Source organism: Sphingobacterium sp. SG20118 (assembly GCF_044740685.1).
Taxonomy (GTDB): Bacteria; Bacteroidota; Bacteroidia; order Sphingobacteriales; family Sphingobacteriaceae; genus Sphingobacterium.
Genome location: NZ_CP172826.1, coordinates 2,422,203 through 2,537,545, shown reverse-complemented (window position 1 = coordinate 2,537,545; position 115,343 = coordinate 2,422,203). Strand labels below are relative to the sequence as shown.

96 protein-coding genes, 1 tRNA gene and 6 pseudogenes (2 of these 103 cut by a window edge) are annotated in these 115,343 nt (G+C 37.4%); 63 read left to right on the top strand and 40 right to left on the bottom strand.

Annotation, left to right across the window (positions count from 1 at the left end):
- Window positions 1-622 carry the final stretch of a M20/M25/M40 family metallo-hydrolase gene (locus ACFX5U_RS11855; RefSeq protein WP_400260803.1) on the top strand. The gene continues 761 nt to the left of window position 1, outside the view, so the window shows 622 of its 1,383 coding nt (coding positions 762-1,383); its start codon lies off the left edge, out of view; the stop codon is at window positions 620-622.
- 388 nt (window positions 623-1,010) lie between these two features.
- On the opposite strand, the gene ACFX5U_RS11850 is transcribed toward ACFX5U_RS11855, so the two are convergent.
- Together ACFX5U_RS11850 and ACFX5U_RS11845 are read right to left on the bottom strand one after the other, a co-directional pair.
- Complete coding sequence (locus ACFX5U_RS11850; protein ID WP_400260802.1) at window positions 1,011-1,526, bottom strand: DUF3347 domain-containing protein; 516 nt, start codon at window positions 1,524-1,526, stop codon at window positions 1,011-1,013.
- Window positions 1,507-1,872: a heavy-metal-associated domain-containing protein gene (locus ACFX5U_RS11845; RefSeq protein WP_400260801.1), complete on the bottom strand. Its 366-nt coding sequence runs from the start codon at window positions 1,870-1,872 to the stop codon at window positions 1,507-1,509. Before ACFX5U_RS11845 ends, ACFX5U_RS11850 begins: the two co-directional genes overlap by 20 nt.
- Before the next feature lie 934 nt (window positions 1,873-2,806).
- Here ACFX5U_RS11845 and ACFX5U_RS11840 point away from each other — a divergent pair.
- The 17 genes and pseudogenes from ACFX5U_RS11840 to msrB all read left to right on the top strand — a co-directional run bounded on the left by ACFX5U_RS11840 (window position 2,807) and on the right by msrB (window position 19,026).
- Window positions 2,807-3,940 carry an NAD(P)/FAD-dependent oxidoreductase gene (locus tag ACFX5U_RS11840; RefSeq protein ID WP_400260800.1) on the top strand — a complete coding sequence of 378 codons (1,134 nt, stop codon included), beginning with the start codon at window positions 2,807-2,809 and terminating at the stop codon, window positions 3,938-3,940.
- On the top strand, window positions 3,931-4,644 hold the full coding sequence (locus ACFX5U_RS11835) for a methyltransferase domain-containing protein (RefSeq protein WP_400260799.1): 714 nt from the start codon (window positions 3,931-3,933) through the stop codon (window positions 4,642-4,644). The genes ACFX5U_RS11840 and ACFX5U_RS11835 overlap by 10 nt, the downstream gene beginning before the upstream one ends.
- Entirely contained in the window at window positions 4,641-5,693 is a 1,053-nt protein-coding gene (locus ACFX5U_RS11830; protein ID WP_038698682.1) for a type III polyketide synthase, read from the top strand. The genes ACFX5U_RS11835 and ACFX5U_RS11830 overlap by 4 nt, the downstream gene beginning before the upstream one ends.
- A 19-nt stretch (window positions 5,694-5,712) precedes the next feature.
- Window positions 5,713-6,150 carry a 3-hydroxyacyl-ACP dehydratase FabZ family protein gene (locus ACFX5U_RS11825; protein WP_400260798.1) on the top strand — a complete coding sequence of 146 codons (438 nt, stop codon included), beginning with the start codon at window positions 5,713-5,715 and terminating at the stop codon, window positions 6,148-6,150.
- Window positions 6,147-7,418, top strand: a complete 1,272-nt coding sequence (locus ACFX5U_RS11820; RefSeq protein ID WP_400260797.1) for a beta-ketoacyl-[acyl-carrier-protein] synthase family protein — start codon at window positions 6,147-6,149, stop codon at window positions 7,416-7,418. Before ACFX5U_RS11825 ends, ACFX5U_RS11820 begins: the two co-directional genes overlap by 4 nt.
- A gap of 4 nt (window positions 7,419-7,422) precedes the next feature.
- Window positions 7,423-7,677 (top strand): acyl carrier protein, encoded by a 255-nt coding sequence (locus tag ACFX5U_RS11815; RefSeq protein WP_400260796.1) that lies wholly within the window; start codon window positions 7,423-7,425, stop codon window positions 7,675-7,677.
- Entirely contained in the window at window positions 7,674-8,180 is a 507-nt protein-coding gene (locus ACFX5U_RS11810; protein ID WP_400260795.1) for a 4'-phosphopantetheinyl transferase superfamily protein, read from the top strand. Before ACFX5U_RS11815 ends, ACFX5U_RS11810 begins: the two co-directional genes overlap by 4 nt.
- Before the next feature lie 245 nt (window positions 8,181-8,425).
- Complete coding sequence (locus ACFX5U_RS11805) at window positions 8,426-9,025, top strand: RNA polymerase sigma-70 factor (RefSeq protein WP_280567320.1); 600 nt, start codon at window positions 8,426-8,428, stop codon at window positions 9,023-9,025.
- A gap of 64 nt (window positions 9,026-9,089) precedes the next feature.
- A complete protein-coding gene (locus tag ACFX5U_RS11800; RefSeq protein ID WP_400260794.1) occupies window positions 9,090-9,953 on the top strand; it encodes a FecR family protein in 864 nt (287 codons plus the stop codon).
- 28 nt (window positions 9,954-9,981) lie between these two features.
- Window positions 9,982-10,293 carry a FecR domain-containing protein gene (locus tag ACFX5U_RS11795; RefSeq protein ID WP_400263589.1) on the top strand — a complete coding sequence of 104 codons (312 nt, stop codon included), beginning with the start codon at window positions 9,982-9,984 and terminating at the stop codon, window positions 10,291-10,293.
- Between the two features lie 112 nt (window positions 10,294-10,405).
- Complete coding sequence (locus ACFX5U_RS11790; protein ID WP_400260793.1) at window positions 10,406-11,227, top strand: carboxypeptidase-like regulatory domain-containing protein; 822 nt, start codon at window positions 10,406-10,408, stop codon at window positions 11,225-11,227.
- Window positions 11,202-13,712 carry a SusC/RagA family TonB-linked outer membrane protein gene (locus ACFX5U_RS11785; protein WP_400260792.1) on the top strand — a complete coding sequence of 837 codons (2,511 nt, stop codon included), beginning with the start codon at window positions 11,202-11,204 and terminating at the stop codon, window positions 13,710-13,712. The genes ACFX5U_RS11790 and ACFX5U_RS11785 overlap by 26 nt, the downstream gene beginning before the upstream one ends.
- A gap of 12 nt (window positions 13,713-13,724) precedes the next feature.
- Window positions 13,725-15,239, top strand: coding sequence for a RagB/SusD family nutrient uptake outer membrane protein (locus ACFX5U_RS11780; protein WP_038698670.1), 1,515 nt, complete (start codon window positions 13,725-13,727; stop codon window positions 15,237-15,239).
- 18 nt (window positions 15,240-15,257) lie between these two features.
- Window positions 15,258-16,580, top strand: coding sequence for a Gfo/Idh/MocA family oxidoreductase (locus tag ACFX5U_RS11775; protein WP_280567332.1), 1,323 nt, complete (start codon window positions 15,258-15,260; stop codon window positions 16,578-16,580).
- Between the two features lie 5 nt (window positions 16,581-16,585).
- Complete coding sequence (locus ACFX5U_RS11770) at window positions 16,586-17,500, top strand: sugar phosphate isomerase/epimerase family protein (protein ID WP_400260791.1); 915 nt, start codon at window positions 16,586-16,588, stop codon at window positions 17,498-17,500.
- Window positions 17,501-17,931: 431 nt separating this feature from the next.
- Window positions 17,932-18,504 (top strand): annotated as a pseudogene (gene msrA, locus ACFX5U_RS11765) (peptide-methionine (S)-S-oxide reductase MsrA); the annotation flags it as partial.
- Window positions 18,505-18,528: 24 nt separating this feature from the next.
- Complete coding sequence (msrB, locus tag ACFX5U_RS11760; RefSeq protein WP_400263588.1) at window positions 18,529-19,026, top strand: peptide-methionine (R)-S-oxide reductase MsrB; 498 nt, start codon at window positions 18,529-18,531, stop codon at window positions 19,024-19,026.
- A gap of 146 nt (window positions 19,027-19,172) precedes the next feature.
- Here the strand turns inward: msrB and ACFX5U_RS11755 are convergent, their stop codons facing one another.
- The 5 genes from ACFX5U_RS11755 to ACFX5U_RS11735 all read right to left on the bottom strand — a co-directional run bounded on the left by ACFX5U_RS11755 (window position 19,173) and on the right by ACFX5U_RS11735 (window position 25,387).
- Entirely contained in the window at window positions 19,173-19,997 is an 825-nt protein-coding gene (locus tag ACFX5U_RS11755) for an ATP-binding protein (RefSeq protein WP_400260790.1), read from the bottom strand.
- Between the two features lie 45 nt (window positions 19,998-20,042).
- Window positions 20,043-20,774: a sodium/glutamate symporter gene (gene gltS, locus ACFX5U_RS11750; RefSeq protein ID WP_400260789.1), complete on the bottom strand. Its 732-nt coding sequence runs from the start codon at window positions 20,772-20,774 to the stop codon at window positions 20,043-20,045.
- Window positions 20,665-21,243 (bottom strand): sodium/glutamate symporter, encoded by a 579-nt coding sequence (locus ACFX5U_RS11745; RefSeq protein ID WP_400260788.1) that lies wholly within the window; start codon window positions 21,241-21,243, stop codon window positions 20,665-20,667. Before ACFX5U_RS11745 ends, gltS begins: the two co-directional genes overlap by 110 nt.
- A 193-nt stretch (window positions 21,244-21,436) precedes the next feature.
- Complete coding sequence (locus tag ACFX5U_RS11740; RefSeq protein ID WP_400260787.1) at window positions 21,437-22,861, bottom strand: DUF1501 domain-containing protein; 1,425 nt, start codon at window positions 22,859-22,861, stop codon at window positions 21,437-21,439.
- Window positions 22,862-22,882: 21 nt separating this feature from the next.
- Window positions 22,883-25,387 carry a DUF1549 domain-containing protein gene (locus ACFX5U_RS11735; protein WP_400260786.1) on the bottom strand — a complete coding sequence of 835 codons (2,505 nt, stop codon included), beginning with the start codon at window positions 25,385-25,387 and terminating at the stop codon, window positions 22,883-22,885.
- Window positions 25,388-25,601: 214 nt separating this feature from the next.
- Between ACFX5U_RS11735 and ACFX5U_RS11730 the strand changes: the two genes are divergently transcribed.
- Entirely contained in the window at window positions 25,602-27,863 is a 2,262-nt protein-coding gene (locus ACFX5U_RS11730) for an anion permease (RefSeq protein ID WP_400260785.1), read from the top strand.
- A 232-nt stretch (window positions 27,864-28,095) separates the two neighbouring features.
- Here the strand turns inward: ACFX5U_RS11730 and ACFX5U_RS11725 are convergent, their stop codons facing one another.
- Complete coding sequence (locus tag ACFX5U_RS11725; protein ID WP_400260784.1) at window positions 28,096-29,367, bottom strand: hypothetical protein; 1,272 nt, start codon at window positions 29,365-29,367, stop codon at window positions 28,096-28,098.
- A 98-nt stretch (window positions 29,368-29,465) separates the two neighbouring features.
- On the opposite strand from ACFX5U_RS11725, the gene ACFX5U_RS11720 reads away from it, so the two are divergent.
- The 9 genes and pseudogenes from ACFX5U_RS11720 to ACFX5U_RS11680 all read left to right on the top strand — a co-directional run.
- Complete coding sequence (locus tag ACFX5U_RS11720; RefSeq protein WP_400260783.1) at window positions 29,466-29,678, top strand: hypothetical protein; 213 nt, start codon at window positions 29,466-29,468, stop codon at window positions 29,676-29,678.
- A gap of 990 nt (window positions 29,679-30,668) precedes the next feature.
- A complete protein-coding gene (locus ACFX5U_RS11715) occupies window positions 30,669-30,971 on the top strand; it encodes a hypothetical protein (protein ID WP_400260782.1) in 303 nt (100 codons plus the stop codon).
- A 282-nt stretch (window positions 30,972-31,253) separates the two neighbouring features.
- Window positions 31,254-31,358, top strand: a pseudogene (locus tag ACFX5U_RS11710) (IS3 family transposase); the annotation flags it as partial.
- 75 nt (window positions 31,359-31,433) lie between these two features.
- Window positions 31,434-32,129 (top strand): hypothetical protein, encoded by a 696-nt coding sequence (locus tag ACFX5U_RS11705; RefSeq protein ID WP_400260781.1) that lies wholly within the window; start codon window positions 31,434-31,436, stop codon window positions 32,127-32,129.
- Window positions 32,130-32,482: 353 nt separating this feature from the next.
- Complete coding sequence (locus tag ACFX5U_RS11700) at window positions 32,483-32,641, top strand: hypothetical protein (protein ID WP_400260780.1); 159 nt, start codon at window positions 32,483-32,485, stop codon at window positions 32,639-32,641.
- 484 nt (window positions 32,642-33,125) lie between these two features.
- On the top strand, window positions 33,126-33,590 hold the full coding sequence (locus ACFX5U_RS11695; protein ID WP_400260779.1) for a DUF4279 domain-containing protein: 465 nt from the start codon (window positions 33,126-33,128) through the stop codon (window positions 33,588-33,590).
- Window positions 33,591-33,993: 403 nt separating this feature from the next.
- A pseudogene (locus tag ACFX5U_RS11690) lies at window positions 33,994-34,134 on the top strand (RHS repeat-associated core domain-containing protein); the annotation flags it as partial.
- Between the two features lie 159 nt (window positions 34,135-34,293).
- The gene (locus tag ACFX5U_RS11685; RefSeq protein WP_400260778.1) at window positions 34,294-34,767 is read left to right on the top strand and encodes a hypothetical protein; all 474 of its coding nucleotides are present in this window, start codon (window positions 34,294-34,296) and stop codon (window positions 34,765-34,767) included.
- Between the two features lie 34 nt (window positions 34,768-34,801).
- Window positions 34,802-34,918, top strand: a pseudogene (locus tag ACFX5U_RS11680) (IS3 family transposase); the annotation flags it as partial.
- A 489-nt stretch (window positions 34,919-35,407) separates the two neighbouring features.
- Here ACFX5U_RS11680 and ACFX5U_RS11675 read toward each other — a convergent pair.
- The 4 genes from ACFX5U_RS11675 to ACFX5U_RS11660 form a co-directional block, all read right to left on the bottom strand.
- Complete coding sequence (locus ACFX5U_RS11675; RefSeq protein ID WP_400260777.1) at window positions 35,408-36,109, bottom strand: hypothetical protein; 702 nt, start codon at window positions 36,107-36,109, stop codon at window positions 35,408-35,410.
- Window positions 36,110-36,119: 10 nt separating this feature from the next.
- Entirely contained in the window at window positions 36,120-37,967 is a 1,848-nt protein-coding gene (locus tag ACFX5U_RS11670; protein WP_400260776.1) for a hypothetical protein, read from the bottom strand.
- Window positions 37,968-38,589: 622 nt separating this feature from the next.
- Complete coding sequence (locus tag ACFX5U_RS11665) at window positions 38,590-38,907, bottom strand: hypothetical protein (protein ID WP_400260775.1); 318 nt, start codon at window positions 38,905-38,907, stop codon at window positions 38,590-38,592.
- 77 nt (window positions 38,908-38,984) lie between these two features.
- A complete protein-coding gene (locus ACFX5U_RS11660; protein ID WP_400260774.1) occupies window positions 38,985-39,485 on the bottom strand; it encodes a YdeI/OmpD-associated family protein in 501 nt (166 codons plus the stop codon).
- A 380-nt stretch (window positions 39,486-39,865) separates the two neighbouring features.
- Between ACFX5U_RS11660 and ACFX5U_RS11655 the strand changes: the two genes are divergently transcribed.
- Window positions 39,866-41,065, top strand: coding sequence for a hypothetical protein (locus ACFX5U_RS11655; protein ID WP_400260773.1), 1,200 nt, complete (start codon window positions 39,866-39,868; stop codon window positions 41,063-41,065).
- Window positions 41,062-42,276, top strand: a complete 1,215-nt coding sequence (locus ACFX5U_RS11650) for a hypothetical protein (protein WP_400260772.1) — start codon at window positions 41,062-41,064, stop codon at window positions 42,274-42,276. The genes ACFX5U_RS11655 and ACFX5U_RS11650 overlap by 4 nt, the downstream gene beginning before the upstream one ends.
- A gap of 424 nt (window positions 42,277-42,700) precedes the next feature.
- On the opposite strand, the gene ACFX5U_RS11645 is transcribed toward ACFX5U_RS11650, so the two are convergent.
- The 9 genes and pseudogenes from ACFX5U_RS11645 to ACFX5U_RS11605 form a co-directional block, all read right to left on the bottom strand.
- Window positions 42,701-43,486 (bottom strand): hypothetical protein, encoded by a 786-nt coding sequence (locus ACFX5U_RS11645; protein WP_400260771.1) that lies wholly within the window; start codon window positions 43,484-43,486, stop codon window positions 42,701-42,703.
- A 273-nt stretch (window positions 43,487-43,759) separates the two neighbouring features.
- Window positions 43,760-44,131 carry a GNAT family N-acetyltransferase gene (locus tag ACFX5U_RS11640; RefSeq protein ID WP_400260770.1) on the bottom strand — a complete coding sequence of 124 codons (372 nt, stop codon included), beginning with the start codon at window positions 44,129-44,131 and terminating at the stop codon, window positions 43,760-43,762.
- 118 nt (window positions 44,132-44,249) lie between these two features.
- A complete protein-coding gene (locus tag ACFX5U_RS11635; RefSeq protein WP_400260769.1) occupies window positions 44,250-44,420 on the bottom strand; it encodes a hypothetical protein in 171 nt (56 codons plus the stop codon).
- 723 nt (window positions 44,421-45,143) lie between these two features.
- Window positions 45,144-46,463 carry a serine hydrolase domain-containing protein gene (locus tag ACFX5U_RS11630; protein WP_400260768.1) on the bottom strand — a complete coding sequence of 440 codons (1,320 nt, stop codon included), beginning with the start codon at window positions 46,461-46,463 and terminating at the stop codon, window positions 45,144-45,146.
- A 624-nt stretch (window positions 46,464-47,087) separates the two neighbouring features.
- Window positions 47,088-47,717 (bottom strand): YIP1 family protein, encoded by a 630-nt coding sequence (locus ACFX5U_RS11625; RefSeq protein WP_400260767.1) that lies wholly within the window; start codon window positions 47,715-47,717, stop codon window positions 47,088-47,090.
- A gap of 101 nt (window positions 47,718-47,818) precedes the next feature.
- Entirely contained in the window at window positions 47,819-48,325 is a 507-nt protein-coding gene (locus ACFX5U_RS11620) for a polysaccharide biosynthesis C-terminal domain-containing protein (protein ID WP_400263587.1), read from the bottom strand.
- Window positions 48,326-48,472: 147 nt separating this feature from the next.
- A pseudogene (locus ACFX5U_RS11615) lies at window positions 48,473-49,198 on the bottom strand (lipopolysaccharide biosynthesis protein); the annotation flags it as partial.
- A 481-nt stretch (window positions 49,199-49,679) separates the two neighbouring features.
- Window positions 49,680-50,032: pseudogene (locus ACFX5U_RS11610) on the bottom strand (integrase core domain-containing protein); the annotation flags it as partial.
- 269 nt (window positions 50,033-50,301) lie between these two features.
- Complete coding sequence (locus ACFX5U_RS11605) at window positions 50,302-50,658, bottom strand: winged helix-turn-helix transcriptional regulator (protein WP_400263586.1); 357 nt, start codon at window positions 50,656-50,658, stop codon at window positions 50,302-50,304.
- Window positions 50,659-50,765: 107 nt separating this feature from the next.
- Between ACFX5U_RS11605 and ACFX5U_RS11600 the strand changes: the two genes are divergently transcribed.
- Window positions 50,766-51,860 (top strand): LLM class oxidoreductase, encoded by a 1,095-nt coding sequence (locus tag ACFX5U_RS11600; RefSeq protein ID WP_400260766.1) that lies wholly within the window; start codon window positions 50,766-50,768, stop codon window positions 51,858-51,860.
- A gap of 470 nt (window positions 51,861-52,330) precedes the next feature.
- Entirely contained in the window at window positions 52,331-53,356 is a 1,026-nt protein-coding gene (locus tag ACFX5U_RS11595; protein WP_400260765.1) for a hypothetical protein, read from the top strand.
- Between the two features lie 208 nt (window positions 53,357-53,564).
- Here ACFX5U_RS11595 and ACFX5U_RS11590 read toward each other — a convergent pair whose 3' ends face one another.
- Complete coding sequence (locus ACFX5U_RS11590) at window positions 53,565-54,380, bottom strand: hypothetical protein (RefSeq protein WP_400260764.1); 816 nt, start codon at window positions 54,378-54,380, stop codon at window positions 53,565-53,567.
- Between the two features lie 249 nt (window positions 54,381-54,629).
- On the bottom strand, window positions 54,630-54,995 hold the full coding sequence (locus ACFX5U_RS11585; RefSeq protein ID WP_400260763.1) for a winged helix-turn-helix transcriptional regulator: 366 nt from the start codon (window positions 54,993-54,995) through the stop codon (window positions 54,630-54,632).
- Between the two features lie 154 nt (window positions 54,996-55,149).
- Between ACFX5U_RS11585 and ACFX5U_RS11580 the strand changes: the two genes are divergently transcribed.
- The 3 genes from ACFX5U_RS11580 to ACFX5U_RS11570 all read left to right on the top strand — a co-directional run bounded on the left by ACFX5U_RS11580 (window position 55,150) and on the right by ACFX5U_RS11570 (window position 60,743).
- Window positions 55,150-55,824: a YceI family protein gene (locus tag ACFX5U_RS11580; protein ID WP_038697719.1), complete on the top strand. Its 675-nt coding sequence runs from the start codon at window positions 55,150-55,152 to the stop codon at window positions 55,822-55,824.
- 234 nt (window positions 55,825-56,058) lie between these two features.
- The gene (locus ACFX5U_RS11575) at window positions 56,059-57,795 is read left to right on the top strand and encodes an alpha-L-rhamnosidase C-terminal domain-containing protein (protein ID WP_400260762.1); all 1,737 of its coding nucleotides are present in this window, start codon (window positions 56,059-56,061) and stop codon (window positions 57,793-57,795) included.
- A 77-nt stretch (window positions 57,796-57,872) separates the two neighbouring features.
- Window positions 57,873-60,743 (top strand): family 78 glycoside hydrolase catalytic domain, encoded by a 2,871-nt coding sequence (locus tag ACFX5U_RS11570; protein WP_400263558.1) that lies wholly within the window; start codon window positions 57,873-57,875, stop codon window positions 60,741-60,743.
- 75 nt (window positions 60,744-60,818) lie between these two features.
- On the opposite strand, the gene bglX is transcribed toward ACFX5U_RS11570, so the two are convergent.
- From bglX to ACFX5U_RS11535, 7 genes are all read right to left on the bottom strand, one after another.
- Window positions 60,819-63,107 (bottom strand): beta-glucosidase BglX, encoded by a 2,289-nt coding sequence (gene bglX / locus ACFX5U_RS11565; RefSeq protein ID WP_400263557.1) that lies wholly within the window; start codon window positions 63,105-63,107, stop codon window positions 60,819-60,821.
- A gap of 34 nt (window positions 63,108-63,141) precedes the next feature.
- On the bottom strand, window positions 63,142-63,819 hold the full coding sequence (locus tag ACFX5U_RS11560) for a glucoamylase family protein (RefSeq protein ID WP_400263585.1): 678 nt from the start codon (window positions 63,817-63,819) through the stop codon (window positions 63,142-63,144).
- A 10-nt stretch (window positions 63,820-63,829) separates the two neighbouring features.
- Complete coding sequence (locus ACFX5U_RS11555) at window positions 63,830-64,489, bottom strand: DUF3131 domain-containing protein (protein WP_400263556.1); 660 nt, start codon at window positions 64,487-64,489, stop codon at window positions 63,830-63,832.
- Between the two features lie 86 nt (window positions 64,490-64,575).
- Complete coding sequence (locus ACFX5U_RS11550) at window positions 64,576-66,003, bottom strand: RagB/SusD family nutrient uptake outer membrane protein (protein WP_400263555.1); 1,428 nt, start codon at window positions 66,001-66,003, stop codon at window positions 64,576-64,578.
- 19 nt (window positions 66,004-66,022) lie between these two features.
- The gene (locus ACFX5U_RS11545; protein WP_400263554.1) at window positions 66,023-69,139 is read right to left on the bottom strand and encodes a SusC/RagA family TonB-linked outer membrane protein; all 3,117 of its coding nucleotides are present in this window, start codon (window positions 69,137-69,139) and stop codon (window positions 66,023-66,025) included.
- 360 nt (window positions 69,140-69,499) lie between these two features.
- Window positions 69,500-70,099, bottom strand: coding sequence for a hypothetical protein (locus ACFX5U_RS11540; protein WP_400263553.1), 600 nt, complete (start codon window positions 70,097-70,099; stop codon window positions 69,500-69,502).
- Window positions 70,092-72,386: a triple tyrosine motif-containing protein gene (locus ACFX5U_RS11535; RefSeq protein ID WP_400263552.1), complete on the bottom strand. Its 2,295-nt coding sequence runs from the start codon at window positions 72,384-72,386 to the stop codon at window positions 70,092-70,094. The genes ACFX5U_RS11540 and ACFX5U_RS11535 overlap by 8 nt, the downstream gene beginning before the upstream one ends.
- Before the next feature lie 478 nt (window positions 72,387-72,864).
- On the opposite strand from ACFX5U_RS11535, the gene ACFX5U_RS11530 reads away from it, so the two are divergent.
- Window positions 72,865-73,236, top strand: coding sequence for a c-type cytochrome (locus tag ACFX5U_RS11530; protein ID WP_400263551.1), 372 nt, complete (start codon window positions 72,865-72,867; stop codon window positions 73,234-73,236).
- Window positions 73,237-73,297: 61 nt separating this feature from the next.
- On the opposite strand, the gene ACFX5U_RS11525 is transcribed toward ACFX5U_RS11530, so the two are convergent.
- From ACFX5U_RS11525 to ACFX5U_RS11500, 6 genes are read right to left on the bottom strand one after another with little or no spacing between them, the layout of a single operon-like run.
- A complete protein-coding gene (locus ACFX5U_RS11525) occupies window positions 73,298-74,572 on the bottom strand; it encodes an MFS transporter (RefSeq protein WP_400263550.1) in 1,275 nt (424 codons plus the stop codon).
- 17 nt (window positions 74,573-74,589) lie between these two features.
- Complete coding sequence (locus ACFX5U_RS11520) at window positions 74,590-76,125, bottom strand: FN3 associated domain-containing protein (RefSeq protein ID WP_400263549.1); 1,536 nt, start codon at window positions 76,123-76,125, stop codon at window positions 74,590-74,592.
- 1 nt (window position 76,126) lies between these two features.
- Window positions 76,127-76,744: a DUF2231 domain-containing protein gene (locus ACFX5U_RS11515; protein ID WP_400263548.1), complete on the bottom strand. Its 618-nt coding sequence runs from the start codon at window positions 76,742-76,744 to the stop codon at window positions 76,127-76,129.
- Window positions 76,745-76,750: 6 nt separating this feature from the next.
- Window positions 76,751-77,776, bottom strand: a complete 1,026-nt coding sequence (locus ACFX5U_RS11510; RefSeq protein ID WP_400263547.1) for a hypothetical protein — start codon at window positions 77,774-77,776, stop codon at window positions 76,751-76,753.
- 9 nt (window positions 77,777-77,785) lie between these two features.
- Window positions 77,786-79,237 carry a DUF1501 domain-containing protein gene (locus tag ACFX5U_RS11505; RefSeq protein WP_038697739.1) on the bottom strand — a complete coding sequence of 484 codons (1,452 nt, stop codon included), beginning with the start codon at window positions 79,235-79,237 and terminating at the stop codon, window positions 77,786-77,788.
- Window positions 79,238-79,240: 3 nt separating this feature from the next.
- The gene (locus ACFX5U_RS11500) at window positions 79,241-81,562 is read right to left on the bottom strand and encodes a PSD1 and planctomycete cytochrome C domain-containing protein (protein WP_400263546.1); all 2,322 of its coding nucleotides are present in this window, start codon (window positions 81,560-81,562) and stop codon (window positions 79,241-79,243) included.
- Window positions 81,563-82,215: 653 nt separating this feature from the next.
- Between ACFX5U_RS11500 and ACFX5U_RS11495 the strand changes: the two genes are divergently transcribed.
- The 9 genes from ACFX5U_RS11495 (at window position 82,216) to trxB (ending at window position 92,447) form a co-directional block, all read left to right on the top strand.
- Window positions 82,216-83,271 (top strand): sugar phosphate isomerase/epimerase, encoded by a 1,056-nt coding sequence (locus tag ACFX5U_RS11495; protein ID WP_038697769.1) that lies wholly within the window; start codon window positions 82,216-82,218, stop codon window positions 83,269-83,271.
- A 180-nt stretch (window positions 83,272-83,451) separates the two neighbouring features.
- On the top strand, window positions 83,452-84,489 hold the full coding sequence (locus ACFX5U_RS11490; RefSeq protein ID WP_400263545.1) for a helix-turn-helix domain-containing protein: 1,038 nt from the start codon (window positions 83,452-83,454) through the stop codon (window positions 84,487-84,489).
- Between the two features lie 244 nt (window positions 84,490-84,733).
- Entirely contained in the window at window positions 84,734-85,645 is a 912-nt protein-coding gene (locus tag ACFX5U_RS11485) for an AraC family transcriptional regulator (RefSeq protein ID WP_400263544.1), read from the top strand.
- Window positions 85,646-85,928: 283 nt separating this feature from the next.
- Window positions 85,929-86,933, top strand: coding sequence for an NAD(P)H-dependent glycerol-3-phosphate dehydrogenase (locus ACFX5U_RS11480; RefSeq protein WP_038697773.1), 1,005 nt, complete (start codon window positions 85,929-85,931; stop codon window positions 86,931-86,933).
- 6 nt (window positions 86,934-86,939) lie between these two features.
- Window positions 86,940-87,839 (top strand): oxygen-dependent coproporphyrinogen oxidase, encoded by a 900-nt coding sequence (hemF, locus tag ACFX5U_RS11475; RefSeq protein WP_280567453.1) that lies wholly within the window; start codon window positions 86,940-86,942, stop codon window positions 87,837-87,839.
- Window positions 87,840-87,858: 19 nt separating this feature from the next.
- Window positions 87,859-89,112 carry a M16 family metallopeptidase gene (locus ACFX5U_RS11470; protein ID WP_400263543.1) on the top strand — a complete coding sequence of 418 codons (1,254 nt, stop codon included), beginning with the start codon at window positions 87,859-87,861 and terminating at the stop codon, window positions 89,110-89,112.
- Window positions 89,102-90,406 (top strand): M16 family metallopeptidase, encoded by a 1,305-nt coding sequence (locus ACFX5U_RS11465; RefSeq protein ID WP_400263542.1) that lies wholly within the window; start codon window positions 89,102-89,104, stop codon window positions 90,404-90,406. The genes ACFX5U_RS11470 and ACFX5U_RS11465 overlap by 11 nt, the downstream gene beginning before the upstream one ends.
- A 92-nt stretch (window positions 90,407-90,498) precedes the next feature.
- The gene (locus tag ACFX5U_RS11460; protein WP_400263541.1) at window positions 90,499-91,449 is read left to right on the top strand and encodes an exonuclease domain-containing protein; all 951 of its coding nucleotides are present in this window, start codon (window positions 90,499-90,501) and stop codon (window positions 91,447-91,449) included.
- A 44-nt stretch (window positions 91,450-91,493) separates the two neighbouring features.
- On the top strand, window positions 91,494-92,447 hold the full coding sequence (gene trxB / locus ACFX5U_RS11455) for a thioredoxin-disulfide reductase (RefSeq protein WP_038697781.1): 954 nt from the start codon (window positions 91,494-91,496) through the stop codon (window positions 92,445-92,447).
- 103 nt (window positions 92,448-92,550) lie between these two features.
- On the opposite strand, the gene rnhA is transcribed toward trxB, so the two are convergent.
- Complete coding sequence (gene rnhA / locus ACFX5U_RS11450; RefSeq protein ID WP_038697783.1) at window positions 92,551-93,048, bottom strand: ribonuclease HI; 498 nt, start codon at window positions 93,046-93,048, stop codon at window positions 92,551-92,553.
- Window positions 93,049-93,157: 109 nt separating this feature from the next.
- On the opposite strand from rnhA, the gene ACFX5U_RS11445 reads away from it, so the two are divergent.
- From ACFX5U_RS11445 to ACFX5U_RS11410, 8 genes are all read left to right on the top strand, one after another.
- Window positions 93,158-94,999 (top strand): alpha-L-fucosidase, encoded by a 1,842-nt coding sequence (locus tag ACFX5U_RS11445; protein ID WP_400263540.1) that lies wholly within the window; start codon window positions 93,158-93,160, stop codon window positions 94,997-94,999.
- A 43-nt stretch (window positions 95,000-95,042) separates the two neighbouring features.
- Window positions 95,043-95,489 carry a hypothetical protein gene (locus ACFX5U_RS11440; RefSeq protein ID WP_400263539.1) on the top strand — a complete coding sequence of 149 codons (447 nt, stop codon included), beginning with the start codon at window positions 95,043-95,045 and terminating at the stop codon, window positions 95,487-95,489.
- A 21-nt stretch (window positions 95,490-95,510) separates the two neighbouring features.
- Entirely contained in the window at window positions 95,511-96,212 is a 702-nt protein-coding gene (locus ACFX5U_RS11435; protein WP_400263538.1) for a Sir2 family NAD-dependent protein deacetylase, read from the top strand.
- A gap of 133 nt (window positions 96,213-96,345) precedes the next feature.
- Entirely contained in the window at window positions 96,346-97,128 is a 783-nt protein-coding gene (locus ACFX5U_RS11430) for an alpha-L-fucosidase (RefSeq protein WP_400263537.1), read from the top strand.
- Window positions 97,091-97,849, top strand: a complete 759-nt coding sequence (locus ACFX5U_RS11425) for an alpha-L-fucosidase (RefSeq protein ID WP_400263536.1) — start codon at window positions 97,091-97,093, stop codon at window positions 97,847-97,849. The genes ACFX5U_RS11430 and ACFX5U_RS11425 overlap by 38 nt, the downstream gene beginning before the upstream one ends.
- 89 nt (window positions 97,850-97,938) lie before the next feature.
- Window positions 97,939-99,039 (top strand): DUF2891 domain-containing protein, encoded by a 1,101-nt coding sequence (locus ACFX5U_RS11420; RefSeq protein ID WP_400263535.1) that lies wholly within the window; start codon window positions 97,939-97,941, stop codon window positions 99,037-99,039.
- 150 nt (window positions 99,040-99,189) lie between these two features.
- Window positions 99,190-101,079: a molecular chaperone HtpG gene (gene htpG, locus ACFX5U_RS11415; protein ID WP_400263534.1), complete on the top strand. Its 1,890-nt coding sequence runs from the start codon at window positions 99,190-99,192 to the stop codon at window positions 101,077-101,079.
- Between the two features lie 117 nt (window positions 101,080-101,196).
- A tRNA-His gene (locus tag ACFX5U_RS11410) sits at window positions 101,197-101,270 on the top strand.
- Between the two features lie 37 nt (window positions 101,271-101,307).
- On the opposite strand, the gene ACFX5U_RS11405 is transcribed toward ACFX5U_RS11410, so the two are convergent.
- From ACFX5U_RS11405 to ACFX5U_RS11395, 3 genes are all read right to left on the bottom strand, one after another.
- The gene (locus ACFX5U_RS11405) at window positions 101,308-101,727 is read right to left on the bottom strand and encodes a DUF1801 domain-containing protein (protein WP_400263533.1); all 420 of its coding nucleotides are present in this window, start codon (window positions 101,725-101,727) and stop codon (window positions 101,308-101,310) included.
- 2 nt (window positions 101,728-101,729) lie between these two features.
- The gene (locus tag ACFX5U_RS11400; RefSeq protein WP_400263532.1) at window positions 101,730-102,524 is read right to left on the bottom strand and encodes a TraB/GumN family protein; all 795 of its coding nucleotides are present in this window, start codon (window positions 102,522-102,524) and stop codon (window positions 101,730-101,732) included.
- A gap of 197 nt (window positions 102,525-102,721) precedes the next feature.
- Window positions 102,722-104,308: an ABC-F family ATP-binding cassette domain-containing protein gene (locus ACFX5U_RS11395; RefSeq protein WP_400263531.1), complete on the bottom strand. Its 1,587-nt coding sequence runs from the start codon at window positions 104,306-104,308 to the stop codon at window positions 102,722-102,724.
- A 307-nt stretch (window positions 104,309-104,615) separates the two neighbouring features.
- Here ACFX5U_RS11395 and ACFX5U_RS11390 point away from each other — a divergent pair, with 307 nt between their 5' ends.
- The 10 genes from ACFX5U_RS11390 to ACFX5U_RS11345 form a co-directional block, all read left to right on the top strand.
- Entirely contained in the window at window positions 104,616-105,038 is a 423-nt protein-coding gene (locus tag ACFX5U_RS11390; RefSeq protein WP_400263530.1) for an HYC_CC_PP family protein, read from the top strand.
- An 89-nt stretch (window positions 105,039-105,127) separates the two neighbouring features.
- Window positions 105,128-106,522 carry a TolC family protein gene (locus tag ACFX5U_RS11385; RefSeq protein ID WP_400263529.1) on the top strand — a complete coding sequence of 465 codons (1,395 nt, stop codon included), beginning with the start codon at window positions 105,128-105,130 and terminating at the stop codon, window positions 106,520-106,522.
- A 10-nt stretch (window positions 106,523-106,532) separates the two neighbouring features.
- Window positions 106,533-109,676 (top strand): efflux RND transporter permease subunit, encoded by a 3,144-nt coding sequence (locus ACFX5U_RS11380; RefSeq protein ID WP_400263528.1) that lies wholly within the window; start codon window positions 106,533-106,535, stop codon window positions 109,674-109,676.
- A gap of 9 nt (window positions 109,677-109,685) precedes the next feature.
- The gene (locus ACFX5U_RS11375; RefSeq protein WP_400263527.1) at window positions 109,686-110,780 is read left to right on the top strand and encodes an efflux RND transporter periplasmic adaptor subunit; all 1,095 of its coding nucleotides are present in this window, start codon (window positions 109,686-109,688) and stop codon (window positions 110,778-110,780) included.
- 13 nt (window positions 110,781-110,793) lie between these two features.
- The gene (locus ACFX5U_RS11370; RefSeq protein ID WP_400263526.1) at window positions 110,794-111,237 is read left to right on the top strand and encodes a hypothetical protein; all 444 of its coding nucleotides are present in this window, start codon (window positions 110,794-110,796) and stop codon (window positions 111,235-111,237) included.
- 275 nt (window positions 111,238-111,512) lie between these two features.
- A complete protein-coding gene (locus tag ACFX5U_RS11365; RefSeq protein WP_280567509.1) occupies window positions 111,513-112,070 on the top strand; it encodes a sigma-70 family RNA polymerase sigma factor in 558 nt (185 codons plus the stop codon).
- A gap of 3 nt (window positions 112,071-112,073) precedes the next feature.
- Entirely contained in the window at window positions 112,074-112,436 is a 363-nt protein-coding gene (locus ACFX5U_RS11360; protein ID WP_400263525.1) for a hypothetical protein, read from the top strand.
- Window positions 112,437-112,641: 205 nt separating this feature from the next.
- Window positions 112,642-112,929, top strand: a complete 288-nt coding sequence (locus ACFX5U_RS11355) for a hypothetical protein (RefSeq protein ID WP_400263524.1) — start codon at window positions 112,642-112,644, stop codon at window positions 112,927-112,929.
- Window positions 112,930-112,945: 16 nt separating this feature from the next.
- Window positions 112,946-113,392: an Hsp20/alpha crystallin family protein gene (locus ACFX5U_RS11350; protein WP_400263523.1), complete on the top strand. Its 447-nt coding sequence runs from the start codon at window positions 112,946-112,948 to the stop codon at window positions 113,390-113,392.
- Between the two features lie 399 nt (window positions 113,393-113,791).
- Window positions 113,792-115,343, top strand: partial view of a GH92 family glycosyl hydrolase gene (locus ACFX5U_RS11345; RefSeq protein WP_400263522.1) — the 5' portion only. It continues 1,586 nt past the right edge of the window; 1,552 of the gene's 3,138 nt are visible here — the first part of the coding sequence; the start codon lies at window positions 113,792-113,794; its stop codon lies beyond the right edge, outside the window.

The window sequence follows — 115,343 nt, the reverse complement described above, 5'->3', positions numbered from 1 at the left end:
TACGCATAATGTTATTGCAGAATGGAAGGGTAGCAAATTTCCCGACAAAATTATAACTATCGGGGGGCATATTGATTCATGGGATGTCGGAGAGGGTGCGCATGATAATGGTACCGGAACGATGGGTACACTGGATGCTATACGCACCTTGATGGCTTTAGGTTATCAACCTAAGCATACGATTCGATTGGTATTCTATATGAATGAGGAGAATGGTGTCCACGGAGCCTCTGCATATGGGCAAGTGGCTAAGGACAATAAAGAAAAGATTATCGCTGGTATTGAAAGTGATGCGGGTGGTTTTGCACCACGAGGATTTGATATCAAAGCATCAGCCGAACGTGTTACTTGGATCCAACAACATTGGAAGCCATTATTTGAACAGAAGTTTTGGGTATCGCGTTTCTTGCAGGGTAGCCCTGGTGTAGATTCGGGTGTATGGGGCCAGCATTTTCCCAATACCGTAATGTTCAATTTCAGACCAGACCCACATCGCTATTTTGACTTGCATCATACGGCAAAGGATGTTTTTGAAACCGTAGATAAGCGGGAGTTACAATCAGGAGTCGCCGCAATAGCTTCTTTATTGTATCTGGTTGATCAACAGATTGATCAGTTTTAATGGTGAATCATAATTTTGGACGTTTAATTAGTGCAGGTTTATTATTCACGAAATTAACGCTGTTTGCAGGATTTAAAGGCAAACTTTAGTGCCGATATTGTATTATACCAGAATTTTTTACAGATGTTTATGTAAATCAAAAGGGCCTAATTTTCATTAGACCCTTTATCTTGGCGTTCAACTGTACAGTAATTTTTTTTGTTTCTTATCGTTTCCTCTTTTTTGTTTCTTATCCATTGTTTTTAAAGACATTTGGATATTTTACCGTACTACGTCATTTATTGTTTAACTTTCTTAGGAAAGTATTTGTTATCGTTTTCTATTATAAGAACATCTGTCGTTCGAAAAAGTTTAGAAAAATTTATATTATTTTGAACCGAAACAAATATTAGTCTAAAGTTTCTATTGTCTCACCACAAGTAAGCATACTAGAGCCAAAGTATGGGTTCTTGATGTTAAGCTCTTTACTCAACCAATGTCCACCTTTTCCCGAATTGTACATCGGGCAATGCTGATAAAATACTGGACTACTTAGGTCGGCTACCATTGCCAATTCGTAGGTATATTTAGATAGATCTAAGAAGCTATCTCGCTGCCTTGATATAGATTTCGTTTTGGAAATACTTTCTACACTTTCGGTTAAGTTCTGGCGTACTTTCATCCAAGTGGAATGTTCATTGGTTGCGAGCTTATCCATATCTATCGCTTTGATGACTACCATCAGTTCAGTAGCCTGTACAGCTGCAGACTTTCCATCAGTTTTTACCAAAGCATCTTTAATAGCAAAATAACCATTTATTACAGTTTGCAATTGTGTTTTGATTTGAGTAACATCAGTCTTACCAACATGCTTGTGCACTTGTTTATTGCTATCCAGATTATTGTCAGATATGTTGGTATCCAAGGTTGGTTTCTCTGGTGTATTGACAACATTCCGGAAGCTGGTTGTATATATCTTCTGGAGCCAAAAAGTCTTGATTGTCATAACCTACCGATGCAATACGCTTTAAGATTTCACCACGTGATGTTTTTACAGTATCATATTTTAGGATCGCTTGTTTTGTATCTGTATTCCATTCTACTTTTGCGACATTACTGATATTTCCTGCTTTTTCTATGGTTGATTTGCACATATCACAAGCTCCATTGATTTTTACAGTTTCCATTTTTAAATTTTCCGATTGCGCATAGGTATTTGCAGCAGATAGCAATAGCGTAATTGCTAACCATATTTTTGATATTGATTTCATGATGATTTTTTTAATTTAAAATAATATAAATAGGATTTTCAAAAGCAATTTTAATGCTTTTGAAAGGACATACTTTGGGCATGAGTGCCACTATTTAACCTATTTTGGGAGGCAACCAGATGGGAGAAAATTCTGAAGAATAATAATTCTGTTTGAATCCAAATTTATGTTCAATAGCAAAAAAATATTCCTTATGACTGACGTCCACAGGGGTTGTTAAGCTTAATGAACAAACAGATGATAGACACCTACATAAATGATCACATTTATGATCGTTACAATTATCGTGATGTTTTTTCTTATTAGAATCTGTTGGGCAACAATCGTTATCTTTTATATTCTTATGTCGCGGATTTGAAGAATGGGTTGTCTTTTTAAAATCTATTGTACATGTATAACCACTGCTTGGTATCAGTAAGAAACCCATGCAGAATATTAGGACAAAAACAATATATATACTCAAATTCTTCAACAACACAAATTTAAAAATTAATTGTACTGTTTAAACTTTTTATGGTAATTTTTCATTCATATGACACTTCTAATCTTAAATAACATGGTGCATTTCAAGATAGAAAAATGAAGGTTTTTATGATGCAGATTTGATATTCATATTTGTATATAGGTTCTGCAGCGATTATATGAAGCACTTTACCTAATAATATATCTTTTAAGAATCTATTGCGTTACAAGAATAGTAAATCAATGCATGGTGTTAAATGAAATTTTAAATGACTTTGAGCGTATAACAAGGCTACCTGTGCGATGGGTTATCAAGCTAAATGCAAACTAATATCAGAATCTTTTGTTCTTAAATACATAAGTTTCTTAGTAGAGTGGCACCACTTTTATGTAAAAAATAATATTAATAAAATAATATTGTAGTCTTATCAAATGTGTGAAACTTCATTTTTTTATATTTAAATTGCTGTATATGGAAAGAAATCCTGATGTGGTTATTATTGGAGGTGGACTTGCTGGTTTAACAGCAGCACTACATTTATCCAAGGAAGGATTGAAGGTTACTTTAGTGGAAAAAAATGCGTATCCCCGACATAAAGTGTGTGGCGAATATGTTTCTAATGAAATCTTACCCTACCTACAGTGGCTTGGTGTAGATGTTTTAGAAATACACCCAACAAAGATTACCGACCTTGAGTTTACGACAGCAAGAGGTAAGCATGTGAAAGCACGATTACCACTAGGCGGTTTTGGTATCAGTCGCTATTCATTCGATAATTTTCTATACCAAAAAGCAATATTAAATGGCTGTACAATCATCACGGAAACTGTCACAGCAGTCTCTTTTACTGGAGAAACCTTTACGGTCTCATGCCAAAACCAAGTTTTAATAACAAAGATCGTATTGGGTGCCTACGGAAAACGTGCGCATATCGATCAAATACTTGCACGTGATTTTATTCGTAAATCGGCGCCATGGTTGGCTGTAAAAGCTCATTATTCGGGTAATTTTCCTAATGATGTCGTAGCGCTACATAATTTTGATGGTGGATATTGTGGCATTTCCAAAGTTGAAAACGATAGGATAAACGTATGCTACCTCGCTGATGTGAATACTTTTAAGAAATATAAGAATATCGTAGATTATCAGGAGCATGTCCTATATAAAAATGCACACCTCAAATCTTTTTTTGAAAACAGCACCCTTCTCTTTGAAAAGCAAATTACGATAAGTCAAGTATCATTTGATAAAAAATCCACCATTGAAGATCATATACTCATGATAGGTGATACCGCTGGGCTTATTCATCCGCTTTGTGGCAATGGCATGGCGATGGCCATGCACGGTGCTAAAATAGCGTCAGAGCTAATATTAGATTACTATTCGGGTAAAATAACGTCTCGACAGGTACTAGAAAGTGCCTATGCACGGAAATGGAGTCAAAATTTTGGAAAAAGATTGTTTGTTGGCAGACTTTTAGCAAAAGCACTCCAATATGAAACCAGTACAGCCTTTTGCGTTAATTTAGCGACAAGATTTCCATCACTACTATCTTGGATAATCAAGCAAACTCACGGTAAACCAAAAGAAAATAAATGGGCCTAAATACCAAATTCAGAACAGATAAATCCGAAATCATGGATGATTTTTCGCTTGAGGGCGAAGAGTTAATCGAAGCATTGGATAAAATAGCACGTATCAACCAGCTTCTTGGAGGTAATAGTCTTACGTTGAATGGTGTCAAGAAATTATTGGCAAGAGTTGATATTACCAAGCCGATAACGATTGTGGATATTGGTTGTGGCAATGGTGATATGCTCCGTATGTTGGCTGATTACGCTTGTAAAAACAACATCGATCTTAAAATGTTCGGTGTAGATGCCAATTCCTGTACGATACAATATGCACAATCATTATCTAAAGATTATCCCAACATAACTTATATCTGTGACGATATTTTTGGAGACGACTTCAAAACCATGAAATATGATATAGTGTTATGTACCCTTACCCTACATCATTTTACAAATGAAAAAATACTCGATTTAATCGCTATCTTTAATCAGAACGCTAATCTGGGAATAGTTATAAACGACCTGCAGCGCAGTAAAGTCGCTTATAGATTATTTGAGGTCATCTGTTTTCTTTTTGGTTTAAATAGGATGTTGAGAGAGGATGGACTTATATCGATATTGAGGGGATTTAAGAAAAGCGAGTTGGAAAGTTTTTCCAATATATTAAATTTAAAATCTTATACCATCCAGTGGAAATGGGCCTTTCGTTACCAATGGATAATAGCTAAAATATGAATGTAAAGATAGTAACAGTTGCCAAGCAACTACCGAAATATTCATGCAGTACAACAGATGTAATTCCCATGTTGGACACTTGGCTGGATGGACAAGACATACGTTTTATAAAAAAAGTAAAAAAGATATTTGAAGGTGCCGCTGTAAATAGGCGGTATTCTATCCTAGACCCAGTTGAAGTTTTTACGGCTACTTCATTTGAAGAGAAAAATAATATTTACTGCAGGGAAGCTATTATTTTAGGCGAGCAGGTGCTTGAAAAAGCACTCAGTAAGGCCGGTTGGGAACCACAATCTCTTGATTATATCATCACCGTAAGTTGTACAGGCATTATGATACCATCATTAGATGCTTACTTGATTAATAAGATGAATCTGAGGCAAGATATCGTCAGGCTACCTGTTACCGAAATGGGCTGTGTCGCAGGGATATCAGGAATCATTTATGCTAAAAATTTCCTTAAGTCCAATCCTGGTAAACGTGCTGCTGTTATCGCTGTAGAAGCTCCGACGGCAACATTTCAGTTGGATGACTTTTCGATGCCCAATATGGTCAGTGCCGCTATCTTTGGAGACGGGGCTGCCTGCTGCTTACTATCATCTTATGAAGACGATCAAGGACCAGCTATACTCGATGAGCAGATGTATCACTTTTATGATGCGGAACACATTATGGGGTTTAAGCTTACTAATGGTGGTCTGCAAATGATACTTGATATTGGTGTTCCTGATACCATTGCCGAGCATTTTGGAACCATCATACATCCATTTCTTCAAAAAAATAACTTAGGTATTCAAGATATAAACCATATGATTTTCCATCCTGGAGGTAAAAAAATAGTCCTCACCGTAGAAAAACTATTTTCCGAATTCGAGAAAAATATAGACGACACGAAAGAGGTGTTGTTGCAATATGGCAATATGTCCAGTGCTACAGTTCTTTATGTCCTAGAACGTGTTATGGATCGTCAACCCCAGCCGGGAGAATTAGGTCTTATGCTGAGTTTTGGACCAGGATTTTCAGCTCAACGCGTTTTATTACAATGGTAATTATGCTAAAAAACGAACCATGGAATTAAAGGATATTAGAGCACAATTGCCATACAGTAAACCTTTTTTATTCGTAGACGAACTCCTTCATGTGGATGAAAATGGTATCATAGGCACCTATACTTTTGCTGAAAATCTTGAATTTTACAAAGGCTATTTTAAAAATAATCCGATTACCCCGGGAGTGATCTTAACAGAGACCATGGCACAGATAGGTCTGGTCAGTCTGGGAATTTTCCTACTCCAAAATGAGCCAACAGAAGAGGCTATCATTGTCTTTACCTCTGCCGATATGCAGTTTTTAAAACCAGTATATCCAAAAGAAAAAGTTACGGTAACTTCTCGAAAAATATTTTTCAGATTTGGTAAACTCAAGTGCGATGTCGTTATGAAAAATGAAACAGGACAGGAGGTGTGTAAAGGCATTTTAGCAGGCATAATAACCAGTAAGCTATGAACAGAGTTGTCATAACAGGATTGGGGGTCGTAGCTCCCAATGGTGTTGGTGTAAAAGCATTCAACAAAGCTATTAAAAATGGCGTTTCAGGTATAAGACACGATCCACAATTGCAAGAACTGCAGTTCTCCTGCCAAATAGCAGGAAAGCCTCAAGTTACTGATGAACTGAAGTCGGAGTATTTTACCGATCTCGAACTTCGGGGTTTCGACAGCACAGGGATACTGTATGGCGTTATTGCAGGGGTCGAAGCGTGGAAAGATGCGGGATTATCCATGACAAAAAATGAAGAACCCGATTGGGATAGTGGTGCCATTTTTGGCTCTGGCACATCAGGCATTGACAAATTTAGAGAAAGCATCTATAAAATAGACGCTCTGCAGACCCGTAGATTGGGTAGCACGGTAGTTGCTCAAACCATGAACAGTGGCATCAGTGCATATCTCGGGGGAAAATTAGGACTTGGGAATCAAGTAACTACCAATTCCTCGGCCTGTGCAACAGGTACCGAAGCTATTATGATGGCTTATGACCGAATTCGATTAGGTCAAGCAAAACGCATATTGGCGGGCAGTACTGGAGACAGTGGTCCTTACATCTGGGCTGGCTTTGATGCCCTCCGCGTATGCTGCTCAAGTTATAATGACCGACCAGAACAAGGATCTCGCCCTATGAGTGCAACATCCTCAGGTTTTGTTCCCGGTAGTGGGGCAGGAGCATTGATCATTGAAGATTTGGAAAGTGCCTTGCAGCGCGGCGCCACCATTTATGCCGAGATATTAGGTGGTCATGTCAACTCGGGAGGGCAGCGCGGTACGGGTAGCATGACCGCTCCTAACAGTATTGCAGTCCAACGATGCATTATCGAGGCACTTAAAAATGCAGGTATCACAGGAAATGATGTTGATGCCATAAATGGCCATCTTACTGCAACAGTAAAAGATAGTCTCGAAATCGAAAACTGGACTAAAGCACTGGGACGGCGTGGAGTGTCATTCCCCTATATTAATTCCTTAAAAGGCATGACGGGGCACTGTCTAAGTGCAGCCGGAAGTATAGAGAGTGTGGCTTCTGTCCTGCAGCTGCATGAAGGGTTCCTATTTGGCAATAAAAATTGCATTGATTTGCAGCAAGAGATCACAACACTGATAGCGCCTTCAAAAATACCATTAAAAACATTTAATTTAAATCTAGATATCATAGCCAAAGCAAGCTTTGGATTTGGCGATGTAAATGCCTGTATAATATTTAAAAAATTTAAAAACTAATCTTATGAATAGAGAACACCTTATCGCGAAGTTAAAAGATATTATAAAGCCTTATACCACAAATGATGAAGCTCTTGAGAACCTTACTGAAGATACCGACTTTATCCATGACCTGAATGTCAATTCGGCCAATCTTGTAGATATCGTATTGGATATTGAAGAAAGTTTTGATGTGAATATTGACAATGCTGATATGGAGCGCATGCTTAATGTAAGATCTGCCGTTGAGATTATTGAAACCAAACTTGCTGAAAAATGATCGGTAATGATGTTGTAGATATCTGTCAATCTCGGCTAGATAGTAACTGGCAGCGTAAGGGATTTATACAAAAATTATTCGCAGATGAGGAACAATTGCTAATAGCAAATAATCTGGATACCGAAATGATCATATGGTTATTATGGAGCATGAAAGAAGCAGCTTATAAAATATGGAATAGGCAAACAAAAATTAGGGAATATATTCCTAGAAAACTGGTATGTACATTACTGACACAAAACAGCCATAGCGCCACAGGGCAAGTTGTTTGTTGTGGTAATATCTATCATACAAAGTCTAGCCTATCAAAAGAATTTCTACATACGATTGCCGTGATTGACTTTCAAGCACTTGAGCATGTCATTGAAATCGACAGCAAAAGTATGCTAAAATATGAGAATGGTATTCCCTACCTGATTACAGAAGACCAATGGAGGCCGGTTTCAGTTAGTAATCATGGTCGCTTTGAAAAAGTGGTAACCATTAAAGCACATGACTGGTAATTTATCTGAATTGTTTTTTATATATAACACACCTAATTGATTCTTTTATATTTAAATACCATAAATAAGTATTTCGAAACAGGTGATTTCAACGACAAGTTATTACGCTATAAATGGTAATCTTAACGATAGAAATTCGATATTAATAATAATGAATAATATCAAAATCTATTATGTTTGATTTGCGAGAATATTCCTATATTTGGTTATAACCAATTACTTTTTAGAGATATATTCCTTTGCACGTGGAAGAATTGAAAAATCAGACAGATGAAAAACAATTGTTGCTGCTTTTAAAGAACGGCAATTATAAGGCATTTCAGTGTATATATCAATTATATAGTTTACGGTTATTGGGCCGTATTATCCGATTGGTGAAAACTGAGGAGATTGCCGAAGAAATTCTACAAGAACTTTTCACACGTGTTTGGACAATTAGAGAACGCATAGATCCTGATCGTTCCTTTAAATCTTTCCTTTTTTTAGTAGCACAGAATCTCGTGTGTGACCATTTTCGACGCATTGCTTTAGATCAAAAACATCGTCAAGATTTTATTGCAAACAACGTTGAAAATTATATGCATATCGAAGAAGATCTTTTATATAAACAAGCTGAGCAGAGCTTAATGTATGCTATAGACAAACTACCTACACAATGCCAAAAGGTATTCAGGTTATATAAGATTGAAGGTAAAAGCTATGAAGAGATAAGCCATCTATTAAACATAAGCAAGTCAACCGTTAATAATCATTTAACGAAAGCCAATACCATATTGAGGCATGAATTACCTTTTTATAAGACCAATATCATACTGGTTTGTTTATTTCTTTCTAAAATCTTATAATTTTTCATTTTGAAGTAGGTACTTATTGATCGTTGTCCGTATTAGCTTATAAAACCATTATAAGTTGAAAGCTAACGAAGGATTTAACGCTATATTTAATAAGTATCTTGAAGGTGTTGCAACCCAACAAGAGCTGCAGTTGTTGATGGATTATTTTCAACAAAAAGATTGTATTGGGTTTAGCAAACGTATTTTAGAAGAATTTTCAAAAGAGGAATTAGATGAATATCCATCGCACTATCAAGCTATAGCTGATCGTGTCCAAGTAAGGTTGGATCATTTACATGGCAATAGTGTAAACTGTAATCCAAAAATTTCATTGAAGAGGTCATTCAATCTTTTCACACTTCTAAAAAAACCAATTGCAGTAGCAGCAACGGTACTGGCCTTTGGCATTTTTAGTACCTATCTCATTCATGAAAATTATGAAGCTGATCATGGAAAGCACTCCGCTTTAGAGGATGTTATTTTGCCCAGCCATAATAAAGCATGCATACTATTTGAAGACGGGGTTACGTATTCTTTATCAGATTTAGATGCTAAGCTGTTAGCAAAAAGAGGTATACAGGTTACTGTCACTACCGAAGGTGATACTGTATTTAACATTATAGAAGCCCCACTGGGACTTGAGCAGCGTCAAACATTTTATTCTCCCAAAGGATCAATGTCTCGCTTGGTTTTAGTTGATGGTACCCAGGTTTGGCTTAATTCCGGTTCAACAATCAGTTATCCCACTCGGTTTACAGAAAGCAATAGAGAAGTTACCATCGATGGCGAGGTTTATTTTGATGTAACACACAATGCATTAAAACCTTTTGTCGTAACAGCAAAATCCACTCAGGTGAATGTATTGGGTACCAAATTTAATGTAGCGACCAATTTAGCCAATGATAATGTGCTAACCACGTTGGTAGAAGGTTTCTGTTGAAGTAAAGGTCAGGAGAAACAAGCTTTTAATAAATCCGGGTACCCAGGCGATAACAAATCAGAAAACTGGGATTATCAGCAGTCAGTATGTTCATGTTCATGACGTAATTGCTTGGAAAGACGGAAAATTTAAATTTAGAGAAGATGATATTTATACTGTTTTAGAGAAGATCCAAACTTGGTATAATATCAAAGACTATGAAATAGAGGAGTCCACTCATGATCGATTTAGTGGTACCATAGTACGTACTAAAAAATTGTCCGATCTCCTAAACCAACTTGAAAAAATTTCCAATTACAGATTTAATATTAGAGAAGGGAGGGTCTATGTTATGAAATAAAAAGAGTAAAAAATAAAAATGGAAGTCCGCTCAATACTTTCAAATTGAATGTTTCGTGATATTATTTAATAATGACCTAAAAAATAAACTTTTATCAACAAACGCTAACCTTATGTATAAATTCTATTTTAATATTCGTGTATCCGCACGGAGATCCACGATTATGGGTTTTGTTACCGTAACAATAATTACCTTTTTCCTACTGGTAATGGTTATTCAGGTAAATGCTTCCACCTTCGAGCAAAAAGTATCTCTAAATTTTAAAAATGCATCATTAGGTGTTGTTTTAGAAGAGATTCAAAAACAAACGGGTTTAGACCTTCTGTATAATAGTACATTAATCAATAAAAATAGTAAACGTGTCACCATCTATACCAAAGCAGTACCATTTCATGAAGCCTTGATTAAAGTGCTTTCAGGCAGTAAATTATCCTTTGAGATCGATAAAAATACGGTTCTCATCAAAGAGATAAAGAATACGCATCATATGGTTTCCTATAGTGCAAATTTAGGAGTAAAATCTAATCAACAAAAAGTGATTACTGGACGTATCGTAGATTTGGAGAATTTGCCTATGCCCGGTGTCAGTGTAGTGGTAAAAGGGACAGCAATAGGTACTTCAACAGATAATGAAGGTCATTATACCCTTCAAGTTCCTGAACAAGGGCAAACTTTACTCTTTTCAATTGTGGGTTATAAGAGTCAGGAAATTACCATTGGAACTCAGACGCGTATTGATGTGGCGTTGGAATCCGATGTCGATAATTTAGAAGAGGTGGTTGTCGTTGGTTATTCTTCTCAGAAGATGAAATACTTATCAAGTGCCATTAGTAATCTTTCTGCGCAAAAGCTAAAAGATGTAACCTCAAATGATTTGGGTAGTATGCTTCAGGGTAAAGCACCAGGGGTTGTTGTATCAAGCGGTTTCTGGTGACCCTTCAAGTGAACCGAAGATTCTAATCAGGGGGGCGGGTACAATTTCTGCCAGTACAGCACCACTTGTTGTCGTCGATGGCAATATTGGCGGTAGTTACAATGCTGCAGATATCGAATCTGTTTCAATATTGAGGGATGTAGCAGCTACAGGATTATACGGTTCTCGAGCAGCAAATGGAGTAATCATTGTCAACACCAAAATGGGCAGACCCGGTAAGACACAGATTGAATTTAATAATTCAGTTGGATTTACCAATCCAACAACGGGTAATTTTCGTTTGATGAATTCGCAAGAGCTTTATGACTATCAAAAAACCTTTTATAATCGTGCGCCAAGTGTATTGGATAATAATACCGATTGGTGGGGCCAAGCGTTTGGAACTGGACATATCAATACCGATAACCTATCGATTTCAGGTGGTTCTGAAAAAGTACAATATTATACATCTGCAGTATATTATCGAGAAACAGGAACATTAAAAGGTACCGGCCAAGAAGTTTTTAATTTCCGTAATAATATGAATGCTCAAATCAATGACCGACTCAAAGTATCCGTATTCATTAACGGTACGGTAAACAAGAATAAATTAGAGCATAGTGAAACTAAATATGGCGCCTACATAAATCTTCCCTTTGATCCTGCTTATGATAGTAACGGCGAACCGATTGATGCCCGTTTTGATCCGAATTGGTTAGGAAGAGAAAAAGACAATTATTTACACTCTTTGCAATATAACTATAACAAAAATGACAATTGGGTCGTTGCAGGGGATTTGAATTTAGATTATAAACTAAGTAGTAAGATTACATTATCAAGTTACAATCGGGTACAGGTTTCAAATGGTAAATCAGCTCGATATTTTGACAGACGTACAAAACCCGGAGGAGCCAATATTGGCGAATTGTATAATGGAACAACAAATTCAAACCGTTTTTTAACGTCCAATCGTATTCGTTATGTTGAAGAATTTGGTTTACATAACCTAGCCTTATTAGGGGCTGCTGAAGTAGAGACCACTACATCGGGATGGTTAGATGTATCCGGTAAAGGATTGCCAGCAGGTCGAGATGTGATGTCAGTTGCTACAGGAGTCTTGACGAATCCAAATGGTGCTACAGACCAAGTTGGATTTAGAAAATACCTGGCACAAGCAGATTATAATTATGACAATAAGTATTTTTTGATTGGATCTTTTGTGAATGAATTTTCATCAAAATTTGGAAGAAATAATCCTACAGCCAATTTTGCTCAGTTTGGAGCTTCTTGGTTGATGAGTGGAGAAGAATTTTTGAAAGATAACCAGACGTTAACATTTGCTAAAATAAGGGCGAGTTATGGAACTGTAGGTAATGCAGATGGTATTTCAAATTATGCAGCTTTAGGATTATATAGCATCACACAAGATGCCAGTTATAGTGGTTTACCAGGTGCGGCTCCTTTCCAAAAAGGAAATCCAGATTTGACTTGGGAGAAAATCAGATCTGCTAATCTAGGTATTGATGCTTCCCTTTGGAATCGTGTTGCTATTAGTGTCGATGTGTATGATAAGAAATCCAGCGAATTGTTATATCGGAAACCTTTAGCAGCTACTACTGGCTATAGTTATGTATGGGTAAATGCAGGATCTGTTCAAAACAGAGGTATAGAATTTAATATTACATCCCAGAATATTCAAAAACCAAATTTTTCTTGGGAGACAAGCTTTAATATGTCTTTTAATAAAAATAAAGTACTCGAATTGAGTGATGGTTCTGCAGTATTTAACGCTGGTGCTCGACAACCAATTGCCGTAGGATATGATATGGATGCATTTAACCTTCCAATTTGGGCAGGAGTAGATCCTAAGAATGGTGATCCACTTTGGGAAAAAGTAACGCTTGATGCCAATGGGACAAAAACGATCACAAAAACCAGTGTCTATAGTGAAGCCGCTACTTCAGACTCTCGTCAATTTACAGGCACATCCGCAGCTCCTAAATTTACAGGAGGTCTAAGTAATAACTTTAGATATAAAGACTTTACACTATCGGCATTCTTCAATTTCGTATATGGCAATTACGTCTATAATGAAACCCGTGTTTCATTTGATAATGATGGTCTATACGAAGCTTTCAACTCTATGGTTTTGGCGAAAGGATGGACCCGATGGGAAAAAGAAGGAGATATTGCTACCCACCCCAAACCAATTGTTGGTGGGAATAAAGATTCAAATCAAGGCTCATCCAGGTATTTAGAGGACGGAAGTTACATTCGATTGAGAAATATCAGAGCGGGCTATAATCTACCTGAAACCCTGTTGAGCAAAATTGGTTTTTCTCGTGTGCATGTATTTGTAAGTGCCGACAATCTATGGACAGCCACGAAATTTTCAGGACCTGATCCAGAAGTTACACTAAGTCAGCAAGATCAAGTGTCTGGTCTATCCAGTTTTAAATATCCAATTAGTAAAAAAATTGTTTTCGGTCTTAATTTAACATTCTAACTCAATTTCAAGATGAAACTAACGTTATTTTATACCCCCTTGATCGCTATAGCATTAGCAGTGTCACTTTATTCTTGTCAGAAATACTATGATCCGACAGAATTTATCAATGAAGAAGGTGCCTTAAAAAATGAAGCCGACGTAGGAACCACCACAATTGGGACTTATGCTGTTTTAAAAAATGCCGCTTATGTACGCAGTGGACATTTCTTAATGGAATATCCTGGAGATGCGGTTGCACAAGGACAATCCTCCGGTGATGACCTGACCAAAGCATACCGCTATACCCATATTAATACTTCAGAACATTGCAGTAATTTTTGGTCACAGGCTTACAAGGTCGTTGCTGCAGCTAACAAAATTATTGCATTTGTTCCAGATGATGCCGGAGCAGGTCTATTGCAGCTAAAGGGTGAAAATCTTTATTTAAGGGCCATGATGCATTTCAACTTGGTTCGTATTTTTGGACGCCCGTATCCGCAAAATAAGGGCGCAAATCTAGGTGTCCCCATTTTAAGAGAAGGGTTGTCAGATGAAGAGTCTGCTTCTCTAACACGAAGTCAAGTAAAAGAAGTTTATGATTTTGTCATTAGCGATTTGCTTAAAGCAGCAGAATTAATGACCGAAGATAAAAGTAACTCTTTTGCATCCAAAGAGGTTGCCTATGCCTTATTATCACGCGTATACTTGTATAAAGAAGACAATATCAATGCGATTAAGTATGCTAATCTCGTCATCAATTCAAATCGTTATTCACTTTTGCAAGGGAACGAATATGCCGGTTATTTTCAGTCCTTACCGGATAACAACCGGGAGACCATTTTTTGTATTAGGCATACCAAGGTTGAAGATCGTAACATGTCCTCTATTGGTTCAATGTATTTTAGTGGAGATGTTTCTGGGAAACCTTTAGGGCAGGGGGTTAGTGGTTGGGCAGAAATCTACGCTTCTAAAAAGTATTATGATTTTGTGGGGCAACATCCACATGATTTGAGGAATGGGTTTATCACACCTTATATTGAAAACGGTGTTTTGCAGTATAACCAAAAGTTGACACCTACGACACCGATGTATTACGTCAATAAGTACTCACGCCAAGAAGGGCAGATTAATTTAAGTTCACCTGTTTATTTGCGACTTGGTGAAATATATCTGATCAGGGCAGAAGCAGAAGCCAAAGTAGGAAATGATGCTGCTGCATTAGCAGATGTCAATTTATTACGTCAACGTGCAGGCTTAGCAGGTAATGAGCTCTACAATGCTAGTCAGGTACAAGCTTCTGGAAAAACTATGCTCGATATTGTCTTAGAAGAACGCTTTTTGGAGTTAGCATTTGAAGGACATAGAGCCTATGATCTTTTCCGAAACAACCTGCCTATGGAACGCAATTATCCTGGTACACATTCATTAAACAATACGCCTACTACAGATATCCATCAAATAGTTCGTGCTAATGACAATCGTGTCGTTTTTTATATTCCACAAGCAGAGATTAATAGAAATAATAAATTAAACCAAAATCCTTAACAAAATTATATAACTATTATGAGTTTTTCTAGAAGAAAATTTTTAAGTGCAGTTGGTCTAACGACCGTTGCAGGAGTAGTTGCAGCGAATACATCCATGGCGTCGACTAGCCTATGGTCCGTCAGTACAAAAACACTAAAAGTAGGTCTGATCGGTTGCGGTGGTAGAGGTACAGCAGCGGCTATGGAGGCACTTAATGCCGACCCTAACGTAGTTCTTCATGCTATGGCAGATGCTTTTGGCGACCATTTGGACGAGTCGTACAAGACTTTAAAAGAGAAGATGGGTGAAAAAATACAAGTGAAAAAAGAGCAACAATTTGTTGGTCTAGATGCTTACAAGAAATTATTATCTTCAGGCATTGATGTTGTTATATTGGCTTCACCGCCAGCATTCCGTCCAGCTCATTTGGAAGCATCTGTAGAGGCAGGGAAACACATCTTCTGCGAGAAACCATTTGCTGTGGATGCCCCAGGGTTAAGAAGAGTAATCGCAGCTTCGAAAAAAGCAAAAGATAAAAATTTAGCATTGGTTGCAGGATTTTGTTGGCGTTATCATCTTCCAAAGCGTCAAACCTTTGGAAAAGTATTGGATGGGCAAATTGGTCACGTAACATCAGCAGCGTGCACGTATGACACAGGTGAACTTTGGTATAAAGAAAGACAGCCGGAGTGGACAGATTTTGAATATCAATTAAGAAACTGGTTGTACTATAATTGGCTTTCAGGAGATCACATTATTGAGCAGGCTATCCATAGTATCGATATGTTACAATGGGCTATGGGTGATCGATTACCTGTAAGTGTTGTCGGTACAGGAGGCCGTCAGAAAAGAGTAGATCCCAAATTTGGCAATGTATATGATCATTTTGCAGTCGTATTTGAGTATGATGATGGCACAAAAGGTTATTTCTCGAGTAGACAACAGAATAATACGGCACCTTCCTATGCTGTGGAGCTCATTGGGAAAGATGGGAAATGTATTGTAGACTGTCGAACAGGCGAACACCTTATTACAGGAGCAAATCCTTGGAAATATGATGATGAAACTAAGTTTACGGATGAAAATGCCTATAAAAAATCAAATTCAAGGAGCATGTATCAGCAAGAGCACGATGAGCTTTTTGCTTCTATTCGCAATAATAAGCCTAAAAACGATGGGGACTGGATGGTGAAATCCAATCTTGTCGCATTGGCCGGACGTATGGCTGCTTATACAGGTCAAAAGGTAAACCTTCAGGATGCATTAGCATCTAACGAGCTATTATTTCCAGAGCAGGTCTCATGGGATTTAAAATATGATATACCAGTATCAATTCCAGGTATTAACACAACAATTTAAGAGCAATGGATCGAAAAGGATTTATAAAATCAGCTGCCCTTGTTGCTGGAGCAGCAGCGGCCTTCCCAATATTTAACACATCAGCAAGTAAGCTACCAATTACGAGTATGAATGCTAAATGGTTGAAAAAAGGTGTTGGTTATGATATGATTAAAGGAGAACTTTCTTTGGTCGACAAGTTCAAATTGATTAAAGACTTAGGATTTGATGGTATCGAGTTCAATAGTCCTGTCAATTTTAGCATCAAGGAATTGTTGCATGCAAAGTCAGCAACTGGAATCGAAATTCCAAGTCTTGTCAATAAGGATCATTGGTCCAAACCTTTATCTGATCCCGATGCGTCAGTGCGACAGTTCATAATTGGTTCTGTTGCTAAGTCATTGCAAGAAGTAAAGGAATTAGGTGGAGATACGTTACTTGTAGTGCCAGGAGTTGTCAATGAGAAGGTTTCTTATGGCACTGCATATAAAAATGCACTAGATTCAGTTCGAAAATTGATTCCATATGTCGAGAAAACGGGAGTCCGGATTGGGTTGGAAAATGTTTGGAATAATTTTATATTGAGCCCGATAGAGGCAAAGATGTTTATCGACGAAATCGATCACCCGCTAATAGGTTGGTACTTCGACATCGGTAATGTACTTCGATACGGTTGGCCCGAACATTGGATTGAGGTGTTGAATAAAAAAATATTTAAGCTACATGCCAAAGAGTTTAGTCGGGTCAAAATGAATGATGAAGGATTAAGAAACGGTTTTAATGTAGAACTGCTCGAAGGAGATATTGACTGGCCAGTTGTTATGAAAACACTTAAAGAAGTGGATTATAAAGGAGGGTGGTTGACTGTTGAGTTAGGAGGTGGTGATCGCGATTACCTTAAAAAAATATCCAATCAAATGGACACTATTTTAAGCTATTAAATGGGCGCTACTTAAAGAAAGCAATCATACTTGATGCCTCTTTAAATCAGTGTCTTACAATTAGGGAATGATCAATTCAGTAGCCTGCAAATGAACAAGCTATCTAATTGATCATTTCTTTTTTGTAATAATCATTCATTCGGTTGTTCACGCTGATTCATCTTGGATAAATGAAGATGAATTTGTACCAAGTAAATACCTCCGAACTCTCCAAAGAGTGTTTATTTATTGTCAAATTTGAACCGTATACATGAATTATGGCACAGAACTTACCAAAACGACATGCAGACGTTTACAGTATCTATCGTATTGAAAAATTTATTCCTTAACTTTACTTAAGCAGAATTGGAAGCTAAAAATATAAAAAATAACGGGGTATTAAGAAACAATAGGACCATTTTCTAGATTCTGTAAACGTTGAAAACAATACGATGAAAAAGATTATAATGGTATTAGTGAGCTGTATAGGTGGAGTTGTATTGACTGCTATGGGGTTTACGTTCATGAATAAAGGAAACGATTCAAAAACAGCTATAAAGATGGATGAAAATAAAATGACCAAAGAAATTTATTTTGCAGGGGGCTGCTTTTGGGGGACTGAGCATTTTTTTAAACAGGTGAGGGGTGTAACAGCTACCGAAGTGGGGTATGCGAATGGGACAGTTAAGAAGCCCTCTTACAAGGAGGTTTCTAAAGGGGTGACAGGAGCCGCCGAAACCGTAAAAGTAATCTATGATCCTGAAGTGATTGATTTGGATCTATTAATTGATCTTTACTTCAAAACGATCGACCCAACCTTGCTCAATCAGCAAGGAAATGACGTAGGGACCCAATACCGAACTGGTATTTTCTTTTCTGATCAAGCAGATGAAAGTTTAGTACGTCAAAAAGTTCAAGAATTGGGCAGCACTTATCATCAAAAGATTGTAGTCGAATTTGGGCCAATCCAGAGTTTCTATGATGCAGAAACATATCATCAGGATTATTTGGATAAAAATCCAGGTGGCTATTGCCACATTGGACCTGCTTTGTTTGAATTAGCAAAAAAGGCAAATCCTCCTAAAGAAAGTGAATATAAAAAGAAAGATAAGAACACACTAAAAAAAGAACTGACCGATATTCAATATGAGGTAACTCAGAAAAATGGAACAGAAAGAGCTTTTGAGAATGCATATTGGAACGAATTTAGGGAAGGTATTTATGTCGACGTCACTACGGGTGAACCCTTATTTGTTTCGACGGATAAGTTTGAATCGGATTGCGGATGGCCCAGTTTTTCAAAACCCATAAATGAAAAGACGGTAAAAGAACTTTCGGACAATTCTTATGGAATGCAACGTACGGAAGTAAGAAGCAAAACAGGAGATGCGCATTTAGGACATATTTTCAACGACGGACCTGCTGATAAAGGAGGCATGAGATATTGTATCAACAGTGCATCGTTAAAGTTTATTCCTAAAGCTGAAATGGACGCCAAAGGTTATGGTAAATTTATCTCCTTATTGAATAAGGAACCATCAAAATAAGTTGACACTGAAAAAAGGAAAACTGAATACTATTCCGCAGGTATAAATACCAAAGCCCAATCTTTTAAAATTGGGCTTTGGTATTAATTGCGCATGGCTCTTTTCGAGTACATGCACGCTCAATTAAGCTTGGATATTAGCATTAATTATTTCAACTGGTAAGCTGCAACACTCTTTTTGAAAAAAGTAGGAACATAGATTATTTTTGTGATAGGATCATAACCTATATCTGCCGTATTTTTCTTTTCTGCGCTACTGTCCAATAGTAATTCTGATTTTCCATTTGCATGTACATAATAGATATATCCTCCCCAGCATGAGTACACGAAGTCTCCATTGCCAATCGGTTCAATACCATCACCGCCACAGGGCATATCTGCTATTGTGGTTAATTCCTTCTTCTCATTTGCTTTTAATAATTGCTTATTTCCACCAGCAATGTAAAGGTCTTTACCTATTGCTTTCAACCCATTCACGCCATCAATATTTTCAAGGTATACGACATCTTTATTATTGATGATTTGATGGATTTTCTTCGTTCTAGAATCTGAGACATACACAACACCTTTATCACTTACCGTGATATCATTTAAAAATACAGATCCAGCAATAGGGATTTTACGGACCACTTTGCTCGATGGAATATCAATAACAACCACATCTGTTATATCGGCTGCATAAAGTATATTGCCATGTTTAGCAAGTCCTTTTGGTGAATTGAGCCCATTTATCCATTCCAGATCGATTACCTTTCCACTCAGATCTAATTTGCCGATACCACCAATGCCATCTTTCTCATCGGCGCTATTACCCATGATGGAAACATAGAGTATACCTGCCTTAGTATCTGGCAATACGGATTCGGGTAAGTTGATGATGCTATCAGTTTCCCATATTTTCTCCAATTTATGCTGTGCTTGGACCGATACGCCCAATACTAGCGCTAGGGATAGATTTAGTATTTTCTTCATAATTGCTTGTTTCTTAAAAGGTTCAATTGTTAGTTTATAAATATTTTAAGATAAGTAAGTTACAAATAGTTTGATGAATAAGTTGTTTAATATATCAACAAAAAATGCGCCTACCATCGGTACGATTAAAAATGCCTTATGCGATGGTCCGTATTTATCGGTTATTGATTGCATATTGGCAACCGCGGTAGGGGTTGCACCTAATCCAAATCCACAATGTCCTGCGCTCAGTACAATGGCATCATAGTCACTTCCCATTACTCTAAAGGTAATAAACATGGCAAATAGTACCATTAGTACAGTTTGTAATACCAGTATGATCAATACCTGAGTGGCTAGTCCTTCCAATTCCCATAACTGTAATGACATCAAGGCGATGGTTAAGAATAGGTATAGGCCCGTATTTCCAAGCACATCTACCGCATGGTCATTTACGACATATTTAGATGTTCTATTAATCGTGTTACGAATGACAACGCCAATGAACAGGCACCAAACAAAATTGGGAAGTTCGAGCCATGAATCTTTACAATACTCATATAGTAGGTTTCCCATTGATAAGCAAATTGCAAACATCGTCAGCGTTTCAATCATGTTACGAACATTAATTCGTCTGTTTGAAGCTGGACTTTCGAACATTTCTACAGGAAGTTCCTTTTCTTGTACTTCATTGGCTGGTTTTATATTTTTCTTTTTCAGCAGCACTTTTGCAACTGGGCCACCTATTAGGCCTCCCATCACTAAGCCGTACGTAGCACAAGCCATAGCTAGCTCCATGGCGCCATTTATGTGGAATATATCCGTTAGATTTTGCGCCCATGCTGCACCAGTTTCCATGACCACCAGTTAGTGTTATTGAACCAGCGATCAGTCCATAACTTGGGTTTATACCTAATAACGATGCTATTGATATGCCAAAAATATTTTGGACGAGCATGAATGTACCCGTTAGGAGAACGAATATTAACAAAGGTTTTCCTCCCTTTTTTAGCTTTTCAAATTCGGCGCTCAAACCAATGGAGGTAAAGAAGATAAGCATCATTGCCGTTTGCAGCGAACCTTCAAATTTGAAGCTAAGACCCATAGTTGAATTTAAGATATAAAGCACAACTGCAATAAAAAATCCTCCAACAACGGGCTCGGGGATGTTGTAGTTTCTAAAAAAACGTACTCTTTTAACAATAAAAAATCCTAAAAGCAAAACAAGACAAGCAAAAGCTAACGTTTCAAATATTCCAAATGTCATATGTATGGGGTTTCTGATTTTAAAATAAAGTGGAAAGTTAAGAATAAAATACAAAACTATTGTTTTCATCACTTTTATGTGACCAAGTGATATGATGACATGTTTCCAACGTGATTATTTCATAACGTTAAATGACCCTATTGAATTATATAAGATTAGTAATGCAGAGATACGAAAGTTATTTAACCGTTCATTATGCAAGTAATTCTAATTCCGCTTTGTGTACCCCATCTGGTGTTGTGTAAAAGGGACGCCCCTCGATGACGGCATGTGCCTCCTGCTCGATGCCCAGTGCATGGTAAATGGTTTGGTGTATCTGTTCGATCCGAATAGGTTTTTCTATCGTTTTGCAAGGTCTTTCATCGGCTGTCTTCCCATAGGTAGAACCTTTCTTGATGCCACCGCCAAACATTAAAATAGAACCGCCATCCGTAAAATGACGATGCATGCCATAGTGCTTGATATCGTTTATAATGTCTGGCTGATCAACCTGTTCCAGTACTTCAGCTCTCGGTCTTCCCTCTAGCATCATATCTCTACTGAACTCGCTAGCCACGATGATCAAAGTACGGTCAAGGTGCCCAGATTGCTCCAGGTCTTTGATAAGCTGCGCTATTGGCTTGTCTATCTGTCTTTTCATTTCAGCAGCTCTTGTATGTCCATTTTCGTGCGTATCCCATCCTTCGAATGGCACATATTCGGTCGTCACTGAGATAAAACGGGCGCCTTGTTGGGTAAGCCTTCTAGCCATTAGGCATCCTAATCCAAATTTTCCGGTGTTATAGATGTCATAGCTCGCTTTGGGTTCGCTATTTAGATCAAAAGCTTTCGCTTCGGGCGACTTTAGCAGCATGTAAGACTGCTCCATTGCACGACGCAAGGATTCCTTTTGGTAGTCACTTCCAAATTCGCCAAAAGCACTTCCACTGATCAAATCGTTGTACAATTGATTGCGACGCTCGAAACGTTGGAAAGACATTCCTGCTGGCGGTTTTACGGCATCAAGACCTGCTGTTGGATCGGCGATCATAAATGGACCAAATTCGCTACCCAAGAAGCCTGCAGTATGGAATGCTTTTAACTCTTCACCTTCACCCAATGTTAACCGTTGCCCAATATTGATGAAAGCGGGGATTACTGGATTTTTAGGGCCCAATTCTCGGGCTATCCAAGAACCGATATGTGGAGCTGCTACCGTTTGTGGCGGCTCATAACAGGTGTGCCAGTGGTATTGGTGTCGAGCATGCAGAATATGCCCTAAGTCGGCAGCCATATACGATCGAATCAAAGTGCCTCTGTCCATGACCTGACCGATTGATTCTAAACCCTCCGAGAAGTTGATGCCATCTAAAATAGTAGGTACGGATTTAAATGTGCTCAATACCCCGTTTGAATCCATGCCTTTTTTAAATGGCGTATATATTTTAGGGTCAAATGTATCCGTATGCGCCATTCCTCCAGCCATCCATAGTAAAATTACGGTATCCGCACTACTTTCTTTATGAGCCGATTGGCAGGATGATAGTAAACTCGAAAGCGGAGCTCCTGCTGCCAACGCGCTCATAGTAGCAGCACTGGCAGTTCGTAAAAAATCTCTTCTATTCCACTTGTCTCTCATCTTTACTTACTTTTCTAGTTATTAATTAATAAGTTGGAACTCTGGTAATAGTATAACCGCCCACAAAAAATCCTGAACACTGTTTTCATCGGGTTTATCAGCAAACATATTTTTAGCAATATCGAGCTCTTTCTTACTGGGGTTGCGCCCTAATGTACGTCGGTAAACTTGGGTGACGATTTGTTCGCTGTTGTTATATTGCTTTAACCAACTTTGTGCTCCTTTTCGCAGTGTTTCATTCAGTTTTGATCCATTTGTTAGTTCCATTGCTTGTAACAGGTTCGATTGACTTTCACGTACACTGATTACGTTATCCCGGTTTGGTCTACCCATAGCGGTTAGGAAATCGTCATTTTCTACCAGAGAGGCACGTGCGAAATAAGCCTGATTAGGCTGTAATTGAAAAGCTTCGTAAGGGTTATATTTCAATCGGTCCAACCCATAGATAGGTGATATTGTATTACTGACAGCATCAGCGAACTGCTCGGCAGTCATTTTACGACGCAGTATACCAGTAAATTGAAAATCTGTTGCATTGATCTTCGCTGCATCATCAATAGTAACAGCAGGCAATTGATACACTTTTGAGTCGACAATCAATCGAATCAGTTTTTTCATATCATAGCCATTTTCCACAAAATCTACCGCTAGCCAATCCAATAGATCTTGACTCCAAGGTTTATTGTCCATTTCATCTGTTGGAGCTACGATACCACGTCCCATAAGCTGCGCCCATATTCTGTTGACAATGGTGCGGTACAATCGTCCGTTTTCATCTTTGGTCAGGCTTTCTGCCATTTGCTGTGCTTTCTCCTTTTTTGACGCTTTTTTAGAGATCGCACCCAGTTCGTCCCATAGCAGTTTCGGGTCGACAAATTTACCTGTCGGAATATCGCAGCGGTTCACTTCCAGCGGTTCTTCTGAAAAAGCATTGGCAAAAGAATAAGCATCGTTCAGTTTCCAATCGCTGATGAAGCTGTCGTGGCAAGAAGCACATTTTAGGTTCAATCCCAATAATGCCTGCGATACATTCTGTGCGGCCTGCATAGGTACGGTTTGACTCGAGTTGATATCACCACGCCATTGAATACCTGCTACAAAACCTTTCGATGCTTCGTTAGGGTTTAATAGTTCCTGCACCATTTGTTTATAAGGTTTATTGGATGCCAACGATTTGTAGAGCCAGTCGGATATGGAAAAACGTCCGTTTGTGATATAGCCAGTACCGGTATAATCATTGCGAAGCAAGTCATTCCAGAAGGTGAACCAATGGGTAGCGTATTGATGGTCATCACCGAGTAGTTCATTCACCAATAACGCCCTTTTATCGGTACGTTTATCATTTACGAATTCATCGATTTTTTCAGGTGTTGGCAGCAGACCTATAATATCCAAATACACACGACGCAGATAAGTGCGGTCATCAATAGTCTTTTTCCAGTCAATTTTATTTTCTGTAAAATACTCATTTGCAAATAGATCTATGGGGTTATTTAATGCTTTTGTTACGGCAGGAAGTGTAGGCTTCCTTGGTGCTAGAGGGGCTTTCGAAAATATCCCTGCAGCAGCTTGATCAGGCCAGGGTGCGCCCTTATCTATCCAGAAAGCCAAGAGCTCGATATCTTTTTTCGATAGCGATTTTCCCTTTCCTGGCATCGCATCTTTGTGACTAGCAGGTAGTGCTATCCGTCTAAAAAGTTCGCTGTTGTGCAGGTTGCCAGGTGTAATCACTGGCCCCGATTCCCCCCCTTTAAAGAGTAGGACTTTATCATCAAGTCTCAGTTCACCCTCCATTTTGTCAGAACTGTGGCACTTGTAGCAGTTATGCGCTAAGATCGTTCGTACACCTATGTTTAGCTTCACTTGCTCTTCTATCGTCAAGCTATCTGCATTTTTAGCGAAAGTAGCTAGGTCAATATCACTCGTTGCTAATGTCGCACCGTCTTCGTTATTGTCTGCCCAAGGTGTCACACTACTTAAAAAGTCGGTACCATGTGTTATCGAGGCTCCTAGATGCCCTGTTATAGCAATACCAAATACGGTAACAATCAAGATTGTCCGGTAAGCGATGATGAGGCTTCTCTTTTGTTCTTTTTTTATGGCCCTTACGAAGAGTAAACTTATACAGCTTAATAGCGCTGTCCCAATACCGATCCATTGATGGAGTGCCAGCGTGTCGCCAGAATAGTTTTCAAGATTGGCTAGGAGCAACCCGAAGATGACAGATAGGACCGCACTGATAGCGCCGATCATTAAAAGTAACTGAATCCCAGCGCGCAGGTTAGAATTGTAGTTTTTTAAGCTCAACATTTCCATGAATGCCGCAATCACGATGAGCGATACAGGAAAGTGTACGATGAGTGGATGTAGACGACCTAAGAATTTAAACAACCAGAACACCTCTGTTTCTGCTGCATGGCCAACAGATACATCCTCTTCAATGCCTAATGACGTTAAGAGGAAGATTGAAGAAAATATAAGAAGTAGAACTATGCTCTTTGATAAATTGACCTTGAGTTTGCTCATATTTTGTTTATATCTTACACATTGTGTAATAACGGGTATCATAATTAGGATACTAAAGATACATGATCTATCAGGATTCGGTATCCTGCACTATCCTGCACGAATTAGTACCAAACAAATCGGCTACATTTCTGTACTTTAAACAAAAGCAATACTTAACATTAACTTAATATAGGATTGACCTTTTGTTTATACCTTTGCAAAAATAATAGCTATGGATAATTATTTATATCTCGTAATCATTACCCTTATCCTTTTAGGGGTTATAGATCTCATGGTCGGCGTCACTAATGATGCTGTTAATTTCTTAAACTCGGCAATTGGCTCCAAAGCTATTCCTTTCCGTTTGATTATGATTCTCGCCAGTGCAGGGATATTGTCAGGTGCGGTTTTTTCAAGTGGAATGATGGAGATTGCACGAAGTGGAATTTACGTTCCGGGTATGTTCAGTTTTAATGATGTCGTGGTCATCTTCCTCGCTGTCATGATTACAGACATCATACTCTTGGATGTATTCAACTATTTTGGTCTTCCGACCTCTACGACAGTATCCATCGTTTTCGAGCTCCTCGGGGCTGCAGTCTGCCTAGGATTGTATAAAATTGCAACCACTACAGGCGATTGGTCAACCTTATCACAGTATATCAATACAGAGAAGGCTTCAGAAATTGTAATCAGTATACTCTTATCCGTTGTACTGTCTTTTACTGTGGGTATGGCAGTGCAATATGTTTCTCGACTCATATTCACGTTTCAATACGAACGTAAAATCAAATCTTTCGGGGTTATATTTGGTGGTATCGCCTTAGCTTCGATTAGTTATTTTATCATTATAAAAGGGCTAAAGACAGTTACTTTCATCGATGTATCGACGAAAGATTGGATTAACACGCACGAGCTACAGTTGCTATTGGGATGCTTTGTGTTATTTACCATCTTTAGTTTTATCCTCACCAGGTTAAAAATCAACATCCTTAAAGTCATCATCGGTATCGGTACGTTTGCCTTAGCACTATCTTTTGCGGGTAACGATTTGGTTAACTTCATCGGAGTACCGGTAGCAGCAATCCAGTCTATCGGTTTCTTCCAGGCATCTGGTGGCAATCCAGACACGTATATGATGTCGGAGTTAGCTTCTGCAGATATCGTTGCCCCAGTTTGGATTTTATTTATCGCAGGAGGGATCATGATCATTACCTTATGGACATCCAAAAAAGCGAAGACCGTTATCGAAACGGAAATGAGTCTAAGTAGTCAAGACGGTGGTACAGAAAAGTTCGAACCCAATACCTTATCACGTTGGATAGTACGTGGCTTTCTAAATATTGGAGGTGCCATCAGCTATTTGATGCCGCGCACCTTGCAATCGCGTCTAGATAGTCGTTTTGAGAACACTGCTTTAGGCAAAAAGAATAAGCAAGATGAGCCAATGTTTGATATGGTGCGTGCCTCTGTTAATCTTATGGTGGCCAGTAGTCTGATCGCTTTAGGTACTTCTATGAAGCTTCCATTGTCTACTACCTACGTAACCTTTATGGTTGCCATGGGTACCGCTTTTGCCGATAGAGCTTGGGATAGAGAAAGTGCAGTATACCGGGTATCTGGCGTATTCCATGTTATCGGAGGATGGTTCTTCACTGCAGCTTCTGCTTTTGCAGGTGCATTTATTTTCGCTTATTTACTTAAGATTGGTGGTATCATTACCTTTGTAGGTGCTTTGATCTTATTAGCGATACTATTAGTATTCAACGCTAAAAGCCATAAAAAGAAAGTCGCAGCACAGGCAGAACGCAAATTGAAGCTCGGGAGAGAAGATATACATACTTTACAACAGGTTTCCGACGCTAGTGCCAATCAAATTAGTGAAGTTTTTGCCAAATCTAATCTTTTCTATAAAGAGATTGTAGACGGTCTTATCAAAAACGATTTGACGAGTCTTTCCATGAACAAGAAATTGATTAAGAAATTCTTGCGTGATTTGGATTCGACCAACGACAATCTATACAATTTCATTCGCAATTTAGACGATACCTCCGTGAAAGGAAGTAGATTCTACATCATATCTTTAGGCTATCTACAAGATATCGTAGAGAACCTTTACGTTATTGCCGGCAATGCACAGAATCACGTAGACAACAACCATAAGTTGCTCAAAGACTATCAAGGAAATGACCTAAGGTTAGTTGCTGATGAGCTGGGTAACTGGTACAACGAAGTGTATAATCTATACAAGCGTCGTGACTTCTTAAAACTTGATTCAACCATGAAACAACGTGATCAGCTACAAAAGGTCATTAATAATCTTTTGGACAAGCAGATTGAACACATCCGGACATCCGAAAACAGTCCTAAGAACAGTAAACTATACTTCTCTATCTTGTTAGAGACAAACGAGCTGATTAGCTCCACGTTTAAGCTTTTACGATTATTCAAAGAGTTTGAAGAGTTCAAACTGAACAATAAGAAACAAAACTAGCGCTAGCTAGTCATCAAAAGCCCGACACTCCGTCGGGCTTTTTTAGTACTTGTCGTCCCTCGTTATCGGAATACCCTTTAGATAACTTTAGCTATACATTTCCCTGGTCAGGTTCGGGTTTTGGTAATAACTGTGGTTCTTCGGGTGTCGTTTTTGTACAGGACTGGAATGCTGTGATTCCAAGAAAGATTAAAAGAGTGCAGCAAATATTGATTGAGATTTTTTTAGCTTGTTATCGATGATAGGGATATTCTGATATCCAACGGAAGGGTCGATTTAATAATTCTATTTCTGCAATTTTTCGTTTTCTTAGGCGTATGGTTTCACCCTGTTTATTATTGATATTAACCAAAATAAGATCACCATTGATATCGCGACTATAATGGAATTGATATTTGTCTATGTTGTTGTTGATAGTCAGTTCTTTTTTCTTGTCGTCTATCTGACATACGTAAGCCTTCGTCTTATTTCTTTGATCATTTATATGGACTTGGTTTTGATGTTCAAAAATAATCTCATTCCACTCGGGGGGTATTAAAGTTTGTTTCGCATTGCTATCAGGCTCATAAATACCATAAAAAAGGGATTTTTCTCCGAAATATGTATGCATCATTTTTTGATTTTGTCGAACACTGTTAAACTGGATATATAAAAACGAAAGGAGCAAAAGGTATTTAAATATAGGAATCATTTTATTGATCCAAACTTTCTTGTATTTGGGTTTTGCTAACTTTGGAAGTTGTACTAGTTTTTGTTGAATTATAAATTTATATAATGGTGTAATATAGGGCAGTATAAGGTAGATGCAAAGTATAACTAGCGCTGTGCTTAACATTTTAACTGGTATGTCGTAGAAATAATTGACAGTCATGATATTGATACTAGTCGCCAAGGCAATGAATGCCCCCAGCAATAGGGTCCTCTTAAATAATAATAATCCGGCTAAAACTTCTGCAATTCCCATGAACATATTGTAGCCTTTAGAAAAGCCAAGGAAGGTCCAAGCCAATCCCATTGGAGAAAAAGCTCCTAATGGCTGTGTAAGCCTTACAAGTGACGGGTCCGGGAATTGTAATTTGATTATTTTAATTAATCCATACTGTATCAATGTAAAGGCTATGTAGTATCGAATAATGACTGTTAACCAGTAGTAAAGCTGCTTGTAATGTCGTCTATTTCTATCTAGGACTGACCAAATCAGAGTGCCGAAAATGGAGAAAATGATCAACAATAATAGAAGTACCCAATTATATGAGGTATCACCACTTCCATTGCTATATATGCTATAATCGTAGTGATAATGCAGGATATGTTCGGCGAACCAAGGTACGAAGCTATACAGTGATTTATTAACAAAGCGAATGAAGTAGGTTAAGAAATAGAATGTTCCATTGTTGACTAATACAATAAAGGATAAGATGCTCAGGAACGAGAATCGAAAAGCAATCTTTCTAAAGTTTGACCATATAGTTAAATCGTGGACATCTAAAGTGCTATTGTGCATAAATGAGGTTTAGGTTAGTTACTTTAAATATAATTAAATTTCCTATCAATAGCAATGTTATTTTGCTAATTGGTTTTTTTGTAGTTTTGAATGATGAGATGATAAAACGAGTAATCAATCATCAAAATATAGGACCCGATGAACTTTTGCAGGGTTATACATTTCTAATTAGTAGCTTTAGAAAATTGGGGGGATCAACGGCTAATGTCAATAATAGTGTTTCGAAGTTAGTCGGTGAAGAGTTTAATATTTTTTGTAAAAAATGGGGTAAATTAAAAACTGACCTCCTCCCAATTTCAGAAGTATTGTAAATTAGAAAAATTTGCTATTTTAATTTTATTTGCAATAAACATTTATGGTGTTAAATCCCCTAAATAGCTATAAAATTTTTAAAAAGTGAGACAATTAGTAATATTATTAACCCTCCTAGTAGAATCAACAAAAGAGACAAATCAAAAAGAAAAGTAATGTTAAATATCTATACCTATATAGTAATTGCTATATTATCTTTGGCTTACATTTTTAATGTATTTAAAAGAATAGTAGAGGAGGGTGATAATATACGGGTTTATTCTTTGAAGCTTGGTGCTTTTCTTGGAGCAATATTATTGTTTGTACTATCGATAATTAGGATAATCCAGATTTTATTTTAATCATCAAGATTATCATGATACTATTTCTATTTAGAAATCGAATTCTTATAGATTCTATTAAAGGATTTCGGTTATAATATATTAAAACAGGGTGAAAGATTAAAATTAATGCTGTACCAACAATGAGAAGTGTAGCTGTGACAATCGTTATTTTGTATAAATAAAAAAATCAAAATGGCTATAATAAAGGTTTTAGTAATCGTAATGATAATTGTCTTACTGGTCAGAAGTTTTTTTATTTCACGGAATGAAGGTAATGGATCTTTATGGGATATTTTTGCTGGACTTTCCACAATAAATAATCTTCTACCTGTTAGAAACTGTAAAGATATGAAAGTAATTAACCAGTTATTATTTGTTTTCTATATGCTATTTGGGATATGTTTAATCTTAATTTTTGTGTTGATGATTTTAGAAAAAAAGTAATTTACAATATTTTTGATAGCATAATAAGCTTAAGTTCAAGTATTTTGTTTGGTTCGTTGACTAGAAAATTAAAAATAAATCAGCGGAGGGAGATAATATTCGAGACTATTGTTACCTGATTTCCTTTCAAAAAACTGAAATATTTAAATGTAGAGAATTGGTAATATAGTCCTAAGACTAATCAAGTTATTAGTTTGACTATTTACCATAATTGACGTAAAAATGAACGAAAATTATTTTTTACACAAAACTCATTGTGAGATAATATTATTGCTTAAGGTGGCTTCTCCTTCCTCTTTTACAAAGGAGTTAGGAATTGCTCCTTCAAAGTTGACCTCTTTCCAAAAAAGAAGTTACTACAATTTAGTAGACATTAAGTTAAGGGAATTCTATAGCTTTACTGTAATTATGTCACAAGAAAGAAAAACGTATCCAAAAGAGTTCAAGCTTATGATTGTTGAACTGAATAATAAACGTACAGATCTGGCGGAGTTAGCCAATGAATTAGATATTAAACTTTCATAATTATACCGTTGACTGAAAGAGTGTTCTGAAAAAAGACTAATCTTTCATTCTGATTGTGGAGTTCAATATACATGCAATGAATTATTCACTTTTGTTTATTCCTAATTGTGTTTATGAATGCTTCGCAATTCAGATTTATATTGGACATAAACCTATTGATAATCAGAAGAATGATCAGGAAAGAAAAGTGCTGGTATAATCTTGTTGCAGAATTGCGAAGCTAATCACGAATATCAAAACAATAATAAAGAATGAGTAACGCTTTTTTAAACGTTAAAAACCGAGTGTGTACATCAATATCGGTTTACTGATAAAGAGCAGGCCGCGCCTATCGTTTTTGAATATTTGGAGACTTGGTATAACAGAAAAAGATTGCAGCTTAACTGAATGTTCACTTTATTGTTGCAACTCCAATCCTTTACCCAGTTAATTTTAGCACAAGATTACCAATTAAACCATAATATGATGAATATAGAAAGAACATTGTTTTTATTTCAAGATGGTGATGAAAGAGTTAATAATCTGTCCGATGATTATTTTGGATTAGGTAATTTGCTGAATCGCTTGTTAAATGAAGTATATGATGGTAAGAAAATAAAGTTTATAAACTTATATTTTCATACGAATAAGACATATGCTTTATACCCAGTAATACCTAAAGAAGAGTCTTATTATTATGGAGGTCATTTGAAGTATTATGGTGTATTTGACAAAGAACAATTTGAAAAACTTAGCAAGACTGAACAAGACAAGTATTTTTGGGAAAAGGCTTACATATACATTAAAAGGTCAGCCGAGTTTATTAAGAATAATCAATTATTAGATGCAGCAGAATATGCATATTTAAAAGGTATTGAGAGGGATTTAAACCCTGATTATCGGTTGTTAGATTTGGGTATAAATATCTCTAACCAAGAGCTAAGGGTGTCTTTGTGGATTAATTTTAGAATAGATGGGATGTATTCAAAGTTAACTATAGAAAATGATGATGAAATAATTTTTGAAAAGGAAATTGACAAAACAAAAAAGGGAGTTGAGTTTTTTCTAGAAATATATAAAACATTAGAGTTTGATGGAAATAATATAATAATAAAAGGGCGAAAAGATGTTGATTATTTACCTTTAAAAGTTCCTATATCAGAATTGATCACAAATTAAAGTTATAGCAAAGCCCAAATTCTCGGGGCTTTGTTGTTTTATAATGAAGCTGCGTTTTTAGCGAAGAAATCTTTGGATTTTTTAATGGTCAGCATTTTATCAATCAGGCGGAAAATAGTTTGTTTGTCTTCTTCTTCAGTCGGTTGTTTCGCAAATTTGTGTATTTCGGCTCCTTACGCTCATCTTGTTCAAAGTATTTATAGTCTTTCTCTCATTTAAAATGAATAATTCTATCCAGAATTCTTTACTTTTAAATACTCCAGTTTTTAGGGAGGAGGTCAATGGCGAAGTAAGATGTTTAATCATACCCGATCTGCTGAGACTTGGCTTTTTGATATCTATATAGTGCGGAGATGCTCTTTAGTTTGGCAGCCTTAATGAAACGGATCGGTGGTGGCGAAGATGAGTACATTTCCAAAAATCAGGCACTCATGAACTCACTTCGTTCGGATACGGGGTTAGGTTTCTATGATGCGGAGATAGGCAGGTGGAATTCTTATAGATTCAATTAAAGGATGTCAGTTATTATATATTACGACAGGGCGCAGGATTAAAACTAAAGTTAATTGAAGAGTTAACAAAAAAACAAATCAAAAAGAAAAGTAATGTTGCTTATATATATAATAATTGCGATTGTAGCTTTAAGCTACATTTGGTACTTAATTAAAAAGAAAAGGGATGAGGATGATAATATTTGGGATTACTCTATGACCTTCAGAGGTTTTATGGGAGCATTATTATTGCTTATATTTATGATACTGAATATAATCAAGATTTTATTTTAATCTCCAAAATTAATATTATGATACTACTTCCAAGTGGAATAGGGATTTATATAAGCCGGTTTAGCGAACAAAACTATAAAATGTTAGTACCTGATACATTGGTGTAATATTTAGCATGCAGATGGTATTGCAGAGATTATTAGTGATCTAGACCTAAGACTAATCAAGTTATTAGTAATTTGTTTGACTATTTACCATAATTAACGTAAACATGAATGAGAACTATTTTTTATACAAAACTCATTGTGAGATAATAATATTGCCTAAGGTGGCTTCTCCTTCCTCTATTACAGAGGAGTTAGGAGTTGCTCCTTCAAGGTTTTTTAAAAAGGGGGATCAAAGCATTTCCAAGAAATCTGGTTCTGTAATAACAAAACCTTATGATTTATGGGCATTTGGGTTAAATTCTACCTGTTTGAAAGTAGAAACAATTAGTCATCATATTCATCATTTAAAAACTACATTTTCATTGAAAATTGATATTTTGAGAAAATATAAGGAAAGCTCAGATTATGATGTTAGTTTTTGGGTGTGGATTGAATCCGATAACGTAGGTATCGGTTTAGATTTGGATAGCGAGGAACTTGATTTTATTAATAGTATTACCAATAAAATGCATATCTCCTTTATCGCTAATAAAGATTTTGATAAAGATGTTGTACGGTTTGACACTTAAGTAATTCATCATATATAATAAGAGTAAGAGTTCAACTTGTAATATTTTTAATGTTCCGTCTGTAATTCAGAAGCAGGATTATTCATTATCAATATGTTTTTCATAAGTATTCATGAACTTTCTTTGGTCGGTTATTATCTATTTTAAAAGACAAAATCAATTGCAACAAGTGTATATAACCGAAAGAGCGTAGCGATGAGCTCATTTGTACCTTTAAATGACAGATAAATAATACAAATATTAATTATCTTTATAATGTTAAAGAATCCGGGTATAGGGAATATGAGGACTATATAAAACAAATAATTACCGAATAAATCCAGGGCGAGCTTGGAGACCAGTATGATTATTAGTTCTTTAATTTTCTTGTTAAGGTACTCATGAACTCACTTCGTTTAGTTACGGGGCAAGGTTCTACGATGCTGAAATAGGCAGGTGGAATGTGGTGGACCCGATGGCAGAAATGTATTCTTCTTACTCCCCATATGCCTACGTAGGAAACGATCTCATTCTTTTCCACGATCCTAACGGCATGTGCCGTTAGGATGCAATCAGGTGTATATATTAGTGAAACTGTTAGACTGTTTTTTGCCTCATAGGAGCTGTTCTAGGGGCATTGATTAGGGGATTAGGAGGCGGTTATTTGGGAAGTAATATCGCAGGTAAAGGTGTTAATTATTATCATGGTAAATAATTTAGAACTATGGAAAAATATTTTAATATAGTACATTTTTGCTTGTATAAAGCACATTACAAATTACATTTATTCACCGAGAAATTTAACCCCTTTAGATTACTTTTTAAAATCCCTTTTATTAAACAAAAGGCAGAAGAAAAAGGAGTAGATTTAGATAGATCTGTCGATATAGCCTTTGGAGACAAGCAATTTGGTCTTAGTACTGTAGCTGCCGGAGGTTTCCTAGGTGGAGAATTGGGTCTTTTCCTTTTTTCTGTTTTGATGATGATGAAGGTAGCTATATCTACACCACTTATAATAGGTTGTGGGCTTGGATCTGGCCTGATCTGTTATGTGTTTGTTTTTAAGCAGGATAAGTACATAAAACACTTTGATAAATATGAGAAGTGGTCAAGGCAAGAAAAACGGAAATATGGCTGGTTGACCGTAGGGTCAATACTTTTTGTCTTGTTTTCCTTTTATCTTTGTCTGGTGCTTTGATATCGGGGGATAAACAATAACAACACTGCCCAATATAGCCGAAACACGAAGGAAACGTTATGGACTCTGGTGTGTCTAAATTCTTTTACGTCGTGAAGGCTGGTCTGATAATCACAAACGTGTCTATCGGATTTACAAGGAAGAAGGTCTTTTCTTCTTTTAATTGTAGCATGTATCCTCGCTGATACCCATTGTACGACAGACTTCCTCCAGTCAGGTACCCATCTTATACTTCTAGATCGCAAAGGCGATCTGTGCTTCGATAATCCGACTGAAGGGAGCTCATACGAAGCATAACTTTCTTCGATCTTTTCATCGTTTTTTCTCCTATTTAAAATTAGTAATTCAATCCCGAATTCTCTACTTTTAAATACTCAAGTTTTTAGGGAGGAGGTCAGGAGATAAACTCTTTCCGTTGTAAAGACCTTGCATAGCTTCCTCTTTGAAGCTTTCAAAACGACGAGGCTCTCTTGAATACAATTAAAAATAAATATGAATGTAAAATCGAATGGGGTCTTTTCTTTCATGACCATGTCGTTTGAATAATTAAATATAAAAAATATAATTAAATTATTCCGTTGACACAGTTTATGTTACACTCTCATAATTGTCGCTATTTTAAGGTAAGATTACAAATTCATTAGTCAATAAATTTGTATCTCAAGCCTAATCCAACACGAAGCCCAGACCAATCAATTTTAGTATCTCTCATCTCACTACTTTTACCAGGTATTTCAGCATTATACCCAACACTAAGGTTAGCTCCTAAAGACTTTATAAAATTCCACTGAACACCAACATTAGGTGTAATTGAATACCCCGTTGATTTGGATTCAACAATATGCTTTTTATCAATTTCCTTTCGACCAGATTGAGTTTCATAATATCCATTTGAAGTAATATTATTAATTGTTATTGCAGGAGAAATCTCAGCAAAAAGGGATAGATTCTTATTTTGCCCTTGATTGGTTTGGAAGAAAAAATTTCGATATAATGCTCCGATACGATAAGCATTTGCATTCAAGTTATAAGCAATTGCACCGGAATAATCCGAGTAAGCCAATCGACCTCCTGTAGATAAATAAGTGACATTGATTCCATAGTCACTACTTTTAACTGAGTAGGTAATTTCACCATAATTGGTATAATGATTTGGAAAATTGTCGGTAATTGAAATAGGAACTGGATATTCTAATTTAATTCCACTTTGAATGACATTCAAGAATGAACTCATTTCGGACATTTTATAATTACCAATGCCAAATCTATATCCAAACCCAATTTGTGCCATTGAGGTTATAGTCATCAGTAACAATGCAATACTTAATATTAGTTTTTTCATGATTTTTAAGCTATTGGCCGATATTGACATAATTGTTATTAAGAATAATATTGTTGTTTAAAAGTCTCGCTTCGTAAGGATGGAAGTAAAGGCCAGTTGTCATGCTAAAAACAATAGTGCTATATTTACTATCCATAACATTGATGAGCGAATTAGAGGAGAAATTTTCATCCTTAAACAAGATTTTTCCAGTGAATTTATCAAAGCATATAAATTCGCCGGCCACCTTTTTAATTACTTTTAAGCTTGGCAATTCACAAATTGTGAAATAATTATCAATGGATTGAAGAACAACTTGGTCTTGAATTAATGGGTGAAATTCAATGGCATTTAGAGTACGACTCCCTGTTTTCTCGGCTATTACTTTATATTGATCATTTTCATATCTATAAATTTTGTACCAACCATTATTATAGCTCGCAGAACTTGTAGCATATCTGCCGTCCGCAGAAATACCAGGAAAGAACTGTCCATTAGCTTCTCTTTTTTCACTCAACAATTTACCAGAGTTTAAATCATAAATTTCATAATGATATAAATTATTGTTTCCAACTAGGATTTTATCATCATTGGTCAAATAATAGACTGGAAAATCATCACTAGCATAAGTTCTAATTTTTTTGCTGAAAGTGAAATCCGAATACACCTCGATTTTTGGTTTAGTTTCATAAACATCACTTCTTAAATGAACTGCAACTTTCCCTGTAGCTGGGGAAACTTTAAAAGAGCTGATGTAATAAGGATATTGTACAAGATCTGGATTTTTACTTTTCATAACAAGATCATCAATTCCATAATTTCTAATTCCGTAACCATTTTTGTAACCTCGCATGGAAAGGATTAAGTTGTTTTTAACGTCTCCTTCAACCAAGATCAAATGAGCATTATCTATTTCGGTATCACCATATTTTTGTTCTTTAAAATAGTTGATAACCTTCGGATATTTAGCGTAATCCCATGTGTCAGCTTTTTCTGGTAAGATATACAGTTCATAATACTGTTCTTCTTGAAAAGGAAATGCTGGTCTATACACTTCAGCATTATTTTTACCTAAAGGTATTGTTAGTACATTTTCTTTCCATACGAGAACGTATTTGTTTTCAATGCCATCTGGATGGGTCCATTTTATATCCAAATTTAGATTTTTTAAGGTACTTGTCTTGAAATAATTACTCGTGAAAACTTTATATTTCACAGAATAAAAATCTTCTTTTGCTGGAACTTTGTTACCCTTATATTTTGTAATTATTTTATATGTTTTAGCTCCATAGGAATAATCATCATCGACAAAACTAGTTTTGCTATGATCTGAAATTTGATCAATGAGGATCTGATCTAAATTGTTGAAATTATATATTTCATAACTTTCAATTTCGGCTCCTTCAAGATTTGGCTTCTTCCAATAAATCTCTAATTTATTAGAAGAATTAATCCGCTGGTTAATATTCAAATTTACCTGAGGATTCACATATTTTATTGGGTATATAAATTCAAAACTTGATTTCTCCTCGCCTAAAACTTCAGCTAAGCTTCCAGTGCCTGAAGAAAGCTCTAGTTTCACCTTCACTACATCCGAACCGTTTCCTATAAGATCCGAGGGATTTAAATGCAATACTTCCTTTTCGCTACCAATCAGCTTATTATTAAGATAAAACTCTTGTTTAGCAATAGATCCAGAAGTAGTATTGATAGCATACAATAAATCGGTCGAAGCATAGATATAAATGGTTTGACCACTTGGTATGTCCGCTAGGTTCATGGTTACCTTTACACTTTTATCTGGTTGTTTAATTTCATGAAAATTCAGGTCTTCACTTTCATATTTACACGAAATAAGACATAATATATTAAAACACATGTATATTTTAAAAATACATAGTAAGTTCTTGCGACGCATATAGATTAATTGATGGTTTTTATTTGTAGTCCAAAATAACTAAAAATATTTAATATCTTAAGTCTCTTTTTAATTAAATTTCACTTAATGATTAAAAAAACACTTTAACTTTGTTTTTTTTAATCGACTTAATCCCATTTAGATCTTTAATTAGGCCACACAGTTAAACTTTCTCTCACGTTTTCACTATTTGTTTAACAACCAAATCTTTGAATAATTTCCGGTCGATTGCTGATAATATTTGACTAAGAGCGTTTAAATTTACCATTGCGGTGTATTAAAATTTAGTGATTTAAATAAAGCAATTTATTGTAAAACCAACCAAGCTGTAAATACTTTTGACCTCTTGCCAAAAAAAAACGGAACATTTTAAATTAGTAATTCCATCTGGAATTCTCTACTTTTAAATACTCCAGGTTTTAGGGAGGAGCTCAATGGAAAGTGGAGTAGATGTTTTGATGATCATTTTCTTAATAACTTTCCAATGATGGCACCTGATATCAAAGTGGGAATAAAACCAAAGAAGAATATCCAGAATAATGGTTTAGCGTAATAATCAAAGATTGCTTCCGAAATAGGGTCCTTAAATTGGATGTTCGATGGCAAGCCTTCCTGTATAAAACCGACTGTAGAAACCAGCTAATGTACCGATGAAAAGGACAAGGAAAGAGGCTAATACTCCATGATAGATGCGGATTCGATTCATTTTACTAAGCACAAGACCACAGCCATATGCAGATGCGTAAAACCCTATAATACCTATTGAAAAATTAAGAAAAAAATCTTGGATAAAGTCGAATACCTCGGACAGTTTAAAACTAACCAGACAATAATAGATAATAAATACAATAAGCAGGTTGAAACTAATAGTATTAAATAGTATTGTGGTATCCTTTTTCATTTGATTATTATACCTAATTCTTTAACTTGATAATTTGGATGTACGAGTAGGTGAGGGTAGCATACAACTAAGTGGCATTAGTCAAGCATTTTTTTTCCAATAAACGTACTTTTTCCTAACAAATAATTAACAGCCCTTTCTATAATTCGATTTCGGCTTTTTTCTGTTTTTAAAGAAGAAATGTATCGCACCATTTCTTTTTGCATTGATGGTGTAAGATTATCGAATTTAGCCTTCGCCTCCAAATGATTATCTAATGCTGCAATTAATTGAGGGTGAGGTTTTATAGTTCTATCTGACGGGTCAAATACAATCGTTACTTCGATGGTTTCTCCAATTCGCTTAGGTGAATTTTTGAGCATTGTTGTATTTATATAAAGTCGCCATTCTCCGCTATATCTTACTAATGTCTGTTTGTACGGAATGTTGTTGATTGTTCCTTTTATAGGAATATGCCCTTTGTCTTTTTGGGCTTGAACAAAAATTGAATGCAAAATATTATCAGGTAAATACACAAATGGATTTATTCCAATTATATCAATTTCTGCCAAAAATATGGATGCTTTATTTTTATTCATTTTTCTGTTTGTCGTTGGTTTTGGTGTCGTTCTACAATGACCGCTAACATTGTTTTTTATGAAATACCGTGGGTTGAACCTTCGTGAAACAATACCTATACCCGCACTTCGTTAAAGTACCTGCTAATATAATTAAATATTTGTAAATTAGGTTTTTACTAATTATAATTTTATGAATAACGAAATGATTTGCTCTAAAATAACACTATGTAAATATGGATAGCTAAACAATTCTATTAACTTTATCTACTAGTGTCTTTTTAATGTTATTTTAGGTGTAGAAATTATAGACCTACAGGTATTTGATTAAAAATATATTGTTACCCTGTATATCGCTTTCCGCTGTGTTGGAAGAAGTGAGCGTTATTAAATTATATTCAATGAGAAGATATACACTACTTTTTCTTTTGGTTTTATCCGGATTACGTGCCTTACCACAAGCAGTATATTCCAACATTCCAGATAGTGCCGCTATGTTCCCAAAGAAATATGGAACATTCGAACGCTATGCATTTGTGCTTAATGGAAAGGTAATCGAGCAGCAAACATTGGTCAATAATCCAGAGTCAAAATTGAATAACATTCTCCCTTATCCCATTAAGTTGGAAGGGAAGCGCTATCCCGGTGCTGTATATTTTCATAGTGAAGATCGGTATGCCCCTCCTGTGCGAAATGCCGATCATCCGGCCTATTTCATCAATGGCCGGCAGGTTAGTCCTTATCAGATTCGTTTGGCTAAAATGGAAGCATATAACCGGATCGCGAAGTCATTACAGGATACAACGATAAACGGTACCCTGTATCAGGGCTCCGTATTTGTGGATACCGATGAAGATTTCTTTGTGAACCGCATGACCATACCTGAGATTGTCAGGAAGTATACCGGATTACCGCTCGAAAATATCATCGTCCATTGGAGAAGCTCCACAAACCGCTATAGCTATGAAGATGAAATTGGTACGATAATCGAAAATAATTTCCCGCTATATTCATTCACAATCAGTAATCTTTCCGTTAAAAAAGTAGCGGTTGACTGTGTCCGCTTTGCCCAAGGCGAGCGATACGTTGTTCACCTTATCGACAATAGCTATAACTGGAGTAATCCTAAAGCTACCTCATTCTTTGAAGAGCCTTTGGCCATTGATACATTATTTCCGTGTTATGTGCCAGATTTTGATAAACAAGATTATAGTACTTTTACCCACTCGGAAATTGATGCCAAGCCCTACAAGGGTCTGAATTTTTACTTGAATAAATTAGCATCGACGATGGGACTTCCTGCAGTTAAACCCAGTACGGCTACACAGACAGATTCGATCACCGTTCAGTTTCTCGTACTCAAAGATGGTATGATTGCCAATCTAAAGAGCTTAGAACCAGGTAAGCCCGGTCATGTAGCGATACTTAATGCAATTAAAAAAAATGCCTGTGTCTGGTCTCCCGCCATCATGGGTAGTAGGCCGATATTATTTCGTCGAAAAATGATAATCTTCTACAGTAAGGATAAAAAAGGAAATATCCAATCGCTAGATGGCCTTGAATTTCGCTATAATTTCGTTCAAGCCCAAAACAATACATGATCACGAACTATATGAGATACCTTTCACTATTCTTTACCCTGTTGGTCAACATTCTTGTTGCACGATCCCAGCAGTTAACAGTCAACACTCCGGACAGTACAGCATTATATCCGAAGCAATATGGAACGTTTGAAAATTATGCATTTATATTAAATGGTACACGCATTAACATGCACGAGCTACTCAATTATCCGGAGACGAGACTTGGTCGAGTATTTGATCATAACTCAGGGATTTACAGTCAATATCAAGGCGTTGTGTATTTACATACACCATGGTATCCACCTTCACCTGCCGATCAACATGCCGATGATCCTGCCTATTTTATCAATAATATACAAGTCAGCCCGTATGCTATCCGTTCTTCAATAGTAGAACAATATACCGCTATCAAGAGATCGGAGCAGGATACCCTTATTGACGGCATTCTGTACCAAGGTTCTATACATGTGGATACCGATGAAGATTTTTTTGCCAGCCGCATGACCATACCCGAGGTTGTCAAGAAGTATACCGGTTTACCGCTCAAAGATGTCATCGTACATTGGCGTAGCAGCCATTGGGACGCTTCGAATCCAGGCGTTATTATTCAAGATCACTTCCCTTTATATTATATCAACCCCAAAGGTCTGCAGGAAGTGAAGGTTGACCGGATCCGGTTTGCCGAGGGCGAACGCTATTTCGTACATCTGGTAGATCAAGGATATCGGTACAGCAATTTTACCGAAAAAGGTTGGAGGAGGCCCCAAAAGAACTTAATGGTTTTCGATGAGCCAATGGCTTTCGATCCGACAGCGCCCTGTTATATGGCTGATTTTGATATGGCGGGTAAAGATATCCGCCACCGTGCACAAAGGGAACCTGAACCATCTCTGGGAGAATCAGCTTATCTAAAGAAGCTATCGACAAACATGGATCTACCTACTGAAAAACCTGGAACAAAAATGACTCCTGACTCGATAACCGTCCAATTTATTGTTCTTCATAACGGAGGAATTACTGGGCTTGAATCCATAAGTCCGCAAAAGCCTGCTCATGTAAAGATTTTACAGGCCATCAAGCAGCATTCCTGCGTCTGGTCCGCTGCATTGGAGAATAGAAATACTTTATTTTTTAAACGAAAAATGGTGATCTTCTACAGTAAAGATAAAAAAGGAGATATTCGGTCGCTGGATAGCCTTGCATATCGTTACGATGATCATATATTTTAATAAGAGCGATATAGATAAATAGTTGTTCAATGACTTGTTTACTAACCTATAGCTACTTATATCTGTATATTTGAAGTTTTCAAAAGTTTGTGCAACAATTTTTCTTTGAGCATTATAGGAAAATGTATTTTATCTCTGAAATCTCCAATTGCTCCACTGTTTTAGATACTTTGTCGTAAGTTCGTGCATAATCTGTAGGAAGCCATTATGAATATTTTATTCTTTCTTCAATCCACCAACCTCACAATCTTCCCATCTTCAGAAAATTCAAATATTGACTTGTCTTTAAGGCGCAGTTCTTGGCCTTTCTTCTGGTCATTTGGAAGATCTTTGGCCAACAAAGTGGCAAGCGCCTAAATAGATTAAAGAAATTTCAGCAATCTAAAATGTAAATCTTGTTAAATCATTTTTCCTGACTTGATTTTTAATAATAAATAGGGCTATAGTTCTTAGTATCTTTTATCTTTAATTTCCTTGTTCTGCCAGTTACTGAAACATGAATAGTATTGGTTTGATCCAATTTCACAAAAATATCCACTAGACCACGTATAGGTGCACCACTACTATTTGTCATTGGGAACCAGATACCAGAGTTCTTTGTGCTTTGAATTACTTTTAATACGTATTTGGAGAATGATGAATGTTTTCCTTCAATTAAATCAATATCCCCTAAAGTTTTATCTTTTTCAATTATGGCTTGAAATATTAGTACAGAGTCAACAAGAGGTTCATTCTGCTTATTTTGAAAAGATTGTTGTAATTCAGTCCGAAGTTTCCCAACATTACAGAAGGCATTACTAAGCCATGGAGCTGAAATGTATTGAGATGTTATTGTTGATTTTTTTAATTGTACCGACAATAAAGCATCATTTGTTTTATTTTTCTCCTGAAGTGAATCGGGCTTGAACTGATATAGAAAAGTTATTATATCCTTGTATTTATTTCGAAGGATAAACTGGTCTCCTAAAAAACTTAAGTCATAGCTGTCTGCTCTCGTCTTTTTTCCAGTGAAAGAATTAAAATATAATTCAAGAAAATAAGGTGCGCCATACCGGTATTCAACTCGTATTGAGTCAATCTCAATATGTTTTTTAAACATTAGGTTTAAACTGTTTAATTTAAGTTCGTTATTAAAACTAGATAGGTTTTCAACCTGAGCTTTAAGGTCGACAGATAAAAATAATACAACCAAAAAAAATAATACTTTCATTTTTTGTATTTTTAGTTTCAAGAGTGATGATGTATAACTCGACATTTACCCCTTAATTTCATTATTAAGCTCTGCCTTAGTTTCACCGTCGACAACAATTATTTCTACGATAACATTTACCATTAATTTGGACTGGGGGACAATCAGAATTTTTTTATACTTTTTTGCTCATCTTCAGATAATTCGCTAGGGAACTAGACCTTTATCAGATAAATTCTAGTTTCCTCATCCTAAGGATGGTATCCCTGTCCAATGTACTCAAATCCTAATTTCTCATAGTATCCGATATGGTCGGTGGAGAGGTTTAGATATGGAAAGCCAATTTTTTTTTGTATCCGTCTTTGCTTGCTCAATGAGTAGGTTTCCATAATTCTGTCCTCTGTGCTGCTCATCAATATATAGTGCACACAACCATGGATACAAATCCATTCGGCTAATGAAATCATTCGTAATTAAGCCTGCACAACCGATAATTTCATTTTCTTTCTCTAGAAGATACCATTGTGGTAATGATTGCGTAGCATTTATACAGTTTGAGATGCAATCTTCATATATAATTGGTAATACTTCAGACCAACTGTTTTGGAAGTATTGGATTGCTTTCTCTTTATATTCTGGATTTTCTCTTACGGAAATTATTTTCATTTTAGCTGTGTACTTTTATGTAAATACTCGTTATATTTTCTGTTCATTATCCTTTTTATTGATAAAGATTATGCTTCGATTTTTGATAGAACCATATTACGGTTATAATAACTAGAATTTACAATTGTTCATTTTGATATTCCTTTTTATATGCTTTAACGAAATCTTGAAGTGCTTTGACGAATCCAGGATTATTTACCTCTTTTAAATTACCTTCTTTATCAGGTGTTTTAATTTTTTGAGACATTCCATATTTAAGTAAATGCTTATATTCTTTTTGTAATGCCACAGCAAGTCCAGTAGATACTCGTGGGATAGAGTTATTAAGGTCTAAATTGTCAATTTCTAAATATTAAATAAGTATAATAGCCAAAAAGAGGAGTAAACCTATTATTAAAGAACTAATTGGTTTTACAAAATTAAGCGTGTACCCATGCATACTAGATGATCTTTTAGAAATCAATAGGCGAGTATCTGAAGGGTTATAATAGAATATACCAAACTTATAAGATTTTTGATTATCCATTGGTCGTTCGTTAAATGATTTAGAATAATGAGCATTACGCCTTTAAAAGTTTAGGTTTTCTGCTTTTATGTTAGCTTAACCCATGTTTGGCAGCTTATTAAAGGTAATAAATTAATGTTAAAATTTCTAATTTTTAGATTCTTCCACAGTATATATTAAGATTTATAAACCTCTCTATTGTTTCCCTAGGATTGGCTGTTAACACTCCCTATCAGCCTGATGCATTCCTCTCGGATGACCCATAGTTCGTCAAGAGAGTAGGGGATTTTGTAATCTTCAATTCATTGAGCGAGGTATCCGCGATGAAGCTGTACTTTGAAATCGGTTATTTGATCTGCTTGTATTTCGACTTTTTTTAGCAGATCCAGCTCATAACTTCCATTTTCATCAGCCAATTTCTTAATAGTGTATGCTTCGTACTACAGGTGCCACAGAGTTCTTTAAATAACGCAAATTCATTTTCCTTATCGTAATCTAGCGTTTTTATCATTCTATTGTAAATTGAAATTCTCCACCTCCTTGTTTCAATGTCATTGTTTTTCCTACCGGTTCAAATTCTAAAACAATTCCTGCTTGATCAAATTTGAATTTATCTTTTTCTGTTGGTTCAAGTGGAAATGCAGATTGCCCTGTTGCTTGAGCGATGAGCGTTTTGTTGTCTTTTGTAATAGTAATTTTCAACGGGATTTGTTTGGAAGCGTAAATACCAACGTATTTGTCCAAATCTTCTGAAATTACCTCATGGCTTGAAAAATTTGGAATATCATAGGGTTTATTATAGACGGCACTTAAGACAGCAATAGCAATATTGTTATTATTAAAATTAGTTGCATTTGAAGTCAAAGAAAAATCAATATTTTCATCTGAAAAATGGGAAAAAACGGAACTAAAACCATCAATACCTCCCGTGTGCCCATACCCAATTTTGTCATAAAAAGGAATTTGAAATAAGCCTATGCCATATTTATCTTTGACGTCTTTCATGATTTCAAGATTTTTAGCATCGACTAATTTACCATTAAATAATGCATTGCTGAAATCGATCAAATCGCTTGGTGTCGAGACAATTCCACCAGCTCCCAAAGGAATGGAAATATCTGTTTCAGGTTGAAGATTCCATTTCTCATTAAACGTGTATGACTTAGATTCGCCTTTGGTTTGATTAATTTTTCCACCAATATAAGTATTCTTTAAATCAAGAGGTTGTGTGATGTAGTCTTTCAAAAGGTCTCCGTAATTTTTTTTGAAACTTTTTTCAAGAATATAAGTTAAAAGTACAAAATTTGAATTGCTATATTGGGCTTGGCTGTCAGGTGCAAAATCACTGCCCGCTTTTGCAATAATCGCTACCATTTCTTTTTCTGTCTTAGGTTGAGTGTTCCAAGTAAGGTAATCCTTATCATCGGTAAAATTATGTATTCCACTTCTGTGGCTTAATAAATGTTTTACGGTTATTTTTTCAGCATTCTTAATCGTTGGAAAATAATTTTCAATAGTTTGGTTCAACTCCAATTTTTTCATTTCTATGGCTTTCAAAACCAAAACAGATGTAAATGTTTTTGAAATGGATCCAATTCTGTATTTAGAATTTATATCTGCTTTCATTTTGTTTTCAACATCAGAAAACCCTACCGATTTTGAATAAATAAGTTTACCATTTTTTGATATAGCCACGCTTCCCATAAACTTATTATTTTGCTCCAGAGATGTGAAATACGAATCGAGTTTTTGTGAGTCGATATTTTGCGCATATATAGATGTCGAAATCAAAAGTAATACGAAGTAACTTAAATTTTTTTTAAGCATAATAATTTGTTTTATTTGATTGATAAAATTGATAGCAAGTTCGTAGCAAAGCAAAAGGAGCGTAGTAGTAACGGGATGGTGTTTGAAGACCATGCCTAAACTAAAAACGAGCTTGGGCATGGTTAAAATAAGCTTCTTACCATCCATTTATGACTTATGTAACCGACTTTCGTTTAGTGCTGACAATTTGTATCTCAATTCAAATTGGATTGATTAGTGTTATTGTAAAATCTACTTTAAAAATACAATCTTTCCATAAGTAAACCAAGTAATTGCGACTGCATTTTATTGTGATGCATGTGACCTCCTCCCAAAAAAACGGAGTATTTAAAAGTAGAGAATTCGGAATCGAATTCCATTGCCTCCGAGTCGTTTTGCGGTTATTTTGCAAACCTTCATATCCATTTTTCAAATAATTATCATACCATTTGATGATTTACATCCTACTTTTGAGTCAGCAAATAACTAAAACACTAACCACAGCAATCATTTATTTTAAATCATAATCCCGTACCAATTCCATCAAAGGAAAGGAAGTCCATCATTATTTTGATTCCATTTCATTAACAGTTGCCGGCTGATCCAATTCATTGCGTGAAATCCGACTCCTCTGCTGTCAATTTATTAAAATAAATATCCGCCTAATAAAGCAATAATTGTTACAAATATTATTATGGGCAAAATCATTGTTAAAATAGCTTTCCATATACTGAAGTTGCTAACAGTAGCAATTCCTAATACCATAAATACAGAGATATTAATTCCGATAATCCCGCTAAACATCATTAGAAATGTTTTAAAGATAGTCACACCTAGATTGTTATCATTTAACCAGAATGACTCACTGAAAAAGGAAATACCAAATATGGAAGAGCCGATAATATAGAATAGTAACATGGGTATTCCAGGTATAGAAGAGTAGGATATAACACGGAGGATATCTCCGGCACTCGCAACTCCTTTAAACCATCTTGCAATACCAGATAGGATATAACCAAATATAATATAGCTAATTAGACCTAACCCAGCTCCCAAAATAATTACTTTAAAGAAAAGCTCTGTCCACGTTTCGATATTAATTTTACCAGAAGATATACTTCCTAATCGCCCTCCTAAAACAGCTAAATAAAGAAACAACCAAGCATATTTGTTATAAGCGTTTTCTTGTGTAAACTTAAAAAACCACTTAGGTCTTTGATATAAATTGCTAATTATAAATTTAAAATCCTGATTTTCGCTTTGGTCTATATTCATTGTACAAGTGGTTCCCAAAATATAATTATTTAATGAAATATTACCAAACTATTTACTGTTACTCTTATTTATAACTATTATTAATTAATCGAAAGATTGAATCATGAAATAAATCTCCCTATTAATGGCATTTCTTTCAATTCCTTACGTTCCATCTTAAGAATAAATAGTGTATATAATATAAGTAGAATTGTTGCTGTCGGCAAACGTAAGGTGAGCTGCAGATTTTTACTTAAAGAAAGTGATAATGAATCAATACCCAGTTTTAAAAAGAAACAAATAAGCATAACACTTAGGTAGAGAAGTATACTCTTAACAGGATATGGTATATAGTAATACTTTTGTCCCACAAAATACGTAACTATCATCATGGCAGCATAACATGTCAGTGTAGTCCAAGCTGCCGCATATATACCCCAATCTGGAATAAACAGGTAATTACCTAGCAATGTAATAACAGCACCAAATAAAGTAATATATAAACCCATTTGCATACGATTAGTCAATTTATACCATACCGTTAAATTATAATAGATGCCTAAGCATATATTAGCACATAAAAGTATGGGTACGATGCCTAACCCTGACCGGTAAGAAGTGCCAATCATGTATTGCCAAATATCAAGATATAATGCTGAAAAGAGAAAAGCAAAAGAAAGGGTAATAACAAACCACTTCATCACTCGGGCATAAAGAGCTGAAGCATTTTTTTCTAAAGATTGATTGAAAAAAAATGCTTCTGCGGCCATTTTAAATGCCTGAATAAATAAGGTTATAAATATTGCTAGTTTATAATTTGCAGAATATATACCAACTACACTTTGCGAATCTACATTTGAAGGTAATAGTTTTGCTAACATCTGACGATCCATAACTTCATTGATCATACCCGCTAACCCAATAAAAATCATAGGTGCACTGTACTTAAAAAGCTGTTTCCATAATCGCATATTGATTTTAAAGCGAAAGTTCTTCCATTCGGAAAATAGCATAAGAAATACAATCAGATTCTGCAAAATATTGGCAAGTAAGAGAAGTCCAATTCGATTCTGACTCTTAAACCAATCTGTAATAGAGTAATCAAGATTATCTTTAGCATATTGGGGCATCCACACTAAAAATAATAATGTAAAGAGGATATTTACGATAATACCTAAAAGTTTTATAAACGCATATTTTTTGGGACGATTCTCTTGACGAAGTTTAGCAAAAGGAATCGAACACAATGCATCTAACCCGATCAGGCAAAGACACCAAACGATGTATTCCGGATGCCCATCTAGGTTCATAAAGTTATTAATGGGAACTTTAAAAAATGATAAAATGGTGATAAGGAATGCAGTACTAACCAATATAGAACCAAACGCAGTCTGGAAAAGTGATTGACGATTTATTTCTTGTTTATTGGAAAAGCGAAAATAACCTGTTTCAAATCCGTAGGTAAATATAATATTTGCGACTGCGATCCAAGAGTATAATAAGCTATAACCACCTTAATCGCGCACTCCGGATGCATCTGCCATCAAATATGTAAGAATGGGTGTTAATAAATAGTTGAGAAACTTTGCGCCAATGCTACTAACACCGTACCATATAGTTTGTCCTGCTAATTCTTTAATCGCTGCCAATAAAATTTAGATTTATTTACAATGATAGTAAAACTTTTATTAACATAATTACTTGTATTTTAGTATTTATTAAATCATTTCTAATTTTGCTGCACATATCGGAATATGCTTCCCCTAATTCTAATGTAATTTCCAAGAGTTCTTCTGCAATTCCTATCGATTGTCACATGGCTTTCAAGCTGATGATTGATCTCCTCCCATTTTCCGGACTATTCGAAAGTATAAAAATCGGCTATTTTGGTCTTCATTTCGATAAGCATTTCAGGAGTTAAAGCTCCTAAAAAGCATGGGGTCTAAAGGTATTATATTCTACCCGGCAGTCTTCAATTATCTACTTAGCATCCTCCAACGAAAGGAATCAATTGGTGTTTAAGCATTCATCTAGGAAGCTTCCGTTGTACGACTCAATATACGCATTATCCGTCGGTTTTCCAGGTCTGGAGAAAACGAGTTCAACTTTTTGTTCGTAGGCCCACCGATCCATTTTCTTTGAGATAAATTATTCACACGTGTCTGTTTTTATAGGAGTTCATGATTGCTTTGCAATTCAGACCCATTATCCACTTGAACTTTCTTTGGTTTGGCTCCTTTATTCAACCTCAGTTCTTCCAAAACTTCTACAACTTGAAAACCTTTTATCCCCTGTCCAACATGGATTGCCATGCATTTTCGGTTATAATTATCCACTTTAAAAGGAAACAACGATGTCAACATGGTTATTTTGTAGCGATACCTTCCAGTTGGACTTTCAGTGTTCCAAATAACCCTTTTATTTCAATTACCGTTAATGTGGTTTTAATGTAGTTGTTCGATATCCAATCATTAAATACGTCAAAATTTTTGAGGAACCCCTCGGCACCTGTTGCGTAAGTCGTACAAGACTGGATAAATTAGAAAAGTTCGAACTAGCCATAAATTCGCCATTTTTCCAATGCGATAATGTGAGTTCGTTCTCTTTACTCAAGTCTTTTATGCTTATTCCCCCATTTTTCCAATTCTCTTATAATTGGCTTTAGCTCATAACCAATTGTGGTCAATTCGTATTCAACACGAGGTGGAACTTCTGCATAAACAGTTCGTTTTACAATATTGTTTTCTTCTAATTTCCTTAGTTGTAGAGTTAACATACGTTCGGTAATATTAGGTATTCGTTTTTTAAGTTCTCCAAAACGTAATTTTCCGTTAGTTAAATGCCAACAAATGATTAATGTCCACTGTCCACCAATCAGATTTACAGCATAGATTTCTGCACATTCTTCGCTAAGATTTTGCTTGTTTTCAAAATTAACTGATGTTTCCTTTATTTTACCCATACTTACATTTTTGTTAGTATCATACAATTGATTGCTAATATACATAATTGCTTGTTTTGTCTTTAATTTTGTTTTGTAAAAATCAATCAGATAAATATTTAAACATAATGAGTACACACATTTCAATGTTGTCAGCACCGCAAACAATTGGCTTCAAACGTATGTTTGCAAAGGATAAATTAACCGTAGGAATATATTATCCTATAGCTTCTTATGATGGTGATATTCCAAATTTAGTTGGACAAGAAAAACTAGCAGAACAAGCTGATCTGGGAGGGTTTTCGGCAATTTGGTCACGGGATGTTCCGTTACGCGATCCTTATTTTGGCGATGTAGGACATGTGATGGATCCATGGATTTGGATGGCTCATATGATATCTCATGTTAAAACAGCAGCATTGGCAACAGGTTCGATAATTCTACCATTGCATCATCCTATTGATATTGCAAAGTCGGCCGCATCTATAGATCAACTCTCTGGTGGACGATTGGTGTTAGGTGTTGCAACAGGTGATCGTCCTGTAGAGTTTCCGGCGTTTAATGTCGAACATTCGGAACGTGGACAATTATTTAGGGAGTCGTTGGAATATATTGAAACCTTATTCACAAGTTCTGCACCTGTGCATAAATCTTCGTGGGGAGAAATTAACGGACAAGCAGAATTGATACCAAAACCAATTGGAAAGCGTATTCCCATTGGTATTACTGGTGGCAGCCAACAAACAATGCTCTGGAATGCACAGCATGCAGATTTTTGGTTGACTTATCCAAGACCTATATCACAACAAGGACTGTTGGTGCAGGAATGGAATCGTCTAGTTAAATCTTCGGGATCAAAAGTAATAAAACCTGTAGCTCAGTCACTCTATATTGATTTGGATGAAAACCCAGATGCAATGCCTATACCTATTCGTTTAGGGTTGCGTTCAGGTCGGAAAGGGTTGATATACTTTTTGAAAAATCTAGAACAAATCGGAATAGGACATGTTGCATTTAATGTAAAATTCAATAGAAGACCTATGAAGGAAACACTTCAAGAAACTGATAGAGGAAGTCATTCCACACTTCCCAAGACATGGAAGATAGAAATAGTTTTGTTCCTTTTGTTTCGTGTCATTTTCGCGATTATTGTCTTCCAATATTTCGGATATAATTTGTGCTCTATTTCTGTCAGTATGATATCCGCATACATTGGAGTCTAGTAAGATTTTATATCTTTTATCGTCGGTCTATTTAATTATAATAGATCGGCGATTTTTGTTTTTCTGCGTATATACAACTTAATGTTTCCCCACTTACTCCAAGGTATTGACCTCCTCCCTAAAAACCAGAGTATTTAAGCGTAGAGCTTGAATTACTAATTTTAAATAGGAGGAAAAACAATCAAAAATAAGTCATGCTTCGCAAGAGCTCTCTTTATTATGGCAAAGAATCCCGTTACAGGGGACATGAGGGTTATAAATATCAATTTATTACAGAATAAATCCAGGGCGAGCTTGGGGGGTAGTACGATTATTCGTTTATTGATTTTCTTGTTAAGGTACTTATGAATTCACTTCTTTCGGTTACGCGCTAGATTTAATGATGTTTTATTTAGTATTATAAACTAAATTAATTAGTTTTTATGAATATTGTTTTGTATCTTTAGTGTAATAACCAATTCACTGAATTTATGAATTCAAGACAGACTGATCCAGGCATTATTCCGCGTAAGCAGAATGATGAGTTGCTCAAAGGCGTATTCGAGGAAAATTTTCATGATTTTTTACTCTTTATGTATCCGAATGCAAAAGAGTTATTTGATTTTGATCGTGGATTTTCATTTAAGAATAAGGAATTATTTAAGATCATCCCCGACCGTGAGCGTTCAGATGGTAAGCGTATCGCAGATCTATTAGCGAAGGTTTATCTGAAGGATGGTACGGAGAAGTGGATTATGGTACATACCGAGATTGAAGGCGGTAATAGTTCCGATTTTGCGCATCGTATTTTTCAATATCATTATCGTATTCGTGACAAGTTTGACGTACCAGTGGAGACTATTGCAGTCTTTACCGGCGATCGGAAGCAGCGTAGACCTTGCGAATATTTGGAACAGGGGATACACACCTCTATACATTTCAAATACTTGTCCTACCAAATTTTTGACAACTCGGCGACAGAACTTTTGGATTGTGATAATATCTTTGCTTATATTGTGGTAGCCTGTCAAAAGGCATTACTGGAAGGTAAGGTTGCAGAAGAGGAATTGGCCGAAGATCGAAGTACGATTGTTCGCGCCCTATTGGCGAGTAAGAAATATGATAAAGAGCGGATTATGCATTTTTTATTTTTCTTAAAAAGCTTTATCTTTATACAAGATGAAACAATAAACAATAATTTTGATTCATATATTTACCAAGTGTCTGGAGGCACGATCAACATGGGAGTTATAGAAATAATTAAAAAACAAGAAAGAGAAGCTGGAATGTCAGCTGGAATTGAACTTGGACGTTTAGAAGAGCGTGCTAAGATTGTTGCAGAAAAGAAAAGGATTGCAGAGGAAAAGCATGCATTGGAATTGAAACTTCAAACGATATTGGAAGACGCTCATAAGCAAGCATGCCATTCAGCTCGCATGATGCTTGAAGTAGGTGTTGATAAAGAGAAAATTGCTAAAGCTACAGGCCTTTCCATTGAAGAGATTGAAAAACTATAGTAGGAATACTATAAGATATATTGAACCGATTGTTACCAATCGGTTTTTTTGTGTCTTTGTAATTGATTTATTACCATCATTAACCATATATTTTGGACTCAATCCTTAACTTTCATTTCCTTCAGCTGGATTAAATAATAAGCCTACAATACGTCGGGGCGTGAATCTATAAAGGAAGCGAAGCAGAAAATAAAATATAATATTACGTTTATTCTGTGAAAGTGTTTTTTAACGCTATAATTAAGTTGTTGATAAAAACCGTTCTTTTTTCCTCAGATAGCAGGTCTATAGATAAAAAAGGGTTTAAATCTTCCAGTTCAACCAATAGAAGAGAGCCATCTGTTAATCGGCAAGCATCAACTCGTGTAATGCCGTGCTTGATACTATTCCATTTAATAAATTTCTCCGCAAACACGAAATCATCCGCTGTAGGAATATATTCAACCAATTCCCAGCGCTTATTTTTGTCCGGTGCATATAAAGCGTATTGAAACGATTCATTCAAATAATAATAAGACACTTCATACTCGAAATCAATGAATGGTTGTATTAATTTTCCCGCTGGTTGCGCATCCATTAATTCTTGATGTGTTAAGATTTCCATTCCAATTGAATCTGCCCCATTTTTTAATTTCACGATGTAACGCTCGTGATTGCCAATTACATTAATCTCGGCTAATCTTTCAATAGTTGGTATAACGGGATATTTTTGATGGGTTAGGTCGACCAAATACTGTTTTCCTAAGATATCTGCTTTTCCATCAAAGGAATTGAACGTTAATATATTTTTTAGCTTAACTTCTGTCAGAAATTGTTGAAAATATTCCTGATAACCAAGTACTGACCCCGTATTCCTAAACACGACTAGATCTGCTTTGTCAAGATTTGATATGGCCTGATGTGGATGTCCAATCAGTATGTTAAAGTGGTTTTTAAGTTTCGATGTAATGTAAAGGTCTTCCTCATAGTACTTTCTTCCTTTTGCTTCGTAATAGAGGTCTGTTAAATATAATAATGTTTTCATCTGAATTGTTATCGATTCGTTAAATGCTACTAATATTCCAATATACAAGGAAAGTTGTTCATTTTCAAGCTACACACCATTATTGAATATTCCAAAATCCCTCCTAAAAATTTTCGTTGTCAAAAGTCATACTAAATTGAACATGTAAATCTTAAATAGTGAAGAAGGCTTGTGATATAGGCGTTGCTAATGATAATCTAGTGAAAATAAATCTGTTACTTAAATAGTATCATTTAGCGTTGCTGAACATCAATTTGTTTTCTTATATAGCGCCTCACGGTAGGCCACTCCCCATTTTGCGACTTCATCAATAATGGGTCCTAATGTTTGACCATATTCAGTCACCTCGTATTCTACGGTAATGGGTTTTGTATTCATCACCGTACGGCTGATCAAATGGTTCATTTCCATATCCTGCAATTCTTTAGATAACATTTTGGCTGCGATACCATCGACTTCACGTAGCAGATCCATAAAACGCATTTTACCGCCTTCCATGAGGGTGCCTAGGATGTGGAATTTCCATTTCCCTGACAATATTTCCATAGTATCTTTTATGGCAATCATGCGTGCTTTACAGGCGGGTTTATCTTTTAATGTTGGATTTTTCTTCATCTTTTTAACTGAATGACAAAATTACGTCGTAAAATTACCGATTCTGTAGTTAGTTTCCTATAGGAAACCAGTTTCAAAAAGGAAACTGATGACGATAGTAAACTATCACTATGTTACTTTTGCACAAGATTTAATTAAAAGAAATTATATAAATATGAAAAAATTATCAGTTTTAGCAGTATTGGCTTCTGTAATATTAGCTTCTTGTGGCGGTGCAAACGGTGATAAAGCACAAACGGGAACAGAGCAACAAGTAGCGGAACAACAGGGTACAACTTTTAATGTTGATTCAACGAGTTCAATTATATGGAAAGGTTACCATAAAGGTGGTTTCGATCCAAGATTTGGTACTTTGAACAGTGAAGGTACAGTATCTGTTGCAGATGGTGCAATCACAGGTGCAACGATTACGATCGATATGAACTCCGTAAAAACAGATGAAAGTGCAGTGGATCCAGCAAAAACAGGTGGTAAAACAGCGGCTGATCTAGATGGTCACTTGAAAACTGGTGACTTCTTTGAAGTTGAAAAATACCCAACTGCTAAATTTGAAATTACTGCTGTAACGGCTTTTGATGCTGCTAAAGATAAAAGTGTGATCGCTGATGCTACGAATATCATCAGTGGAAACTTAACGATCAAAGATAAAACAGTGAATGTTACTTTCCCTGCGAAAGTAAGCGTAACAGAAAATGAAGTTACGGTACAATCTAAATTTACGATCAATAGACAAGATTGGGGATTGGCATACGGAACAGAGGGTGACCCTAAAGATTGGATGATCTCTCAAGAAGTGGATATGGAGTTGAATATCAACGCTAAAAAATAATAAATAAACGAATGCGCAGGTAATGATAACATGCAAACAGCATAATTATCTTACTTAATACCTGCCTTTTAGAAAAAATGAACCGTTATAGGCCATCGCCTGTAACGGTTTTTTTGTTAGTCCATCGACGACTTCAAATTGTCTCCCAGACACTGAATCCCACCTTTTTTCATGACAGCGCAGGATAGTATCGCTTGATTTATTTATATATTTATCATTTAGAACTATACCATTATGAAACCTAGTCCAGTGATTATTTGCCTGTTATTTTTAATAACCTGTTTTCCTGAAATTCATGCACAAACCAAATTAAGCGACCAGCATGATCAAATCAGTCCGTTAACGACTGCCTTTGTCTATCCTGAGCGTATCGTATGGAAGGAGGGGAACGTGATGCACGACGAATACTTACTCCGAAAAGGTAATGGCCAAGCAAATCTTCATAATCCACATACCGTTATTTTGAAAAATGATCAAGATCATAGTAAAAGTAGTGTATTGTTAGACTTTGGTAAGGAAATGAACGCTTCACTTGATATCATTACGGGCATGTGGGGAGGTAATAATCTACCAAAAAGTGTACGCATTCGATTTGGTGAATCTGTAAGTGAAGCGATGTCGGAAATTGGCGTCAAGGGTGCGACGAATGACCATGCCTTACGTGATTTTACAATGCAAGTGCCTTGGCTAGGTCGTAACCGTTCTGGGGAGTCTGGATTCAGATTTGTCCGTATTGATTTTCTAGAACCTCATGCTGAATTACATTTAAGAGAGGTACGAGCTGTAGCTACTTATCGCGATGTCCCATATTTAGGGAGTTTTAAAAGTAGTGATGAAAGACTTAATAAAATATGGGAGGTGGGGGCTTATACCGTACACGTCAATATGCAAGATTATTTATGGGATGGGATAAAAAGAGACCGCCTGGTTTGGGTCGGAGATCTTCATCCTGAAGTGGCAACCGTAAATGCCGTATTTGGCTTTAACGATGTTGTACCTAAGAGTCTAGATCTGGCGAAAGAATCGACTCCGCTGCCAAGTTGGATGTCTGGACACAGTAGTTACTCGATGTGGTGGATCATCTTACATTATGATTGGTATATGAATCATGGGAATAAAGCCTATCTAGCAGAGCAACAAGATTATTTACAAGGATTGGTCAAGCAGATCATTGGAAAGGTTGTCGATGGTACAGAAAAGATGGATGGTGCTCGATTTTTAGATTGGCCATCAAGTGAAGATAGTATTGCTGTCCACGCAGGTCTTCAGGCACTAACCATTAAATCACTGGAAAACGCTTCTTTTCTTTTTGAAGTTTTAAATGACCGCAGCTCAAAAAAATTATGTGATGAAACTGTTGCTGAAATGCGGAAAAAAGTTCCGGCTCATAACAATTCGAAACAAGCGGCTGCATTGCTATCATTAGTGGGATTGATGGATGCAAACACTGCGTATACAGATGTACTCGCAGTGGGTGGCGCCAAGAATTTCTCAACCTTCTATGGTTATTACATGCTTGAAGCGATGGCGAAAGCGGGTAAATACCAAGAGGCAATGGACATCATTTCGACTTATTGGGGTGCGATGCTAGATTTGGGAGCGACTACATTTTGGGAAGATTTTAATATGGATTGGCTGCCCAATGCTGCGCGCATAGACGAATTGGTACCTGAGGGGAAAACAGATATACATGCTGATTTTGGCGCTTATTGCTACCTTGGTCTACGTCACAGTCTAGCACATGGATGGGCTTCAGGTCCAACGGCTTGGATGTCTTCACATATACTCGGGATTCAGGTGGATGAACCAGGGGGAAAGGTCTATACGGTAAAACCTCATCTCGGTGATCTGACTTGGGCGGAGGGAACTTTCCCGACACCATATGGGCTGATACACGTGAAGCATGTAATGGAAAATGGTCGTGTAAAATCGGTCATTAAAGCACCTAAAGAAGTTAAGATTATACAATGAAGTACTTCATCAATTTAAGAAAATCAACCGCCTTTCATTTGGCAATAGGAAATATTCAAATCAACATGTAATCGCATATGAATTCAAAATTTAGCATCAAGTTATTGTTCGTTACGAAGTGTCTGCTACTTTGTTTGGTAACTTCTGTATATGCAGAAATTACGCCCACTTACCTGCGAACTGAATATAAAGTAGATCCTTTTATTGATGAACTGAGTCCGCGTTTAAGTTGGGAACTGCAATCAAAAGAATTTAGTCAATACCAATCGGCTTATCGGATTTTAGTGGCCAGTTCTTTGGAAAATTTAAATAAAAATAAGGGTGACCTCTGGGATACGGGTGAAATAAAAGGACAGCAGATGAATCAGGTACATTATGCTGGTAAAACCTTAAGTTCTGAAAAAAAGGTATGGTGGAAAGTGAAAGTGTGGGATGCTGATGGAAAGGAGGGTGCATGGAGTACTGCAGCTACCTGGGAGATGGCTAAGCTGCAAGGAGCAGAATGGAAAGCCAAATGGATAGGTGCAGATTTAAATCATTTGGCTCAAGTTGGTGCCTATCATTTGCCGCCATCACCTTATTTAAGAAAACAAGTAAGTGTAACTAAAAAAGTGAAATCGGCGCGGTTGTATATCAGTTCGCTTGGTTTGCATAATTTTTATATCAATGGTGAAAAAGTGGGGAGTGATTATTTTGCTTCAGGTTGGACGGATTATGATAAACGTGTGTATTACAACGTCTATGATGTAACCGATAAAGTAAAGAAGGGACAGAATGCTTTCGGAGCAACACTTGCCAATGGTTGGTATGCCGGATATTTGGGTTATGCGCTACTTGTAGGCTCGCCAGAGGTAAACCGCTTCTATGGTGATTTTCCATTGCTGAAGGCACAGGTCGATGTACGCTATGAAGATGGGTCAAAAGAAGTTTTTGCTACAAATCGGAGCTGGAAGATTGATACTGGTGCCGTATTGGAAGCGGATATGCTACAAGGAGAAACGTATGATGCGCGAAAAGAGCCTGCTAATTGGAATAAAGTTGGATTTGATGATAAGCAGTGGAGCGAGGTACAGGAAGTGGCTGATAAGGATGGGCAGGCCTTACAGCTGTATCCAGGTCAACCCGTTCGGGTTGTTGAGGAATTGGCTGTAAAATCCATTAAAAAAATTGCTAAGGACAAATATATCGTAGACTTTGGTCAAAATTTTGCAGGTATTGTTCGACTTAAATTAAAAGGAAATGTGGGGGACAGTGTGGTGTTACGCTATGGTGAAATGTTGCACCCGGATGGTACTTTAATGATCGAAAATCTAAGAAAAGCAAGGGCTACGGATACGTATGTTTTTAAGGGTGAAGCAACAGAGGAGCGCTGGAGTCCCAGTTTTACTTTTCACGGTTTTCAATTTGTTGAAGTATCTGGTTTAAAACAAGACCCAGATTTAGATTTCTTGACTGGTTTGGCCTTAAGTTCTGATTTAGCACAAGTGGGGAGCTTTACATCAGACAATAGCATGCTCAATCAATTGTATAGCAATATCGTATGGACACAGCGCGCCAACTATTTGGATATTCCTACGGATTGTCCCCAAAGAGACGAACGATTGGGGTGGACGGGAGATGCACAGGTTTACATGCGTTCGGCAATCTATAATGCTGATGTCGCTTCATTCCATAAAAAATGGATACGGGATCTGAACGATGCGCAGTGGTCTAATGGCGCTTTTCCTATCTATGCACCCATGCCGGTCAATGCAGCGGGGCTGGCGGCTATTCGGGCTACAGATAGTTTTTCTCCTGGTTGGTCTGAGGCAGGTATAATCTGTACATATGAGATTTTTAAAGCGTATGATGACCGTGATATTGTGAAAGAATCGTTGCCGTATATGATGAAATTCATGTCTTTCTTGAAGCGCAGAGCTCAGGATAATGTGCTCAAGGAAGGTGCATTTGATGATGTTGATCCGAAAGGTGGATTTGGCGATTGGTTATCTATTGGTGATAAGACTAGTCCGGATTTGGTAGCGAGTATATATTATTTTTATTGCGCGAGATTAATGACGGATATGTGTGAGGCTATCGGTGAAAAGGAACTGTCCACTTCATTTGAGCAGGAGGCGTCGGTTATACGGGCAGGATTTAAAAAACATTATTTAGGGAGCGATAATAAATTGAAGACGAATAATGCGGCTTATGGTGACGGACAGGGGTATGTAGAAGGGGGAAATGGATTTTATGGACATACGCAAACAGCATATGCCAACGCAATCTATTCGGGCATATTTGAAGGTGAGGACCTCAGAATTGCTGGAAATCATTTAAGGCAGCTTGTCGCCAATAATGGTGATAAACTAACAACAGGTTTTTTAGGATTTAAACCCTTATTGCCAGCACTTTCCGCTACTGGATCGGTAGATAAAGCATATAAACTATTGTTAAGTACAGAATACCCGTCTTTGGGCTATGAGGTGGTCAACGGTGCAACCTCAATATGGGAGCGCTGGGATAGTTACACGCAGGATGAGGGCTTCGTTCATAACGCTGCCATGAACTCTTTCAGCCATTATGCTTTTGGCTCTGTGAATGAGTGGATGTTTGAGCATATGGTCGGTATCAGCGCATTGGAAAGAGGTTACAGTACGTTTGTGATTAAGCCCGAAATCCCAACGGGAGATTTGGCCATTAGGCAAGTAAAGGGAGCATATCATTCCATTGCAGGTAAAATCAGATCTGAATGGGATTATTCGGGACCGGTTAAACTCCATACGCTTGAGGTTCCGGTCAATACAACAGCCTATTTTTATGTTAAAGCTCCTGCAGATCAAATTTACATCAATGGAACATTGTTGTCCAAAAGCTACTTTGTCCAGGATATAAAAGAAGAGGAAGGTTATCTTAAGCTTCGTATAGGTTCTGGGATATATCAAATCGAAATAAAAGATATCTCTTAAGGACGCGCAGCATTTTTATATAAAAAAAGGAGCTATCTCGCAAAATATAGCTCCTTCATTAATAAATGAAAATTATTATTTCAATTCGAAGTTAGCTTCTAAAAGCTCTTGCGAGTTTTTACCAATGAATACGGTGAAGTCTCCTGGTTCAGCAACGAATTTCAAATCATTATTATAGAATTTCAAATCTTCCTCAGTAACGGTAAAGGTTACAACTTTGGATTCTCCAGCTTTTAAAAATACTTTTTGAAAGCCTTTTAATTCTTTAACGGGGCGCGTGATCGAACCAACTAAATCTTTCAGATAGAGTTGAACAACCTCTTCACCGTCATATTTTCCAATATTGCTCAATTTTACCGTTGCTGTGATAGCCTGTCCTGGTTTCATTGAAGCTTTGTCTAATGTTAAATCTGCGTAATCGAAAGTGGTATAACTCAAACCATATCCAAATGGATAAAGTGGGCTATTGATAACGTCGATATAGTTGGATCTAAACTTTTGGAAAGTTCCACCTTCAGCTAAAGGCCTACCGGTGCTTTTATGCCCATAATAGATGGGTAATTGCCCTACATTTCTAGGGAAAGTAGCCGTTAATTTACCTGAAGGATTGACGTCTCCGAATAATACTTCAGCTACTGCTGCACCTGTTTCAGAACCTCCAAACCAGGCATTTAAGATGGCAGGAACATGTTCGTCTTCCCAAGTTAATGTCATTGGTCTACCCGCAAATAAAACCAAAACAACTGGTTTTCCTGTTTTTAGCAATGCTGCTAATAGACGTTGTTGGATAGCAGGTATCCCGATTTCTGTCCGACTGGAGCTCTCTCCAGACATCTCTGAAGATTCACCTAATGCGGCAATGATAACATCTGCCTGATCAGCTGTTTGTAAAGCTTCGGTTATTATTTCAGATTCAGGTCTGTTGTCTCTGGGGATCGTACGTCCAAACATGGTGGCATGTTCTTGGTATACGGCATCTTCCAATAAGTTAGAACCTAAATGTGTGACGATCTTGACTTGATTGCCCAAAACAGATTGCATACCTTCCACAAGAGAAGGGGTATTGATCAAATCCGAACTTACAGACCATGTACCCACCATATTGGCGCGTGTATTAGCTAGTGGACCGATGACAGCAACTGTTCCCTTTTTCTGTAAAGGAAGAAGTTGATTTTCGTTTTTCAATAAAACGAAAGACTTTGTTGCTGCTTCGCGAGCGACTACAAGATTTGCAGGCGTCAACAACTCGGTTTTAGCGCGGTCCTCACTGATGTAGCGGTATGGATCTTCAAATAGACCTAATTTATACTTTGCTTCCAAGATTAAGCGACATGCACGATCGATATCAGCTTGAGATACTTTTCCTTCTTTTAATGATTTCTTTAACGTGTTTAAAAATCCTTCAGAGATCATATCCATATCGACACCTGCTTTTAATGAAAGTGCCGAAACTTGTTGTAAATCTCCTAATCCATGATCGATCAGTTCTGCAATTCCGGTATAATCCGTTACAACCATACCATTAAAACCCCATTCTTTACGAAGGACATCTGTCACTAACCATTTGTTAGCAGTTGCTGGAATACCGTTGATATCATTGAACGAAGTCATTACGGTGCCTGCTCCAGCTTCGATAGCAGCTTTATAAGGAGGGAAGTATTCATTATACATACGGTGTAAACTCATATCCGTCGTGTTGTAATCTTTTCCAGATTCTGCAGCACCATATAGTGCCCAGTGTTTCACACAAGCCATCATCGTATTGATTGCTGTCAGATCATCACCCTGATATCCTTTAACCATAGCACGTGCTATCTGTGATCCTAAATAAGGGTCTTCTCCCGAACCTTCAGAAATTCTTCCCCAGCGCGCATCTCGAGAGATGTCGACCATAGGCGAGAAGGTCCAGTTGATCCCATCTGCAGTGGCTTCTTGTGCAGCGATGCGAGCTGTCTTTTCAATTAAGGGAATATCCCACGTTGCAGAAAGCCCCAATGGAATGGGGAAGGTTGTTTTATAGCCATGGATGACGTCGAGTCCGAATAGCATCGGAATTTTAAGTCTCGTATTATTGACAGCAAGTTCTTGAGCAGCACGAATTTTTTGAGGTGTGGTCATCGAGAAGATTCCTCCAATCTGTCCAGCAGCAATTTTCGCTTCAACTCCGGTACTAGCGGTGGCACCTGTGGTTACCTCACCTGCAGTAACTAAGTTTAACTGGCCAATTTTTTCGTCAACCGTCATTTTTTTCATTAGTGCCGAAACAAACTTATCCATTTTAGGATCTTGTTTGTTAACGGGCTGTGTAAAAGCCAGAGTCGGAACCAATGCAACAGCGACGAATAGGGAAGTCCAATGTTTCATGTTCTAATAGGTATTATGTATGTGAATAAAATGCTTATTGATTTGGACTTTTAAAACCTAAGGTTTTCAGTCCTGCTTTAATTTCTGGTGCCTGCATAAACAAGTTCCAAATTAACCCTGTTCTATAATTTTCAATCATGACAACAATGGGACCTTGATCAATGGCTAAATAGCGTTGCGGATACCAGTTTGCTGTTTCTGAAAAAGCATCGTAAAACCCATATTTACCAAATAGCTCAGTTCCTTTTTTCTCATAGAAATAACGCATGGCCTTGATACTTTCTTTTGGGGTATAGGGCATAGAAGATAGTGCTGCTGTTGGAGAAACAACACCTTGATCATTGTCCGGATGATGGGCATTATAGCCATCTACAGAGTAACTCGCTGTAAAACCCCAAGAATTTTCACCGTAACCCGTATACTTAAGTGGGTTTAATTTAGCGTGTTCAATATTAATTCGAGTATGATTGACATTTAACTTCCAATAATCGGCATACTGATCCTGAAGGCCCTTTGGATTTAACCCTAAATAGGAGTAATGCGACCAAAATAACGGACCAACACCATTTTCTGGCGCATTATGTTTTAAAACAAGTGGAATTCCGAATTTCTCAGCCGAAGTAACGATAGCTCCGCTTCGTGCCCAACCTTCATGGTAAGTGGAAGCGGGGATAGGATGCGTCGGTGAACTTGCCGCTAGGACATAACTGATTAAACATTCGTCATATCCTTGGATAGCATGGTTTCATACCCCAACCATGAGTAGGACTCCAGTGCCAGTATAACACATCTTGTCCATTTCTAAAGAAATCCCAATCAATACCTTTCCATAAAGCATCTGCTTTTTTAGCAACTTGCTTTTGTTGATCGTTTCCGTTTTGATAATATTCGCGTAGACAGATTAATGCTTGGGCCATAAAAGCGGTTTCTACGATATCTGCAGCATCATCTTGATCTCCAAAAACTTTGGATTTACCGGTAGGACCATCGATCCAATGCGACCAAGCACCATGGTAGCGATCTGCCTTTGCTAGAAAATCTACAATACGGTCAAATCGTTGCGTTGCCTCATCTGCTGTTATAAAACCGCGTTCCGCAGCAACTATCGTGGCCATGATACCAAAACCAGAACCTCCAACAGTGACCACATTATAATCATTAAGGGGATATACACCGTCTATGTGAATTCTTTCTCTTGCCATTCCAGAATTAGGTTCGGCACCTTCCCAGAAATAGTTAAAAGTCTGCTTTTGGACCAAAGTCATTAAAGAATCATCCGTAATGCTTGATTTTAGCATGGTTTGAGATGATTTACATGCTGTAGCGAAAGCACCAACTAACAATAAGCCTAAGATCAGCTTGTGATTAAATTTTAATTTCATAGTAGATAAGTAATGCGAAAAAATCAAAGAACTTAGACTTAGCAGTGCTAAACCTAAGTTCTTTCATGTATTATTTAAATGCTGGATTAATACCCTGGGTTTTTCACCATATCAGGAGTTTGCGTTAATTGTTCGTAAGGTATTGGGAACAAGTAATGCTTTTCAGTAAATGTTTTTCCATCTACTTTCATGGCTTCGGGAGCTTGTTTAGTACGTACTAGATCAAACCAACGGTCATGCTCAAAAGCCAATTCCAGACGACGTTCTTTCCAAATTGCTTTGCGTAAATCAGCTTGAGTTGAAGCTGTTGTATTGGGCAATTTAACGCGGTTACGAATGGTATTGAGTGCTGATGTAGCTTCTGCTGTGTTGCCCATTTCATTGGCAGCCTCTGCTAAGATGAGGTATACTTCTCCTAAACGTAAATAGCGCACATTTTTATCACCATCACCAGCACCTGCATTTGCTGATGAGTAAGCTTTCTCGTTGTACATTGGGTTTTCAACACCTGTTCCAACTAATCGACCGTCATATAAGGTTTCGCCTCGGAAAATAATGGTTGCATCGCGACGGATGTCATCCTTCTCTGCGTTAAAAGCATTTAATAGATTTTCCGATGGTGTATTGAAACCCCATCCCCAGCCAGTTATGCCACGCGCTCCTTGAACTTCTGAATACTGATGAACGCCATGTGCAATCGCTTCGCCACGTCCCTGGAATTCAAAGATAGACTCTGTTCCATTTTCCGAACTTGCGCGCCACAGTACTTCATATTTTGATTCTAAGCCATATTGTCCAGAATTGATGACTTCTTTGGCTGAATTATAAGCCTCTGTCCAATTCTCATTATACAAATATACTTTTGACAATAGGGCTTGTGCCGCACCTTTTGTTGCGCGCCCTAAATCTTTAGGTGCATAGGCCGATTTTATTGGAAGTGCTTCGATAGCCTCTTTTAAATCTTTGATGATATAAGCATAAACCTCTGCCTTGGGTGCACGGATGATCAAATCTTGCTCTTGAATGGGAACATCTCCCCAACCGCGTACGAGATAGAAGTAGTTTAACGCACGTAAAAACTTAGCTTCACCGATAAGTCTGCTTTTATAAGCGGCATCTTCAATTTCAGTTGATTCTGTCAACTCAATAGACTGTGTCGCACGACCAATAGCTTTATACCAATGAGACCATAACGCTCCGAATGAACCGGAAGAACTCGTGTAGACAAGATTATCAATCTCTTGCTTATCGCCCCCTGGATCGGTAGGAGAAGACCCTTTATCGGCGTTATCCGAAAGCATATCGGTAATGGCAACATAAGAAAAGGCGTAATTCCAGTCGGTAAACATACCGTAGATGGCATTGACAAAAGATTCAGGAGTGTATACCTGATCTTTATCACCTTCCTCCACAATTTCTTGTGAAGGGACGTCTAAAAATGCAGAATCCTTACAGGCGGACATGCTCAATCCTGCTGTTAAAATTAAGGCGATATGTAATTTGTTAAATTTCATGATTTTTAATTTTTAAAGTTTAGAAGGAAACATTTACGCCGAAAATAAAATTGCGTGTTGTTGGGTACGCTGAAAGCTCGATTCCCGCGGTTTCCGAAGGTTTACCAGAACCAGTACCAGTAATTTCAGGAGAGAAACCGGTATATTTTGTGAAAATAAACGGATTCTGTGCTGTCAAGTACATTCTAATTTTCGATGATGAGTTATATAATTTTGGAATCGTATACCCTAATGTTAGGTTATTGATTCTAAAATATGCGCCCGACTCTAAATAGTAACTCGAAGATAACGCATCATGAGCTGCTCCTGGATGAGTGTTGGAAGTTCCTGCTCCAGTCCAACGGTTATCAAAAGTTTCTTTAGTGATGTTCTCTCCACCATCAACACGCGTTCCTTTTAGACCATTGTAAATCTTGTTGCCTGCAACGCCATAGCCTTGCGCTGTGAAATCCCATTTTTTATAGTTGACACTCAGATTTAAACCAAATGTAGAAGATGGTAAATATGACCCATGGAAGATTTTGTCATTTTCATCGATAACGCCATCTTCATTTTGATCTTTATATCTTAAGTAACCCGGTTTTGCTCCAGTTGTTGCAACTCCTCCCGCAATTTCGGCATCTGTTTGCCATACGCCAACGGCCTCATACATATACCATGCATAAATAGGTTGATCTTCTTTTAACTGCTTGGTGATTTGACCATTATTTAAACTTCCACCGATAGCTCCGTCATAGGCTGGTACCACATCTTTCAAGATGTTTTTATTGTAAGAATAGTTACCGCCGATACTATAAGATAGGTTTTCATTGATCTGATCCGTCCAGTTTAACCCAAGCTCAATTCCTTTATTAGATACTTTTCCACCATGGTCAAAATACCTTTGTGAGAATGCTGAGTTAAGTAAGGGTGTTACTTCTAGAATAACATTGGTATTGGTCTTATTATAATAATCAATATTACCACTTAATCGGTTATTCAATAAGGTGAAATCAACACCTATACCAGACTCTTCGGTTACTTCCCATCCGAGGTTTCTAGCCGGACTTCCATACGATGATCCAAAAACTAAGTCTTGACCTGGTCCGAACACATAATTATAGTTGTCTGAGCCTGGAGATGATAAGATTTGAGAAATGTTTAGCGGGACGTTTTGATTACCCAATCGACCCCAGTTTGCACGTACTTTTAAGAAGTCAATGCCTGAACCTTGCATGAAGCTCTCATTGGACACGGTCCAACCTGCTCCAAAGGATGGGAAAACACCATAGTAGTCTCCTGAAGCTTTAAATGTACTAGAGCCATCACGACGAACTGTCGCTGTTAAATAGTATTTGGAATCATAATTATACTGTGCACGTGCAAAATATGAAATCAATGCTCGTGGCGTATAATACGTTTGATTAACTTGTTTGGTGTATTGTGAAGAAGCGAAATTGATATTCCAATACTGCTCTTGATTAGGTACATCATATCCCGTCAGATCAGACATATTACCAATGCCGGATTTCTCTCTTGAATTACCTAAAGTTGCATCTAGATTATGCTTTCCAAAACTTTTTTGATAGGATAGGAAATTCTCCCATGTCCAACGGAAAGTTTGTGTTTTAGCGATATTTAAACTATTATTGGCATAAGTCAATGAGGTAGGGTTTTGCGCCTTTAATTGCTCAAATTCCGAAGCCGTATTGAGAGGGTCCGTATTTAAATAACGATCTTTGATATTATTGAAGCCTCTGTTTTGTGAAAAGTACTGTGTAACACCAAGACGAGAAGTAAATTTTAAATCGCTGGTGATTTGATAATCCGCTTGCAACCCTCCTTGAATACTCAGATTCTTGTTATATTGCTGTTGCATCATGTTTTCATAGACAGGGTTTCCTGTATCATTCAACTTTCCTCCAACTTCTCCTGCACCAAGGACATAGGTCGCTTCACCCGTGGTTTTATTATAAATAGGTCTTCCGTAGCGACCATTAGCATACTGTACAGGTACTAATGGCGATTGACGATAGGCTGCATCAAATGCACTAAGTGGCTTATTACGGTCATTAGCAAATGAGATGTTAAGTGTCTGGCTGATCTTTAATTTATTATCAAAAAATTTGTAGGTATTGTTATTACGGATTGTGTTTCGAACATATTGCGAGCCTTCCGTAATTCCTTTTTCTGTAAAGTTGTTATAACTAAAGAAATAGTCCACTACATCTGAACCTCCAGATAAGCTAACGACATTATTCGTCACCATACCAGTCTGTATCAATTCATCGTACCAATCCGTATTGTTAGCTTGATCAGTTGCTAAAAACCCAGATGTTGTACCTATGCCTTTTAAGTTTTCATTAAAATGTGTCACATACTCATTGGCATTTGCCATTTTCACACGATTTAGGATGCCTTTAGCACCCACATATCCATCATATGTAATTTGAGCACGACCTGCCTTACCTTTTTTTGTGGTGACCAATATAACACCATTTGCAGCACGCAGACCGTAGATAGAGGCCGAAGATGCATCTTTTAAGATATCAATGGATACGATATCTGCAGAATTGATATTGGTAATATTATCGACTGGAAATCCATCGACAATATATAAAGGCTCCCGACCAGCTAATGCTGTTCCGACACCACGAATAACAACTGTAGGAGCAGAGCCTGGGGCTTCGTTGGCAATGATATTGACTCCAGCAACTTTTCCCTGAACGGATTGTACAGCATTTAATGCCGGTTGTTTAACAATGTCACTTGCAGTTACGCGTGCAATTGACCCTGTTAAATCCACTTTCTTAGCGGTACCGTAACCAATAACTACAATCTCATCTAAAGCTGTGTTTTGTTCAGCTAAATTAATAAGTACATTATTTTGTTGGCCAATGATGACTTCTTTTCCGTCGTAACCAATATAACGGAATACTAATACTTGATTTGGGTCGGCTGTAATTTTAAATTCTCCATTGGCGTCTGACTGCGTTGCAACGCTCGTCCCTTTAACCGCAATGGTCACTCCTGAAAGAACAGCATTTGATGATTTATCTGTAATTTTTCCAGTAATCACTTTACCGCTTTGCGCATATACCGACACATTAATGTGACAAAATGCAGGGAGTAATAGTAATGTAAATAACTTCCTCATAGGTGAATTTTTTAGTGACTTTTAATTATTTAATTCTAATTGTTCTGAATGTTTGTTAACAGAATTTAACGTTTATGTTAAATTTCATTACAACAAAGATGTGATGTAGTATTCGGAATGTATAATTTAACACTTATACATTAATACATCAGCGCTTGCAATAACTTGTATTTGTTGAATAAAGCCAAATATGTAGTAGGTAATCAGATTGTTAAGGTAAGTGTTGCGTTACTTTATTTTACACTAAGTGTTTAATATACACTATATCGTATGAGAGGTAATGATGTAGTGTTTTAAGGTATTGAAACAGGTAAATGCCCTGATGTCGTAGTTGAGATACTCCGATATCAGGGCATTCCTTTAGTTGATATTCATTAAAAAGTCGCTTAAATTTTGTTCAGTAGGTAGGCTCAATTTTTTACGTAATCTGTACCTTCTTATTTCCACTCCGCGGGTTGTAATGTTTAATAAACTTGCGATTTCTTTACTGCTCATGTTTAATCTGAGGTAGGCACATAGTTTTAAATCGTTGGGCATTAATTCTGGAAATTGTAGCTTCAATTTTTTAAAGAAGTTTTCATGTGTTTCATTAAAGCTCTGTTCAAAAAGATGCCAATCCATATTGTCCTCGTATGCATTTTTAAGAATCTTAGCCACTTTCTGGAGCTGTTCCGCTTTTAATTTGTTACCATTCTCATCCTTCAACTGTGAGAGCTCATGATTTAGTGAGTTTAACAATTCATTTTTATGCACAATGTTCATCGTTGCATTGGTCAACTCCTTATTCTTATTGTAGAGTTCTTGCTCCAATTGTTTGTTTTTAACCTCAATCAAGTGCTGTTGTGCGCGAACTGCTTCTTGTTTTAAAAGTTCATCTTGCTTTACTAGATAGTCTTCTCGCAATTTTTGTTCATGTTTAACTAGTTTTTTCTTATACCATATGCGAATAGATTTAGTCATAAAGACTAAACCGATAAGATAGGCCAGATAGGCATACCATGTTTCTATACCAGGGCGGCAGTATTTCAATCTCAATCTTATTTTCTTTGGTAATATAACCGTTGGGAAGCTTCGCGCGGATCACAAAGCTATAATTACCTACTGCCAGATTTGTAAACTCCTTGTAGGGTAGTTTGGTCCAATCGGACCATTCATCTTGGACACCATTTAATTTATATTGATATTGAATAGCACTTTCTGTGTAATATGGAAGTGCATAAGATACTCTTATGCTGTTGTTTTTGTGTTTTATTTCTACTAATTCTTTAACACTGTTAAAATAAATACTATCAGTACCGGATAGTGTTCTTATGTTTCGAATTAGTGGAATAGGTACTTCATTAGGTTGAAAATTGTCACGATTTAAATTTAACAAAGAGAAACCATTATCAATACTGATGAGGTACTGTTTGGGATTGAGGGCGGTTATATTTTCATAGTATTTCATCATATTACCTTCTAGTGGAGCTAATTTGATGGAATCAATCTGAATCTGTCCACCTGGCTGTAAATCGACTAAAGCAATACGGGTTTGATTAATAAACCAATAACTATTGTTTCCAGCAGCGGTAATTTTATTGGCTTTGGCAAATGTTCCCAGTTTCTTATTCAAGTGGTCGTAAGGTGTGAACTTATCCGCCAGTTCATCGTATAGATATAAACCACTATCCGTTGTAAAGACATTGATATCAGCTAATTTGAAAACACCGATATTAGCAGATCTAGGCAACCCTTTCTGCTGTGCATAGGGTTTAATCTGTTTAATAGCGTCAAAATTATCTGAAAATGTAATCAGATTCAGTTCATTATAACCAGCAGCCCATACGTTGTTTTTACTTTGTGTTTCTAATAACTGTACTCCAGATTTAAAGTTTGGATATTGTGTACTAAATTGTAATGCATTGGGCATACTATGGAATAGGGATATTCCGGTATAGTTGCCTTGTAATACGGTAGGGAAATGTGGTGAGAGTTGTTTTATGACCCATCCACCTGTTTGGGGTGACAATAAAGACATTTGCGTGCCTTTTACTTGAAATGTACCTGTATTATGTCCACACACCAGAACTTCGTTGATGACCTCTAAATTCCATACTTGACCTTGAGATCCCGCAATCATCTTAAAATCTATCGGTTGATATTTCTTATGCTGGTTCCAGGGCGTATAAAATAGCCCTTGATTAGTACCCAGATACAGGAAGCCTTGATATATTTTTGCGGAATAGATGGTGCCAAGTTTGCCCGATTTATCGGAATAATAGTATAGATCAGCGTTAATAGCAATACGGTCTATGCCGTTATCCAAGCCTGTCCAGATATTCGATTGTTTGTCTATACTCAAACTCAGTACCGTATTATTCTGTAAACCAACACTTTTATTGATGTGCTGGACGAGATGCCCAGACTGATCTAAGATATAGACCCCATTTAAGATTGTGCCGTATACGTAATATTGCCCAAGTAGTTTTATACCATTGTTGATTTGTGCATTTTTAAGTTCCTCATTTATTGCATTTTCCCATGGTGCTATATTCCCATTTTTATCCATTAAGAACAATCCAGATTTAGCTGTTCCGATTAAAAATGAACTCGTATCGAAAGGGAGGATGCTGAGTATATTGGATCCTTTGATCCGGTCTTTCCCCGCAACAGGGATTAATGTGTTATTTTTTAATTCATGAAGACCACTAGGTATTTTCTCTATAAAAATTCTTTTATTCGTCTGAAATGCAAAGAGAAAGGGTTCTCCATCTCCAGTAATAGTTCTTATTTTTTTATTTTCATAAATATAGATGGTGGAGAAAGATTGAAAGATAATCCGATTATCTTGGATGATAATTTTCCATATTTCATCATTCAGATTTTTCAGTAGTTGGCTGCTTATGGAATGATATGCCAATCGTCCTTTGTCATTTTTTTCCCAGTAACCAAACTCCGACTGACCGCCTGTATAGATTTTCCCATCGGAATGTACTTGTACGACTCTAACGATTCCTTTATTGGGGTGTGGATGTAGATTCCAATAGGCACCATCGTATACTAATAGACCTTCAGAATTTGCAGCATATATCAATCCCTCTTGATCGACACTTAATCCCCAGTTTTGATTTCCAGCTTGATATGTTGATTTACTATATTGTTGAACCCAAGGGCTTGCCAGATATTGAATATCGCCAGCTAATGATTTGGTAATGAAACTAAAAAGTAATAAAAATAGAGTAAAAAAGCTCTTTAATAAAAATTTCATGCACTATATGTTGTATCATTAAAAAATATTCCAGATTTATAAATTAATACGCGGAACTATCTTTTGGTGTAATTTATATAAATTTTTAGATATAGGAAGAATCCTAGTCCTCTCATGGTCAAAATATGAATTTAGGCTTACAATCAAGCCAATAGTCAGCTGCTTCGTTATTTGATCTAGTCTTCATTAGGGCGCTCATCTTCGTATACGTCATCGGATGCAACCTGATAGGCTATAACGCGACTGTGTATGAAAGTTTTCTTGGTTCTAGTAGCGCTATTATTAGCTTTATTTGGTTGAAATAAGTTATATTCATAGAGCAGAAGTACGGATCTTGAATCGTCACTTGTTTAAAAAAAGTATAAATCAGGAAGGAGATTCCATTAAGGGCTGTGTTAAAATGAAATTGTTAAGGAATAAGTTCATACCATGTCATCATATCCGAACGTTTTGGTGGGTTTTTTGTATGCTGATCCTTATGATAGGCTGCCATTCATCCAGAGGTAATGAAGAGGCTATTGTTAATCAGGTAGATCGCATAAAGGATTACATCAAACCCATTCCGGGGAAAAATGATTCCATTCCTTTAGCAGTAATTGAAAGTGGAAAAGTGCTGATTGCCTATTCGGATTGCTCAACCTGCCATAAAGAAGATAAAAGATCATTTGGTCCGGCCTTTCGTGATATTGCTGCAAGATATCCTATAAATACGATCTATATTCAGATACTGGCTCAAAAAGTTGTATTGGGTGGGACTGGAGCATGGGGCAATGCAGTGATGTTGGCTCATCCGAAATTGACGGATACAGATGCTGAAAGAATGGTGAGCTATATTTTGTCGTTAAAGTGATGAAAAAACAAAAGCTGCATGTACTACATGCAGCTTTTGTTTCTATATAATCGCTTTTAATTTACTGTACCGTTAAAACCATGTTTTGTTTCCTTTTCTTCATATACAGATACAAGCCTCCAAATGCAAAGATGAGTATGACTGGGAGAATGAGGGTAATCTGCAGTACTTCTGGACCTGCCAGGTTTTTGGCTGCTGCATAAGCCAACCCTTCTGTGGTGCCATCAGCAGCCGAACTGTATAAGTTGATATCAGAACCTTCGGGCAAATGTTTTATGATTAACCCATCATAATAACTCCCCATAATCATGGTATAGATAGATACGGCAAACATACCCGCCCCACCAATGAGGTTTAGACCTAAGGCTCCTGACTGGGGTATGTTTTCAGCAACAAACCCAATCATGGTTGGCCAGAAATAGCAGACACCTACACCAAATATTAAGGCCGCAAAAAACACAGCGTTACCCGTCAATGTAGCGAGCATGTAAAGGCCTATAGCAGCAAAGACAGCTGAGAAAAGTAAAACACCTTGTGGTGCTAATTTTTCTACAATAGGTTTGGCAAATGCACGTCCTACAACCATAACTCCAGTCGTAATGGTTAGGAGTAAAATAGCGTTGTCAGTTACATTTTTAAGTAGCAAACTGATCCATTGACCGGTAAACAATTCGGTGATAGCGGTCATAAACATACAAATGAATAGGAACAAAAATAGGGGTGAACCTACTGCTTTGTACATGTCTGCTGTTGAATATCCCGAGGAGACACGTTCGGTAACGGGAAAATCTAATTTTGAAAATAGGTAGCCATAAATAACTGTTGGGATCATCATCATAGCCACTTGAAACTTCCAGCCGATACCGAGGTAAACAAATAAGGTGACCAACAACGTTCCAATGACAACGCCTCCGGGAAACCATAAATGAAAATAATTAAGTCGGGTAGTTTTTTCTTGAGGATATAACGCCGCTACTAATGGATTGCAGGCAGCCTCAACTGTTCCATTGGCAATACCTATGAGTAGTGTGGAGAAAAATAAGGTCCAATACCCTTGTGCAAAGATGGTCAATAAGATTCCGATGAGATGAAACAGGAAAGCCATCACGAGTAGACGTTTCATACCGATAATATCAACAATAAACCCGCCTATTACAATTGCTAGTGGGAACCCCCAAAATGCTGTTGCAGTAATGGTGCCCAATTGTGTGGCACTCAGTTGGAAATCAAGTCCGAGTTGATTCATCATACCTGCACGGATTCCAAAGGATAGTGAGGTAACTAATAGAGCAAGACAGCTTGCCCAGAATAATTTAGTGGTTTGAATTTGCTTCATAATATTAGTGTATAGTGTTAATTCAAGAGTATTTCATCCATAAATATCCATGCTGGTTGTCCTTTGCCAGTATGCCACTCAGGTAGTTTTTTGAAATTTTTACCTAAAATCTTGATACAGGAGATGGGCTGTGATGCAAATGTTGCATCCAACTTGATAAAGGCATCTGCTTCATCTTTTACGGGCATTTGATTTTTTATGACCTGAAGTAAACGCAGGTTTTTATCACTGGTACCGCCCCATATTTCAAGTTCTTCTGGAAGCAATATATGTGACGGTACTTTTTTCATGAGATGTACCGATACCGACTGGAGTGGTATTGGCTTTTTAAAGTACATGATGAAAGCCATATTGTCGTTATAGCCGATCCATTTGCCATTTTGAATATCATGGGTACCCAATTGATCATCTATGAGTGTTTTGGGACCATCCCCTTTATATTTCTCACTGGGTGCTACAATAAAAGCGATACTATCGGGTTTATACTTGCTTTGTAAAAAGTCAAATGCAAAGACATCACTTCCGTACCACCCTTTTTTATAGGCTTTTGCTTTTAATGTACCTGATTCTTTGATTTCAATACCTTGATTATATAAAGGGGATTGGAGACTATCGGGTTCTGTACCATCGGTTGTATACCTGATTTCAACCCCATTGATGGCGTGTTTGATCTGAATGGGCAAGGTGTTTTTAAAAATGGATATAGCCGTGTTTAAACGAGGTTGGTTTAATTTTATAGGATTATTACCATCGTCTTTAAAACCTACGATAATGTTGATTCCTGTACCCATTTTATGTAATTGGCCTATCTCAGCATCACTTAAGCTGGTACGCCATAAGGACAACTCCTTTAGATTGCTCATCTTTAGAAGTTGCTTCACGGAATTAAAATCTACTGCGGTACCCGATAACGACAGTGCATTTAAATATTTTAAACCTGTCAGCTGTTTTAACCCTTCACCTTTAATAGAGGTGAAGTTGAGGTTTAACTTCCTTAAATTTTCAAATGTCGCTATAGTCTTTAATTCTTCATCCTTTACAGGTAATCCATTTAAATTAAGAAAGACAATTTGCTTTTGTATAGCGGTCAATTCTTGGATCGCTTCGGGTTTGTAAATGCTTTTATTATAAATATTAACTGCTAATGCTGGAGATGCTTTATCCAAACTGCTTATGACTCGATAATCGTTATTGAGCTTTTTGACAGTCTCACTATTAGCGGATGAAAAATTGTATTTCTCTTCCATAGGTGCCTCCGGCCCTAAGAATGCTGTCGCTAATATCCTTAAGGAGTCTTGCTGAGGGAGGTCGATTACTTTTTTATCGATTTCAGCATTTCCTTTTACCCATAGGGTTAAAATTGCCATCTCTTCTGCCGTAAGGGCTGGTTTTCCTTTAGGAGGCATCCGTTTCTCATTATCAAATGGCAAATGGATGCGCTCAAGCAATAAACTAATCTCGGGATTTCCGGGGATAAACAATTTGCCATTTTTCCCGCCCTTTAACATGGATGCAGCATCGGCGAGATTTAAATTTCCTTTTGCTTTTTCCATATTATGGCAGTTTAAGCACTTGGTATTGAAAATCGGTAATATGACATCTTGAAAGAGTATAGCTTGATCCACGGTCACCTTTTCTGGAAACAGGTGTTACAGCAGCCAACACAAAATTGTCCCCATGTGTCAGCGTGGCACCGTAATGGCCGGTGACCAATAGGCAAATGACCGTTATGATAGCCGTTACCTTTGCTAATGTGGCATTGTACCATTGTTTGTCTCTAAACCAATAAAGCAGGGATGAGATGAAAACAAGGCTTACACCTGACCATTTATGCCACTGTAAGGTCGTACCACTATAGCCATCTTCTTGCGCTAACAACAGGCCCATAATTACTGTGGTGGATGCTAAGAAGATTCCTGCTAGGAAGATGCCAGATGTGAATTTTTGATATAATGCCTCATTGGTATTGGATTTTCTAAAACGGAAAACTTCTAGTAGCATCGCCAAAAGGAGCAGTACGATTGGAAAATGCAATAATAGCGGATGTAGTCTACCCAAAGGCTGTAACCAATAAGGCACAACGATGATATCTCCAAATAATAATAAAAAGACAATAAATATATTTAACGCAAATAATGCCTGTTCAGTAAAACCTTTAAGCGTAATTTTCATAAAAAATTAGACACGGGTGAATTTATAGGGATATACTTTTCCTGAAGCCCATTGTGCTACATAAAGATTCTCATCATCATCAATACAAACATCATGTGGATTCAATAAGATTTGCGCTGCTTGTGACATAGGCTGCAAAACACCATTGGTATACAGTGGGGCAGTGCCACCAATATTGGATATTACTTTATTGTCTTTATCTAGAATGGTTACGAAGCCACTTCCATCTTTACTGAGGTCTGGAGATCGTAATACGGCAGCATAGAGGTAATCGTTTTTTATTACGGGTCTACATACGCAAGCACCTGGTAAGGCAATGACCTCCATTAAATTTCCTGCCATATCAAAGCGCTTGAAACAGTTGCGCGTGCGGTCTGTAACCAATAGAGTAGGTTTGCCACCTCTCTTATCGACTGTGACACCATGTGCATTGTCCAGATGTTTCATTTCAGAGCCTTTACCTCCAAAGTAATCTAAAAGTTTGCCCGACGCATTGTAGTGTAAGACATATTGTAGGCCATAACCATCTGCAATATAGAAATCGCCATTGTCAGCGACAGCTACTTCAGTTGGAACAAATTCTTCCTTTTTATGATACAAACCTGTTTCCATTGGACAGTCTATTGTCATCAATATTTTTCCGTCTAATGTCGTCTTGAAAACCTGATGCCGATCTGTGTCGGTGATAAATAGCGATTCCTGATTACCTTCGTTTGCGAGGGTCAATCCATGGCCTCCGGGAAACTCATGCCCCCAAGAGTTGATCAGTTTACCTGATTTGTTATAGATCAAAACATTGTTTTTGGTCTCATTGGTCAATAATAGGATACGTCCTTTCTTATCCTGTACCATTTCATGACAGTCGTTTACGGGGTTTTTTAAGGGATTCAATTGTCCCCATTTTGTGTCCATGGTATAGCGCATGTTATGGTGACCATAAATAGGACCTTTGGGTTTCGCAAATAGGTCTTTCATAATGAAAAAACTAGTGGAGACCATTGCGGTATTTTTGATAAATTCTTTTCTTTTCATAGTATAAATTTAGGCTAATATATCGGTGATTATTTTACCTGCGACATCGGTCAATCGGTAGCGTCTGCCCAAATGTTTGTAGGTCAATTTTTCATGATTCAAGCCAAGCTGATGTAAGATAGTGGCATGGAAATCATGGACATGTACAGGGTCTTTTACAATGTTATATCCAAGCTCGTCCGATTCACCATAGACGATTCCAGGTTTGATGCCACCTCCTGCCATCCAAATGCTGAAGCATCGTGGATGATGGTCACGGCCATAATTATCTTTGGTCATGGCGCCTTGGCTATAATTAGTGCGTCCGAATTCGCCACCCCAAATGACCAATGTTTCATCCAATAATCCTCTTTGTTTCAAATCTGTGATCAGGGCTGCTGATGCCTGATCGACGTCTTTGGCTTGGCTGGCCATCTCGGTTGGAAGATTGCCATGTTGGTCCCATCCTTGATGATAGAGCTGGACAAATCGAACGCCATTCTCACTTAATTTACGTGCCAATAGGCAATTGGCAGCAAAAGTACCTGGTGTGAGACAGTCCGGCCCATAGAGTTTGATGATATCATCGGGTTCTTTTGAAAGATCTGTTACTTCGGGGACAGCGGTTTGCATGCGATAGGCCATTTCGTATTGTTGTACTTTAGCATTAATCTCAGGGTCACCAAATTCTTTGTAGGATAGATCATTCATCTCCGCCAATTGATCCAACATTTTTCGGCGTTCAAATCGGTTTAATCCTTCAGGGTCTTTCAAGTACAGTACAGGGTCTTCTCCACTGCTGAATTGAACGCCTTGATGCGTAGAATCTAGAAAGCCATTGCTCCATAATTTTGAATACACGCCTTGTCCATTACCTTTGCCACGAGATAATAAAACGGTATATGCCGGTAGGTTTTTGTTTTCGCTGCCTAGACCATAGCTTAACCATGCTCCCATACTTGGTCTATTTCCTTGTTGTGCTCCGCTTTGAAAAAATGTCAATGCAGGGTCGTGGTTGATGGCCTCGGTGAACATGGATTTGATGATGCAGATGTCGTCTACAACTTTTGCAGTATGCGGAAACAGATCGCTGATCCATGCGCGGGACTCTCCATACTGTTTGAAATCAAAATAAGAACCTACTAATGGAAAGGAAGCTTGATCAGCTGTCATTCCGGTAAGCCGCTGTGCACCACGAATCGATTCTGGAAGTTCTTGCCCCATCATTTCTCTGAGTTTGGGTTTATAATCAAACGATTCGAGTTGGGATGGCGCACCATTTTGAAACAGATAAATCACCCTTTTAGCTTTTGGAGCAAAATCGGGAATACCCGATGGTAATCCAGCTTGTTCAAAACTACCTTCTAGTAAATCCGGAATCAATAGTGAACCCAATGCAACACTTCCCAAGCCCAAGCTTAATCTTGAAAGGAATCGGCGTCTATTAAAATTAAGACCATGTTCTAAAATATTCTTGTCCATAATTTAGGATTTTGTAATGGTTTCTTCTAAGTTATATATCACGGTAATAACACCCATTAAGGCAGCTAGTTGTGTCTTGTTGACTTTTGGTGAAATAGGAAATTCTCCAACTGCTAAAACCTTATTTGCATTTGATTTTTCTTTAAATACAGTTAATTGATCTGTATAATAGGCCGTTAATTGTTTTAATTCTTGTTCTTTGGGTTTACGACAGACAATCCGACGGAATGCTTTTGTAATTTTGATTTCGGCAGTTCCTTGCTCTTGTAATAGTTTATCGGCCAAAACGCGTGAAGCTTCCAATACGGTAGGATCATTTAACATCGCGAGGGCTTGAAGTGGGGTATTCGTGTTGAGTCGCTTTACTTCGCATTGATCTCGATTGCTTGCATCGAATATAGCCATCACCGCGGGTGGTACCGTTCTTTTAATAAATGTATATAAACCTCTACGATATAAGTTCGATTGATGATCTTGGCTATAAGAAGCCAAGATTCCGCGACCAGATGTAGCAGCCTCCCAAAGTCCAGCTGGCTGATAAGGCTTGACACTTGGGCCCCCAATAGTTCGCACTAAAAGACCACTACTCGATAGCACAACATCGCGCACATGTTCGGCAGGAATCCGGTACCGTGGGGCTCGTGCCAAGAAAATATTTTCAGGATCGGTATTGTATTTTTCTGGAGAAACAATCGCAGATTGCCTATAAGTTGCGGATAATACGAGCTGTTTCACCAAACGTTTGATATTCCAACCGTGATTCATAAAATCTACAGCAAGCCAATCAAGCAATTCTGGATGAGAAGGCAATTCACCCTGCATACCAAAATCTCCTGAAGTTTTTACAAGGCCTCTGCCAAAGTACTCTTGCCATATTTGGTTGACGAATACCCGAGATGTTAAGGGGTTTTTCTTATCAAATAACCATTGAGTCAATCCGAGTCTGTTTTTTTGATAAGTATCACTAAAGGGTAGTACTGATTTTGGTGTACTGGCTTCTACAACCTCTCCATGTGCATCATATTCGCCTCTGTTCAGTACATATGTTTTGCGCAGCGTATCTTGATCGCCCATAACAGAAACGATCAACTTGTTGGTATCTTGCTTATTGACAAAGTTCAAGATGTCTTTGATATCTGCATTACTGATTTCCATAAATGGTTTTTTAGCATAGGTTTCGGGACCTCCAACTGTCGATTCAAGTCCAACTTCCTTCACGTTATTGAAGAATGCCGTCATCTGGAAATATTCCTTTTGGGAGAAGGGATCATATTTATGATCATGACATTGTGCACATTCTAAGGTAATCCCCAGAATAGCTTTACCAAGGGTATTGGTTCGATCCCTTACATATTCTACGCGATATTCTTCATCGATAACGCCGCCTTCTTCGGTTATTTTATGATTACGATTGAATGCCGTTGCCAATAGCTGTTCTTTGGAGGCGTTAGGCATCAAGTCGCCCGCTAATTGCCAAGTAATAAATTTGTCGTAAGAGGTATTGTTGTTAAATGCATGAATGACCCAATCTCTCCAGGGCCATTGGCTCCGATAGTTATCATCCTGATAGCCATGTGAATCGGCATAACGCGAGACATCCATCCAATGTAAGGCCATTCTTTCGCCGTAAGCAGGACTTGCCAACAAGCTCTCAACCACTTTTTCATATGCATTGGGACTAGTGTCTGCCATGAATTTTTCCATCATTTCTAGTGAGGGTGGTAAGCCTGTAATATCCAAGCTAGCACGCTTGAGAAGTCTTTCTTTATCAGCTTCAGGATTGGGCACAATGCCCTTATGCTCCAATTTGTCAAGCACAAAATAATCGATCTCATTTTTCACCCATTTGGAATCTTTGACCTGAGGTAATACTGGAGTCTTAGCAGGGGTGAATGCCCAATGTTTTTCATACTTAGCACCTTGTTTGATCCACTTCTCTATGATGCCTATTTCAGTTGGAGTTAATTTCAGGTTGGATGAAATGGGTGGCATCATATAGCTTGTATCTGTAGAAGAAATTCTTAAAAAAACCTCTGAATTACTGGGCTTAAATGGGACAATCCCATGCGCAGCGGGGTTGTCTTTTAGTGCCTTATAGGCATCTTCTTGGATATCTAATCGTAAATCCGCGTCGCGTTTATTTGCGTCGGGGCCATGACAAGCAAAGCATTTGTCGGAAAGAATGGGTCTGACATGGAAATTGTAACTAATACTATCAGGTATAGTTTCTTCACTGTCTTGATTTGCAAATGGTCTATTGCAGGCTTGTATCATGTACACAAGACCAAAGATCATGAGCATTAAATAAATAAGTCTTCGATCCATATTTATTAATGGTTAGTAAGTGCGTTATACGCAAATTGGGTTGTTGGTTTATAATCTGTTTAGCTTTTTGAAGCTATTGGATAACCAAATATAATTAGAAGGAAAAACAAAAGATGAGTCTATATTAACCCTTACTGATTGTATATAAACCTTTTTTACGAAGAATACACATTTAGGTTATTAAATCCATTAAAAGACCTGTTTCTGATGTTTGTAACTTATTTGTTAGAATTAGTCAGGGTTAATATTTGCTTATTTTCTATCAATATAGATAGCTAATTGTATAATTTGTACTCCTACATTTATTCTGAAGTCTATACTAAATCAATACATGCAGGATAATATCGAGAATATGAGCTCCATTTAATTTTGTAATTAGGATATTATAGTAATGAACTGATGTCTGCTAACCATTGATATGTATGGAGTTGCGCAGGTTTTGCTGTGAAGAACAGCTGTGAAATACAAATTAATTGGAACTTATACACTGCGGTAATCTTAAGCTGTGGATTTTGATAAAAGGAGCATGATCTGAATAATGAAGTTTCGATTATGCTGATCACGGTATAAGAGGTGTGATTTTTTTAATACGCTTCTTTGGACTGGTGAAATTGAAGAAAAATTGACTATTTTTAAAATAAAAAACTTAAAAGATGCAAACACTAAAAGGACCTGGAATATTTTTAGCACAATTTTTAGGAGATGAACCTCCATTTAATAATTTAGAATCTATTTGTCAATGGGCACAAAGTATCGGTTTTAAAGGAATCCAAATACCCACTTGGGCTAGTCATTACTTTGACCTGCAGTTAGCAGCGGAAAGCAAGGACTATGCACAAGAGATTAAAGGAATCGTTAATAGTTACGGGTTAGAGATTACAGAGCTGAGTACGCATTTACAAGGTCAACTCGTGGCCGTGCATCCGGTATATAATGATCAGTTTGATGGGTTTGCTCCAGAAAAGTATCATAATAATCCTAAAGCAAGAACAGAATGGGCCGTAGAACAAGTGAAGTTTGCGGCAAAAGCTTCGCAGCATTTAGGTTTAACTGCTGCTGCGACTTTTAGTGGGGCACTACTTTGGCACACCGTTTATCCTTGGCCACAACGACCTGCAGGATTGGTAGAGACAGGTTTTACGGAATTGGCAAAGCGTTGGCTTCCGATCTTAAATGTGTATGAAGAGTACGGGGTTGATTTATGTTATGAAATTCACCCGGGAGAAGATTTGCATGACGGTGTTAGCTATGAACGTTTTCTTGAAAAGGTAAACAATCATGCAAGAGCTTGTTTGCTCTATGACCCATCACACTTTGTATTACAAGCGATGGATTATTTATCCTATATAGACCACTATCATGAACGTATAAAAATGTTTCATGTAAAGGATGCCGAGTTTAACCCAACGGGTAAACAGGGGGTATATGGTGGTTATTCCAATTGGGTGGATCGTGCTGGGCGTTTTCGTTCGTTGGGTGATGGACAGGTAGATTTTAAATCCATATTCAGTAAACTAGCTGCCTACGATTACAAAGGCTGGGCAGTGATGGAATGGGAATGTGCCATTAAGCATCCTGAAGACGGGGCAATTGAAGGAGCGAAATTTATAGCTGATCATATCATTCATGTAACAGATAAGGCTTTCGATGATTTTGCCTCAACAGGAAGTGATGAAGCTTATAATCGTAAATTAATTGGTTTAACCTAGCCGGTTTTTAGTAAATTTAGATACGGAGTGTCCGCTTGAACAAGCAGACACTCTTTTTTATAGTAATTCATGTTGATGGATCCCCTTTTAAGGATGATCTATTCAATCTTATCGTTGAAGCTGAGTAGTACCTGTCAAATAATTGCGAAAATAGGAGAGCAATGCCAATTAGATTTATTGATGAAAAAGAAACAAGTAAAGAATTTTTTCGAGTACTATAAACCAGATCGCTGCGAACAACTCATTTACGCCTCGCAGATCGGTGCTGTTGGTATGAAAGGTCTAAGTAGATTTGATTACCCTGGGCAAGAATTACCCGATACAGTTTTACCGGGTATCTATAGCATGGGGTATTGGGATGCTAAAACGGACCAAAACTGGGGGTTAGATTGGCACAGGAATGAAGGAATTGAATTTTCTTTCATGGAGTCGGGTAATTTATATTTTTCGACAGAAAAAGAAACTGTCCATCTTCATCCTGGTAGTTTAACGATAACCAAACCTTGGCAATTGCATAAAGTAGGAAATCCGAAAGTGACCGTAGGAAAGCAATATTGGATCATCATAGATGTTGGAGTAAGACAGCCACATCAAGAATGGGTATGGCCCGATTGGATCATTCTTTCAAAAGAAGATCTGGAATACCTGACCAAAATCTTAAGAGAGAATGATGACATGGTCTGGCAATCTGATAAAAAAATACAGGAATGCTTCGTGGAAATAGGAAAGTGTTTGGATCATGCGGAAATAGAAATACAACAATCTAAGCTTAAAATTTTAATCAATAGTCTACTGCTTGAAATTCTAAACCTCTTTAAGCGAGGTCATATTGAATTCGACCAATCGCTTACTTATAATCTACGAACTGTTGAGATTTTCTTGAATCATTTACGCAGTGATTTTGAAAAATCCTGGACACTTGAAGATATGGCAGAACACTGCGGTCTTGGGAAAACAAGTCTATCAAAATATTGTAAGCATCTCACGAATATGACCCCAATTAATTACCTCATCAATATCAGGTTGGAGGCTGCTGCAAAAATGTTAATTGATAGGGAAGAAGTTAACGTCACCGACCTTTGTTATGACTGTGGTTTTACAAGTTCCCAATATTTTGCCACAGCGTTTAAAAAGAGATTTAAATGTAGTCCAAGTGAGTATAGACTAAGGTTTAGTAAGGAATTTGCCGTAAAATCATCATTATTGAGTGTCTCTTAACGTTTTTTTATGCTATGTTGATGGTTTAATGCCGATAAAACATGTTCAATATTAAACAACGGTATATATTAAACATGTTGAATGATATTTAGCACTACATTTAACATAACCACTGCATTTTTTTGTAATCTCTTTATCGGTGTAACTATAGCCCGATAAATAATATAAACAACAAAAATGGGGGAATGTTGCTATTAAAAATAGTATAAACCAAAACTTTAAACCACCAATAAGAACTATTAAGATGAAGGTACTTCCATTTACTTTGCTTATGCCTGATGGTAAGAGTATGATGACAGAACGCGTTGTATTGCCACATTTTTACCAGCATATGCATCGTCATAGTGAATATCAGATTACTTGGGTGGAGCAGGGAGAAGGAACCTTACTAGTCGGAAACAAAATGCATCCTTTTCGTGCTGGAGATGTTTTCCTTATTGGCACCAATGTGCCACATGTATTTAAATCTAATCATGAATATTTCAAGGCAGATGGACATCATCAAATTATGGCCTGCTCGTTATACCTAAACCTTTCGGGTAAATTATCCGGTTTGTTCAATCTTCCCGAAATGGATAGGTTAAGTTCATTTTTGAAAAATAGTAAAGAGGGATTTCAGGTTCCCGATCAATACGCAGATGAAATAGCAACTATACTATTATCGTTACACGAATCTAGTGGTGTGGAAGTTGTCATTAAGCTTATTTCGCTTTTGGTTCGCCTCAAGGAAGTCTCAGGTTTTGCACTACCACTTTGTTCCCATGTATATGCCTCTGATCTTTCGAGGAATGAGGATGTCAAGTTTGATAATATTATCCATTACATCATGGACAATTATAATAATCATATTACATTGGATGATGTAGCGAACGAAGCTTATATGACTCCACAGGCTTTTTGTCGCTACTTTAAAAAGCGTACTGGAAATACGTTTGTGACCTTTCTGAATGAAATCAGAATCAATGATGCTTGCAAAAGTTTATTGACCGGAAAACATAAAGATAGTATTTCGGGTGTTGCATATCAAGTAGGTTTTAATAGCCTAACAAATTTTAATCGGGCTTTTAAAAGTGTAATCGGGCAGTCCCCAAAAGCTTATATTAATGCTTACCATCATGTAAGTCAAGTCAGGTCATCGGATTGTTTAACGATATAAGCTAAGGTTCATATTATGGTGATTGCCGCCTCGTTAGCTTAGACCTGCATTCAGCTGTTGATTACTATAAGATTATATAGACAACTTGCAATTTTTGAAAAAATAGTGTATTTTCAAATGGGATACCCACTGTTTGACTTAAGGATATGTGATTATTTTTTTATCATCAAGTAGATTCCCGCAATATAAAAATTAGCAAAGGTTGGTGAGAGAACGATCAATTCACTTTTATATCAACGTAAATTTATCTAAGTTTGCTCAAACTGTCTAGTAACAAAATTTAATGCAAAAAAATAGAGTAGGGCTTATTGGTAGTGGTAGTTGGGCTACAGCAATGATTAAAATGCTGGGTGACAACGTTGTTGAAAAGGATGTACATTGGTGGGTCCGTAAACAAGAGGATGTCGACTATATCAAAAAGCATAAAAAAAATCCAAGTTATTTAAGTGCTGTCGAAGTAAAATTAGACACAGACAATATTTCGACTGATGCTAGGAAAATTATTCAGGTATCAAATATCATCATTTTAAATACTCCTGCGGCTTATCTAAAAGCTGCTATGAAAGATGTCACTAAAGAAGATCTTAAAGGTAAAATAATTGTCTCCGCCATAAAGGGTATCGTTCCGGATGAAAATCTGATTATCGGTGATTACCTGCAACAAGTATATGATATCCCGTTAGCGGATATTTTAGTAGTTGGTGGACCTTGCCATGCGGAGGAGGTCTCGTTGGAAAAGTTGTCGTATTTGACTTTTGGTTCGAAATCGCAAAAGAATGCCGAAAGGATAGCTGCCTTACTTGAATGCCGTTATATCAAGACAATTATCTCGGATGATGTCTATGGTATTGAATATGGAGCAGTATTGAAAAATATCTATGCATTAGCTGGAGGCATCTGCCATTCGCTAGGTTATGGTGATAATTTTCAGGCTGTCTTGATTTCCAATGCAATCCGTGAGATGGAAACTTATGTTGAGACTATTGATCCGAACCCAAATCGTGATATCAACAAATCTGCTTATCTGGGCGATCTATTGGTAACTGCTTATTCTCAGTTTAGCCGAAATAGAACGTTTGGAGCCATGATCGGTAAAGGTTATAGTGTGCAATCTGCCCAACTCGAAATGAATATGGTTGCCGAAGGGTATTATGCATCGGCTTGTATCCAACATTATATGCGTAAACATCAAATCGAATTGCCGATTTGTGAGGCCGTATACCAAATCTTATATCAGCATAAATCTGCTGCAACAATCATAAGCCAACTGGCTGAAAAATTAAGTTAATCCGTGATGATCGATAGATTAAAGATAGCTGAAGCCTATAAAACAATTCAAGACGAAATATGTCAAGCGTTGGAAAAGTTAGATGGTACAGCAAAATTTGAAGAAGAAATTTGGGAACGAGATGGTGGAGGAGGTGGCCGAACCAGAATCATTCAAAATGGTCATATTTTTGAAAAAGGAGGTGTCAATTTTTCTGCTGTCCATGGTAAATTACCTGCGGTAATCAAAAAATCATTTGGGGTTGATGAAGATGATTTTTTTGCAGCTGGAGTTTCCATCGTAATCCATCCCAATAATCCTTTTGTGCCCATCATTCACATGAATATTCGTTATTTTGAATTGAATGAGGAAATTCGTTGGTTTGGTGGAGGTATCGATCTGACCCCGCACTATGTAATTGAAGAGGACGCGCAGTTTTTTCATCAGCAGATGAAAAATGTATGCGATGTGCATCATCCTGATTTTTATAAAGATTTTAAAAAATGGGCAGATGATTATTTTTACGTCCGTCACCGCGAAGAAACTCGCGGAATAGGTGGGGTTTTTTATGATAAATTGACCCCCGAAAAGACTGGATTATCTTTTCAGGAAATTTTCGAATTCTCCTGTGATCTGGGACGTACTTTTGCACCCACATATGCAGAATTGGTCAATAGAAATCGTCATAAAGCATATACTGATCATAATAAAAACTGGCAATATTTGCGTAGAGGGCGTTATGTGGAATTCAATCTGGTCTGGGATTCAGGTACAAAATTTGGTCTGGAAACGAATGGTCGCATCGAATCGATTTTAATGAGCCTACCACCGCAAGCGAACTGGGCTTATGATTTTCATCCGGAAGAAGGATCGGAAGAAGAAAAAACACTCTCTTTGTTGAGAAAGGATATCAATTGGATACAATAAATTAATCTAAACAACCTGAATGGTTTCATATCAGAAATTTGTACTAGAAAATGGTCTCCGTGTACTTGTACATGAGGACAACAACACAGCAATGGCCTGTGTCAATATATTATACGATGTGGGTGCGCGCGATGAGTCGCCGGACCAAACGGGATTTGCACATTTATTTGAACATTTGATGTTTGGTGGTTCGGTCAATATACCGGATTACGACACTCCCTTACAGCGTGTAGGTGGAGAAAATAATGCATTCACAAGTAATGATATCACAAATTACTACATCACTTTACCCTCCTCAAATCTAGAAACTGCTCTTTGGTTGGAATCTGATCGTATGCTGAGTCTTTCTTTTTCAGAACAGAGTTTGGAAACGCAAAGAAGTGTTGTTTGTGAGGAGTTTAAGCAGCGCTACCTCAATCAACCCTATGGTGATGTCTGGTTGAAATTAAGACCGCTATCATATCAGGTACATCCATACCGTTGGGCGACTATCGGTAAGGAACTCAAGCATATTGAAGATGCGAAGATGGCGGATGTGAAAGCTTTTTTCAAAAAACACTATACTCCTCAAAATGCAATTATGGTCATTGCGGGTGATGTGAAGTTTGATCAGATCAGAACGCTTGTTGAGAAATGGTTTGCAGACATTCCTGCAGGAAATAAATACTTACGTAATTTGCCACAGGAACCGGTTCAAATGCAAGAACGTAGGGAAGTGGTTGAAGCGGATGTACCACTCGATGCATTATTCATGTCTTTTCATGCTCCTGCACGAATGGATGAAAATTACCACGCTATGGATTTGGTGTCCGACCTACTTTCTAGAGGTTCTTCTTCACGTTTGTATCGTCGTTTAGTAAAAGATCAAGAGCTATTTAGTGAAATAAATGCTTATGTCATGGGCAGTATTGACCCCAACATGTTCATTATTGAAGGAAAACCTTCTGAAGGAATCTCATTAGCAGAAGCAGAAGCCGCAATTTGGAAAGAATTGGATATCCTAAAAACGATTCCAGTACCAGCGGAAGAGCTTGAAAAAGTAAAAAACAAAATCGAGTCAACGCATGTATTTGCTGAACTTTCGATTTTGGATAAGGCCATGAATCTAGCTTACTATGAACTATTGGGTAATGCAGATGATCTTAATAAGGAGACTGACAAGTACTTAGCTGTTCAGTCGGATGATATTAAGCAACAGGCAAACGAAATTTTTAGAAAAGAAAACGCGTCGATATTGTATTATAAAGCAAAGGAGGTGTCCCATGCTGAATAGAGCTGAAGCACCTGTTTCCAATCCTATTGGTGACATCCATTTAAAAAGTCCTAAGGTCCTTTCGTTTGAGAACGGATTGCCTGTCTATGTATTTCATTCGCCGGATCAAGAGTTGGTTAGGATAGAGTGGATTTTTAATAATGTCTTTAATGAGGATGAAAATCCATTGCTGAATAGTTCATTAAGTGCGCTTTTGAAAGAAGGAACCAAAAATTATAGCAGTGCTGAGATTGCGGATAAAGTAGATTTTTATGGTGCTTTTCTTATGCCAGAATATGGCTTTGACATCACATCACTTACGCTATATACGCTCAACAAGCACAGCGCGGTTCTCTTACCTTTGATAAAAGAAATCCTGACCGAGTCGACATTGCCCCAAAAAGAACTCGATACCTACTTACGCAACAATAAACAAAAACTGCAGGTTTCGCTGCAAAAGAATGATTATTTGGCAAGGAAAGCATTTTATAAGCATGTTTTTGGGACTGGAAATCGTTACGGGAAGACCCCTTCAGTAGAAGAGTACGACCAGATAACGAGACCTGATTTAGTAGCATTATATCTTAAACAATTTTCACCATCTAATTGTCGCTTAATTGTTTCTGGCAATGTTTCTGAAGCCTTACTTCAGGAGTTGAGCCAACAGTTTGGCCGTGATTGGATCTCTCCGCAAACAGTACATTTATCAGCACCGGCATTGACACCCGATAAAGGGCAGTTGGTCTATGAAGAAAAAGCTGATGCAATTCAGTCTGCTATCCGTATTGGTATGCCAAGTATCAGTCGAAATCATGTAGACTACTCAGCATTGCAATTTGTCAATACGCTGTTTGGAGGTTTTTTCGGCTCGCGATTGATGCGCAACATCAGAGAGGAAAAGGGGTATACCTACAGTATTGGGTCTGCGGTTGGCACTTTAAGATATGCTGGATTTATGACGATTGCAACGGAAGTAGGTGTAGAGGCTACGGATGCAACTTTGGTTGAAATTCAAAAAGAAATGGCTATCTTAAGAACCGAACTTGCGACAGAGGAGGAATTGAACTTAGTAAAAAATTACTTATCGGGATCTATGTTGGGTTCCTTGGAAAGTATTTTTTCACATGCAGATAAGTTCAAGAATGTATTGCTTTCTGACATGGATTTGGTTTATTATGACCATTATATGAAAGAAATTAATGCCATGACTCCCGAGAAAGTAAGGGAAATTGCTTTACAATATCTGGATTACAACCAGATGATTAAAATTGTTGTTGGAAAAATGGATACAGCAGTATTAGTCTCTGAATTGTAATTATAGACTTACAATAAACAAAAAATCATTCATACTTTGTATTTTTGTTTTATACAATGATGTATTTAACAATCTAATAATAAAAATTCGTAATGGAATTGAAACTTAAGAAACCTTTAGCTTTCTTCGATTTAGAAACTACAGGAATCAATATATCAGCAGATAGAATTGTTGAAATATCAATATTAAAGGTATTGCCTAATGCTGAGGAACAAGTATATACGAAACGGATTAATCCGCTTATGCCTATCCCTGCAGAATCGTCCATGTTTCATGGTATCTATGATGAAGATATCATCGATGCACCAACATTTCAGGGCATAAGTCAGGAAGTTGCTGACTTTATAGGCGATGCTGATTTGGCTGGCTATAACTCTAATAAATTTGATATCCCGATGCTTATGGAAGAGTTCCTACGTTCGGGTGTTGATTTTTCTTTGGAAAACCGTGTATTCGTCGATGTTCAAAACATTTTCCATCAAATGGAACAACGTACATTGAAAGCTGCTTACAAATTCTATTGCCACGAAAGTCTGGAGAACGCACATAGTGCTGAAGCTGACGTGCGTGCTACCTACGAAGTATTGAAGGCACAATTGACGAAGTATGAGGGTGCTGTATATGAAGATAAGCACGGTAAGCAATCTGTACCTGTTGTCAATGATGTGCCTGCCTTGTCAGAATTCACCAATATGACTAGGCCTGTCGATTTTGCAGGTCGTATCGTGTATAACGATGAAGGAGTAGAGGTAATTAATTTTGGTAAGCACAAAGGCCGTCCGGTGACGGAAGTTTTTGATGTAGAACCGAGCTATTATGCATGGATGCAAAATGGCGATTTTCCTTTGTACACTAAGAAGTGTTTAGAAAATATTTGGAATAGCCATAGACAAGCTAAGAGAGCAGCAAAGTCTTCGGAACCAATTCATGCTCCTGAAGATAAAAAGCAAGCCAAAAAGGAGTTTCAGAAGCAAGAAAATAAAAGTGAAAAAAGAGAGATTACCAATGATATGTTAGCTGGTCTAAAAAATAAATTTGGTTAGGTCTCCTTATTAATAAGTAAATAAAATTTATAAATAAATATTTTATGTCTCAAGAAATAGAACACGTACAGTGTTTAATCATTGGTTCAGGACCAGCGGGATACACAGCAGCGATTTATGCAGCTCGCGCTGATATGAAGCCAGTTATGTATACAGGTATGGTACCAGGTGGTCAGTTGACGCAGACAACAGAAGTAGATAATTTCCCTGGATACCCTAAAGGAATCACAGGCCCTGTTATGATGGAAGATCTGCGTATGCAGGCTGAACGTTTTGGAACCGATGTTCGATTTGGATATGCGACTAAAGTAGATTTCTCCGGTGCTGTTCATCAGGTTGAAATCGATGGAATCAAAACCGTTACTGCAGATACAGTGATTATTGCAACTGGTGCTACGGCAAAATGGTTGGGATTGGATAGTGAGCAGAAATATAATGGTTTTGGTGTTTCGGCATGTGCAGTTTGCGACGGATTCTTTTATAAGAACCAAGAAGTAGCTATCGTAGGGGCGGGTGATACTGCTGCTGAAGAAGCAACTTACTTAGCAAAACTGTGTTCTAAAGTACATATGTTGGTACGCCGTGATGAATTTAGAGCTTCTAAAGCAATGGTTCACCGCGTCTTGAATACGCCAAATATTGAGATTCACTATAACTCTGAAACGTTAGAAGTATTAGGTGATGGTCAAGTGGTGACGGGTGTACGTGTACTCAATAACCAAGATCAATCGGAAAAGGTATTGGATGTAACTGGATTTTTCGTTGCAATCGGCCATAATCCGAATACCGATCTTTTCAAGGGTATCTTAGATATGGATGAAACGGGTTACTTAATTACTAAGCCAAATATAACTGCGACGAATATTCCAGGTGTATATGCTTGTGGTGATGTACAGGATAATGTATACCGCCAAGCAATCACTGCGGCAGGTACTGGTTGTATGGCTGCTTTAGAAGCAGAGCGTTATTTAGCTTCTAAAGAGACCGTTGCAGAATAATCTGTTCTGTAAAAAAATCAGTTAGGATTTTAAAGATTCTGAAAATGCCCCGAAAAGTTAGCTACTTTTCGGGGCATTTTCTATGTTACTAAATTAGAACAACCTATCCTTTTGCTTCTTCCATCTCAAATACCGAATCTATCTTCCAACAAGATTTGTCTTTGGCAGCCTTTACGGCCAATTGGTCACAACGCTCATTAAGGGGATGCCCGGCATGCCCTTTTACCCATACTAACCGAACCTGATGCAGTTTGTACACCTGGATCAAACGAATCCATAGATCTTTATTCTTTTTACCCGCAAATCCTTTCTGCATCCATCCAAATACCCATTTCTTATCGATTGCATCGATGACATATTTGGAGTCGGAATAGACCGTTACCTTTTGGTTTAGATTTTTCAAGGCTTCGAGCCCTACAATCACTGCCATTAATTCCATGCGATTATTGGTGGTTTTGCGGAAACCACCAGAAAACTCTTTTTCAATCAATTTTCCTTTATACGCTTCGTTATCACCTGTATAAATAGTTCTTAAGATCGTACCGTAGCCTCCTGGTCCTGGATTACCGCTTGAAGCACCATCCGTATATAATTCAATCATTAGTACAAAGATAATTTATTCAGTCAAAATAGCGACTTTAAGTTTGAATTGCATAAATAAATTTCTTACTTTTCACTTTTTAAAAACCTAATATCTCAATTAGTAAACTATGATTCGAAAGAAGTCAATATTAGCTGTGTTTTTATTAGCGGTATCTAGCTATAGCGTTTTTGCACAAGAAAATAAAAACAAACAAGAGGAAGAGAAAAAGATGGAATGGTTTGAGGATGCCAAATTGGGCGTTTTTATCCATTGGGGAATTTATTCGGTGAAGGGTATTTCTGAATCTTGGGCTTTTTTCAACAACTATATCAGCCACGACAACTACATGAAGCAACTGGATGGTTTTACAGCCAATCAGTATCAGCCAGAAGAATGGGCAAAATTAATCCATGAGTCTGGAGCGCAATATTCGGTTATCACCACACGTCATCATGATGGTGTATCGCTTTGGGATAGCAAAAAAAATGATGCGATTACTACAGCTAAAGATGCTGCAGCGAAAAAGGATGTCCTGACTCCATTTGTTACAGCGCTTCAGAAAACAGGCCTGAGAACAGGTCTTTACTATTCGCTACCCGATTGGAGCCACCCAGATTATGACGTGAACACAAGAACTAAAAAACGTTATGCAGTGGCTGATGATGCGAAACGCTGGAATCGGTTTGTTAACTACTATCAAGGGCAGTTGGAAGAATTATCAAAAGCCTATAAACCTGATTTAATTTGGTTCGATGGCGATTGGGAGCATAATGATCAAGAGTGGCGTTCTACCGAAACATTGGCACAGCTCCGTAAATATAATCCCAATATCATCATCAATTCGAGATTGAACCATTTTGGTGATTATGATACTCCAGAACAAGGTATTCCTGTAATACGTCCTGAATCACGCTATTGGGAATTGTGCTATACGATGAATGACTCATGGGGCTATCAGCCTTTTGATCTGCACTATAAGTCGCCAAACATGATCGTTCGCACGTTGGTGGATTGTATCGCCATGGGAGGTAACCTATTGGTGGATATCGGTCCACGAGCAGATGGTACTATCCCAGAACAACAGGTGAAAGTATTGCAAGAATTGGGAAGATGGACATCAAAGTATAAAGAGGCTATCTACGGTACACGTGCTGGTCTTGATGCCCAATTTCTAACGGATAAAAATGCTTTTTCTAAAGATGGTAAGACACTTTATATCTATCTTGACCAAATTAAAGATAGATTGGTATTAGAGGGATTACAGTCAAAACCTACTTCGGTTAAATTTGTTGGGAACAACGAAAAAATAGCTATGAAGTACGAAGACAATACCCTGAGTCTAAATCTTCCTACCAGCAACTTTGACCCAACTGTAACCGTCTTAGCCATCACATTTGACCAAAAGCCTGAGTTTAATAAAAACAAGGCAAACGCCTTACCTGATGTAAATACGATAGTTAAACAAGGGCAGGTAGAAGAGACGATTGCAGAAATTAGCAAGTACACAAATCTGGGAGCGAACCTATTTAAAGGAAAAATCAGCTCGGACGGCGATTTATTGGATAAGCAACTGAAGTTTACTTCACCTGATGTAAAAGAGTGGGTTGCCAACAATGCAGAAGTATTGCACGATGCTGAAGCTGGCCTACCTAATGGTCATTTTGCGGGATTAAGTGCTTTATCTAAAGATAAGCAAACGCTATTTCTTTTTGTGGAAGGTACCCCAACTGGGCCTATCGCACTGAAGGGGCTTAAAAATACGATCGCACGTATTCGTATCGTTGGAGAGGGGTCAATGATAGGACATGATATCTTCAATAAACTCTATTGGAGTTCTACTCCTGGTATCGTATATATCGATGTACCGAAAGAACGACTGGACAAGCGAATGACCGTGATCGCGGTTTTATTGGATAAACCAATTGAATTGTATCGAGAAAAGGTAGGTGCTATTGAAAGTAATTTATAGATTTGTAAAGAGGCAATTAAAAATTGCCTCTTTTTTTATGCATATGAAATATATTTTAACACCTTTACTTGCGGTATTTTTTTTATCTTGCCATAACGGAAATGGTACTCAAGTACAGCGAGCAGAGGCCGACTCACTTGCACAGGCTGTGCTTGACGGGCGTCTAGACTTGAAAGAATTGGCAAATTCAAACCACTTTATGTATTTTGATGAATCTTACATGCATGATGGTACAGATATAAAAAAACTGGAGGGAATGGAAAAAGTTAAAGCCAAGGTGGTTGCTTTTCGGATTTATAAGCATCTAAGCTTAGAAAATAATCGGTATATCCTGAAAGCGAAGTCACCCTTAGATCTTCATATACCTAATGTGCTATTTGTGAATTTTGAACGCGCTTTTATCGCTTCAAACAATAAAGCAATCAGTAGTAATGATTCCATAAAACTAGCATTGCCAATCAATTTTCAAGATTCGGTGTTGACTTGGTAATTTGCACAAATACGTTGTCATATGAGAAAAAAGATCGTCGTTTTTACTGGGGCCGGAATATCAGCAGAAAGTGGTATTCAAACTTTTCGTGATGCCAATGGCTTATGGGAGGGCCATGATGTGTCTGAAGTAGCAAGTATCGATGGTTGGTATCGAAATCCTGAATTGGTACAAGATTTTTACAATAAGCGCAGAAAAACAGCGATGGAGGCTAAGCCAAATGCCGCTCATGATGCTTTAGTGCAACTCGCAAAATATTTTGATGTACAAATCATCACCCAGAATGTCGACTTGTTGCATGAGCGCGCAGGATCTGTTGACGTATTACACCTGCATGGAAGATTGGATCAAGCTTGCTCATCGGTCGATAAGAGTATGTTATATCCGGTCATAGGCCATGAAATCAAGATGGGGGATCTATGTGATAAAGGTTCGCAGTTGCGTCCTAACATTGTATGGTTTGGTGAATCAGTCCCGAATATGCCGACGGCAATAGCAATTGCCCAGGCTGCAGATATCATGCTTGTAATCGGAACTTCTTTACAGGTTTATCCTGCGGCCAGTCTGGTTGAAGTCATCACCCATAGATGCGATCTTTATGTTGTCGATAAACAGATCAATACCACTCGTATACCTAGGAAAGCATATGCGATAGAGCGCTCCGCTTCGGACGCTGTTCCTGATTTGGTCGAACAATTAATCAGTCGATATCGCACATCTTAATTTGTAATCTATTCATTACGCTAACGTTTTCGTCTTTGGAACAATCGTTTGCATGCTTTTAAACATTTCCTATACCTACCTAAATCAATATATTTATTATTTAAAAGTGATAACCCTGCGTAATCTAATAGATATGAATCGTTTGCTAAGAAAATCTTTACTAGCCACAGCCTTACTTGTTGCGACTGCTACTGTCCATGCACAATGGACTGGCCCTAAGGCTAAATCTACCGAATTGAAGGAGATTAAATACGGCCCGCTATCGCCTCCTAATCGCGATGATGAAGCTATGGTAGCCTTTCGAAACTATGGTCTTGGTCAATTTATACATTGGGGATTATATGCAATTCCGGGTAATGAGTGGGAGGGCGTAAGTGCTCGCGGAGGCGCTGCAGCTTCCGAATGGATACGGGCTTGGAGAGGACCTGATACTCCGAAAGATTGGGTAAAAACCTATGATAATTTATATAAACAGTTTAATCCAAAAGATTTTGATGCCAAGCGATGGGCCAAACAAGCGAAAGAAATGGGTGCGAAATATCTGATTTTCACGACTAAGCATCATGATGGATTTGCGATGTGGCCAACGCAGTATTCAGACTATAATATCAGTAAATCACCTTATAAGAAAGATATCGTCAAGGAAGTTGTCGATGCCTATACGGCCGAAGGAATAGATGTCTACTTGTATTTTTCGGTAATGGAATGGAACAACCCTGACTATATGGGTAAAGAACCTAAGACAGCAGCAGAAAAGAAAAAATTCGACCGATTTCTGAATTATACGCGTAACCAACTGTTGGAGTTGATGACACATTATCCACAGATGAAAGGTTTTTGGTTTGATGGCACTTGGGATCAATCTTGGATTAAGTCCTATGATTTTACCTACAAACTGGAGCAGGAAACTCCGTGAAAAACACCCCGGATTGATTATTGGCTCGCGTTTCCGAAATGATGAATATGGCAAGCGTCACTTTGATTCGAATGGCCAGATGCTGGGTGATTATGAACAGGGTTGGGAGCGTAAATTGCCTGGAGATATCACATGGTTGGAAGGTCGTGATTGGGACTGTGTAATGACTATCCCGCCAAATGGTTGGGGGTATATGAAGGACTGGTCAGGTATTTATACAAAGACAACAGATGATCTTTTAGACATGCTCGTCTATTCCGCCTCATTAAGTGGTAATTTTGTGTTGAATTTTGGACCTGATGGTCAGGGGAATATGCACCCAGAGGAAGATCGATTGGCAAAGGAAATTGGAGATTGGATGAAGGTTAACGGTGAGGCGATATATGGTGCTCGTCATGCTGGAATGACCAATTCTAAGTTGGGATATTTCACCAAAAAGGAAGATAATCTCTATTTAACTATTTTCAATAGACCGATTAACAATATCGTGCGCATATCGGTGCCAAAGACAGCGACCGAGGTGCCTGTTACAGCTACCTTATTGGCCAACGGACAGGTATTGGAAGTGAAACACGCGGATCTGGGCATCGATTTGGATAAAAACACCTATTATGATATTGTAGTTCCCCATACATTTCAAACGGATAGGGCATTTGTCATTAAGATGAAGGTGGACAGCCCGAAAGGCAAGGCTGAAAAATTAATGGACGCCAAGATGTAACAGGAACATGAAACTGTTATTGAAAAAGCTATAATCTACGGATTTTAGCTTTTTTTTGTTATTTTTAGCTTTAAATTAATGTCCTAAAAATGTCCAGAATATTCTTAACTCTTTTTGCCTGCTCGGTATTATTGTCTTGCGATAATGGCGCTAAAAACAACCCATCAAACCTTCAGAACACGACGAAAAATGCTGTTTTACTAGATACTGCTGAGGCTAAGCGGATTATGGCACTTCCGTTACATTGTCTCGAAACCGAATATCCGAATAAATTGGGACAGGTCATTGGGTCGGCACAGGACCTTAAGTCACCGAAACAATTGCATCCTATTTTTTATGGATGTTTTGATTGGCACTCTTCCGTACATGGGTATTGGTCCATCGTAAAGATACTGAAGACTTTTCCGGATCTGGCTGAAAGTAAGCAAGCACGATTGATTTTAAATGATAAGCTAACTGCAGCTCATGTAGAACAGGAGATTGCCTTTTTCTTGGATGCGAACAATACCAGTTTCGAACGTACCTATGGGTGGGCATGGCTTTTACAGCTACAGGCTGAGCTGCTGACATGGAAAGATCCAGAAGCCGAAAAATGGGCTGCTTCTTTACAACCCTTAGCAAATTTACTGGTCAAGCGTTATGAAGAATACTTACCTAAATTAGTCTATCCAATCCGTTCTGGACAACATGATAATTCGGCTTTTGGTTTTAACCTAGCGATAGACTATGCAAGAACGGTTCAAGACTCTGCATTTGAATCAGTGCTTGAGCAACATATTAAACGTCTTTTCATGAAGGATAAATCATGCTCCATAGCTTTTGAACCAAGTGGTACTGATTTCCTTTCACCTTGCCTGGAGCAGGCACTTGTGATGGCTAAGATTCTACCAGAAGAAGACTATCGAACCTGGCTGAAGGGTTTTATGCCAGATCTGTTTGCAAAAGATTTTAAACTTGAGCCGGGTATTGTCAAAGATCGCACAGATGGTAAATTGGTGCATTTGGATGGGCTTAATTTCAGTCGGGCGACTTGCCTCAATGGAATCGCATCAAAATTGCCTGAACTTCATCATTTACATGACCAAGCAACAAATCATCTCGCATTCTCCTTGCCCCACATCAGCAATGATGACTATATGGGGTCGCATTGGTTGGGCACATTCGCTTTGTATGCGATTACGCATCAATAATAGACCGGTTAAATAAGGCATCTGCATACGTGAAATGACAAAAGTTAGATTTTTAGTGTTAAAATGTGACATCTTGTCCTAAAGTGCTCGTTTGGAATATGGATTGATAATTAACAGTTGAATCATTAAGAAATTAAATATAATATATATATGAACACAGAAAAAGGATCTATTTCAATCCACACGGAAAACATCTTTCCTGTCATTAAAAAATTCTTATACTCTGATAACGAGATTTTCTTACGCGAATTAATTTCCAACGCGGTGGATGCATCTCAAAAGATCAAACGTTTAGCTTCTTTAGGTCAATACCAAGGAGAAGTGGGCGATTTACTTGTTGATGTTAAACTTGATGAGGCAGCTAAAACAATCACCATATCTGATAATGGTATTGGTATGACTGCAGATGAAATCAAAAAATACATCAATCAGGTTGCATTTTCAGGTGCAACTGAATTTATGGAAAAATTCAAGGAGGCTAATGATGCGAATGAAATCATCGGTCGTTTTGGATTGGGTTTCTATTCAGCATTTATGGTAGCGGATAATGTGGAAATCGATACTTTATCTTACCAAGATGGAGCTGAAGCGGCACATTGGACATGTGATGGTAGTACTTCTTACGAAATCTCTACGGGTACTCGTACGACACGTGGTACGGATATCACATTACACATCAATGAGGAATCAGCAGAGTTTCTAAACGAGTCCCGCTTGCAGGAAATATTGGATAAATATGCTCGTTTCCTTCCTGTAAACATTCGTTTCGGTACAAAAACGACTACCGAGCCTGATGGTGAAGATGAAGAGGGAAAAGCGAAATATAAATCTGTAGAGGTTGATAATATCATCAATAACACAAGCCCAGCTTGGACAAAAGCGCCTTCTGAGTTGAAAGACGAGGATTATTTGGCATTCTACAAAGAGCTATATCCATATTCAATGGACGAGCCATTATTCTGGATCCACTTGAATGTTGATTATCCATTTAATTTGACTGGAATTTTATATTTCCCTAAAATCAAGAACGAATTAGAAATTCAACGTAACAAAATCAAATTGTATTCTCGTCAAGTCTTTATCACAGATGAGGTCAAAGATATTGTTCCTGAATTTTTGATGTTGTTACATGGGGTTATCGATTCACCAGATATTCCTTTAAACGTGTCGAGAAGCTTCTTGCAAGCGGATAGTAACGTGAAAAAGATCAATAACTATATCACGAAGAAAGTAGCAGATAAGTTGCAGGAAATTTTTAAAGCAGATCGCAAAGGATTTGAAGAAAAATGGAATGATATCGGCATGTTTATCAAATACGGTATGCTGAGCGACGAAAAATTTGCTGAAAAAGCAAATGAATTCTGTTTATTGACTAACACAGATAAAGAGAGCTATACGATCAAAGAATATTACGAAAAGGTAAAAGATATTCAAGTTGATAAAGATGGTAACGTTGTCTATCTATATACTCATGATACAGCACAACAAGATAGTTTTATCGCTAGTGCAAAAACGAAGGGTTATGATGTATTGGTATTAGATGGACCGCTAGATACACACATCACTTCTTATTTGGAACAAAAAGGTGGTGAAAAAGTGCAGTTGAAACGTGTGGATGCTGACGTCATTGATAAGTTGATTCAAAAAGATGAGAAACAAGAATTATCAATCTCTGAAGAGGAATCTAAACAAGCTTTATCGATATTCGAAAAAGCAATCAGCCGTCCAGATATGAAAGTTGAAGTGGATGCTTTATCAGCAGATGAATTACCTGTATCGGTGACGATCGATGAGTTCATGCGTCGTATGAAAGATATGGCTAAAACGAATGGTGGTATGAATTTCTACGGTAGCTTACCTGATAATTATAAAGTGACTGTAAACGGTAACCATCCATTGGTGAAACGGATTTTATCAAGTTCTGATGAGGAGGGATCTGAATTGGCAAAACAAGCTTTTGACCTGGCTTTATTGTCGCGAGGATTACTTACAGGAGCAGCATTAACTTCATTTGTGAAGCGTAGTGTTGAAATGATCTAATCATTCAAAAAATAATAGCTTAATCCTCATTACGATACGTTGTAATGAGGATTTTTTGTTTAAAAACATTTGGAGGATATCAAATAAAAATCTACTTTTGTAGCACAAACAATCACGGTAGATGTAGCTCAGTTGGTTAGAGCATCGGTTTGTGGTACCGAGGGTCGTGGGTTCGAGCCCCATCATTTACCCAAAAGGCGAAAGATTATATCTTTCGCCTTTTTATTTTTAAGGGTATTTTCTTTTTACTGATGCTATGCTTTCCTTTATTATTTTGGACAACATATCCGCATTTATATCGGACAGTCTTTTAATATAGACACAAGCTTTGCTCATCTTAAACTTACCTAAACCCGCTAGGTTTGATTTTTCACTATCTTCATCACAGCTACATATGTAAAGGGAAATAGCTGCTTTACGCGGAGAGAATCCTATTAATGGAGCATCACCTTCGTGCCCACTTGCATATTTATAATGATAGCTGCCAAAACCGATGATGCTGGGTCCCCAGAGTATTGCAGGTTGCCCCGTAATCTCCGACATTATTTCCACGAGTCTAAGACTGTCAGATTTCTTCTGTTCATCCAGTATTTGGTCAATAAAATCCGCAACAGAATTTGTAGTTGCTCTTGTTTTATTTTTTGCCATAACTAGAAAATAGGAGAGAGCTTGTAACCTTTCGCGGACAATAGTTTGATTAACCCCTTGTCACCAACTAAATGTCCGGCACCAACCGCGAAGAGATTAGACGACTCCTGCATTTTTGAAGGCATCTTGGTTATCCAATCTTGGTTGCGCTTGGTCAAGAAATCAGCTTGCTCTTCTTTGGACAGATAGCTGTTGTCATAAATGATTGTTTCTAAATCTTTCAGATTTTCTGCTTGATATGCTGTAACCATTTTCTTAGATATGGCTGGCATATCATCCATCATATTTAAATAGGTAACGAGATCAGAGGCTTGAAACATTTTGTTCAGCATATCCATCTGAAATTTCAGTGTTTCTAAATCATCTATTCTTTTGCCTGCTGCTGTAGCCATGCTCTGCAGATCTACCTCCATTGTTTTAATATTCCGAGGATCACTACAATTCAACGTTTTTAAGCTTAATATGGATACAAATACTGCTGGCGACATCATGTCAAGCATCCGTATAGATAGCTGTTGTGAGGTCAGTATACTATCTACCTTTGCTAATTCAGCAGGTGTCAACCCTTTTAGAAACGTGGTATCTGGCTTCATCATTTCAGGGATTATCGCTTTATTTTCTTCTGAGCCAATATTCACTTCAAGAGTCAGGACGTCTACCAATGGAATCAGGTTTTTGATTTTATCTTTTAAACTATAATCTTCTTCACACATCATGTGTAAAGTCCCCAATAAATAGGAGTCTTTCTTCAACCCATTTCCTGAAATTTTCCATAACAGGGTGTTTCTCCTGAGCATGAACTGAAATTGTGGCTACAATAAAAGCAATGATAGCCAAAAATGATATTTTTTTCATATTATAAAGTGTTAGTGCTGTGTTAGTCTATTAAAGTGAAATAATGTTACACATATAAAAGAATCTTTTCTACACATCTGTATTAAATCTTCATTTATGTGATTCGATTTTTTGAGATAATGGATTAGATTCCTTTATTTTAAAGGTTGATTTCACGTTCAATATTAATCTCACTTAAGAAATAATCATCGTGTGACACAATCAATAATGTACCACGATATTCTTTGATAGCTGCAGTTAAGATCGCAATATTTTGGATATCTAAATTGTTGGTAGGTTCGTCCATGATTACCAGATCTGGAGCTATGTTATAGGTGGTCAAGCAACATAGACAAAGTCTCATCTTTTCACCTCCGCTCAAGCTCGAACAAGGTTTGTCCCAGCTTTCCTTCGCAAATAGGAATCGATTTAAACGGATTTTGATTTCATGTTCCTGTAATCCCGTATTATTGAACTGTTGGACTTGATCATAGATGCTGCATTTATGATCAATCATTGAATAATCTTGATCGATGTAGACAGATGTATGTTCGGCACGGTATAGTTCACCGCTATAGGTTTGAATTTTTTGTAATAAGATCTGTATTAGTGTAGACTTACCAGCTCCATTCTTTCCTTTTAGGGCAATACGTTCGGCACTGGAGATACTGAAACTCAACCCTTCATTCCATAGCAATTGGCCCGTATAACGCATGTTGAGATGACTTGTTTTGAAGAGTATTTTTCCAGGATGTAATGCGGAGTCTGCTAAACCAAATTTTATCCTATCACTATCGGGGATTTCCATACGCAAGCTTTGTAGCTCTTCTGATAATCCCTTGTTTTTTTCGCTATGTGTATCTTTCAATTTGGCGGTGCTTTTTTCAGCATTATTGCGTAGCGTATTCATCATTATCCTTGAAACACCTTCTTTTTGTTGTTTGGCTTTACCTCGTGCATCTAGTTTTTGTTGACGCTCTATCGTTTCGCGAGCTTTGACTTTTGATTTCCGAATTTCCTTTTCTAGATGCTTGACGTTTCCATGCAGCGCTTCGAGGTATAAATTTTTCTCCTCGAGGTAAAAGTCATAATTACCATTATAGTATACCAGTCCTGAAGAGCTCAATTCGTAGATGGAATCAAGTTGGTTTAATAAAGAGCGATCGTGGCTTACTAATATCATCGTACATGAAGTATCTCGAATAAGTTGATATAACAATGCACGATGGTTAGCATCGAGCTGATTACTGGGTTCATCGAGTAAGATCAAATTAGGTTGATGAATGCTGATTCCTGCTAAGAAGACTTTAGTTTTTTGTCCACCGCTCAACGATTCCAATTTTTGTTGCAGGTCCAGATGTGACAGGTTCCAATAACGCAATGCCTCTTGGCAGCGATCTTCAATATTCCAATCGTCGTCAAGAGTCGTTAAATTATCTTCTGTGACAATACCTGATAATATTTCATTTAATGCTGCTAATTTTGATTCAATTTTTAAAGCTTGAGCAATGGTGAGGTGATTGTACTGTCCAAATATCTGGGGAACATAATAGGTGTTACCTAAAATACTAATTTGGCCTTCCGAAGGTTGCAGTTCTCCAGCAATTATCTTTAATAGGGTGGATTTGCCGACACCATTGTTACCAATTAGAGCGATTTTTTTATTGTCTTGTATACTCAGATTGATGTTACGAAACAGTACATCTTTATTGAGATGCTGATAGGAAATATTTTGTAAAATAAGCATAATTTCTTTTTTTGATGCATAGAGGATGGTAAGCATTATAAATGCTTACATTTTTATTTTTGCAAAAAGAAATTATTGATTACATGGATGTGCTTGATTTTGAGATTTCTGAAGCAAAGATAGTAATGTTTTTTTAAGATTAAAAATAATCCTAAATCCTTTAGAGGAATAAGCGGAGTATTTTCCTAGTGGTTTACCCATATCTAGATCTATGGATTTACCTATGGAAATCTTAAAGTTTTACAAGTTTTAACCATAATATTGCAAATAGTGAAGGGGAGTTTAAGATTAGCTTTGCGGTAACATTATGAAAAAAATACTCGTCATACTCCTTTCCATGGCATATCTGGTGCTGTCTTCGGGCTTTACCCAGTATGCACATTTATGCAAGGGAACTGCTATGATGCAAATCAGCTTGACGAATATCAACGATAACCCCAATAGCCCATGTGCGATTTGTGTTGCTAAAGAAAAGGGGTTAGACAAGAAAAAGAAAGATTGTTGTAAAATAGAGGCTCTGGTCTTTAAAACCGATGAGGCAGCCAAGAAACAGTCTAGTTTTAAGTTTTCGGTTAAGTTTTGGGGCGATGCTATTCCCAATAGAACATTAGGAGCTGTCTTTGATAAAGGATTGTTATTAACGGCTTCTAACCATAACTATTATTCGTCTGCCAAAATCCCGCTTTTTAATAGACCGCTTTATATCCTAAACTGTATTTACAGAATTTAAAAATATAGGTATTGAATTCGATATTAAGTATATCCGACTGACTGTGATATGCTATTCATTCTTTATGTATAATTTTTAATTTTTTGTCTATGAATCTAAAATTCATGGCATCAATCAGTTTCTTGTTTGCTTTAAACTCTTCGAGTTTCGCGCAAGTATTGAACTTATCTGATGCGCTAGAACGTGCTATTGCATACCATGATAAAATAAAATCAAAACAGATCATTGTGCAATCCACCGCACAGAATACAATCTTTCAAAACAAACAATACCTACCTGACTTGACCTTGGGGGCACAACAAAGTTTTGGCACAATCAACGCACAGAACGGGCCATTATATGCTCATAGTGGGTTGGGATCAGCGGCAACTTCCATGCCTCTGGCAGAACAAAACTGGAATGCAGCATTTGGGTCGCTGTATTTTGCCAACATCAATTGGAATGCATTTACTTTTGGGAAACGAAAACATCAGATAGCATTAGCAACTACTAAAGAAGGTGTTGCAGTAGCCGATATGGACCAGGTTGTCTTTGAACATCAAGTTAAGGTCACGGCTGCATATCTCAATTTACTGGCAAGTCAAAGACTCAAATTTGTACAACGGAAAAATACGGAACGTGCCCAAGTATTCTTTGAGATGACAGATAGCAGGGCAACAAGTGGACTGATACCAGAAGTGGACGCTTCATTAGCTAAGGCAGAAGTGTCGCATGCCAAATCGCTAGAAATCAAAGCTTATGATAAAGAATTGGCATTCTCCAAAAATCTTGCAGTGCTACTCAATGATAAATTTCAATCCTACGAATTGGATAGTCTTTACAATACGCGTGTGCCTGTGATGAAATTGGACGGCAATATTTCAGTCGTTAAAAATCATCCGGCATTGGAATGGCAACAACGTAGGATAGAAAAAAGCAAACAGCACGAACAGTTTATCCGAAGTCATAAAATGCCTAATTTCAATCTATTTGCAGTTGCACAAGCACGTGGTTCTGGATTTGATTGGAATTACGTGCAAGATAATACAGCTTACTCTTCTTCCTACCTGAAAGGTGCAGGTATTCAAAGAAGCAATTATCTGTTGGGTGGGACATTGAGTTGGAATCTGACGAATATCTTCCGTTTTAATAGTAAAGTTAAAGAACAGCAATTCCAAACTGCTGCTTTAAAACAGGATTTTGCACTATTGCAAAAGGAGTTGCTTGCAGAAACTGGATTGGCTCAAGAGCAATTTAAAAATGCAAGTGATAATCTGGAGGAAACCAAGGTACAACTCACGGCATCGCAGGTAGCATACAAACAACATACTGCGCTATATGAAAATGGACTAACAAATCTGGTCGATTTTACACAAGCTTTGTACAGTTTGAATAGGGCAGAAATTGATTATGAAATAGCCCAAAATAATGTGTGGCAAGCGCTGCTATTACTAGCATCGGCTCAAGGAGATATTTCCATTTTATTAAAAGCGACTCAATACTAATTTTACAAGAATGAATTTAATCAGATTTGCACTTCGCAAGCCAATTTCCATTATGGTTATGGTGTTGGGGCTTTTATTTTTCGGAATTAGAGCGGCAAAAGAAATACAAGTAGATATTCTTCCAGAGATGAATTTACCAGTTGTCTATGTAGCGCACTCTTTCAACGGATACACACCGCAGCAGATGGAAGGCTATTTCACCAAAATGTACGTTAATATGATGCTTTTTACAAATGGTATAAAAAGTATTGAAACGAAAAATACGCAAGGATTGACCTTAATGAAAGTTAACTTTTATGAGGGAACGGAAATGGGCGAAGCTATCGCTCAACTGACGGCATTATCCAATCGCTCACAGGTGTTTTTACCACATGGTGCTCCACCACCATTCATTATCCGGTTTGATGCTTCATCGCAACCCGTGGGGCAGTTGGTTTTTCGAAGTGAGACGAAAACTAATAATCAATTGCAGGATATTGCCAATTTTACGGCACGTCCTTTTCTAATTGCTATCCCGGGTTTGACAACAGCTCCACCATTTGGTGGGAGTCCGCGGACGATAGAAATCAATATAGATCCAAATAAGCTTCGTGTGCATCAACTATCACCAGAGCAAATCGTGGAAATAATAAGTCGACAAAATATAACCTCTCCATCCGGGAATGTATATATTGATGATATTAATTACCTGACACCAACCAATAATACGTTGAAAAATGTTGAAGAATTTGGTGATATCCCGCTATTTAAAGGTCAGGTAGACAACGTGTATCTTCGAGATGTAGCAACTGTAAAAGATGGTGCCGATATCACGGCTGGATATGCGCTTATTGATGGTAAACGATCCGTATATATCAATATCGCCAAATCAGGAAAAGCATCGACTTATGATGTAGTCCAAAACTTAAAGAAGGTCATCCCTAATATTCAGAAAAACTTACCCGAAGATGTGCATATTTCCTATGAATTCGATCAATCTGTCTATGTCATCAATGCGGTGAAAAGTTTAATTATAGAAGGAATATTAGGAGCATTGTTAACGGGCCTGATGGTTATCTTATTCTTAAGGGATAGACGGGCTGCACTTATCGTCATTCTGACGATTCCGATATCCATTATTTCGGGGGTACTTTTTCTTAAATTATTCGGACAGACTATCAACATCATGAGCTTGTCGGGATTAGCTTTAGCAATCGGTATTCTGGTCGATGAAAGTACGGTGACCATTGAGAATATCCACCAGCATTTTGCTCTGAAAAAAAATAAGGCAAAGGCTATATGGGATGCTTGTCAGGAAATCGCTTTCCCTAAATTATTGATTTTACTCTGTATCCTCGCTGTATTTGCACCTGCCTTGGTCATGACGGGTATACCAGGGTCATTGTTTATGCCTTTGGCATTGTCCATTGGTTTCTCCATGATAATCTCCTATCTCATGTCCCAAACATTTGTGCCCATCATGGCCAACTGGATCATGAAAAACAATCATGTAGCAGAGGAAGAACAGAAAGAAACCGCTTTTGATAGATTTAAAGTACGCTACAGCAATTTTTTACAAAAATTAATGCAACATAAGAATTTGGTCGTTTCTTCAAGTATGATTTTGATTATGGGTCTTGTGGGTATTTTATATCAATACACAGGTAAAGATGTATTACCAAATGTCAATTCAAGTCAGTTTCAAGTCCGTATTACGGCACCTGAAGGAACGCGGATAGAAAAGACTGAGGAAAAAGTAAAGGCGGTATTACAGGAGTTGAACGCGCTGATTGGAAAAGATAATATTGCTATTTCTTCAGCTTATGTAGGTTTACACCCCTCAACCTTTGCCGTAAGTCCAATATACCTCTATAATGCTGGTCCACATGAAGCGCTATTGCAAGTGGCTTTGAAAGACTTTAAAGGTAACGCAGATCTTTTGAAGGATGAGATTCGAAATCATATACAAAAGAAAATGCCCGAGCTTAAATTGTCTTTTGAACCGATTGAGCTCACCGAAAAGATACTGAGTCAGGGAGCGAACACAGCTATTGAAGTCCGTATTTCAGGAATGATGAAAAAGATGAATGCGATGTCTGCGAATAAATTAATGGGCAAGCTAAAGGAATTGGATTATCTACGTGATCTGCAAATTCCACAATCAATGAATTATCCCGCTTTGGAAATTAATATCGACCGAAATAGAGCCGCTCAGTTGGGGCTTGATGCACAAGATATTGCAAAGTCTATGGTAGCGAGTACCGCATCCTCAAGGTATACGAGCAAAAATATGTGGGTAGGTGGTATGATGGGTATTGCTTATGATGTGCAAGTACAAATGCCTCAAAACATATTAAACAGTCAAGATGAATTGGCCAATATTCCACTTGCTAGGAATTCGGATAGACCTGTTTTGGGGGATGTAGCAACTATAACGCCAGTCAAGGAACTTGGTGAAAGTTACAATTTAGGAACGATGGGTTATACGACAGTCACTGCCAATGTGCATCAAACTGATCTAGCGAGAGCTCAAAAGGATGTTGAGGCGGCAATAGCGTCTTTAGGTGAGTTGCCTAAAGGGGTCAACATACAGGTTGCCGGAATGTCTCCAGTTCTAGATGATACGATGGCGAGTCTTGCCAATGGTTTGTTGATTGCTATTATTGTCATTTTCTTGATGCTTACGGCTAATTTTCAATCCTTCAAAGTATCACTAACGATTTTAACAACAGTACCTTTTGTTGTGTTTGGATCATTGATACTCCTCAAATTGACAGGGTCGACCATCAATATGCAGTCGTATATGGGTGTCATCATGGCTGTTGGAGTTTCCATAGCCAATGCTGTGTTATTGATCAGTAATGCAGAGACATTACGCCTGAAAAACCAGAATGCCATGCAGTCTGCATTGACGGCAACGAGTCTCCGAATTAGGCCGATTATCATGACAACTTTAGCGATGACAGCGGGTATGTTACCTATGGCAATTGGTTTTGGAGAGGGGGGCGATCAAGTATCACCTTTGGGAAGAGCAGTAATCGGTGGGTTAATCGCTTCTACGTTTTCTGTTTTGATCATCTTACCATTAGTATTTGCTTGGATACTGGGTAAAAGTAAAGTTCAGTCACCATCCCTAGACCCAGAGGATGAAAATAGTGTGCATTTTAACAATTAGAATAAAAAAATGAAAAACTTAATATATATAACAGCAGCATCGGCACTTATTTTCATGTCTTGTACTGACGCTAAGAAAGAGCAAAAAGGAGAAAAGAAGACCGAAATGGGAAATATGATGATGAATCCTTTTGAAACGGTTCTGATTAAAAAAACGAATCCATTGGTGATTTTGAAATTGGCCGGTGAGCTGCAGCCAGATCAAAGCACGGAGCTATTTGCCAAGATCAATAGTTACGTTAAAAATATACGAGTCGACATCGGTGATCGGGTATCTCAGGGACAAGTTTTGATGACTTTAGAAGCCCCAGAGATACAATCGCAGGTTGCTAATGCTAAAGCTAAATTCAAGGCACAGCAAGCAGTCTATCTTTCCACAAAGGCTACTTACGACCGCATGATTAAGGCGAATGAAACCCAAGGTGCTATCGCTCGCGATGCTATGGATCAGATAACAGCTCGTAAATTGGCCGATGAGGCTCAATTGGCTGCTGCTGAATCTGCTTATAAGGAGCTCCAAAATATAGATGATTACCTGGTTATCCGAGCTCCTTTCGACGGTGTTATCACCGAAAGGAGTGTCGACCTAGGAGCTTATGTTGGTCCCATGGGTAATGCACCTTTATTGATCATTCAAAACATCCACAAAATGCGATTGAAACTTTCTATTCCGGAAGCGAATACACCCTATATTAAGCTTGGTGATACAATCGAGTTCTATGTAAGATCCCAACCTCAACATAAATACTTCGCTAAGGTGAGTCGAAAATCTGGAAGTCTCGATCTAAAATTACGTTCGGAAAAAGTAGAAGCTGATTTCATCAATATCAATCATGCGCTGAAACCTTTTATGATTGCTGAAGCACGAATTGCTCTACAAAATAATGAGGCGACATTCTTTGTTCCAAAATCAGCTATTGTAGATAGCAATTTGGGAATTTATATCATCGCTGTAGCAGGAGGTAAATCGAAAAAGATTCCCGTGAGTAAAGGTCGTATCATGACTGATATGGTGGAAGTGCTAGGCGAACTGCATGAAAAAGATGTTATTCTTAAAATGGGTAATGAAGAAATACAGGATGGAACAGTTATCCCAAACAAATAAAATAAGTAAAATCATGGTAAAACAATTTAATAAAATAACGATGATGGTTCTGGCTGCCATTGTATTGATATCCTGTAATAATGAAAGACCGAAAGAGACGGACGTAATGAGTGGTATACCAACACAAACGAAGGTTGCTGATAATCATGTTACGGGCAATTCTACACCTCAAAAAGGAGATCAGGTGCCCAATAATCTGGTGTGTATGGTCAATGATGCTTATATGGGGAAGCAACAGTTGGAAGTTCCGCATGACGGAAAGATGTATTATGGTTGTTGCGAGATGTGTAAAGAACGAATCCCCAACGATGCCGCAGTCCGTGCAGCAATCGACCCCCACAGCTTAAAAAGTGTAGATAAAGCTCATGCTTATATTGTTTTGATTGGAGATCATGATGAGGTTGCTTATTTTGAAAGTAAAGATAATTATGAAGCATTTCTGCAATCGGCTAAGTAGGAGTAGGTAATGGATGAAAGGCTCAATCGAAAGGTTGGGCCTTTTTATTTGTTATGGTTCGCCCATCGTGTTACTTTGAATTGCTATCATTGAAAGTACTGACAGCTCTGAAAAACGAACATAGCATCGTTTCAAAGCCTTTATGTAGCAATAAAGATAGGATTCAAGATATTTTAATATCATCAAAATAATCTAGTACATTTATTGAAATATTTTAAAGTAAAAACTTGTGATATCCGTCTACTAAGTATATGAACGCTATTCATACTTTAAACATGTCTTATAAAGAATCATCTTCTATATCCGAGGTTGTCAAAAACTACGGCACTCAATTGCTTCGTTTCATTAATGGAAAGGTGAAGAAAATAGAAGATGCTGAAGATATTCTACAAGAAGTTTGGTATCAGACTAGCCGACTTACTAATATTGATCAGCTTGAGAACATAAGCGGATGGCTTTATGCAATTGCTAAAAATAAAATAACAGACCTTTATCGAAAGAAAAAGACAGAGTCTCTCGAAGATCATAGTTATGAAGATGATGAAGGGCGATTGCAGATAAAAGAACTATTGCTCTCCGACGATACAAATGATGCAGAATTGAAGATGTTTAAAGATGTTTTTTGGAATCATCTTATGAAAGCTTTAGATGAATTGCCCGAGAAACAAAAGAATACTTTTTTATGGCATGAGATTGAGGAGATGACCTTACAAGAGATCGCTGATCAAGAAGGTGAAAGCATTAAGACCATCATTAGCCGTAAAGGTTACGCAGTCAAGCATCTTCGAAAAAGACTTCGTGCGCTATACGATGAAATCGAATATAATAGATAAGATATGAACAATAGATTTAGTAGCAATAAAAAGGGTAAGTTTTTATTTATAATACCCTGCGTGATCATACTTGCCTTACTATTTGTATGGGGAGTGCAGTTATTATGGAATGTGCTCATTCCCGAAATATTTGGCATGAAGACCATCTCGTTTTGGCAGGCATTTGGAATCCTACTTTTATCTAAGATTCTTTTTGGAGGATTTAGATTTAAAGGTAGAGGGAATAGAATATGCAATAAACGTGACTTCAATTCACCATGTCGGCATATGACAGATGATGACCGATCCAAATTTAAAGAAGAATGGAAGCGTAGGTTCTCATCCGTATGTCAAGATCGTAAAAATGATGATGAAAATCAAATTTAGTATTAGGATATGGATTGCCTAGAAACCGAAAAAAAGGGCAGAGAATTTTATTTCTCTGCCCTTTTTTATGTCTTAAAATACTGTTTATTCAATGATTATCCTTGATAATTGATTTTTATGCTCAAAAAAGTATCGTTTGTTTAAAGTATTATTATTGTTCATGCGTCTTCTATTTAAAGGCCTTTGAAATAATTATTAACAAGACATGAAAAATAAAATGAGATTTATCATACCAAAACTTATAGGCGCTACCCTCATTGTTGGATTGCTGACCTTTGTCCTTGGACTTCTATTTAAATTATTAATAATGTGTACTGTTTTAGGCACAGCAATAATGCTTATAGCAGCTAAAATGCGAAATAGAAAATCCCGGAAAGTATTACACGGCCACAGAAGTGCCATTTCACCAGATCCGCAAACAGAATCTTATACAGCGGTTCGTCCGCAATCTGTTGACGTTCAATCTAACTTTGCGATTATTCCCATTCATTAATATTAATAAAAAGACAATGTTTAATAACAATAACAATAACAATAACAACACGACTGACTGTTTTGAAAGATATGGAAATTTGAAAAATCTATTCGAAAAACAATTTGGGAAATTAAGAAAGGAGGAATCGATAAATAGTCGACCACCTGTAAATATTGAGGAGAATGCGGAATTTTTCACTTTACAGTTATACGCTTCAGGCCTAAAAAAAGAACTGTTTAAAATTGAGTTAAAAGATAAGATCCTGACCATTTCTTATCAAATTGAAGACCAAGAGTATGAATCCGAGGGGCAGTACATGTATCGCGAATTCGTGCCGCAATCATTCCAAAGATCTTTCCAATTGAACGAACAGGTATCTACAAGAAATTTAACGGCGAGCTACGAAGACGGAGTCTTGACAGTTATTTTACCAAAAGACGTGTCGTCTTTTAAACCAGCTCAAGATATCAAGGTTGGCTAATAACCGATAGGATAATAAAGCCATTCTATTAAGGATGGCTTTATTATTAACAGTATTTGACATTTGTATTTTTGTTACATTCTTTATTAACATAGTTTTGTAATAAGCATTAGACAATACATGTATGTACAATCTATTTTTAATTCTTGCATATGTAGATACAAAGTTTTATTATTGTATCGTAAACCGAGTAAATTATTCTTTCTAATCGTGTGCAAGTACTTCTTATGTCTATATCATTCATTGAAATACACGAACAAATTTTATATTCTGTAGCATAAGCTATGCCTGTAACATCAGTAAAGATTCGGTATTTTTCACGCTAAGAGCCTATGAGTGATCCATTTTTTAAAGAAAGTGGGACAGGCTCTGAATAAATGACCAATAAAGACAGTGATTATGAATAGGCACAGTAGATTTTTATTAACAACGGGAATACTTTTTCTTGTTTTTGGGCAATCAGCCTTAGCACAGCAAAGTGTGATTTGGCAATTGGGTACTGCCGACTCTTCTAGTGCGGAGTTTGCACTATCGCCAGGAGATTATAAAAATTTTCTAGCCCATGATATGGGATATGAGGATAAACAAGTCATCATTGGTCAAAGTCAGTTGCGTAAAGATGTACCCTATGTACTTCCGGGTCCTGCAAATGAGTGGGGAGGTACAGGGCCTACCTCGGGGCTACGGACTCATTTTCTCAATTTTTACTATGTTTTAGATCAAGTAAATGCCACTGATTCTTATAATTTCGAAGTCGATTTGGTTAATTCTGATCCTAAGAATCATCCTACCTTGCAGGTATCGATCAATGGCAAAAACTATAATTATGCTATCGAAAATGGTGCAGGCACAGGCCAACCAGGTGTTGGGGCTCTGGGTAAAAAGAAGCTCATTGTGAAGCCTGACCCATCCTTACTTCGTTCAGGATACAACCATATCACATTAACAGTTCTGAAAGGTGGCTGGGTAGAATTTGATTCTTTTCAGCTATTGGGACCTGAAAAAACAAAACTTATCACAGATTATAATACGTTGGTGAAACAGATTAAGGTCGCCGATTTTGAATATAATAGTGCTTCAGGGCGGGTACAAAATCTTTTAGTTGAGGTGCTACGTCTCAAAGATGACCAAAACATCAAAGTTTTGGTAGATGGGAAGCCTATTTACCAAGGAAGTTTAAACAAAGGCTTATCGCTCTTGGAGTTGCCTCTTGCAGCTGTAAAGGAACGTAAGAAGAGTATATGTGAAATCTACATCAATGATAAGCTATCGGCTCGTCAGCAATTCATAAGAGCAGCTAAGCGACTTGGCGGAGTATCCGACTATGTTAATACCATGATGGGTACAGCCCACTCCCGATGGATGATTGCTCCAGGACCGTGGATGCCTTTTAGCATGGTAAAGCTAAGTCCTGACAACCAGAATGTCGGTTGGCAAGCGGGTTATGAACCTTCGATGGAATCGATAGGTGCTTTTAGTCATATTCATGAATGGACTATGGCAGGATTGGGTACTTTCCCTACTTCGGGTAAACTAAAAACGAAGGTTGGAGACCAGTATGATCCCGATTCGGGTTATCGCTCACGCATTGATAAAATGACGGAACATGCTCCTTTGGGTTCTTATCACGTGAAGTTGACCGATCATGATATCGATGTCGACCTGACACAAACTACGCGTGCCAGCTTTCAGCGTTACACGTTCAATAAATCGGATACTGGACGTGTGATGATCGATCTGAAAGTCAATGGTGAGTATCCTTACCAGATTGTAAACTATAAGTTGAAAAAAGTTTCCGATACCAAAATCATCGGATATAGCAGTCAGCTTTCTGAAAACGTCTGGTCTACCGATGCTAAGCAGGATTATATCGTCCATTTTGCAATTGAATTTGATCGTCCGATTATCAACTTCGGGACATGGGAAGGCGATAGTATCAGCTATATTCATG

What these genes read in the sequence shown, in the direction of transcription:
- ACFX5U_RS11845 (WP_400260801.1), bottom strand. Translation starts at nt 1,872, where the DNA reads ATGAAATCAATATCAAAAATATGGTTAGCAATTACGCTATTGCTATCT.
- ACFX5U_RS11840 (WP_400260800.1), top strand. Translation starts at nt 2,807, where the DNA reads ATGGAAAGAAATCCTGATGTGGTTATTATTGGAGGTGGACTTGCTGGT.
- ACFX5U_RS11835 (WP_400260799.1), top strand. Translation starts at nt 3,931, where the DNA reads ATGGGCCTAAATACCAAATTCAGAACAGATAAATCCGAAATCATGGAT.
- ACFX5U_RS11830 (WP_038698682.1), top strand. Translation starts at nt 4,641, where the DNA reads ATGAATGTAAAGATAGTAACAGTTGCCAAGCAACTACCGAAATATTCA.
- ACFX5U_RS11825 (WP_400260798.1), top strand. Translation starts at nt 5,713, where the DNA reads ATGGAATTAAAGGATATTAGAGCACAATTGCCATACAGTAAACCTTTT.
- ACFX5U_RS11820 (WP_400260797.1), top strand. Translation starts at nt 6,147, where the DNA reads ATGAACAGAGTTGTCATAACAGGATTGGGGGTCGTAGCTCCCAATGGT.
- ACFX5U_RS11815 (WP_400260796.1), top strand. Translation starts at nt 7,423, where the DNA reads ATGAATAGAGAACACCTTATCGCGAAGTTAAAAGATATTATAAAGCCT.
- ACFX5U_RS11810 (WP_400260795.1), top strand. Translation starts at nt 7,674, where the DNA reads ATGATCGGTAATGATGTTGTAGATATCTGTCAATCTCGGCTAGATAGT.
- ACFX5U_RS11790 (WP_400260793.1), top strand. Translation starts at nt 10,406, where the DNA reads ATGTATAAATTCTATTTTAATATTCGTGTATCCGCACGGAGATCCACG.
- ACFX5U_RS11780 (WP_038698670.1), top strand. Translation starts at nt 13,725, where the DNA reads ATGAAACTAACGTTATTTTATACCCCCTTGATCGCTATAGCATTAGCA.
- ACFX5U_RS11775 (WP_280567332.1), top strand. Translation starts at nt 15,258, where the DNA reads ATGAGTTTTTCTAGAAGAAAATTTTTAAGTGCAGTTGGTCTAACGACC.
- ACFX5U_RS11770 (WP_400260791.1), top strand. Translation starts at nt 16,586, where the DNA reads ATGGATCGAAAAGGATTTATAAAATCAGCTGCCCTTGTTGCTGGAGCA.
- ACFX5U_RS11755 (WP_400260790.1), bottom strand. Translation starts at nt 19,997, where the DNA reads ATGAAGAAAATACTAAATCTATCCCTAGCGCTAGTATTGGGCGTATCG.
- gltS (WP_400260789.1), bottom strand. Translation starts at nt 20,774, where the DNA reads ATGGAGCTAGCTATGGCTTGTGCTACGTACGGCTTAGTGATGGGAGGC.
- ACFX5U_RS11745 (WP_400260788.1), bottom strand. Translation starts at nt 21,243, where the DNA reads ATGACATTTGGAATATTTGAAACGTTAGCTTTTGCTTGTCTTGTTTTG.
- ACFX5U_RS11740 (WP_400260787.1), bottom strand. Translation starts at nt 22,861, where the DNA reads ATGAGAGACAAGTGGAATAGAAGAGATTTTTTACGAACTGCCAGTGCT.
- ACFX5U_RS11735 (WP_400260786.1), bottom strand. Translation starts at nt 25,387, where the DNA reads ATGAGCAAACTCAAGGTCAATTTATCAAAGAGCATAGTTCTACTTCTT.
- ACFX5U_RS11730 (WP_400260785.1), top strand. Translation starts at nt 25,602, where the DNA reads ATGGATAATTATTTATATCTCGTAATCATTACCCTTATCCTTTTAGGG.
- ACFX5U_RS11725 (WP_400260784.1), bottom strand. Translation starts at nt 29,367, where the DNA reads ATGCACAATAGCACTTTAGATGTCCACGATTTAACTATATGGTCAAAC.
- ACFX5U_RS11720 (WP_400260783.1), top strand. Translation starts at nt 29,466, where the DNA reads ATGATAAAACGAGTAATCAATCATCAAAATATAGGACCCGATGAACTT.
- ACFX5U_RS11715 (WP_400260782.1), top strand. Translation starts at nt 30,669, where the DNA reads ATGAACGAAAATTATTTTTTACACAAAACTCATTGTGAGATAATATTA.
- ACFX5U_RS11705 (WP_400260781.1), top strand. Translation starts at nt 31,434, where the DNA reads ATGATGAATATAGAAAGAACATTGTTTTTATTTCAAGATGGTGATGAA.
- ACFX5U_RS11700 (WP_400260780.1), top strand. Translation starts at nt 32,483, where the DNA reads ATGCTCTTTAGTTTGGCAGCCTTAATGAAACGGATCGGTGGTGGCGAA.
- ACFX5U_RS11695 (WP_400260779.1), top strand. Translation starts at nt 33,126, where the DNA reads ATGAATGAGAACTATTTTTTATACAAAACTCATTGTGAGATAATAATA.
- ACFX5U_RS11685 (WP_400260778.1), top strand. Translation starts at nt 34,294, where the DNA reads ATGGAAAAATATTTTAATATAGTACATTTTTGCTTGTATAAAGCACAT.
- ACFX5U_RS11675 (WP_400260777.1), bottom strand. Translation starts at nt 36,109, where the DNA reads ATGAAAAAACTAATATTAAGTATTGCATTGTTACTGATGACTATAACC.
- ACFX5U_RS11670 (WP_400260776.1), bottom strand. Translation starts at nt 37,967, where the DNA reads ATGTGTTTTAATATATTATGTCTTATTTCGTGTAAATATGAAAGTGAA.
- ACFX5U_RS11665 (WP_400260775.1), bottom strand. Translation starts at nt 38,907, where the DNA reads ATGAAAAAGGATACCACAATACTATTTAATACTATTAGTTTCAACCTG.
- ACFX5U_RS11660 (WP_400260774.1), bottom strand. Translation starts at nt 39,485, where the DNA reads ATGAATAAAAATAAAGCATCCATATTTTTGGCAGAAATTGATATAATT.
- ACFX5U_RS11655 (WP_400260773.1), top strand. Translation starts at nt 39,866, where the DNA reads ATGAGAAGATATACACTACTTTTTCTTTTGGTTTTATCCGGATTACGT.
- ACFX5U_RS11650 (WP_400260772.1), top strand. Translation starts at nt 41,062, where the DNA reads ATGATCACGAACTATATGAGATACCTTTCACTATTCTTTACCCTGTTG.
- ACFX5U_RS11645 (WP_400260771.1), bottom strand. Translation starts at nt 43,486, where the DNA reads ATGAAAGTATTATTTTTTTTGGTTGTATTATTTTTATCTGTCGACCTT.
- ACFX5U_RS11640 (WP_400260770.1), bottom strand. Translation starts at nt 44,131, where the DNA reads ATGAAAATAATTTCCGTAAGAGAAAATCCAGAATATAAAGAGAAAGCA.
- ACFX5U_RS11630 (WP_400260768.1), bottom strand. Translation starts at nt 46,463, where the DNA reads ATGCTTAAAAAAAATTTAAGTTACTTCGTATTACTTTTGATTTCGACA.
- ACFX5U_RS11625 (WP_400260767.1), bottom strand. Translation starts at nt 47,717, where the DNA reads ATGAATATAGACCAAAGCGAAAATCAGGATTTTAAATTTATAATTAGC.
- ACFX5U_RS11620 (WP_400263587.1), bottom strand. Translation starts at nt 48,325, where the DNA reads ATGATTGGCACTTCTTACCGGTCAGGGTTAGGCATCGTACCCATACTT.
- ACFX5U_RS11605 (WP_400263586.1), bottom strand. Translation starts at nt 50,658, where the DNA reads ATGGGTAAAATAAAGGAAACATCAGTTAATTTTGAAAACAAGCAAAAT.
- ACFX5U_RS11600 (WP_400260766.1), top strand. Translation starts at nt 50,766, where the DNA reads ATGAGTACACACATTTCAATGTTGTCAGCACCGCAAACAATTGGCTTC.
- ACFX5U_RS11595 (WP_400260765.1), top strand. Translation starts at nt 52,331, where the DNA reads ATGAATTCAAGACAGACTGATCCAGGCATTATTCCGCGTAAGCAGAAT.
- ACFX5U_RS11590 (WP_400260764.1), bottom strand. Translation starts at nt 54,380, where the DNA reads ATGAAAACATTATTATATTTAACAGACCTCTATTACGAAGCAAAAGGA.
- ACFX5U_RS11585 (WP_400260763.1), bottom strand. Translation starts at nt 54,995, where the DNA reads ATGAAGAAAAATCCAACATTAAAAGATAAACCCGCCTGTAAAGCACGC.
- ACFX5U_RS11580 (WP_038697719.1), top strand. Translation starts at nt 55,150, where the DNA reads ATGAAAAAATTATCAGTTTTAGCAGTATTGGCTTCTGTAATATTAGCT.
- ACFX5U_RS11575 (WP_400260762.1), top strand. Translation starts at nt 56,059, where the DNA reads ATGAAACCTAGTCCAGTGATTATTTGCCTGTTATTTTTAATAACCTGT.
- ACFX5U_RS11570 (WP_400263558.1), top strand. Translation starts at nt 57,873, where the DNA reads ATGAATTCAAAATTTAGCATCAAGTTATTGTTCGTTACGAAGTGTCTG.
- bglX (WP_400263557.1), bottom strand. Translation starts at nt 63,107, where the DNA reads ATGAAACATTGGACTTCCCTATTCGTCGCTGTTGCATTGGTTCCGACT.
- ACFX5U_RS11555 (WP_400263556.1), bottom strand. Translation starts at nt 64,489, where the DNA reads ATGAAATTAAAATTTAATCACAAGCTGATCTTAGGCTTATTGTTAGTT.
- ACFX5U_RS11550 (WP_400263555.1), bottom strand. Translation starts at nt 66,003, where the DNA reads ATGAAATTTAACAAATTACATATCGCCTTAATTTTAACAGCAGGATTG.
- ACFX5U_RS11545 (WP_400263554.1), bottom strand. Translation starts at nt 69,139, where the DNA reads ATGAGGAAGTTATTTACATTACTATTACTCCCTGCATTTTGTCACATT.
- ACFX5U_RS11540 (WP_400263553.1), bottom strand. Translation starts at nt 70,099, where the DNA reads ATGACTAAATCTATTCGCATATGGTATAAGAAAAAACTAGTTAAACAT.
- ACFX5U_RS11535 (WP_400263552.1), bottom strand. Translation starts at nt 72,386, where the DNA reads ATGAAATTTTTATTAAAGAGCTTTTTTACTCTATTTTTATTACTTTTT.
- ACFX5U_RS11530 (WP_400263551.1), top strand. Translation starts at nt 72,865, where the DNA reads ATGATAGGCTGCCATTCATCCAGAGGTAATGAAGAGGCTATTGTTAAT.
- ACFX5U_RS11525 (WP_400263550.1), bottom strand. Translation starts at nt 74,572, where the DNA reads ATGAAGCAAATTCAAACCACTAAATTATTCTGGGCAAGCTGTCTTGCT.
- ACFX5U_RS11520 (WP_400263549.1), bottom strand. Translation starts at nt 76,125, where the DNA reads ATGGAAAAAGCAAAAGGAAATTTAAATCTCGCCGATGCTGCATCCATG.
- ACFX5U_RS11515 (WP_400263548.1), bottom strand. Translation starts at nt 76,744, where the DNA reads ATGAAAATTACGCTTAAAGGTTTTACTGAACAGGCATTATTTGCGTTA.
- ACFX5U_RS11510 (WP_400263547.1), bottom strand. Translation starts at nt 77,776, where the DNA reads ATGAAAAGAAAAGAATTTATCAAAAATACCGCAATGGTCTCCACTAGT.
- ACFX5U_RS11505 (WP_038697739.1), bottom strand. Translation starts at nt 79,237, where the DNA reads ATGGACAAGAATATTTTAGAACATGGTCTTAATTTTAATAGACGCCGA.
- ACFX5U_RS11500 (WP_400263546.1), bottom strand. Translation starts at nt 81,562, where the DNA reads ATGGATCGAAGACTTATTTATTTAATGCTCATGATCTTTGGTCTTGTG.
- ACFX5U_RS11495 (WP_038697769.1), top strand. Translation starts at nt 82,216, where the DNA reads ATGCAAACACTAAAAGGACCTGGAATATTTTTAGCACAATTTTTAGGA.
- ACFX5U_RS11490 (WP_400263545.1), top strand. Translation starts at nt 83,452, where the DNA reads ATGAAAAAGAAACAAGTAAAGAATTTTTTCGAGTACTATAAACCAGAT.
- ACFX5U_RS11485 (WP_400263544.1), top strand. Translation starts at nt 84,734, where the DNA reads ATGAAGGTACTTCCATTTACTTTGCTTATGCCTGATGGTAAGAGTATG.
- ACFX5U_RS11480 (WP_038697773.1), top strand. Translation starts at nt 85,929, where the DNA reads ATGCAAAAAAATAGAGTAGGGCTTATTGGTAGTGGTAGTTGGGCTACA.
- hemF (WP_280567453.1), top strand. Translation starts at nt 86,940, where the DNA reads ATGATCGATAGATTAAAGATAGCTGAAGCCTATAAAACAATTCAAGAC.
- ACFX5U_RS11470 (WP_400263543.1), top strand. Translation starts at nt 87,859, where the DNA reads ATGGTTTCATATCAGAAATTTGTACTAGAAAATGGTCTCCGTGTACTT.
- ACFX5U_RS11465 (WP_400263542.1), top strand. Translation starts at nt 89,102, where the DNA reads ATGCTGAATAGAGCTGAAGCACCTGTTTCCAATCCTATTGGTGACATC.
- ACFX5U_RS11460 (WP_400263541.1), top strand. Translation starts at nt 90,499, where the DNA reads ATGGAATTGAAACTTAAGAAACCTTTAGCTTTCTTCGATTTAGAAACT.
- trxB (WP_038697781.1), top strand. Translation starts at nt 91,494, where the DNA reads ATGTCTCAAGAAATAGAACACGTACAGTGTTTAATCATTGGTTCAGGA.
- rnhA (WP_038697783.1), bottom strand. Translation starts at nt 93,048, where the DNA reads ATGATTGAATTATATACGGATGGTGCTTCAAGCGGTAATCCAGGACCA.
- ACFX5U_RS11445 (WP_400263540.1), top strand. Translation starts at nt 93,158, where the DNA reads ATGATTCGAAAGAAGTCAATATTAGCTGTGTTTTTATTAGCGGTATCT.
- ACFX5U_RS11440 (WP_400263539.1), top strand. Translation starts at nt 95,043, where the DNA reads ATGAAATATATTTTAACACCTTTACTTGCGGTATTTTTTTTATCTTGC.
- ACFX5U_RS11435 (WP_400263538.1), top strand. Translation starts at nt 95,511, where the DNA reads ATGAGAAAAAAGATCGTCGTTTTTACTGGGGCCGGAATATCAGCAGAA.
- ACFX5U_RS11430 (WP_400263537.1), top strand. Translation starts at nt 96,346, where the DNA reads ATGAATCGTTTGCTAAGAAAATCTTTACTAGCCACAGCCTTACTTGTT.
- ACFX5U_RS11425 (WP_400263536.1), top strand. Translation starts at nt 97,091, where the DNA reads ATGATTTTACCTACAAACTGGAGCAGGAAACTCCGTGAAAAACACCCC.
- ACFX5U_RS11420 (WP_400263535.1), top strand. Translation starts at nt 97,939, where the DNA reads ATGTCCAGAATATTCTTAACTCTTTTTGCCTGCTCGGTATTATTGTCT.
- htpG (WP_400263534.1), top strand. Translation starts at nt 99,190, where the DNA reads ATGAACACAGAAAAAGGATCTATTTCAATCCACACGGAAAACATCTTT.
- ACFX5U_RS11405 (WP_400263533.1), bottom strand. Translation starts at nt 101,727, where the DNA reads ATGGCAAAAAATAAAACAAGAGCAACTACAAATTCTGTTGCGGATTTT.
- ACFX5U_RS11400 (WP_400263532.1), bottom strand. Translation starts at nt 102,524, where the DNA reads ATGCTCAGGAGAAACACCCTGTTATGGAAAATTTCAGGAAATGGGTTG.
- ACFX5U_RS11395 (WP_400263531.1), bottom strand. Translation starts at nt 104,308, where the DNA reads ATGCTTATTTTACAAAATATTTCCTATCAGCATCTCAATAAAGATGTA.
- ACFX5U_RS11390 (WP_400263530.1), top strand. Translation starts at nt 104,616, where the DNA reads ATGAAAAAAATACTCGTCATACTCCTTTCCATGGCATATCTGGTGCTG.
- ACFX5U_RS11385 (WP_400263529.1), top strand. Translation starts at nt 105,128, where the DNA reads ATGAATCTAAAATTCATGGCATCAATCAGTTTCTTGTTTGCTTTAAAC.
- ACFX5U_RS11380 (WP_400263528.1), top strand. Translation starts at nt 106,533, where the DNA reads ATGAATTTAATCAGATTTGCACTTCGCAAGCCAATTTCCATTATGGTT.
- ACFX5U_RS11375 (WP_400263527.1), top strand. Translation starts at nt 109,686, where the DNA reads ATGAAAAACTTAATATATATAACAGCAGCATCGGCACTTATTTTCATG.
- ACFX5U_RS11370 (WP_400263526.1), top strand. Translation starts at nt 110,794, where the DNA reads ATGGTAAAACAATTTAATAAAATAACGATGATGGTTCTGGCTGCCATT.
- ACFX5U_RS11365 (WP_280567509.1), top strand. Translation starts at nt 111,513, where the DNA reads ATGTCTTATAAAGAATCATCTTCTATATCCGAGGTTGTCAAAAACTAC.
- ACFX5U_RS11360 (WP_400263525.1), top strand. Translation starts at nt 112,074, where the DNA reads ATGAACAATAGATTTAGTAGCAATAAAAAGGGTAAGTTTTTATTTATA.
- ACFX5U_RS11355 (WP_400263524.1), top strand. Translation starts at nt 112,642, where the DNA reads ATGAAAAATAAAATGAGATTTATCATACCAAAACTTATAGGCGCTACC.
- ACFX5U_RS11350 (WP_400263523.1), top strand. Translation starts at nt 112,946, where the DNA reads ATGTTTAATAACAATAACAATAACAATAACAACACGACTGACTGTTTT.